This window comes from Sphingomonas sp. DC5200-1 (assembly GCF_049897245.1).
Taxonomy (GTDB): domain Bacteria; phylum Pseudomonadota; class Alphaproteobacteria; order Sphingomonadales; family Sphingomonadaceae; genus Sphingomonas; species Sphingomonas aquatilis.
The window spans coordinates 57,672-166,650 of sequence record NZ_JAFCVW010000005.1 but is presented as its reverse complement, the minus strand read 5'-3'; the positions used below and the strand labels follow the sequence as shown (position 1 = coordinate 166,650).

The following is a 108,979-nucleotide window of genomic DNA, read 5'->3' as shown; positions in this document are numbered from 1 at the left end:
GCCGTGGGCAGGTCGTAGGGCTTGGTCCCTTTGATGACGTGGACGCGCAGCGTCGTGAACTTCTCGATCTGCGCGGCCCATTGCGGCGCGAGGTGCGGCTGCACGACTACCGCCGCCGGCATAGGTGCGCCCATGGCGAACACCGCCGCCGCCGAGATCGTCTTGCCGAGGCCGACGTCATCGCCCAGCAGCAGGCTTCGCTGCGTCAACGCGATTTGGGCCGCCTGCGTCTGGTATAGGTAGGGCGCTAGGCCATCGCGGAAGCCGCGCACCTCGCCCGGCGTCCACGTCGGCATTAGGATGCGGTCGCGTTCCGCCAGACGGTCCGCCTTGCGCTCCACCCCCTCCGCCAACGCGGCAGCGGCATCATGGGCCAGTGGATAGCGCTGCATGAACCAGTGCAGGTCGGCGCGCACGTCGTCGGTGTCGCTGAGGTGCAGCTCGGTCGCCGCCGCCGACACGCGCGGGAAGAACCGCTTGAACGCAATCGCCACGTGCGGCTCGAGATCGGTGACGATCCAGCGCCCGCGGCCGTCAACGTCATGGCGCAGCTGGCCATAGGTTTTCACAGCGATGCCCTCCCCAGGGATACGTAGAAGACCGGCTTTCCGCCGATCGATGGCGGCAGGCCCATGGCCGTGCCGGTGATGAGGACGAGAGCCGAGATCCCGTCATGCGCGGCGTAGCGCTCCAGCTGCCGGTAAATCGCCCGCTTGGCGTATCGCACCTTCGCCTCGATCCCGATCGTCCCGACCATGAAGTCGATGCGGTCGGCGGCGCTCAACCGCACCTCACGCTCGTGGTCGATGCCGGCGGCGGTCAGCGCCTCGCCGATCGACAGCTGGAGCGCCGCCTCGGTGCCCAGCCGCATCCGCGTCCGGCGCAACAGCGCAACCAGCTCGGCGGCGTCGGGCATCATGCGGCACCGTAGAGTTCGAGGTGCTGGTCGTAGGCCTGGCGCAGCATGTCAGCGTCGTATTCCTGCTCCTGCGCCAAGATCGCCGCGGCCTTGGCGGCCTCGACATCGGGGTCGATGCGGAACAGGCGTTCGTAATCGCCCTTGTTCGGGATGCGCAGCTGATGCGGCTCCAGTCCGCCCGGTGCGTCCATAGCGACCGGCTCTGCTCGGCGACCGATCGACGCGCGCGCCGCGGCCTCTGCGCGCTCTCGCACCTGCTTGAGGTCGTCGGGCGACGCGGTAACGGCGTCAGCGGCATCCTCCCGTGCGCGGCGCCCGCTGCGCAGGATCGCCCGCGCCCTGGCGATTGCTGCCTGCTCCGGACTCACCCAATCGCGGATGCGCTCCACGATCTGATGCACCGTCGGAAACCAATCCAGCTCGGCGAGGCATCGACGGCACGCATAGGCGATCGCGCGCTCGTCGCGGCCGACCAGCATGGTCTGGTATGTCTTCAGCTTGAGCTTGCCGGCATCGGTGTTGGTTGCCTGGGCCGGCATTGCGGCTGACAGCGAGGCAACGGACTTTCGGACGTAATCGTCGTCAGCCGGACGCGGCGCCACAGTCCCCAGCGCCACCTGTTCAGCCAGCGCGATATCCGCTGCCGTAAACGTCGCGGTGCAGTCGAACGCCCGATCAAGTACGGCCTGCGTATTCGGGTTCGAGACAAGCATCGAGAAGGCCGTTGCCGGATGGGCGGTCGTTGTGATTTCGTTTCCCACTGCGAAGCACTCCCTCGATGTAGCTGATGGGCTCGATGGCCCCTTCCCTCTGCGCCTTTCCCAGCGCGACGATCACCGCCTCCGGCCCGTGGCCGCCTTTCCACTTGCCGAGCAGCTTGCCCGCCTTCGGATCGACGATGCCGTGGGTGGCCAGGAACGCCTTGCCCTGGTCCCACATGACCTTTTCGGGATCGATCGGCGGCGCCGCGGCGCCCGATCCGATAGGATCGGAATTAGAATCTCTCTGTCCCTGTCCCTCTCCCTGTCTCTTGGAGGCTTCGTCCCCGAGGACGCGGGCCGCTGTCCCTAGGGACAGGTGCGGGACAGAGGCGGGAAAATGCTGGGACAGGAAGGTGACGAAGTCCGGCGCGGCCACGTCTGTCTCGTGCCGCTGATTATGCTTCTTCACCCGCGCGCATTCGGCGCGGTGACGCTGTTCGACCTTGCTGCGCCAGGCGGCCAGCACCTGCTCGGCGACCACTGGATGGTAGAGCCGGCCGTCCGCAGCCTCGACCCACCCGCGCAGCGCATCGGCGCGATGCTTGCGGAACGTCTTCAGGTCGCGCCCCAGCCCGCATAGGCGCGCCAGCACGGCGTCCGCCGCCGGCAAAGACCCGGCTGGCAGCTGATGCCACGCCGCTGACCAGAGCAGCACGGCGTACCAGCACGCCTCCGGGTGGCTCTCCGCGGCGAGGTCGCTGTCGCGCAGCCGTGCAACATGCAGCGGCATGAACGGGAAGTCCTGCAGGTCCGCATCGGCGGGTGTCAGCGGCGCGGTCATGCGCGATCCTTTGCGGGGGGTGAGATGCGGACGATCACGGCGCCGCCGATGACGGGCGCGCCGCGCGACATGCTGAGTTCGAACAGGCTGTCATCGATGCCGATCGCGGCGCTGACGGCGTCCAGGCCGGCTTTGATCGCGGCGAGCATGTTGTCGATGTCGCGGCGCTGCGCGTCAGGCGGATGGAACACGACCATGACCGCCGCCGCCGTGTAGCCCACCGGTCGAAGCCCGGCCGCCTTGCACGCCCACCCGCAGTCGGTCTTATAGCGCTTGGCCGCCTTGGCGCGCTTGCTCCAATGGAGCCGGCGCGCCTGGTTCGGGTTCAGCGATGGCGCTGGCCAAGGGAGCGTGACCTCGATCACGCGAGCCCGCTGTCCATGTCGTCGGTCGGCTGGCGCGGGTCGACGGCCAACGCTACCGCGAGCGGCTTGGTCCAAATCTCCCGGCTCGAGAGCACGAACGTTTCACCCATGCTCGCCAGCAGCAGCGTCTCCCCGATCGTCTCCGCCATACCCCGCGCCGCCGCGCTGGGGACGGCATTGCCGATCCATTCGCGCTTCAGCTGATCGGAGCCGCCCTCCAGGTCGAACACCTCGCCGGGGTCGAACAGCGATTGCAGGGCTGCCAGCTCCAGCGTCGTGAACGGGCGGTGCCACGTCCCATCTAGCGCGACGATGCGCGCAACGAGCCGGTCGGCTGGGGCTGGGAGAGCGACGAGCGGTTCGGCCGCGACCGAACGCGGGTCAGCGATCGACCAGTTGCCGCGGTCGTACTTCGCATATCCTGGCACGGCGTTGCTGCTTTCGTCCCAGCCGATCACGCCGTAATGACCTTGCGTCGCATAGCCTGAGCGGCCCTCGGCGTTGAGGCCGACGGGGCGTGGGTCCGCTACAGAGAGCGCGCCGGACCCGACGCGATCAGATCCTGTAACGGTCGGCGCCGCCGCCGAGGCGTCCACCACGCGCATCTTGTTGTGATGGGCGCCGGAACCATGGGTTGGACGCGGGTCGGCGACAGCGAATGCGCCATCCCCAGTCGTACTCGCGCCGATCACGGTGCGGCTCGTGCCATCATACGGCGTCACCTGATACTTGGTGACCGCATAGTCCTTTTCGGGTGGCCTAGGATCGGCAACCGACAATCCGCCCGCCGGGCCCCCAGGCCCCGCCACGGCGGGCGAGGTCCCATCGAAAGGCACGATGCGGAAAATGTTGTTGAAGGCGGGCTTGCCGGTCAGGCGCGGGTCGGCAACGGAGTTGGGACCGCCGCCCGGCGCGGCCTGCCCGGTCACGGTGCCGGCCGGCTCTGCCCAATCACGCACGCCATATTGGGCGAACGTCTGGTTTGCCTGCTGCGGGCGAGGATCAGCAACGCTGTGCGCGCCGTTCGACGGCCGCGTGGCGCCGGCGACGACGCCTGCGGGCGCTTCCCAGCGGCGAACGCCGAGGGAGCCATGATGTCGCCCGCTCTCGCGTGGATCAGCAACGCTATAGGCGCCGTTGGTGCAGCCGCTACGGCCGGGCACGGTCCCCACCGGGCGATCCCAGGCGCGAACCCCCAGCACGTCGGACTGCCAGTCCGCATCGGCGGGTCGCGGGTCGGCCACGGAAAACCGACCTTGCGCGGGCGACCGCTGACCAGTCAACGTCGGTGCCGTCGCTGCCCAGCCGAGCACGCCAAGCTGGTTATCCCTCATTCCACGATCTGGCACGATACCGAATTCGGCAAGGACACCATCCTCGACCCGCAGCCTGTTCAGCGATCGCCAATCCTGCCCCGCCTCGACGAATGCGAGCCGCACCCACGTCTTCCATTGAAGCATCGGCACGCGGTGCATGGGCCCCGCCGCCTCGGCGCCGGGCAGCGGCAGCTGACCGATGACCTCGCCGACGCCGCGGAGGCGCGACTTGCGGGGCTGATACAGGAACGGCGGCACCTTCTCGGCGTGGCGCGCGACCAGGAGGAAGCGCTTACGGCTCTGCGCCAGTCCCCCGATTTCGCCACAGTCGTGCGTCGTCTCAGCGAACACGTAACCGAACGAGCGCAGGATGCTCTTGATCTGATCGAGCAGCGCCCGGCCGCGCGTCGCGATGCGGGGTACGTTCTCGAATAGGATGATCGGGATCGGAGCATCCTTGTACGCCTCGAGCGCCAGCCACACGCCGCGCAACGTCAGGCGGTTGAGCGCCTGATACTTGTCGGTGCCGCTCGCCGCCGCCGACAGCAGGCCGGAGAAGCCCTTGCACGGGGCCGACAGAAACATGACGTCGAGGTGCGGCCCGAATGCGGCCAGGATATCGGCCGGCATGGCGGGCTGCCACCCGGGCGGCGGCGGCCCACCATGGAAGGCGGCGTACTGCTCGGCGTCGAACAGGTCCATCACGGTGCCGCGCGAACGCGTGATGCGCTCAAAATTGCGGATCGCGCCCGCATCGACGTCGATACCGCCCGCGCATTCGAACCGCGCCGAGACGTGGCCAATGCGCGGGTTGGCGTCATTGAAGCCCTTCGCGCCCGCGCCGACGCCGCAAAACATGTGCGCGACGCGGAAGGTGCGCTGGGTGGTGGTTCGCTGAAGCATCAGGCGGCCTTCACCCGGTCGCGACGGAAGAACGTCGGATCCGACGGGCGCACCCGCTCGCGCAGATCGTCACCCAACACCGCGCCAGGCTGCGCGCCGTCGATCGGCAAAGCGAAGGGCGGCCGGGGCGGAAGCGGCGCCGGCGGGTTCACCGCGGTGCGCGCCCGGTAGATCGACGCCGCCCACTCCGGCTTCGTGTGCTTCAGCATCTCGAGTTCGGCGGCGGCGGCGTCGAAGTCGCGGGCCAGGATCGCGCGCGCGAGACGTTCGCGCCAATCAAGTGCAGTTCCCATCAATTACCTCCTCTTCGTGGTGGTTGGTGGCCGCGTCAGACGCGGAGCGGCATGAGCACGAGGCTGGCGGCCTTCGCCTTCGGGCTGGTGATCAGCGCGGGCGCCGCCGCATCACCCAGCGAGAACTCGACATGGTCGACGTCGAGGGCGCCGAGGGCATCGCGCAGGTATTTGCTGTTGAAGCCGATGGTCAGCGGTTCGCCCTCGTATTCGCAGGGCACCTCGTCGACCGCCTCGCCGTGTTCAGGCGAGGTTACGGACACGCGAAGCATGTCGCGCTTAAGGTCGAAGCGGACCGAGCGGACCTTGTCGGGCGAAACCATGGCGAGCCGCGCGACTGCTTCGACTAGGGCGTCGCGGTCGATGGTCAGCAAGGACTTGTGGGTCGTGGGGATCGTGCGAGCGTAGTCCGGGTATTGGCCGGCGACGACCTTCGCGACGATCACGAAATCGCCAGCCGACATCATCACCTTGCCGTCGCCGACCGCGACGTCGATCGACGTGTCGCGCGCTTCCGCCGCCGCGCGCGCCAGATCGATGCAGCGGGTGCGCAGGATCGTATCGGGCATGCCCTGGGCGCCAGCTGGCAGCTCGTCGACATAGCGGGCGAGCCGATGGCCATCGCACGATGCGAACCGGAGCGAGCCGTCGAATGCGTGCAGGAAGACGCCGTTCAGGTAATAGCGGACCTCTTCGGTCGACACCGCATGGCGCACCACGGCCAGCGCGACCACCAACGCCTTGCTTTCCAGTGTGAAGCGCGCCTGCACGACCTCCTGCTTGAGGATCGGGAATTGGTCCTTCGGCAGCGTCGCGAAGCGGAACCGCGCCCGGCCGTTCGACACTGTCGCCGCCGACCCATCGAACTTGATCGCCGTCTGGCTGCCGCCGCCGAACGACCCGACCACGTCCGCGAGGCGGTGCGCGTCGAGCGTGAAGCTGATGGGCCGCTCGACGACGGCGGGTACGGTCAGCGTGACCATCACGTCCAAGTCGGAAGCGGTCAGGCGGACGATCCCGGCTTCCGCCTCGACCAGCACGTTCGCGAGGATTGGTATGGTGTTGCGGCGCTGCACGGTGGCGCGCACCTCGCGCAGCGCGCGGTTGAGCTTGTCGGTTTCGAAGGCGATGGTCGTCATGCGATGGCTCCGATGGACGGGGCGGCGGGCTCGACGGGCCCCTCGCCAATTTCGCGGAAGAGGTTTGCGGACACGCGGGCGCAGCGGTCGGCGACCTTGGCCAGCTCGCGAGCGAGCAGGCGGACCTCGAAGTCGGTGATGGTCGTGTTGCTGTGGCGCTTGTCGTAGAGCGCGCGCTCGCTGCATCCGATCAGCGCCGCGACGTTCTTGAAGCCGCCGCGATCGCACAGGACCTCGCAGGCTGTTTCGAGGCCCGCCATGCGCGGCACCGACAAGCGACGCGCGACCGCTTCCGAATGTTCGGAAGTCGCGTTAGCGCCCCCAATGTGTTCACCGCAGCTCATGCGGCGGCGCCCTGGCGGGCAGGCAGCCCGATCACCGAGTGCCAGCCCATGACGCAGCCGTTCACGGCATACAGGCGCGTTGCGAGAGCGCTGGCCGCAGGACGCAGAGGTTCGTCCGCCGTCTCCGCCTTCTGGCCATCGTGAAGCGGACGTGCAAAAAGTCCGGTCACCGCACCCTCAGATGCGGCAACCGGCAGGTTGGTCAGCGGCGTGGGACCAAAGCTAAGACACTCTGTATTACGCCGCTGACACACTCCGTTTACACCTGTAGGCACGGGTGTAAAGGCCGAATCTGTCAGACATGAAAGGGCGTCCGCCGTCCCGCCCTTCGACGGGATCGACGCTGTTCGCATCGTCATCGTTGCTACTCCTGCCGGTCGCGCCGGCGTTGAGGTCCTATCCGACGGCACGCGGACGCGTCGGCGCCCGCAAGCTGTTGATCCGTTCGATCCAGTCCCCCGTCAGCGCATGGACGGCACGGATATGCTCCTCCATGTCGAACAGCTCCTGGTGGGTTTTCGCGACGCCGCCGGGGCTGTCAGGGCTTTCCGCCTCGGCAACCTTGGCGAGCAGCGACGCGATCGGCAGCGTTCCGAGATCCGCCGCCGCTGCATCGGCCTTGCTGACGATCGCGCAGCCGTAGAGGTCGGCGATGTCGTCGAGCGCCGTCGGGCACGCGGCGCGCGCGTCCCACAGGCGCTTCGGGTCGGTGCTCTTGGCGGTCCCGCCGAAGATGTTGCCCAGCGCCTTGGTCGACAGGTCCATGACATAGGCCAGCGCCTTGGGACCGACGCGCTTCTGCGCCCGCGCCAGGCCAGCGATCATCGCATTACGGAAGCACTCTTCCGAGACACCAGTCGTTTCGGGAACGACACTACCGGGCTGCACAAGCATTCTCCTCGGCATGAACAGGGAAACGCTCCACTTCGCCCCCAAGGCCGTCCGCCTCGCGGTTGCCCGCGCGCTGGTCGACAAAGGTGCCGGTGACGCAGGTACGCGCGTCACCGGCGAGGGGGCGGCCGCCCGTCATGGTTTCAGCGGCCGCGGGGAGAGGTTGGGCGCGACGGATCGCGCAATCGGTGTGGGTGCAGGCGAAGGCCTCCGGATGCCAGGGGCCGATGCCGCAGCGATCGCAGGTGCTCATGCGGGCACCGCGCTTCCGGGGCCGCGCCTTGACAGCGCGACCCCTTCCGCCATCGTCGGGTTGCTCCACACCGACGAAAGGAAAACCGAGTGCCGCACCGCGCTCTCACGCAGACGGAAATGGCCGCTGCTCAGAAGCTTTTCGACCACATCATGGCGGCCGAATACGGCGGCGCGCCGGACGATGGTGAGAGCATGGCGGACTACACACTGCGCATTTGGGATCGATGCGCAAGCTCCGTCATCGAGCCGCCGCCGCGAGAAGGATAAGTGGCGGTTCATGCGGCTACCTCGACGGCTTCGCTGGACAGGTGCCCGGTCATGAAATCCCGAACGCGCTGCTCCGTTTCGGGCCAAACGCGACGGCCGCGCCGCAACTGCCGGACGAAATGCCGGTCGCCGAGCGCGTCGTCGCCGAAGCGTGTCGCTGACACCTGCGGGTTCTGCTCGAGGAAAGCCTCGACGTCTGCGAGAAGCTGAGCCATGGCCACAGCAAGTACGTGTGCAATATCACACCGTCAAGGTGTGAAACGTCTCACCTTTCGCCGTTCGTCGCATTCGTGTGAAAAAGCACACATGGCCGAACCCTATGAAGTTGCCCGCGTGAAGGCCGAGCTCCGTCGCCTGATGGACCTGAAGGGCATCAAAGCGAAACCGTTGGCCAAAAAGGCCGGCCTTGGCGAAACTGCGGTCAGGGATATTTTCGAGCGCGAGGGATCTGACATGAAGGTCGGCACCCTCCATAAGCTGGCGGTCGCTCTAGACAGCACGATCGACGACATCGTCGGAGCTACCGGCGTCTCGATCGTGGGTAGGGTGGGCGCAGGCGGCAACGTTATCTACGCTGAGGACCACGCGGGGACTGCGCCCCGCCCACCCGGCTTAGCGATCCCGGTCGAGGCGCTCGAGGTCGACGGATCATCCATGCTGCCGCGCTACTCATCGGGCGACGTCGTCTACATTGCACGCGAACATGACGGTGTGGTCGATGAGGACATTGGTGAGTTCTGCGCCGTCCGGCTTGTGACTGGCGAAACCTATATCAAGCAGCTTGCGTATGGCTCGCGCCCTGGTTTCTTCACTCTGCGCTCGCTCAATGCTGAGGATATCGTCGACGTCGAGCTGGAATGGGCTACACCGATCGTCTTCGTTCTTCCACGAGCCGCGCGGCGGCGGCTGGGGTTTTAACCCAGTAGCGGAAGCCCCCGCGGGGCGGGACTGGGGCCGCCCTATCGGGAAAATAGGACGCCACCTGCGGATCATCGTCGCAAACGACGGCGCTTATGGTGGCGCCCAGCACACAAGCGCGACTGTATCCAATGCTGGCGAAGACGCCAGAAATGCCGCGCCCTTGTTGGTGGACCACATGATGGACCCAACCTCCGCGCGGAACATATCCTACCGTTTCGCCCCGCGCCGAAACAATGCGAATCGCTTGCTGATCGTGGGGATTATCCGGCTCGTGGACAAACGATACGGCTTCGCCGGCAGAGCAGCGCTCGAGGGCCTCTTGATAGAAGGAGACGCCCGCCACGCGAAAATGCCCCAGATCGTCATCCATCGCGACTCGCTCCCTTCCTGCCCCAAACTCCCCAATGACTTGGAACATTGCAAGAACGATGTGACGTTGCACATTTCCGCATTGACAAAGTGTGATTTTGCACACTATCTGACCCCAAGCCGCACGACGCGGCATGGAGGTTTCACCCGTGGCCACCGCCCTACGCACCGATTGGCCGAGCGACGAACGCGATCCCCGCGTTGACGCCGCCGTCGAGGATTTTCGCGCCGCCGTCATTGACCTGCGCCGGCTGAGCGCCAAGCTGTTCGAGCTGCCCGCTGGTAGCGCGCATCGCCCGCCGCTGAAGGAGCAGATCGACGATCTGGTCGGCGGCATGCAGGCGCGCTGCGACATGCTGGGGATCGACCTCGACCGGCTGTTCCAACTCATAAACGTCGACCTCGCCGCCCGGCGTGGCGGCGGCAACGATCACCGCCCCCATGGCGATCACCTCCGCGCGCTCGTCGATGAGGTGAACGGAGCCTACGCCGACGAGGCGACCATCCACCGCAACATCACCCGCCTTCAGGATCTGCTGCCTGGCGCCGCCGCGCGCCGCATCGCCGCCGATCGCGCGTGCGCAGGTTACGTCGCCGGCTGGCCGGAGCGCGCGCGATGATCGCCGCGGCACCCGCCCCGCGGTCGGAAAAGCAGGAGCAGTTCCTCATCTACCTCCGCCGCATCGGACCAGAGGGGTGGGACAGGTCCCGCAACGACAGCGTCCTCTGCGCGCTCGAGCGCGACGGTCTGGCCGAATATCGCGGCACCCGCGCCCGTCCCCGCGTCGAGGCGTGGCACGCCACCCCAGCCGGCGCGAAGTGGGTCGAGGATGCCCGCGCCGCCGCCCTTGCACAGGAGGTCTGACATGACCCGCGACACCTTCCTTCACATCGTCGGCTGGCTGTGCCTGATCGCGATCGCAGAGGTCGCCGTCTTCACGATGATTGAGACGGTCGCGCCGCAGTGGCGCCGGATCTGGCGTCTCGCCACCGGCCACGTTGACCCGGTGCCCGCACCCCTCCCCCCTGCCGCCTCAGACGCGCTTGTGTCGTCGGCACTCCCCCAGCGCCGCGGTGACGAGGCCGCCGCCGCGCCAGCCCTTCAGGTGCGGGCATGATCCGCCGCGACCCGGTCCGCCAATGGGTTGTGGCTGGCGGGGAGGTCATATCCCGCACCGACGGACAGCGCCATTACGTCACCGCTGACCAGGTAGCGCGTTTGCACCGCCTTCGCGATGACGAATGGCGCCGGTGGGACGGTAACGAGACGGCCCACCTGTGGCCGCGGCGCGACGGCGACTATCGTAATCTGCGTGATCAGGTGCCGGCGACGCCGCTACCCACTGTGATCGTCGCTGGCCTAGGCCGCTGTGGCACGTCGATGGTCATGCAGATGCTGGCGACTGGCGGCATCGCCACCGTCGGCACGTTCCCCGATTTCGAGGACATGGACACCGATCGTCAGCGCAGCCTCAACACGGCCGCGTGGCTGGCGAGGTGCGAAGGCCGCGCCGTGAAGGTGCTCGACCCGCAGCGCGTCCCGCCGCCGGCCGGGCAATCCTATCGCACGATTTGGCTGACCCGCGATCCGGAGCAGCAGGGCCGCAGCCAGATCAAGCTGATCGACGCCCACCCCAGCCGCGCGATGCGCAAGGCGATGGCGCAGTCGATCCGACGGGATGAGCCGCGCGCGCGACGCGCCCTTGCTGTCGCCGATCTGTCGGGGCGGGCGATGCTGCAGCTGACGTTCGAAGGTATCCTCGGCAGCCCGTTCGCCGCGGCGAAAGCTATCGTTGAGCACATCGGCCCTGAGCAGTTCGAAGATGGGGCGGCGTGGCGCATGGCCACGGCCGTGATGCCACGCGGCCCGCATTGCCTGCCCTTCATGCTCGAAACCCACCTGCTTCAGGGAGCCGCCGCGTGACCGATATCCTACTCGATAGCACGAACGCGCCGCCGCCAGGCGCGATCACCTATGCAACCCCCGACCAGCTGGTCGCCTGGGCCGCGGCGCAGATGCAGCGCGCGCCCGACTTCGTCATCGGCGAGGCGACAGCGCCATATCTGCGCCGCTGGTGGCAGGTGCCGCGCAACGAGCGGTGCAACGTCTACCTGCACGAGATCCTGCGCAGCGACGACGATCGCGCGCTACATGACCACCCATGGCCGAACACCTCGTTTGTGATTGCCGGCCGGTACGTCGAGCACACGCCCGATGGGTCGTTCCTGCGCGAAGCGGGCTGGTCGGGCAGCCGGCTGGCTGAAGCGGCGCACCGGCTCGAGATCCTGCCGGGCGAGCGCGCGGTCACGCTGTTCATGACGGGGCCGAAGCTGCGCGAGTGGGGCTTTCACTGCCCGAAGGGCTGGGTGCATTGGCGCGACTTCACCGGCGGCGCGAACGGCGAGCTGGTCGGCCGCGGGTGCGGGGAGGCGTAAAGCGATGAGCGCGATGGGAAAGATTGAAGCCGCCGACCGCCTGCTCTGTCTCGACGAGGTGAAGGCAATCGCCGGCCTCGGAAAATCAATGATCTACCGCAAAATGCGCGCTGGAACTTTCCCGAAGGCCTGCAAAGCTGGCGGAACATCATCCCGATGGAGCGAGCGCGAGGTGCAGACCTGGGTCACTGACCAACTTCAGAGCAGAGCGGCCGTCTGATGGGGCATAGCAGCGAAGCCAAATCTTCTGCCGGTCTGATCGTTTGGACGATCCACCGTCATCCATCCGACTTTCCAGATAAATACGTTGCCCGTGCGTACGTCGTCAGCGCAGGCAAGGTTCAACCGTCCGCAACCTATAACGTTCGCGACACTCACGAGGCTGCGCGCGCCTCATTGCCGCAGGGCCTTATCAACCTAGGTCGTATGCCAGAGGATACATCAACTATCGTGGAGACTTGGGCTTGAATGGATCATCGACGGGAAAAGGCCTGAACCCGCCCGTGCTTGCCGAGGGTGTCACAATAACAGACGCCGGTGAGGATTTGAGCCAGTCGATCGTGGTATGGCTGACCGTTTCTGACGTTTTTGAAGTGATCCGCACGAGCGCGATCTCCAAAGCCTCAGCATCGAATGTACGGCCGAGGTCAATTATCGCCTGCTTTTCCTGCTCTCCGTCGGGATCGAGCAAGTCTGCCACCGCTTGCCCAGCACGATTTAATGGCGCGAAATCACGGAGCACTCGCCCCTCCGTGGATCGCCATATAAGAATACCGTAGTATTGGCCAAAGGTATGCGCTCTGAAACGTTGACCGTCAGGCAAAAACTCAAAAATACGGCTAAGCCCCGAGGCTGCATCGGCCACAAGTCCTGCATCAGCGAGTCGCAGCAGCCTGGTGATGCGAGGAGCTTCGCCAGTATTGAGATGAAACACAGCGTTTCCCACGCGAAAAGGCATTGAGTCCCGCATGGCTTCAATGTCCGACTTCTCAAGTTCGGCTATTTGGCGAAGTACGCTCCGGGGATAAGCACCGGGTGAACGGATTTCTCCGGCTAAGACCCGTGATAGGCGATCGCGCAGCTCGTCAGAGGTTGCGCCTTCCGCCTCGCGAGTGAAAGCTGCCGCCCAATCTGCGTCGAGAGGAACATCATCATTGCTTTCGATATCATCCGAGGTCTGAGTGCCCGTCGCAGCATCATCGGCCTTTGGCTCTGAGGTTGATGATGGGCTATCATGCAAATGACCCGCAGCACCAATTAGGACCGCCTCGAGATTATCCTGCTTGCCGAAAAATTCGCTCAGGAAGCGAGCCCTGGCTCGCTCCATCATCACCGGATTTTCAACCGCCTCGCGAGCCACGGCCTCCGCGAGCGCTTTACTGACGATTGACTTACCCTCAGAGGTATCTTGCTGATCTCGGCCGGCGGCATAGAGCCTTGCACCCGCCCGAGTTCCGATACCTAATTGTAGAGCGACCCTCTTCAGCGTCCCTTTCCAACCCTCCGGCGCCACCGCGTCAATGATCGCAACAGGACTTAGCTGATATTCGTCTTTCTGCTCGTCTGACATAGATCGCTCGTTCGATTGCTTCGCAGAAGAGAATGGTCGTCCACTCGAACCGAGTCTACTGGCCTTTTTTAGTCTTTTGGAGAGACCAAGCCTTTACCACGAATCGGCCGGCCCAGCTGGGCTTCAGGCGGACTCAATCCAATTATGATTAGATCGGCATAGTCCTGCGCGATCTCGCGCCGTCGCGGCATATATCCGGCGCGGTTGTAGGCCCCCTCAACGCGGTCCTTCGGGACGTGGGCCAGCATGAGGTCGATGATCGCGCGATCTGGTGAGGCGCCTTTGTGGCCACTGTCTCGCCAGGCGCGATCAAACACCTCGTTCATGATCGTCGAGAATGCAGCCCGAAAACCGTGCGGCACATGGCGGTTACCGTACCCTGCCCGCTTCAGCAGCGCATTGAGCGTGTTCTCCGACATCGACCGGTGAGAGAATCGCTCGCTCGGGAATAGCAGAGCGTAGCGGCCGGTGAGTGGCTCGAGGGCGCGCAACACCTCGACCGCCTGGCTCGACAGCGGAACCAGGTGGTCGCCGCCGGCCTCGCGCTTCCGATCATCGTCGCCCTTCATCCGCGCCGCCGGGATACGCCACAGCGGCGCGGCCCCATCGAGGTCCTCGAACTCCTCCCACGCCGCGCCAGCGATCTCCCCAGGACGCGCAGCCGTCAGAGCAAGCAGACGCATCGCGAATTTCGTCGTCGCGCGCGTCGGCAGGTTCTCGACCGACGCGAGAAGCTGGCGCACCAGCTTGATACGAACCTCATTGTCTTGCGTCGCGTCGACCACCGATGGCTGCTTGCGGGCGCGCGGGCGCGCGGGCAGCAACTTGAGCAGGGACACGGGTGCTGGATCCGCGCGACACAGGCCGGCGGGGATCGCACTGCCGAAAATGTCGGAGAGGCGCTGACGCAGGCGCTGCGCGCTCTCGATCGAGCCACGGGCGACGATAGCGTTCAGCAGGTCGAGCACCATGGCGGTGTCGATATCGGCGATCGGAACATCACCGAAGGCCGGGAAAGCGTCGCGCTCAAGCGACTTCCACACGTCGTCTGAGTGGACGGCCGACCAGCCGCGGACCTTCGGGTCGGACCAATTCGCGGCATCGCGGACGCGCGCGGCGCCGTACTGCTCGCGCCAGGCCTTACGCTTGGCGATCGACCAGCCGCTCTTGAGCTCGAACCACCGCTCGGCAACGACGCGGAAGGTATTCACCGCCGCCGCCGACCGATCCCGGCGGGTGAGCTGCTTCACGACGGCTGGATCGCGACCCTCAAGCAGCTGGCGCTTCGCCGCATCGCGCGCCTCCCGGGCCTCGCTCAGAGAGACGACTGGATAGGGGCCAATCGTCAGCGTCTTCTGCGCAGGCTTGCCGGCGGCGTTGGTCCCGAAGGTGTAGTTCATCCGCCAGTGCTTGCCGCCGGCGGGAGAGACGTGGAGGAACAGCTGCCCGCCGTCGGTGAGCTTGTAGGCAGTCTCGCGGGGCTTAGCCGCTTTCACCTTCGCATCGTTCAGCGCCATGGTTCGAGGCTCCATACCATGGCCGAAGGCGCCGATACCATGGGCCATGCCATGGCATGGGGTGGACGCGAGTGGACGACTATGGACATCACGACCCTGGTTAGAGGGTCAAAAACCGCAGTTTTCAAGGGGGTGTGGACGGCTATGGACGTCCATGGAAGGGAGATTGGCGGAGAGGGAGGGATTCGAACCCTCGGTGCCCGTAAAGGCACGCCGCATTTCGAGTGCGGTACAATCGACCACTCTGCCACCTCTCCGCAGAAGACGTCCTTGGCAGGTCGGTGAGACCCGCAATCCGTCGGTCGAGGGCGGGCCTTTAGCGGCTCGGTTTTCCGGTGGCAAGCGCCGTTGTGCTTGTGCAGCGCGGAAAGACGATTAAATTATGGGCATGCCCCGTCATGACCCTATCGGCACCCTGCCAGCGCAGGGGCGCCCCAATGTCGTCGAGATCGATGCGCCCGCGATCGCGCATGCGCGCTTCTCGATCGGCGATGTCGTGCGGCACCGCCTGTTCGATTTCCGCGGCGTGATCTTCGACGTCGATCCGGTCTTCGCCAACACCGAAGAATGGTATGAGGCGATTCCCGAGGCGGTGCGCCCGCGCAAGGACCAGCCCTTCTACCACTTGCTCGCCGAGAATGTGGATGCGAGCTACGTCGCCTATGTCAGCCAGCAGAATCTGGTCGTCGACGACAGCGACGAGCCGGTCGATCATCCCGCGATTGCCGGCCTGTTCGATGATTTTACCGACGGCCGCTACGCGCTGCGCCGCGAACACCGCCACTGATCGGTCAGCGGGAGGGACGCCGTAGCGCCCCTCCCCGTCCCCTTAGAAGTTGATCGCCGCGCGCGCGTACAGGAAGCGCCCGTTGAAGCCGAACGGCGAGAAGTTGCTGTACGGCAGGAACTGATAGGTCGTCGGATAGCTGCCGCCGACGCTCGCCGGGCGCAGGCCGAACGGCCGGCGGTCGGGATAGACGTCGAAGGCATTGTCCACGCCCAACGTCAGCTGCACGCCCTGATATTCGTAGCTCAGCGAGAAATCGGTGATCCACTTCGGGCGCAGTACCTGATCGTCCGGGCCGAGCAGCGTCAGGCTGGTCGCATCGCTGATCGGCGCGGTCGTTTCGGGCGAGATGACCGAACCATAGCGCGTCGTCCGCGCCGACACGCCGATACCGGCGATCTTGCCGTCGGTCGCCAGCACCACCTTCGTACGCGGCTGGCCCCGTTCGAACCGGAAGCCCTCGACGCGTCCGAACAGCACGAGGCCGGGGATCTGCGCCAGCGACCCCAGCGTGTTCAGCCGCTTGTCGATCTGGTTCTTGGTGTAGTTGTACGCCGCCGAGAAATTCCAGGCGCCCAGGCCGCCCAGATTGGCGCGATAGGTCGCGACCGCATCGACGCCCTGCGTGGTCGTATCCAGGCCGTTGATGAAGAAGCGCGCCGCGCCGACGGTGTTGAAGCCGTTCGCCACCAGCACCTGCTGCACCGCGGCATTCTGCGCCGCCGTGCCGACGCCCGCCGCACCCAGATTTTCCGACAGCACGATGCGGTCGCGAATCTTGATGTGGAAATAATCGACCGTCAGGTTGAAGCCGCGGAACGGATTGAGCGTCGCACCGCCCGACAGGTTGACCGACTTTTCAGGCTTGAGCGGCTGCGAGCCGAGCGCGCGCGCCACCGGGCTGTTCACCGCGACGGTCGACACGTCCACGGGCACGCCCGACAGGAAGTTGGTCGAGGTGGTGGTGAAATATTGCTGGTGCAGCGACGGCGCACGGAAGCCGTTCGACACCGAACCGCGCAGCGCGAACCCGTCGGTCAGTTCGTAGCGCAGCGCGAGCTTACCGTTCACCGTATCGCCGAAGTCGCTGTAATGTTCGTAACGGCCCGCCGCGGTGGCGGTGAAGCCGGTGAACAGGTCGGCGTCGAACTCCAGATAGCCGGCATAGCTGTTGCGGTTGACGTTGGTCCGGGCCGAGGCCGGCAGGCCGCCGAAGCCCTGCGCGCCCGCCGCCGCGGTACGGCCGGGGAAGGAGCAGCTGCCGGTCGCCGCGGCGCCCCCGCCATACACGCCGCCCAGCGTGGTGCAATTGTCCCGCGTGGTCGTTCGCGTCGCCTGGAAGAACGGGCCGGTCTGGTACGACTGCGGATCGCCGGGGCGGATCTGGAAGATTTCGTGGCGATATTCGCCGCCGAACGCGAAGGTCAGCGGCCCGGCCAGGCCGACATCGAACTGCCGCGACAGATCGGCGTTCGCCAGGATCTGCGAGAAGGCGAGGCCGCCGGCATCGAATGAACGCTGGCTCTGCGGACCGAAGGAGACGTTGACGCTATTTTCGGTCCGGTAGCTCAACTCGTTGCGGCCGAAGCCGAGCGAAAAATCGCCCTTGAAACCCGCGACGTCGGCCCGGATGCCGCTGGTCGCCGACAGATCGTCGATGCTCGATTGGATCTTGGGCAAATAGCCGTCCGGCGTCAGACCGACGAAATTGGCGTTGGTCGGCGTCGTGCCGGGCGCGATCGCCGAGAAGTCGCGATTGGTCGCCGCCGACTGCTGGCGGAAATTCGCCGCCGACAGCCCGTCGCGATGGCCATAGGTGAAGAAGGCGTAGAAGTCGGCCGAACCCAGCGGCTGGCCCATATTGATGAGGAAGTTGAAGTCCTGCGTCTTCGCATCGCCGTAGCGGAAATCGAGGCGGTTGAAGCTCGCTTCGCGCGAGTCGAAGGTGGTCGACGACGGACGGATGTAATTGGGCCGCAGGTCGTAGCCCTGGCGGTTGGTGAAGTCGCGGTCGCGATATTCGCCGGTGAAGTTGAAGAAGCCGCCGTTGCCGAGCGGCAGGCCGACGTTGACGCCATAGGTCAGCATCGCACCGTCGCGCGCCTTGCGCTCACCGTTGCTGTTCGCTTGCAGGTAGCGCGAGTCGGTCGGGTCGAGCGACGGGGAATTGCCGAGCAGGCCGTTGAAATTGGCCACCCCGTCCAGCGTCGTCACATATTTGCCGTAGCTTACCTGCGCGCGGCCGCCTTCGCTCGCGGTCTTGAGCTGGACGTTGATCACGCCCGCGATCGCATCCGAGCCATATTGCGAGGAGGCGCCGTCGCGCAGCACCTCGACCCGCTGGATCGCGAGTGCGGGGATCATGTTCATGTCGACTGCCGCCGAACCACGCCCGACGGTGCCGTTGATGTTGAGCAACGCCGACACGTGGCGGCGCTTGCCGTTGAGCAGCACCAGCGTCTGGTCGGGATTCAGGCCGCGCAGCGTCGCGGGCCGCGTCACGTCCGAGCCGTCGGCGATCGAAGGCTGCGGGAAGTTGAACGAGGGGACCAGCTGGTTCAGCGTCTTGTTCAGCTCGCCGGTGCCCGACGCCTGCAGCGCGCTGCCCGAAATGACGTCGATCGGCACGGGGCTGTCGATCGCGGTCCGGTTGGCGACGCGGCTGCCGATGACGACGATCTGGTTGGCCGCTTCGTCGCTTTGCGCCGACGTATCGGCCGTCGCTTCCTGGCTGGGCGCCGACTGCACCGCCTGCGACCAGGCGGGTGCGGCGAAGACCGCCAGGGATGCCGGCACGGCGACGCCGGCAAGCAAGATTGCGCGCTTCATGATATTCCCCTGTTTCGCGCGGCTTAGTTACCGTCACGATCGACGACACTTTATGTCGCGCTGAGGGCCGGGCAAGTCATCGTCACAGACCTTTCATACGTTTGTCATACCGCTGTTGCTGCGCCGCCACATGATGAATGTCGGCGCGCCCCGCTTCAAAGGTTGACAGAAGCCTGCACATTCCTTAGCTGCCGCCGCTCATCCCGCCGGGTCTCCCTGTGCGGGCACATGTTTTTTGGGAAGTGACTAGAGCCATGTTCGCAGTCGTGCGCACGGGCGGCAAGCAGTATCGCGTCGCCGCCGGAGACAAGATCGTCGTCGAGAAGCTGGACGGCGAAGCCGGCGCATCGATCACGCTGGGTGATGTCCTGCTCGCGGGCGAAGGCTCGGAGCTGAAGAGCGTCGAGGGTCTGACCGTCGCCGCCGAGATCGTCGCACAGGCGAAGGGCGAGAAGGTCATCGTCTTCAAGAAGCGCCGCCGTCACAATTATCGCCGCAAGAACGGCCATCGCCAGAACCACACGATCCTCAAGATCGTTTCGGTCGGCTGAGCCCAGCGCGAACAGGAGTAGAGCAGCATGGCACATAAGAAAGCAGGCGGTTCGTCGCGCAACGGTCGTGATTCGGCCGGCCGTCGTCTTGGCGTGAAGAAGTTCGGCGGTCAGGAAGCGATCGCGGGCAACATCCTCGTGCGTCAGCGCGGCACCAAGTTCTATCCGGGCGCCAACGTGGGCATGGGCAAGGACCATACCCTGTTCGCGCTCGTCGATGGCCGCGTGGCGTTCCACGAAGGCAAGCTCGGCCGTAAATTCTGCTCGGTGCAGATTATGGCGGAAGCCGCAGAATAACGGGCAACCAGCCGGGTTGCCCACCAGGGTGACCCGGTCGCATCTTTCACAAGATGCCAACCAAACAAGGGAGACGGGTCACCCCGGCTCCCTTTTTTCTTGCTCCCCGACCCCGACTGTCCCTGCCGCGTCACAGGCGCGTGGCAGCGGCGTGGCCAAGGAGAGAGCAGGAATGTTCGCGAGAACCAACAGATTGACGCTCCGGCCGGCGTGGCCGGAAGATGCGGCCGAGCTGGCCGCGGCGATCGATCACGAAGAGGTCACCCGGATGCTGAGCCGGGTCCCCTACCCCTACACACTGTCCGATGCAGAGGCGTTTTGCGCCCGTCCGCATGCGCCCGATGATGCGCGGATGCTGATCGTCAGCCATGATCTTGCATGGCCCGATGGCGCCCCGGCCATCGTTGGCGGCATTGGCATTTCGGAAATGGATGGCGAGCCCAACCTTGGCTACTGGCTCACCCCTGCCGCCTGGGGCCGCGGCTATGCGACCGAGGCAGGCCATGCCGTCATCGCGATGGCGCGGCACGCGCTGGGGCTGCGGCGCATCGCCGGCTGGCACTTCGCCGACAATCCGGCGTCGGGCGCCGTCCTGCGCAAGCTCGGCTTCCGGCCGACCGGGCAGACGGCCGTCAAGCCTTCGCTGGGCCGGACCGAACCGGCCCCGTCGATCGCCTATTCGCTCGATTTGGACGCCGCAGAGGAGGATCACCCGGCACTGCGTATCGCGGCGTGAGGGGGACGTGCGGTGACTCGCCGACCCGCTGCTTCGTCACGCCGATGGGCTGCCGTCTGGCCCCACCTCCACCGTCACCCCGGACTTGATCCGGGGTCCCGCTAAATGCGGACGGCCCCGAAGAAGCGGGACCCCGGATCAAGTCCGGGGTGACAGAATGTTCGTGGTGCCCGGTGCGAAACAACCGACGGCGCAAGGCGCCCCCCCCGCCCCTCAATGCTTCTCCGCGACCCGCGTCAGTTTGCGGATGAAGCCGATCAGCCCGGTCTGGCGCGAGCGCTTCAGGCGTTCGGCCGCCAGGATCGTCTTCACGCCGCGGAAGCATTCCTCGACATCGTCGTTGACCAGGACATAGTCATAGCCGTCCCAGTGGCTCACCTCATTGGCGGCGCGCGCCATGCGGGCGTCGATCACCTCGGCCGAATCGGTGTTCCGATTCGTCAGCCGCGCGCGCAATTCCTCCATCGAGGGTGGGAAGATGAACACGCGCACCACGTCGCCGCCGGCGATCTGGAACAGCTGTTGTGCGCCCTGCCAGTCGATGTCGAACAGCACGTCCTTGCCCGCGGCCAGCATCGCCTCGACCTGCGCCCGCGGCGTACCGTAGCGGTGACCGAAGACGTGGGCCCATTCCAGGAACTCGTCGTCCGCCACCATGCGGCGAAATTCCTCAAGCCCGACAAAGTGATAGTCCTTGCCGTCGGTCTCACCCGGACGAATCCCGCGCGTCGTTGCCGACACCGACATTTCGAGGCCGGGCTCATCCGCCAGCAATTTGCGCGCGATGGTGGACTTGCCGGCGCCCGAAGGCGAGGACAGAACGAACAACATGCCGCGGCGGCGGAAGTTGTGCGGATCATTGGGGGAGGAGGACGGCATGCGCGCTACTGGCGTAGCCGCGGGCCGGGCGTCAAGCGTGGGCGCATGGTTGGCGGCGAAAAGTGGCTGGCTGATCGCCGCCGTGCTGGTGCTGACTGCGACGACATTGTTCGTCATGGGCCGCTCGCCGATCTGCCCCTGCGGCCGAATCGCGCTGTGGCATGGGGCGGTACGATCCGACCAGAACAGCCAGCAGATCGCCGATTGGTACACCCTCAGCCATATCGTCCACGGCCTGCTCTTCTACGCGGCGGGCTGGTTGGCGCTGCGCCGCTGGCCATGGGCCGCCCGGCTCGTGCTGGCCGTGGCGATCGAGTCGGCTTGGGAAATCCTCGAAAACTCGCCGCTCATCATCGATCGCTATCGCAGCGTGACGATGGCCTGGGGCTATAGCGGCGACAGCATCCTCAATTCGCTCAGCGACATTGGCTGCATGATGCTGGGGTTCGCCATCGCAGGGCGTCTGCCCTGGTGGGCGAGCGCGGTGCTGGTCGTGCTGCTGGAACTGGTGGCGCTGGTCGCGATCCGCGACAATCTCACGCTCAACCTCATCATGCTGATCGCGCCGGTCGAGGCGATCCGGCATTGGCAGATGGGTTAGCGGCAGCCCGTATGAAGCGCGACCCCGGCGATATCGCCGGGGCCACACCGACCCTCGATCAGATCTGGCCGCGCGCCGCCTTGCGACGATCATAGGCCTTCTTGGCGACATAGCCGCCGCCCAGGATCATGCCGAGCGGACCCATGCGCCGCATCGCGCCCATTGTCAGCGCGCCGATCGCCGCGCCCTTCAGGCCGCTGTCGCCATTGCGGCGCTCGACTTCGCGACCCACCAATGCACCGATAATCTTGCCGATCATGCTTCCACCTTTCCGAAAATCTGATCCTTCAGCTGCTCGGCGCCACGCAGCACCGCCCAGCCGACCGCGTAGGTCACCGCCAGCGGGAGCACGACCTTCAGCACGTTCGCGGTGACGGCGCCGATGATCGCGCCATCCGCGACGCTGTCGTCGTCGCCCGAGATCGAATCGATTGCCGCGCCGATCAGCGCGCCCGTGGTCGTCGTACTCACGCCATGCCCCTCGTGGTTGTTACGCCCCCAGCAAGCGCGCGAACCACGGGGAAGTTCCGCGGCGGACCCGTCCGGGCGATCAGCGACCGATCATCGTCTCCGGGCGCACCAGCCGATCGAACGTCTCGGCATCGACCAGCCCCAGTTCCAGCCCTGCCTCCTTCAGCGTCTGTCCGTGCTGATGGGCGTGCTTGGCGATCTTGGCGGCATTGTCGTACCCGATTTCGGGCGCCAGCGCCGTCACCAGCATTAACGACCGGTCGAGCAGTTCGGCGATGCGCGCGCGATTGGCGGTCATCCCCTCCACCGTCCGTTCGGCGAAGCTGGTCATGCCGACGCTGAGCAACGCGATCGAGCGCAGCACATTGGCGCCGATCAGCGGCTTGAAGACATTGAGCTCCATATGGCCCTGCAGGCCGCCGACGGTGACGGCGACATTGTTGCCCATCACCTGCGCCGCGACCATCGTCAGCATCTCGGCCTGGGTCGGATTGACCTTGCCCGGCATGATCGAGCTGCCCGGTTCGTTGGCGGGCAGTTCCAGCTCGCCCAGGCCCGATCGCGGGCCGGAGCCGAGCAGCCGGATATCGTTGGCGATCTTGGTCAGCGCCACGGCAAGCACGTTGAGCGCGCCGTGCAGGTCGACGAGGCCGTCGTTGCTGGCCAGCGCCTCGAACTTGTTCGGCGCGGTGACGAACGGCAGGCCGGTGAGGCCGGCGATCTCCGCCGCCACCTCTTCCGCGAATCCGGCGGGCGCGTTCAGGCCGGTGCCGACCGCCGTGCCGCCCTGCGCCAGCGGCATGATGTTGCGTTCCAATGTGCCGGCGATCCGATCGCGCGCATTGGCGATCTGCTGCGCATAGCCGGAAAACTCCTGCCCCAGCGTCAGCGGCGTCGCGTCTTGCAAATGCGTGCGGCCGATTTTCACCAGGTCGCGCCATTCGACCGCCTTGGCGTCGAGCGCCGCATGCAGCCGGTCGAGCGCCGGGTATAGCTGCTGCGTCACCGCCAGTGCGGCGGCGACATGCAGCGCGGTGGGGAAGCTGTCGTTCGAGGATTGGCCGCGGTTGACGTCGTCATTGGGGTGGACGGGTGTCTTGCCACCGCGCGTGCCCGCCAGCGCCTCGTTGGCGTGGCCGGCGATCACCTCGTTGACGTTCATGTTCGATTGCGTGCCGCTGCCCGTCTGCCAGATGACGAGCGGGAACTGGTCGTCGAGATCGCCCGCGACGATCGCCGCCGCCGCCGCCTCGATCGCGTCGGCCTTGTGCGCGTCCAGCCCGTGGCGCCGATTCACCCGCGCCGCCGCCTGCTTCACGATGGCGAGCGCATGGGCGATCTCCACCGGCATCCGCTCGCGCGGGCCGAAGGGGAAATTCTCCAGGCTGCGTTCGGTCTGGGCGCCCCAATAGGCGTCGGCGGGAACCTCGATCGGTCCGATCGAATCGGTTTCGGTGCGCGTGGTCATGCTGCTCCAATTCGTCAGACAAGCGCTTGTTGCAAGACAGGGGCTGTGCCAATTTTGCGACATGCTGTTCCTTGCCCTAATCGCGCAGGCCGCAATCGCTGCCGGCCCCTGCCATTACGACCGCGCCGCGATGCTGGCGCTCGATCAGGCGGCGTTCGATCAGGACATGACCGGGGGCTGGCGCAAGCTGGAAGAGGACGGTTGCGAGGCAGAGGCCGCCGACCTGATCCGTGACTGGCGGATCGCGCACAAGGCGCAGGATACCATCCTGTTCTGGCACGAGGGGCAGCTGCGCGCCGACATCGGCCAGATCGCGCAGGCGATCGCGCTCTTCCGACAGTCGTACAAGCCGGCGGCGAAGGACCGCATCGGCTGGAACCATTATGTCGACGGTACGATCGCCTTTCTCGATCGCGACCGCGCCGCCTTCGATGCCGCCCGGGCGCGGCTCGCGGCCTTGCCGCAGCCCGCCGGGTTCACGTTCAACGGCCCGGACGGCAAGCCTCTGCCGATCCGCTGGCCGCTCAATATGAACGTGTTCGAAGGCTTCGACCGCTGCTGGGGCCAGCCCTATAAGGCGGCCTATGCCTGCGCGACGCCGATGCGGGTCGTCCACGTCCCCGACCGCAAATAGCATTCGGTCTAGCGGCCGGAGCCGCTCCGGCGATAAATCAGGCCCGAAGCGTCAGGCCCGCAGCGTCATGTGCGGGGCGACCTCCGCCAGCAGCTGCGCGACCGTTTCAATGTCGTCGCGCGCCGCGATAGCGATCGTCGATCCGTCGCTGCCGTCTTCCAGCGAGATGATGGCATAGCCGGCCTCGGCCAGGCTGGTGGGATCGATCGTGTCCACCGATCGCACCCGAGCTGCCGCGAGCCGCTGCCGGGCGATCTCCTGCACGAGTTCGTCGACCGTCTCTTCCTTCCAGTCGACCAGCGCGACCCACCCCTCTTCGCTGAGCAGTTCGAGGAAGGAATCGATTCGCATCGACTCCGACGTATCCTCCTGATCGACGAAAAAGCCCTCGCGCAACCGCCGCCGCGCGCTGGCGAGCGACCGGCCGGACAGTCGATGGTACAGCTCGGCGAACTGCCGTTGCCACAGCGGGGTCCGTGGACCCGGCTCCGTCGGGGTGACATCGGGCAGGACCTGCTCGGCCCAGGTCATCAGCGCGGACAGGAATTTTTCCTGCCGGACGGTCAGCTCGTCGGTCTCGCGTCGCCCTTCGAGATGGTGCAGCACGACGACGGGCTCGCGGCCAAACGGGAAGCCGATCCGGAACCGGGCATGCAGCAACGCCCGACCCGTCACGTCGGATCGCAGCCCCACCTTCAGGCGCAGCTCTGCTTTGCCCCGCTTGCGCGAACAGTCGGCGAAACGCCCCGTGTCCTGCGCCTTCAGCGACTTCCCCACCGGACAATGGCCGATCAGGGCGAGCACCCGACGCGCATAGCGATCGGCGAGGTCGGACGGAGCGTCGGTCATTGCGGCGGGACGACCGCGCCGACATCGTCGGCGACGGCGCGGCTCGCATCCGCCGCCATGCCCGACGCCCGACGCGCGACCGCCAGGAATTCCGCTTCCGACACGGGGGCATAGTTGCAGCCGACGAACAGGCTGTCGGCCGGCGGCGGCGGCGGTGCCTTTGCCCCGAACGCCTTGGCCAGCAGCGCGGCGGTGGCATTGCCGGTCGGCGCGAACGCCCCTAGCATCGGGCCGCTCTTGGGATCGACGAAGCGATAATATTGCTCCGTGATCGCGATCGGCGCGCGCTTCAGCCCGTGCGCCGCGATAAACGCCTCGGCGACCTTGCGCGGCCACAGCGTCACGATCCAGTTGTTGAGGAAGTAGACTCGGTCGACGCGCTGCCCCATCAGCGACGCGGGCGTCGTCAGCGTATAGCCTTCGATGCCCAGCATGCCCTCGGTCGCCGTGTCGGGGGCGCCCTCCTTCATCCAGGCAGGGATTTTCGGGTCGAGGAACAGCCCGTTGGCAAAGGCCTCCAACGCGTCGCGCGACCGGCAGGACAGCGCATCGCTCAAAAGCTCCGGCGTCAGCGCGGCCGGTGCGTCGGCCGGCACGGGCTCGGCCTGCGCTTCGGCATTAGGCGGCAGGGACAGCGTCAGCACGAGCGGCAGAACGAAGGACATGCGGCGGATCATGACGCAAGTCTGCCAGCGCAGGCCAACGGGATCAATGGTCAGAATCGGACAGGCTTGACCCGCACCCCGCGCGCCGTCACCTGTCGGGGGCATGAGAGTGATCCTGTCCCTGACGCTGGCCTTCGTCCTCGCCCTGGCGGGGACCGGCGTCGCGAGGGCGATCGACCCCGGCGTGTTTGGCTCCTGCTTCGAAGGGGCGTGCGGCTATGCGGCGATGCTCGTCGCGCTGCTCGGCACGCTGCTCCTTGCGCCGGTCGTGTGGATCGGGCTGGGCTGCGCAGGGCCGCTCAGCCGGCTGTTGCTCGGCGCGATCCTATTCGCGCTGATTGGTTGGTTTCTTCTGACGCCGCTGCTCTGGATCGCCGGCCTCGCCGCCTTCGCTTATGCCATCGTCCGGTCGATCCGCCGAGCCCGTGCGGAGGGACGCGCCACCCGCGATCTGTTCATCCGACCCCGGACGTAGACCCAACACCGCTCAGATGGCGGTCGCCCGCTCTACGCGCAGCCCCATCGTGCCGGCCAGCGCCAGCAGCCGGTCCGTATCCGATCGGCGGACGATGACGACGTGCAGATTGTCGTCGAGACCGTTGTGCCACGACACCACTTCCCATGCGGTCGGCCGCGCGAGCAATTGCGCGTCGAGCCACGCGAAATAGTCCTTCGAGCGCACCTTTTCCTGATCCTCGCGATAGGGAAACGGCGGCAGCGGCTCGGCGAACTCGTCGCTGATCAGCTCGTGCAGCTCATCGATCTTGTCGCCGATCAGGAAGAACTCGCCCAGCGTCATCTCGACCACCAGCTGCCGGATCTCCTCGGGATCGTAATCGCGCAGCCAGTCTTCGGGGTCGGTCACCGCCGCGTCCACTTCCGCCGCTTTCTCGCGCACGGCATCGTCGTCCAGCGCCCCGGCGCTGAGCAGCCTGACGATCTCGGTGTACATTGCGCCTGCTCCTGCCGTCGAACCGCAGGCAGGCATAAAAGCGTCCGTTCCGGATGGAAAGCGGCTATCGCAACACGGGACGTCCGCGACCGGCAGCGATGGTGACCCCGGCGCGATTCGAACGCGCGACCTACAGATTAGGAATCTGGCGCTCTATCCTGCTGAGCTACGGGGCCACTACCTCGCCTGATACCGGTGCGCGGGCGCAGGGTCCAGCCCGTCAGTTCGCCTCTTCGGGCGGCCGCACGGGCAGCGGCAACGGCGCGATCGGCACGCCCTCCTCCACCAGTGCCTTGGCTTCGGCGAGGCTCGCCTGGCCATGGATCGCGCTCACCGTCTCCTCGCCGTCGTGCATCGCCCGCGCACGCGTCGCAAAGTCGCGCCCGACCCATTGCGATCCCTCCAGCGCCTTGGCCTGCAACCACGCCAGCTCGCGCAGCGCCGCCTTCACGACATCGGGCGACGGCGCCGCCTCGCGCGTGTTGCCCTTGGCCGGAATGCCCGGCGCCATCACCGCCTTGCTCACCCCGGTCGTGCCGCACATCGGGCAGACGACATGGCCCGCGGATCGCTGCGTTTCATAGGCCGCGCTCGACTGGAACCACGCCTCGAACACATGGCCGCCGTCGCAGCGCAGGTCGAAGACGATCACGCGCGCACCACCGGTGGGATGGGCCGATGATGCTGCAGCACCGGCATGCGCGCCCGCACATCCGCGACGCGCGCCGGATCGACCTCGGCAAAGCCCAGCCCGCGCGCCTCGCCCATGTCGAGCAGCACGTCGCCCCAGGGATCGACGACCAGCGAATGGCCATAGGTCGCGCGGCCGTCCGCATGCGCCCCCGCCTGCGCGGCAGCGACGACGAAACACCCCGTTTCGATCGCGCGGGCGCGCAGCAGCGCGTGCCAGTGCGCCGCGCCGGTCGGACGCGTGAACGCCGCCGGGATCGACAGCACCGTCGCGCCCGCCTGCGCCAGCGTGGCATACAGGCCCGCAAACCGCAGATCGTAACAGATCGACAGCCCCATGCCGCCCAGCGGCGTATTCACCACTATCGCGGTGTCGCCCGGCGCATAGCTCGCCGATTCGCGCCAGCTCTCGCCCGTCGGCAAATCCGCGTCGAACAGGTGAAGCTTGTCGTAGCGCGCACGGATCGCGCCCGTATCGTCGATCACGAAGCTGCGATTGGCGAGCCGCCCATCGTCACGCCGGATCGCCAGCGACCCCAGCTGCACCCACAGTCCCGCCTTCGCCGCCGCCTCGCGCACCGTCGCCAGCACGGGGTCGTCGCCCTCGGCATGGATCGACGCGGCCGCCCGCGCGCGATCGCGATCCAGCAGCCCCGCCATCTCGGGCGCGAAGACCATGCCCGCGCCGTTCGCCTTGGCCGCGGCGATGCCGTGGCGCAGGTCCGCGGCGTTGACGGCGGGGTCGATCCCGCTCGTCATCTGCAACAGCGCGATCAGCACGGGGGTGACGTCAGCCGGCGAGCAGCGGATCGAGCCCGCCGCGCGCGTCGAGCGCCGCCAGATCGTCCGACCCGCCGATATGCGCGCCGTCGATGAACACCTGCGGCACGGTGGTGCGGCCGTTGGCGCGCTGGATCATCTCCTGCCGCTGCGGGCCACCCATCGTGATGTCATATTCCACCGGCTCGACGCCCTTGTCGGCCAGCAGCCGCATCGCGCGCGAGCAATAGGGGCAGAATGCCTTGGTGTAGATTTCGACCTTTGCCATGCTTGTGGAGGTGTGATGCGACGGCGGTCTTGTCAATCGTCGCTCTCCGCGATCACCCGCGCCCAGCACAGGATCGTCACCGATGCCGCCCCCGCACGCAGCAGCACCGCGGTGCAGGCGTCCGTCGTCGCGCCGCTGGTGTAGACGTCGTCGACCAGCCCGATATGCAGCCCGCGCACCCGCGCCGGGTCGGGCACCGCAAAGGCCCCCTTCACCGCCCGCGCCCGCGCCTTGCGCCCCATGCCGCGCAACGCCGCGGTCCGCCGCCGCCGGGTCAGCGCGAAGGGATCGTGCCGCAGCCCCGTTTCGCGCGCCAGCGCCGCCGCGATCAGCCCAGCCTGGTTGTAGCCGCGCGACCACAGCCGCCAGCGATGCAGGGGCACCGGCACCAGCAGGTCGACGTCCGCGGGCACCAGCGGCGTGATCCGCTGCGCCATCGTCGTCGCGATCCCCATCCGCCCGCCATATTTCAACCGCAGCGCCAGCTGCCGCGCGATCGGGCCATAAGCGACCGCCGCTCGCACCCCGCGGTGGCGCGGCGGATCGGCAAGGCAGGCCGCGCATTGTGCGCCTTCCCCCATCGCATGCGTGAAGGGCAGGTTGCAGGTCGCGCACCACGGCGGTCCGATCAGGTGCAGGCTGCTCCAGCAGGCGGCGCAGAAGCGATGGTCCGCCGCCACCGGCTCGCCGCACCCCGGGCAGCGCGGCGGCAGCGCCTGCGCGACCAGAACCCCGACGCCGCCCGCCAGCCCCTTCCAGGCGGACGCGGCGATGCGTGGCGCAAATCGGCTCATGCCCGCTTGTCGCCCGGCCATCCGAAAGGCACAAGCCGGCGCGTGACCAGTCCCGCCCCCAATGCCATTTTCGACGCCGCGGCCCGCCGCCGCCGCCGCGACCGCGCCGCCGCGGGCGACTATGCCGCCCACGCCTTCCTGCGCGAGACGATGGTCGACGGGCTGCTCGAACGCCTCGCCGCGGTGAAGCGCGATTTCGCCGACGTGCTCGATGTCGGCGCCAGCGATACCGCGCTCATGGTGCCCGGCGCGCGGGTGGCGCGGATGGACCCCGGCTTCGCCTTCGCGCGCGCCAGCGGCGGGGTGCAGGCGGACGAGGATCGCCTGCCCTTCGCCGATGCCAGTTTCGACGCGGTGCTCAGCGCCGGCGTGCTCGATCAGGTCAACGATTTGCCCGGCGCTTTGTCGCTCATCCGCCGCACGTTGCGGCCCGATGGCGTGTTCCTCGGCGCGTTCCTCGGTGCCGGCAGCCTGCCCGCGCTCCGCGCCGCGTTCCGCGCGGCGGAGGGCGACCGGCCCGCCCCCCGCCTGCACCCGCAGATCGACGTCCGTTCGGCGGGCGACCTGCTCGTCCGCGCCGGCCTGACCCTCCCGGTCGCCGACGTCGAAACGCTCGACGTGCGCTATGCCAGCTTCGGCCGATTGCTCGACGATCTGCGCGGCAGTGCGCTGGGCAACATCCTGACCGCGCGCACCGGCATGACGCGCGGCACGCTCGCCCGCGCCGCCGCCGCCTTCGCCGAAGCGGCGGGGCCGGACGGCCGCACGACGGAGCGTTTCTCGATCGTCTTCCTCACCGGCTGGGCGCCCGACGCCTCGCAGCCCCAACCCGCCCGCCGCGGCAGCGCCACCGCCAGCCTCGCAGCGGCGTTGAAGACGCCCTGATCCTCCAACGCTCCGTCACCCCGGACTTGATCCGGGGTGACGGGGGGAGACCGCCCTTACCGCCCCCGCTCGATCTCGCAGCCCACCGCCGCGTCGGGGTACACATCCAGCTTCATCGAGCGCACGCGCACCTGGCGCACGCGCGGATCGGCAAGGCACAGCGCCGCCACCGCCTCGACCAGCGTCTCCTGCAACGCAAAGCCCGGCCCATCGGCCAGCCGGCGGATACCATCACGCACGAAGTCGTAATCGAGCACCTCCTCGATCCGGTCGGCGCTGGGCGGCGTGGCATAATCCACCGTCATCCGCACCGACAGGCGCACGCGCTGCGGCTCGGCTTCGTGCGGGTGGATGCCGAGGCGCATCGCCACCTCCAGCCCATCCAGGATCGTGGTGTAGACGCTCATGCCGCATCCCCGAACATAACGTCGCGCGCGCTGGGCACGAACCGCTGGCCAGCGTCAACGTACAGCGTCTGGCCGGTGACGCTGCGCGCGCCGAGCAGGTACACGACCGCCGCCGCGACATTGTCCGCCCCCACCGGATGGCGTAGCAGATTGTCGGATGCGACCGCGGCGAATTCCGCCTCGCTTTGCCCGCCGCTCGGCAGCGTGATTCCCGGTGCCACCGCATTCACCCGCACGCGGGGGCTCAGCGCCTGCGCCAGCATCGTCGTCGCCCCGGCGAGCGCATATTTGCTCAGGCTGTAGCTGAAGAAATCAGGGTTCGGATTGGCGAGCTTCTGGTCGAGCAGATTGACCACCGCCCCCTCCGCGACATCATCCTGCGCCGCGAGCGCGCTCGCCAGCATCGCCGGCGTCACCGCATTGATCGCATGCAGCCGGGCCGCGAGGTCTGCATCGATCGCCTCGGGCCGGTCGAACTCGAACGCCGACGCACTGTTCACCAGCGCCGCGATCGGCCCGCCCGCCGCCGCACGGGCGCGTGCGAACAGCGCCGCCGCCTGCGACGGGTCGGACAGGTCGCCCTGCACCACTGCACCGCCGATCTCACCCGCAAGCGCCTGCGCGTCATCGGCGGACCGGCCGTAATGGATCACCACGCGCCACCCGGCGGCGGCACAGGCGCGGGCGATGCACGCGCCCAGCCGCTTGCCGCCGCCCGTGACCAGCACATGCCCCAGCGCCGGGCTGGCCATCAGCTCCGCAGGCCCATCAGCGACAGCACCTCCTTGCGGCTGCGCTCGTCGTCGCGGAACACGCCCATCATCCGGCTCGTCACCATCGACACGCCGGGCGTGCGCACGCCACGCGCGGTCATGCAGGCGTGGCTCGCCTCGATCACCACCGCGACACCCTGCGGGCGCAGATTCTGCCAGATGCAATCGGCGACCTCCGCGGTCAGCCGCTCCTGCACCTGCAACCGCCGGGCAAAGCCGTGCAGCACGCGCGCCAGCTTGCTGATCCCGACGACATGGTCCTTCGGCAGATAGGCGATATGCGCCTTGCCGATGATCGGCGCCATGTGATGCTCGCAATGCGACTGGAAGGGGATGTCCTTCAGCAGCACGATCTCGTCATAGCCGCCCACCTCTTCGAAGACGCGCGACAGGTGATGCGCGGGATCGTCGCCATAGCCGGCGCAATATTCGCGCCATGCCTTGGCGACGCGGCGCGGCGTGTCGACCAGCCCTTCGCGCGTGGGATCGTCGCCCGCCCAGCGGATCAGCGTGCGGATCGCCTCCGCCACATCCTGGGGGATCGCAGCCTCGGCCGCGGAGCCGACCAGATCCCCGTCGCCCGGTGCCGCGTGATCGTGTGACATTCCATACCCTTTCAGCCAACAGGCTCATCGCTGCGGTGCAGCAAACCTTACGTTCAATTTCGCAACTTATCGTGGTGATCGCCGCGGCCCCGCATACGGCGTTTTCCCGCTGTACAAAACGTTTGACGACGACAAAATTCCGACGCTAACTCCACCATACCGAAGACTGGAAACCGCTCTACCGGCGCAAGACCGGATGGCGACAGGGAGACGAGGCCATCATGAAGAAATTCGAACTGCTTGCCGCATCCGCCCTCGCCATGACGGCCGCCATGCCCGCCGCCGCACAGACGGGCGCTACCACGTCCGCGCAGAATACGGCACCCACCAACGGGCCCGGACAGGAAGCGACCTCGGCGCAGAGCATCGATCCCAATGCCGCGTCCGCCGATACGGGCATCCAGGACATCGTCGTCACCGCGCAGCGTCAATCGCAGCGGTTGCAGGACGTGCCGATCGCAGTCAGCGCCTTCTCCGCCGACAACATCGAAAAACAGCAGATCGTCAACCCGATCGCGCTGCAACAGTCGCTGCCCAGCATCACCTTCACGAAAACGGGCTATACGACCTCCAGCTTCACGATCCGCGGCATCGGCGACCTGTGCGTCGGCGTAACGTGCGATCAGGCGACGGCGATCCACGTCAACGACATGCCGCTCGCGACGACGCGCCTCTTCGAAAGCGAATTCTTCGACCTCGAACGCGTCGAAGTGCTGCGCGGGCCGCAGGGCACGCTGTTCGGCCGCAACGCGACGTCGGGCGTCGTCAACTTCATCACCGCCAAGCCCGATCTCAGCGGCGTCCATGCCGCGGGCGAATTCGAATATGGCAATTACGATTCGAAGCGCGCGAAGGCGATGTTCAATCTGCCGATCACCGATACGCTCGGCATCCGCGTCGCCGGCACATACCTGAAGCGCGACGGCTATACCTTCAACACGTACGACAACAGCCGCATCGACGATCGCGATCTATATGCGGTGCGCGGCACGCTGTCGTGGGAGCCGTCGTCCGACACGCGCATCGACCTGATGGGCTATTATTTCCGTGAAAAGGACAATCGCAGCCGCATCCAGAAGCAGCTGTGCCATCGCGATCCCACCGGCGTGCTCGGCTGTCTGCCCGATACCAAGAGCTATGAGACGACCAACGGCCTGTCGACGCTCGCCGCGGTGCTGACCTCGACCGAATTCTTCAACGTCAACAACCCCGCACTCGGCCGCTTCGCGCTGCAAAGCCTGTACGGCGCCGACCCCTATGCCGGTGTCGTCAATCCCGCCGACGTGCGCACCGTGCGGCTCGATTATCGTCCGACCTATTTCGCGGACGAAGAGCAGTATATGGTCAAGATCTTCCACGATTTTGGCCCGGTGAACCTCAACATCACCGGCGGCTATACGCGCAATTCGGTCGACAGCACGGTCGACTATAACCTCGCGGTCGAGGCGCCGCTGGCGAACAACGCCGGCCTCGCCAACCTCAACGCGCTAGGCCGCGCCGGATCGCCCTTCGCTTTCCTGAACGGCGTCCGCCAGACGCTGATCCCGAATGGCCCGGCCGGCGGCGTCTGCCAGTCGGCGGCGGATCCGAACAATGTCGGCGTGTATGGCGGCAATGCGATCGGCTGCTTCCCGCAGAGCCTCGATTTCGACCGCTCGCGCATCCAGAACCGCCAATTCTCCGCCGAAGCGCACATCGACAGCAAGTTCGACGGCATGTTCAACTTCCTGCTGGGCGGCATTTATCTCGACAGCCTCAGCAAGAATAACGACTATTTCGTCAACGCCTTCGGCCTCGATTATGCGTCGGGCATCCTCGGCGCGGCCTCGTCGGCGGCGATCCCGGGCGTCGGCGGCAACGCCTTCCTGTCGACGCCCTTCTACCGCAACGATTCGCCGCGCTTCCGCCTGAAGTCTTATGGCATCTTCGGCGAGACCTATTTCGAATTCAGCAAGCGCGCCAAGCTGACGCTGGGTCTGCGCTACAACCATGACGACAAGTTCGTGCAGGCACGCAACCTGACGCTGAACGTCCTGACGCCGTACGGCGCCCAAGGCATTCAGAACGGCTTCAACTATGCGCAGGTCGATTTCGACCCGACGACGCCCGGCATCCAGGATTATGCGCGCCGCAACGTGTCGTTCGGCCGCCTGACCGGCCGCGCCGTCTTCGATTACAAGATCGACGACAACAAGCTGCTCTACGCCTCCTATTCGCGCGGCTATAAGTCGGGCGGCATCAACCCGCCGGTCGCCGCCACCTTCTCGGTGCCCACCACCTTCACGCCCGAACAGGTCGATGCGTTCGAAATCGGGTCGAAGAACACCTTCCTGAACGGGGCGCTGCGCCTCAACGTCACCGGCTTCTATTATAAGTACAAGGGGCTGCAGCTCAGCCGCATCGTCGCGCGCACCGCGGTGAACGACAATGTCGATGCCAATATCTATGGCCTGGAGGCGGAAGCGATCGTCGCGCCGATCCCGCGCTTCGTCGTCAACATGAACGCCAGCTACCTGCACACCGAAATCACCGGCAACAAGGCGCTGATCAACCCGCGCCTGCCCTCGGGCGGCCGCACCGACACCGTCATCATCAAGGATATCACCAACGCGTCCAACTGCGTCGTCATCCCCAATGCGGGCGGCGCGGCGGTGGCGAATGGCTTCGTCACCGCGGTGAATCGCGCAGTGGGCCTGCAGGGACCGACGGCAATCTCCGGCACCGGCACGACCGGCGCCTTCGGCATCTGCTCGGTGCTCCAGGCGCAGGCCGCCGCGACGCAGACGCCGGTGACGGTCACCGATGGCGTGCCCGTCGGGCTGAACGGCAACAAGTTGCCGCAGGCGCCGATGTACAAATGGTCGGTGGGCGCCCAATATACGATGGACTTCGGCAGCGGCTGGAGCCTCGTGCCGCGTGCCGACCTCAACTACACCGGCAATTTCTCGGCGAGCGTGTTCAACATGAACGTCGATCGCGTACCGGGCTATGAAGTCGTCAACGCGCAGGTGCAGCTCAACGCGCCGGACGACCGCTTCTATCTCCGCGCCTTCGTCCAGAACCTGACCAACAACAATGCGATCACCGGCCAGGCGGTCGCGGACCAGTCGTCGGGCCTGTACACCAACATCTTCACCATCGAACCGCGCCGCTACGGCGCGGCGGTCGGCTTCAAGTTCTGATCGGCCGGCGGGGCGAAAGCGCAACCCTTCGCCCCGCCGAGCGCTTGATCGCCCACCACGCAATGGAGGCGATCATGGCAGACCTGAAGAAGGGCGACGAAGTGACCTGGAAGAGCCACGGCGGCACCGCCCATGGCACGGTCGAGAAGAAGCAGACGAGCGACACGACGATCAAGGGGCACACCGTCCGCGCGTCGAAGGACGACCCGCAGTTCATTGTAAAGAGTGACAACGGCGGAAAGGCAGCGCACAAGGCGGACGCGCTCAAAAAGGCGTAACGTTTCAACGCCCCGGGCTGGACCGGGCGCAAACAGGAAGGAATGCGATGGCTACTGCACCCAAGACCGGCGGCATCCACGCCCCCGTGCAGCCGTCTCCCGAGCTGGGAGCGGTCGTCGGCAACGAGAAGCTGCCGCGCAGCCAGGTGATCAGCAAGGTGTGGGAATATATCAAGTCCAACAACCTGCAGAACCCCGAGAACAAGCGCGAGATCGTCGCCGACGAGAAGCTGAAGAAGGTCTTCGGCAAGGACAAGGTGACGATGTTCGAGATGAACAAGTACATCTCGCAGCACGTCAAGGCGTAACCCCGCCTTCCCCGAATCGGGAACATCGCGCCCTCATGCGGCCGGCGATGTTCCCGATCGGTTTGAATGCCGTGCTCGGCACCGCACATGGTCGCCAAAATCGACCAATCCATCCCGACATCGGGCACGATCACAACCTGGCCCAAATCGCCCCGTCATCCCGGACTGGTTCCGGGGTCCACCGGGCCGCAGATACGGTGCCTGCGAGAGGTACGCCCACTTGGCCGACTCGCTACTCCCCTAAACCACCCCCGCGCGGAGACGTGGACCCCGGAACAGGTCCGGGGTGACGAGATGGGTTTGAAAGGCTTCCGAACAAAACGAAAAGACGGGCTGGAAAAGGTCTGCCTCATCCGCACAAACAAACCGTCATCCCAGCGAAGGCTGGGATCTCCCGGTAAAAGCGCGCGTCGATAGCCGCGTAAGACCCCAGCCTGCGCCGGGGTTACGCTTCTAGCGCATGTCTATCGCAGCAAAACCAGACACCAGCCGCCGGCCAGCATCACCGCCGACGCCCGCCACCGCCCAAACGAGGAGCCGCCCCGTCAGCCCCTCAGCGCGACCGCGCCGGAACGAACGGCAGGGCGATCACCGATGCGATGATCATCAACGCGCCGGCCAGCACGTACAAATAGAAGCTCAACGGACGCATGGCTTACTGCTCCGCTGCGCCGATGGCGCGCGTCGTCGTCAGGATTGCCGAAACTGCACACGTCATGTCGATCTCCCGCCCCCGGAATACCGCCCATTAGCCATCAAATGTGGCCATAATTTTGCAGACGGGCACATGGGGACGGCCGGCGACGCGCGCAACCCTGCCCGCTCCGCCCGCATTCGCACCCGACTAGCGGGCGAAGCGCGTTACTTCTTGCGCTTGAAATCCACGCTGACGACGTTCGACCCGTCTTCGGCCGGCGTGACGGTGGGGCCGTCGTTCTCCGCCTCGTCATGCGGCTCGGGGCCATCGTCGGGCCCCTCGGTCGCCTGGAAGCGCAACTCGAAATTCACCGCCGGATCGTGGAAACCGGTGATCGCCGAATACGGGATGACCAGCTTCGACGGGACCTGGTTGAACGACAGGCCGACCGAGAATTTGCGGTCATCGACCAGCAGATCCCAATAGCGGTTCTGCAGGACGATCGTCATTTCGTCCGGAAAGCGTTCGATCAGCCGCTGCGGGATGTCGACGCCCGGCGCCTGCGTCTTGAACGTGATGTAGAAATGATGCTCGCCCGGCAGTCCGCCCGAATCGGCGACGGAGCCGAGCACGCGTCCGACGACGGCACGCAGCGCCTCCTGAACGATTTCGTCATAGGGGATCAGGCTATCGGGCAGGCCGTCGGTCATGGCCCCTTGGGTAGCGCGATCGGCGGCGGGGTCAAGCCGCCACGATGGCCCATAAAATTTGTGTGTGACGACGTGTACTCAACCGTCCTATGGGGCACGGCCATGCGCACCGCCACGATCAACCGCTCCACCGCCGAGACGCGGATCGACGTCACCGTCAACCTCGACGGCACCGGCGTCTACAGCATCAAGACCGGCATCGGCTTCCTCGATCACATGGTCGAACAGCTCTCGCGCCACGGCCTGATCGACATCGACCTGAAGGTGGAGGGCGACCTGCACATCGACGGCCACCACACCGTCGAGGATTCAGCGCTGGCGCTGGGCCAGGCGATCGCCAAGGCGCTGGGCGACAAGCGCGGTATCCGCCGCTACGGCGACGCATTGAGCCCGATGGACGAGACGCTGACCCGCGTCGCGCTCGACATCTCCGGGCGGCCATGGCTGGTGTGGAAGTCGGGTTTCACGATGCAGCGGCTGGGCGAGCTCGACACCGAGCTGATCGAACACTGGTTCCACAGCTTCGCGCAGACGGCCGGGCTGACGCTCCACGTCGAGACGCTGTACGGCAGCAACAACCACCATATCGTCGAGAGCGCGTTCAAGGGCCTGGCGCGCGCGCTGCGCACCGCGGTCGAGATCGATCCACGCAAGAGCGACGCGATCCCCTCCACCAAGGGCGTGTTGTGAGCGAACCCTTCGCCCGCCCCGGCACGACGCTCTGCATCGTGTCGCTGACCTATGGCGCAGACCTCGACGCGATCGACGCCGCGATGAGCGACCATGTCGACTGGCTGCGCGCTTGCTATGTCGAAGGGCGGCTGATCGCCTCGGGCCGCAAGCAGCCGCGCACCGGCGGCATCGTCATCGCGATCGGCACGCGCGCGGAAGTGGAGGCGATGGTGTCGCTCGACCCGTTCGTCGCGCGCGGCCTCGCCACGGCCGAGATCACGCCCTTTACCGCCAGCATGGCCGCACTGCCGCTCGAGGATATGCTGGCGTCATGAGCATCGCGCTGATCGATTACGGCGCGGGCAACCTCCATTCGGTCGAGAACGCCCTGCGCGCGGCGGGCGCTACCGACCTCGCCGTCACCGCCGATGCCGATGTGGTGGCGAAGGCGGACCGCATCGTCCTGCCCGGCGTCGGCGCGTTCGGCGCCTGTGCCAGCGCGTTGCGCGCCGTGCCCGGCATGGTCGAGGCGCTCGATCGCCGCGTGCGGCACGAAGGCGCGCCCTTCCTCGGCGTCTGCGTCGGCATGCAACTAATGGCGGACGTCGGCGAGGAAATGGGCGAACACCGCGGCCTCGGCTGGATGCGCGGCCGCGTGCGGCGGCTCGAGCCGGGTACGATGGACGCCAAGGTCCCGCACATGGGCTGGAACGACGTGGTGCCGACCGGGGACCACCCGCTCGTCCCCGCCGGCGAGGCCTACTTCCTGCACAGCTACGCCTATGAGGGCGAGGACGTGATCGCCACGAGCGACCACGCCGGCCCGATCACCGCCGCCATCGCCCGCGACACGATGCTGGGGCTGCAATTCCACCCGGAAAAGAGCCAGCGCTACGGGCTGGCGATGCTGGAGAGGTTTCTCGCATGGCGGCCGTGATGCCTCCCCTCCCTGGAAGGGAGGGGCCGGGGGTGAATATAGTCCGGGCCATACGGTCCATCCGACCCCTGCGGCATCCGTACCGCCAGGCCCCCACCCACCCCCAACCCCTCCCTGTCAGGGAGGGGAGCAAGAGCGCCGCATGACCCTCATCGTCTTCCCCGCCATCGACCTCAAAGGCGGCCAGGTCGTCCGCCTCGCCGAGGGCGATATGGACCGTGCCACCGTCTATGGCGACGATCCCGCCGCACAGGCGATGCTGTTCGCCGATGCGGGCGCGCAGCACCTGCACGTCGTCGACCTCGACGGCGCCTTCGCCGGCGAATCGGTGAATGGCGAGGCGGTGCGCAGCATCGTCTCCGCCTTCCCGGGCCACGTCCAGCTAGGCGGCGGCATCCGCAACCGCGCCAGCGTCGAACGCTGGTTCGATCTCGGCGTCTCCCGCGTCGTCATCGGCACCGCCGCGCTCGAGGATCCCGATTTCGTCCGCGGCGCCGCCCGCGACTTCCCCGGCGGCATTGTCGTCGCGGTCGACGCCAAGGACGGCATGGTCGCGACCAAGGGCTGGGCAGACGTCTCGACGACGAGCGTCGTCGATCTCGCCCGCCGGTTCGAGGATGCGGGCGTCGCCGCGCTCCTGTTCACCGACGTCGGCCGCGACGGCCTGCTCAAGGGCTGCAACGTCGATGCGACCGTCGATCTTGCCCGCGCCGTCTCGATCCCCGTCATCGCCAGCGGCGGCGTGAAGGGCATCGATGACATCCACATTCTCGCGGTCCACGCGAAGGACGGCATCGAAGGCGTCATCACCGGCCGCGCGCTCTACGACGGCCGCCTGGACCTTTCCGCGGCGCTGGCGGTCGCACAGGCGGCGTGATGGTGTTCACGCGAAGACGCGAAGACGCTAAGATGCCGCGCGCGTGGCCGCGTCTTTCCACCGCCGCAGGCGGCCAGCCGTCTCCCGATCGCGATTGCAGAGCGAATCGTGGTCAAGCGACCGGACCTCTTCGCGTCTTCGCGTCTTCGCGCGAACCCATTCCTGACTTCGGGACAAACCGATGACCGTCCGCGCCCGCGTGATCCCCTGCCTCGACGTAGCCGACGGCCGCGTCGTGAAGGGCGTGAACTTCGTCGAATTGCGCGACGCCGGCGATCCGGTCGAGCAGGCGCGCGCCTATGACGCCGCCGGTGCCGACGAGCTCTGCTTCCTCGACATCACCGCATCCCATGAAAACCGCGGCACGATCCTCGATGTCGTGCGCCGTACTGCCGCGGTGTGCTTCATGCCGCTGACCGTCGGCGGCGGCGTGCGCACCGCCGACGACGCCCGCGCGCTGCTGCTGGCGGGCGCGGACAAGGTCGCGGTCAATTCCGCCGCGGTCGCGCGTCCCGAAGTCGTCGCCGACATCGCCGAGCGCTTCGGCAGCCAATGCTGCGTCGCCTCGGTCGACGCGCGCCGCGTCGGGGACCGCTGGGAGGTGTTCACCCACGGCGGCCGCCGCCCGACCGGTATCGACGCGATCGAGCACGCGCTGCGACTCGCCGATCTCGGCGCCGGCGAACTGCTCGTCACCTCGATGGACAAGGACGGCACCCGCTCGGGCTACGACCTCGATCTCGTCCGCGCCATCGCCGATCGGGTCAGCGTGCCCGTCGTCGCCTCGGGCGGCGTTGGCGGCCTCGACGACCTCGTCGCCGGCATCCGCGACGGCCATGCCAGCGCCGTGCTCGCCGCCTCGATCTTCCATTTCGGCGAGGCGAGCATCGCCGATGCGCATAACGCCCTGGCACAGGCGGGAATTCCGGTCCGCCGGCCAATCCTCGCTTAGCGTTTCCGCAAGGCTTGACCGCTATACAGGTCAGCCATGTACACCATTTCCTTTCGGCATGAGTACAACCTGCTGGATATCCAGTGGCATAGACTATTCGATCTGGCCGGCGTCGAACGCTATGCTGCGGAACTGGTGGACCGGTTCCGCAAGGAAGGCTTCACGAACGGCTATCGCCTGCGGATCGACATGGGCGCGTGCAGCGTCCAGCCCGTGCAGGCCGCCGCGGCGATCCATGAGCGACTGGCCGGCTTCCCGCGCGCCAGCCGCATCGCCATCGTCACCGCCAGCGCGATCACCCGCCTGCAAGTGCAGCGGCTGATGACCCAACCCTATCTGCGCATCTTCGACACTGCCGAGGCGTCATGGGACTGGCTGACCGCGCCGGACGCGGTCGCCGCGGCATGACGTCGCTCGCGCTGCTGTCGGTCGCCGGCGGCCATTCCGGCACCGTCCACCGCCGCACCGGCCCCGAATGGTCTGACATCGCGCTGTTCGTCGTCGCGGCGCTCGGCCTGTGGCTCGTCCGGCGGGCGCTGCGCCGCCGCTTTGCGCACCGCAACGCCGACAAGGATTGACCCCGCCCCCTCCCCCGCGCCAAGCGGGGCCTATGGACCCGCTCGACCGCCTGGACGCCACGATCCGCAGCCGCCGCGATGCCGATGCCGGCACGTCATACGTCGCCAGCCTGTTCGCCAAGGGCCGGCCAAAGATCGCGCAAAAGGTCGGCGAAGAGGCCACCGAAACCGTCATCGCCGCCTTGGCGGAGCCGGACAAACTGGCGTCCGAGGCGGCGGACCTCGTCTTCCACCTGCTCGTCCTGCTCGCCGACGCCGGCCTGTCGCTGGACGACGTCCGCGCCGAACTGGCGCGCCGCGAAGGCGTGTCGGGCCACGTCGAAAAGGCCAGCCGGTAACGCGGCCGAAACGCAGCTCACGGTCCCTTCCCCTCGTCACCCCGGACTTGATCCGGGGTCCCGCTTCTTCTTGCCGTCGCAGGCAGCGGGACCCCGGATCAAGTCCGGGGTGACGGATGAGGGCAGTACCATCACAAAAACCTGAGGCTCGATCGCCCTCCACAACCTGGCTACACAGGCCCGCAGGAGGACCCGTATGCCGATCGACGCCACCCTGCCCTATGACGACCAGAACGTCTTCGCGAAGATCCTGCGCGACGAAATCCCGTCGAAGCGTGTGTACGAGGACGATTACGCCGTCGCCTTCCACGACATCGCGCCCGTCGCGCCGGTCCATATACTGGTGATCCCGCGCGGCCCCTACGTCTCGTGGGACGATTTCAGCGCCCGCGCGTCCGACGCGGAGATCGCCGGCTTCGTCCGCGCGGTGGGGCATGTCGCGCGCGACCACGGCCTCGTCGCCCCCGGTTATCGTCTGCTCGCCAACATCGGCGGCCATGCCGGGCAGGAGGTGCCGCACCTCCACGTCCACCTGTTCGGCGGCGCGCCGCTGGGCCCGATGCTCGCGCGGTAACGCCATCCACCTGCATTAAGGGGATTGCCTCCGTTTCATTTGAGACTAGCATCCCCCGCTTCACCAATGCGGCGGCGCGTTCATGACCGTTACGCACCTGGGGGGATACGCTACATGATATTCGGGCGCGTCAAACCACTCGACGCCATTCTCGCCACGGCCGAAAAGAAGGGCCTGCATCGCTCGCTCGGGGCCTTCCAGCTCACCATGCTCGGCATCGGTGCCGTCATCGGCACCGGCATTTTCGTGCTGACGTCCGAAGCCGCGCAAAAGGCGGGGCCGGGCATGCTGCTCAGCTTTCTCGTCGCCGGCTTCATCTGCGCGGTCGCCGCGCTCTGCTATTCCGAACTCGCCTCGATGGTGCCGGTGTCGGGCTCGGCCTACACCTACACCTATGCGGTGACGGGTGAGATCCTCGCCTGGATGGTCGGCTGGGCGCTGATCCTCGAATATGCGGTCGGCGCCAGCGCCGTCGCGGTCGGCTGGTCGAACCACGCGGTCGGCCTGCTCAACGGCATCGGCTTCCATGTGCCCGCCGCGATCAGCAACGCCGACGCGCTGATGGCGCACATGTATCTCGCCTTCGGCGCCGCCCCCAGCCCTGATCTGACGCAGGCGATGGCGGTGGGCGGCTGGGTCAACGTGCCCGCGATCATCGTCGTGTCGTTCGTCACCTGGCTGCTGATCATCGGCACCACCGAAAGCGCGCGCGTCAACGCCGTGCTGGTCGCGATCAAGATCACCGCGCTCACCGCCTTCGTCGCGCTGACGATTCCGGTGATGAAGGCGGACAATTTCAATCCGTTCCTGCCGACCGGCATCGGCAATCCGTTCAGTTCGTCGGGCCTCGGCGTGCTGGGTGCCGCCGCCTCGATCTTCTTCGCCTATGTCGGCTTCGACGCCGTCTCGACCGCCGCGGAAGAAACGAAGAACCCGCAGCGCAACGTGCCGATCGGCCTAATCGGCAGCCTCGCGATCTGCACCATCTTCTACATCCTGGTCGCCTCGGGCGCGATCGGGGCGATCGGCGCGCAGCCGGTCACCTCGCTCGCCGGCAAGGTGCTCTCGCCGGGTACGCCGGAAATCGCCGGCCGCTGCGCCGCGATCGTCGCCAGCGGCGCGCTCGAACCGCTCGTCTGCTCGAAGGAAGCGCTGGTCCACGTCCTCGACGTGATCAACTGGCCGATGATCGGCCGCCTCGTCGGCCTCGCCGCGGTGCTGGCGCTGCCGTCGGTCGTGCTGATGATGATGTTCGGCCAGACGCGCATCTTCTTCACCATGGCGCGCGACGGCCTGCTGCCGAACAAGCTCGCCTCGGTCCACCCGCGCTATCGCACGCCGCACGTCGTCACGCTGATGACCGGCGTCGCGGCGGCGGTGGCGGCGGCGATCCTGCCGGTCGGCAAGCTCGCCGATTACTCCAACGCCGGCACGCTGTTCGCCTTCTTCATGGTGGCGATCTCGGTGATGGTGCTGCGCCGTACCGATCCCAGCCGTCATCGGCCGTTCCGCACGCCGGCGGTCTATGTCGTCGCGCCGCTCGCAATCATCGGCTGCGTCGTGCTGTACCTGTCGCTGCCGCTGACGGCGAAGCTGGTGCTGCCGATCTGGGGCCTCATCGGCCTCGTCATCTACTTCGGCTACAGCCGCAGCCGCTCCTACGTCGGTCGCGGCATCATCGACGTCGTCGACGATGCGTCGATGCAGCCCGAAACGGCGCGCAAGCTCGACTGATCGGTTCGCCGGTCACGCAAAAAAGGCCGGGGGAGCGATCCCCCGGCCTTTTTGTTTGTGGGTGGCATATGCCCGCCCCTGGGCCGCGCCCTCGCCCCGGCGCGGCTTACGCCGCCAGCCGCGTCATCCAGCCCTCGGCATGCGCGAAGGCGGGCGCGTCATCGACGTCCAGCCAGTCGAGGTCGCTGCAATCCACCACCTGCGCCCGGTCCTGCGCGGCGAGGATCCGCACGCCCTCGGTCAGCGACGGGCTGTCGAGGCCGGCGAGCGCATCGAAGAACGCCTGCCCCACCGCGAACACGCCGGTGTCGTAGCAGTCGTGCGGCTCCAGCTCCTTGCCGATCGCGACGATCCGGTCGCCGCGCGTCGCGACGCAGGTGACGTCGAGCGGATCGACCCAGGGATGCCCCAGCCGCCGATCGATGCCGAGCCGCAGCCCCTCCCCCGCACCCGCACGGGCGAGGCGCCGATAATGGTGCGGCAGCACCAGATGGTCGCACATCGCCATCACCGCGCCCTCCGGCCCCACCAGCGCCCGCGCGGCAAGCGCGCTGACGCCGTTGGGCTGGTGGAAATCGGTCATCACCGTCAGCACCTCGACCAGCCAGTCGCGGCCGGCGAGATGGGCGGCGATCGCATCGGCGCCATAGCCCAGCGTGACGATCACGCGCGTGAGGCCCGCCGCCGCCATGCTGTCCAGCGCATGGTCGATCAGCGCCCGGCCCGCGACCGGGCACAGCGGCTTGTACGGCGTGACCGAGCGCAGGCGGGTGCCCTGACCGGCGGCGAGCAGCAGGCCCGTCGTGATCATCAGGCGGCCTTGATAAAGTCCTCGACCGCGATCTGCGCGAGATCGTCGGTCATCTGGTGGCGCGGGTGCTTGCAGAAATAGGCGCTGGCGGGATCGATCACGCCGGCGATGCCGCGGTCCTTGGCGATCGCGGCGCAACGGATCATGTCGATCGCGACGCCCGCCGAATTGGGCGAATCCTCGACCGACAGGCGCAGTTCCAGGTTCATCGGCACGCCGCCGAACAGCTGGCCTTCCATGCGCAGGAAGCAGACCTTGTTGTCGTTCTGCCAGGGCACATAGTCCGACGGGCCGATGTGGACGTTCTCGTCCTCCAGCCGCTCGGCCGCGACCGACTGCACCGCTTCGGTCTTTGACACCTTCTTGCTGGCGAGGCGGCGGTGGTTCGACATGTTGAGGAAGTCGGTGTTGCCGCCGGTATTCAGCTGATAGGTGCGATCCAGCTTCACGCCGCGCTTGGCGAACAGGTCGGTCAGCACGCGGTGGACGATCGTCGCGCCGAGCTGCGCCTTGATGTCGTCGCCGATGATCGCGACGCCGGCATCCTCGAACTTCTTCGCCCATTCGGGGTTGGACGCGATGAAGACCGGGATGTTGTTGACGAAGGCGACGCCGGCTTCCAGCGCGCATTCGGCGTAGAATTCGGTCGCTTCCTGGCTGCCGACGGGCAGGTAGTTCATCAGCACGTCGGTGCCGCTCGCCTTCAGGTCGGCGACGACCTGCTCCTTGGTCGGCTGCGTGTCGTTGGCGACCACGAACGTGCGATCGTCCTTGTAGTCGCTCATGTGATCGGCGACGCCGTCGAGCACCGCGCCCATCTTCACGACGGTGCCGGTCGCCGGGATATTGGCGGCGAAGACCGCGGTGCAATTGGGCTTGGCGAAGATCGCCTCGGCGACGTCCTTCCCCACCTTACGCGCATCGACGTCCCAGGCGGCGACGACCTTGATGTCGGAGGGCTTATAGCCGCCGACTTCCCAGTGCATCAGGCCGACCGTGTCGTTCGTGCCTTCGCGGTAATATTCGAGTCCCTGGACCAATGAGCTCGCGCAATTGCCGATGCCGACGATGGCGATGTTGATGCTCTTCATGAATGACCCTGTTCGCTGGATAGAAGGATGGAATGCGGCGCTTGGCCGTGGACGAAGCGGCGCTCGACGCGCCGGTGACGGATGAGGCCGATCAGACAGATGGCCGACAGCGGGCCGATCTCGACCCACCAGAAAATACGCGGATTGCCGATCAGGCAGGCGAGGCAGATCGTCCAGACGCGGACGTTCGCAGTGAGCAGCGATTGGAGGCGCATCACCGGCACCGCGGCGGCGGCATAGGCCGCGCCGAAGGCGGCGCGATCCTCGGCCACACCGAAGCGGCGTTCGAACGGCATCGAGATGCGATCGACGCTGCCCGCGACGCTGTCATAGACGCGCACCAGCCACGGACCGGTCGGCACCGGCACGCTCGACAGCGCCTCCCCGCGCGCCCGGCGGTGGAAGCGGGCGCGCTCGCCCTCGTACAGGCTCGATTGCACCGCGTGGCAGGCACCCGCGGCAATCGCCAGCGCCCAGCCCCCGGCCGTGCCGACGGTATAGGCGAGCGAGAGATAGATCAGCGCGAAGGCGCCGTGATCGCACAGCCCGTCCAGCGTCCGCCCGAGCGCGCTCGCGGTCCGTGTCGCCCGCGCGATCATCCCGTCGAGCCCGTCGGCGACCAGCCAGGCGACCGAGAAGGCGAGACCGACCAGCGCCATCAGCGGATCATGCCATTGCGCATAGGCGAAGGCGGCGACCGTCCCGCAGGCAAGGCCCGCGAGCGACACCGCATTGGCCGACACGCCGCGCCGCAAGGCAAGGGGGAGCAAGGCGTGCGACGCGGGGTGGATCAGATAGAGGTTGGATGGGTCCTCGATCCGGCGATCGCGTGAGCCATCCCGGGGAGGCGGTGTCATCAGGGCTTCATATTGCGCCCGTATGCTACCGAAGGCAATATTCTACGGAACGTTTCGGCGCAGTTCGTTCAGCCATACTGACGCAGTGCCATCCGACGGTGCCCGCCAATCACCCCGCGGGCTAAGTGCCCCACCCGCCGACACTTTCGGCCCGTTGGGGATCGCCGACCGTTTGAACTGGCTGGTCTGGAAGAAGCGAACCAGAAAACGCTCCAGCCAATATTTGATCGTCGGCAGGTCGTAGGCGACGCGCGCATCGGCCGGAACATCCTCTGGCCACCCGCCCTGCGCCGCATCGCGCCACGCATGCCAGGCGAGGAAGGCGATCTTCGATGGCGCCAGCCCGTGGCGGATCACGTAATGCGCGAAGAAGTCGTTGAGCGCATAGGGCCCGATCATCGATTCCGTTGATTGCATCGCGCCCGTATCGGCATCGGCGGGCACCAGCTCGGGCGAAATCTCCTGCGCCAGGATCGTCGCGAGGACGGCGTTGGTCCCCGCGTCATATTGGTCCGTCCGGATGCACCAGCGGATCAGGAACTGGATCAGCGTCTTCGGCACCCCGGCGTTGATCGCATAATGGCTCATCTGATCGCCGACGCCATAGGTACACCAGCCGAGCGCCAGCTCGCTAAGGTCGCCGGTGCCCAGAACGATGCCGCGGCGCTGGTTGGCGAGGCGGAAAAGGTAATCGGTTCTGAGGCCTGCCTGCACATTCTCGAACGTGACATCATACACCGCCTCGCCGCTGGCGAAGGGGTGGCCCATGTCGGCGAGCATCTGGCGCGCGGCGGGGCGGATATCGATCTCGTCGGCGGTACAGCCCAGCGCGCGCATCAGCGCCCAGGCGTTGCCCTTCGTCGCCTCGCCGGTGGCGAAGCCCGGCATGGTGAAGCCGAGGATGTCGCTGCGCGGCCGCCCCATCCGGTCCATCGCCTTCGCCGCGACGATCAGCGCATGCGTCGAATCGAGCCCGCCCGACACGCCGATGACGAGCGTCTTGGAACCGGTGGCCGACAGGCGCTTCACCAGCGCCTCGACCTGGATGTTGAAGGCCTCGTAGCAATCCTCGTCCCGACGCGCGGGATCGTCGGGCACGAAGGGGAAGCGGCGGATGCGGCGGTCGAGGCCGGTATCGCCGTCGCGCGCGCCATGCGTAAAGCCGATTCGACGGACGTCGCGCTCGGGGTGCCCCGCCGCGACCGCGCTGTCGTTGAACGTGCCGTTGCGCAACCGCTCCTGCACCAGCCGCTCGCAATCGACGTCGGCGACGACAAGCTCGGCCGCGTTCGAGAAGCGGCTCGATTCGGTCAGCAATTCGCCCAGTTCGTAGATCAGCCCCTGCCCGTCCCAGGCGAGATCGGTCGTGCTCTCCCCCGGCCCTGCGGCGGAATAGACATAGGCGCAGGCGGCGCGCGCGGATTGCGCGGCGGCCAGCAGCATGCGTTCGCGCGCCTTGCCGATGACGATGTTGGAGGCGCTGAGGTTGCAGCAGATCGTCGCCCCCGCAAGCGCGCCCACCGTCGACGGCGGCGTCGGCGCCCAATAATCCTCGCAAATCTCGGCATGTACGACGAAGCCCGGCAGATCCTCCGCCGCGAACAGCAGATCGGTGCCGAACGGCACATCGGCATCGCCCAGCCGGATCGTCAGGCCGGTCAGGCCCAGCCCCGGCGCGAACCAGCGCTTTTCGTAATATTCGCGGTAATTGGGCAGGAAACTCTTCGGCACCACGCCGAGGATGCGCCCACGATGCACCGCCACCGCGCAATTGTAGAGCCGCCCGTTGCGGACCAGTGCCGCGCCGACCAGCAGCAGCGGCGCCCATCCCGCGGTCCGTTCGGCGAACGCCACCACTGCCGCGTCGCTGGCCCGCTGCTGCGCCGATTGCAGGTGCAGGTCGTCGAGCGCGTAGGACGTCAGGTTGAGCTCCGGAAAGACGACGCAATCCACGCCGCGCGCATCCGCCTCCCGCGCCATCGCGACCGCTGCATCGAGGTTCGCGTCGATATCGCCGACGCTCGCGCGCGGCGTCACGGCCGCAACGCGGACCATCTGGTGGGCGTGGATCGAATGGAAACGCTGGGTCATAGTGGCAAGGCTAGCCGCTGCGAGGAAGGGGGGCTAGCGGCAACGGTTCGTGGGCGGGGGCGATCCGGCCATATTAAGGCGTTTCCCGCCACGTCGCACCCCCCTCCCCCGTCACCCCGGGCTTGACCCGGGGTCCCGCTTCTTCTTGCGGTGGGTTGTAAAGAAGCGGGACCCCAGCTCGCCGGCCGGGGTGACGCAGGAAAACCTACTTCCCCCCCTCGCGCCGCGTCAGCGCCGCCACGCAGCTCGCCCGGTCGATCGTGCTGCCATCGGGCTCGCGCGCGTCGAGATAGGTGACGCGCGGCCCCTCATTCTCCTTCGGGTACAGATAAGCGTCGAGCACGCAGATCGGCCCGGCGAACTGCAGCTTGCGCGCCGCGCCCTCGCGAATGTCCGCGTCGGGCTGGCCGAACAGGCGGACGAGGCCCGCGGCATCTTGCCCGATCACCCGCTCCAACCCGGCGCTGGTATAGGGCACGACCGGCCGGCTGACCGTCGGACCGACCGCACCCGGTGCGGCGCACGCGCCCAGCCCTGCCGCGAGCGCGAGGCTCAAGATCGTGCGCGTCGTCATGCGTGTCCCCCTCGCCCCCCGTGGAACAGGTGCGTCGCCATTGCCGCGCCCAGGATCGGCGCGAACAGATTGGCGAGCGGAACCACGAACAGTCCTGCGACGGCAAGGCCCAGCACGAACCGCTGGCCGCGGGTCGCCTTGCGCCAGCCCCGCATCGTCGCATCGTCGATGTGCCGGCTCGCCACCATGTCGCCCAGGTCACGCCCCAGCAGCCAGCCATTGACCAGGAAAAACGCGATCGCCGGCCCGATCGCGGTGAACAGCAAGGCGAGATAGACGGGCGTCATCACCAGATTGATGCCCAGCGCCCGCACCGCCGACGCGAGCGCCATCCGCCCGGACCGCACGAACCCGACGTCGCGGGCCACGGCATGCGCGGCGGGATAGTGGCGCGCCTCGACCGCGGCGACGATCGCGTCGCCGAACAGCCCGATCACCGCGATCGCGACCACGCGGAACAGCAGCCAGGCGGCAACGACGAACACGACCACCGTCAGCGCCCCCGCCAGCCCGTCGCCCAGCGCCGCGCCCAGATCGGCGAAGGCCGCGTGCAGTCCACCGAACAACGCCAGCCCGAGCAGGACGAAGATCGCCACCGTCAGCGCCAGCGACTTCGCCAGCACCCGCAGGATCGCGGCATCGCCAAGCTGGCCGAGCGAGAGGGTGAAGGCGCGGAGCATAGAACGTGGGGTGGCGCGTGCGATCGGGGGCGTCAACGGCTGGCACGTCACGGGCCGCCACATTCTCTCCGTCACCCCGGACTTGTTCCGGGGTCCACTCTGCGGCGAGGGGGACGGTCAGAGCCTCCAGCCACCCCCCCGCGGCCCGGTGTTCAACCCTCTTCGTCACCCCGGACTTGGTCCGGGGTCCACTCCGCGGCGAGGGGGACGGCCAGAGCCTCCAGCCACTCCCCCGCGGCCCGGTGGACCCCGGAACAAGTCCGGGGTGACGGCGGGGGCACCCCACCCCGCGTTGCACGAAACCGCGCCGCCCCCTAGGGAGCGACATCTGACTTTACCGGAGCTTCCCTTGTCCCACCCCACCTATGACGTCGTCGCGATCGGCAATGCGATCGTCGACATCCTCGCGCAGGCCGACGATGCGTTCATCGAGTCGATCGGCGTCGCCAAGGGCTCGATGCAGCTGATGTTTTCGCCCGAGGATGCCGACGCGCTCTACGATCGCATGGGTCCGGGGCGTGAAGTGTCGGGCGGATCGGCGGCGAACACCGTCGCCGGCATCGCGGCGCTCGGCGGCCGCACAGGCTTCATCGGTCAGGTCGCCGGCGATCAGCTCGGCGAAGTGTTCGCGCACGACATCCGCGCGGCGGGCGTCGCCTTCACCACCGACGTGCGTCCCGGCCAGCCGACCACGGCGCGCTGCCTGATCTTCGTGACGCCGGACGGCCAGCGCACGATGAACACCTATCTCGGTGCCTCGCAGTTCCTGCCCGCCGCCGCGCTCGATCTCGGCATGATCGAAGATGCCGCAATCCTGTATCTCGAAGGCTATCTGTGGGACCCGGAAGAGCCGCGCGCCGCGATGCGCGTCGCGATCGAGGCCGCGCGCAAGGCGGGCCGCAAGGTCGCCTTCACGCTGTCCGACGTGTTCTGCATCGGCCGTCACGGCGGCGACTTCCGCCAGCTCATCGCGGATGGCCTGATCGACATCCTGTTCGCCAATGAAGGCGAACTGGCCGCGCTCGCCGAAACCGAGGATTTCGAGGCCGCGGTCGCCAAGATCGCAGCCCAGGTGCCGACGCTGGTCGTGACGCGCGGTGCGCACGGCGCCTGCGCGCTGCAGAACGGCACGCGTGCCGAAGTCGCGGCGGAGCCGATCGAGCGTGTCGTCGACACGACCGGCGCGGGCGATCTGTTCGCCGCCGGCTTCCTGCACGGTCAGGCGCAGGGCAAGGGCCTGGAAGAGTCGCTGAAGCTCGGCGCGATCTGCGCCGCCGAGATCATCAGCCACTTCGGCGCGCGTCCGAACGTCGACATGAAGGCGCTGATGGCCGCCAAGCTCGGCTGATCGCGTCCCCTGGATGACGAACGGGGAGGTGCCGGCCGGCGCCTCCCTTTTCGTATGCGCGAGGGACCACCGGGCGGGCGGATCGCCATGGCCGGCATCGCCGCACGCCGTTACAGCGGACGTTCCCTCCTGCACGAGCCGACATGAGCCGCCTGATCCTCTTCAACAAACCTTATGACGTGCTCAGCCAGTTCACCGATCGCGGCACGCCGGCGGAGCGCGTCACGCTGTCGCGCTTCATCGACGTACCCGGCGTCTATCCCGCCGGCCGGCTCGACCGCGACAGCGAAGGGCTCTTGCTGCTGACCGACGACGGCCGGCTCCAGGCGCGCATCGCCGATCCGAAATTCAAGCTGCCCAAGACCTATCTCGTGCAGGTGGAAGGCGTGCCGGACGCCGCCGCCCTCGCCGCGCTTCGCACCGGCGTCGTGCTGAAGGACGGCCCCACCCGCCCCGCCGAGGTCGAGGCGATCGAACCGCCGGACCTGTGGCCCCGCACGCCCCCCATCCGCGTGCGCCAGGCGATCCCCGACCGCTGGCTGCGCCTCACCATCCGCGAAGGCCGCAACCGCCAGGTCCGCCGCATGACCGCCGCCGTCGGCCACCCGACGCTGCGCCTGGTGCGCTGGCGGATCGGCGACTGGACGCTGGACAACCTCGCGCCGGGGGCATGGCGCGACGCCTGACGTCCCGACAGATTGATCTTGCGTGGGGTAATAAATCCTCCCCCGCCAGGGGGAGGTGGCGCCGCCGAAAGGCGGTGACGGAGGGGGAGGATAGGAACGCCCCCCATAACGCAGCGCAACCCTGACCGCCCCCTCCGTCATGCCTGCGGCATGCCACCGCATCGGGTCGATCATGCCCCGGCATGATCTTGAACGGCCAGGGGCCGTTCATCCTGATGCGCCCTGGCGGGGGAGGAATGAGCGTACCGCCACATTGGCCGCCCCCCACTAACCGCGCAACATCGCCAACTGCCCCCGGACCACGTCGAGGTTATGCTGGGCGAGGTGACTGCCCCGCCCCGCGACGCTGCCCTCCAGATCGGGCCGCTCGCCGATCGCAATCGCCCGCTCCCACGCCCCGCTCGCCAGCGGCAGCCACTGGTCGACCGCCCGCGCCGGATCGGCAATGGCGTGATGCAGCAGCAGATCGCCGAGCACGAAGAAGAAATCCGGCGACTCCGCCCAGCGCGGCATTTCCGCCTCCGCCAACGCCATCGCATCGCCCAGCCGCCCAGCCTTCGCCAGCGCGGCGATCGCGCCCGTCACCAGCTCGTGCCGCCAGCCCGCGTCCGGCGGCGTCGCCGCCACTGCCTGCGCATAGCCTTCCGCCGACGCCGCGCCGTCGCCGCGCATGTCGGCATCCTTGGCGATCTGGTACAGCAGGTACGCATCGCCCGGCCGCTCGGCGAGCTCCGCCAGCAACAGCCGATGGTTGCGATCGCGCTTGCGGGCAATCTGCGCCGCCCGATAGCCGTCATGCCCGATATGCAGCCCGGTCCGCACCCGCGGCAAAGCGGAGGCAACCTGCTCATGCACCCGCCCCTCGAACCGCACGCCGCGCGGCAGCACCCGCGTGATCCAGCTCCGCGTCGTCGTCGCGCCCGCGCCATCGTCGCTCAGCAGGCACGCCCGCCCCAGCCGCTCGCCCCCCGCGCACCAGTCGCGCAAGGCCTCGCCGCCAGACACGATCCATTCGTCCGCATCGATCACCAGATGCCAGTCCGCATCGGCCAGCCCCAGCGCATGGTTACGCGCCGCCGCGAAATCGTCTGGCCAGTCGAGCCGATGCACCTCCGCCCCGCAACCCTCTGCAATCGCAACGGTATCGTCCACCGACCCGGTATCCACCACCACCATCCGGTCGACGAACGGCGCCACGCTCTCCAGGCACCGCGCAATACACCGCGCCTCGTCCCGCACGATCAGCGTCGCGGCAATGATGGGGGCAGAGGGCATGAAAGTCTTTCACTGTCGGAATAGGCAGGCAGTTGCACGGGATGTTTAATGAACCATTCGCTCCTGCCGAAGCACCCGTTCAGGCCGCCGCGAATACCCGTCATCTTCCTGGACCATCGATCGACGGTATCCTCCAATGCGCTTTGGCGAGAGCCACCGCCGATACAATGGGAAACCCCGTCTTTACGATGACTTGTCCCGTCGTCAGAACCTTGAACACGATAACGACCGGAGCCGTAAACCCAAACAGGAAGAGCAGGTCGTTAGGGTGAGTCCAGTCAATTCCGAGACCGACGAATCCGATCAGGCATCCGGCCACCCACAACGGCTTCCAGCGGAAATCGGGCGAGCGTACGACGGCAATGATAGACCAGACGCTGACCGCGATCACGATCAGCGCAAAGACGACGACCGTTATCTGAAACCCGTTCATACCCAGCCCCTCTGCGTCGACCAGCCGACCTTATAAGCATCGCTGTATCAAGCCACCCCTGTCCTACGCGCCGCCGATCCGCTATGATCCCGCCATGCTCCGCGCCCTCCGCTCGCCCGCCCATCCCACGGCGGCCCGGCGCAGGGGGCGTTTCCGAGCAATACGTATCGTCCACTTCGTCCACTTCCGCAGCCCCCGACCCGAACGCCGACTCGGGCGCCGGACCCGCTTGACCCGCTCGCCCCGATCCCGGACAGCGACGCCGTGACGCACCTGCCCCCACCCCCCGCCGACCTGTTGCGCGACGCCGCGCTGTTCCTCGATTTCGACGGCACGCTCGTCGAATTGCAGGAGCGGCCCGACGCCGTCCGCGTCGACGCGCGCCTCGCCATGCTGATCGAGCGGCTGTCGCACGCGCTCGACGGCCGCGTCGCGATCATTTCCGGCCGGCCGGTCGATGGCATCCGCGCGCTATTCGGCGCCCCCGCCTTCGCCATCTCCGGAAGCCACGGGCTGGAAGTCGCCTGGCCCGACGGCCGCGTCCACCAGGCGGAACGACCCGCCGCGCTCGACCGTATTGTCGCCGACATGCACGACTTCGCAACTGCAACACGGGGCGTCCTGGTCGAGGAAAAGCCCCTCGGCGCCGCGCTCCATTACCGTGCCGTTCCCACGGCCGAAGCCGCCGCGACGCAGCTCGCCACCCGCCTCGCCGCCGATGCCGGCCTTCACCTGCAGACCGGCAAGATGATGGTCGAGGTGCGCGTCGCCGGTGCCGACAAGGGCAGCGCGCTGCGTCAGATGATGCAGGCCCCTGCGCTTGCCGGCCACACACCCGTCTTCCTCGGCGACGACGATACCGACGAACCCGCCATGGCCGCCGCCGCGACGCTCGGCGGCGCCGGCATCCTGATCGGCGCCCCCCGCGCCACCGCCGCGGCGTGGCGCCTCGACAGCGTCGCCGACACCCTCTCCTGGCTCGAAGCCGCAACCGAAAGCCTCAACGCATGACCAGCGTAGACCTCTGGCCGATCGGCAATTGTCAGGTCAGCGCGCTGATCGATCGCGCCGGCCGCTACGTCTGGGCGTGCGTGCCGCGCGTCGATGGCGACCCGCTCTTCTCCGCCCTCGTCGGCGGCGCCGAACCGGACAGCGGCTATTGGAGCATCGAGATCGCCGATTCGGTGTCGGTCGAGCAGCAGTACATCCGCAACACCCCGATCCTGGTCAGCACGCATACCGACAGCGCCGGCAACGTGCTGGAGGTGATCGATTTCTGCCCGCGCTTCGATCGCCTCGGCCGTACCTACCGCCCCGTCGCCTTCGCGCGCATCGTCCGGCCTGTGTCGGGCAGCCCCCGCATGACGATGCGGCTGCGCACCACCTGCGGCTGGGGCGGTGCGTGCCGCGAACAGATCGGCGGGTCGAACCATCTGCGCATCAACCTCGATACGATGCAGATGCGCCTCACCACCACCGCGCCGATCGGCATGATCCAGGAAGAGCGCATCTTCCGCCTCGAACGCCCGCTGCATTTCTTCCTCGGCCCTGATGAAAGCTTCAGCGGCGATCTGGCGGAATCGATGGAGGCGATGCTTACGCAGACGATCGCCGAATGGCAGGAATGGACGCGCGGCCTCGCCATCCCGTTGGAATGGCAGGATGTCGTCATCCGCTCGGCGATCACCCTCAAATTGTGCCAGCATGAGGAAACCGGCGCGATCGTCGCCGCGCTCACCACCTCGATCCCCGAACATGCGGGGTCGGAGCGGAACTGGGACTATCGCTACTGCTGGATTCGCGATGCGTACTACACCGTCCAGGCGCTGAACCGCCTCGGCGCGCTCGACGTGCTCGAGGGCTATCTCGGCTATCTGCGCAACATCGTCGACGATGCACGCGGCGGCCATATCCAGCCTTTGTACGGCGTCCTCGGCGAAGCGACGCTGACCGAACGCTTCGCACCCGATCTGGCCGGCTATCGCGGCATGGGCCCGGTGCGCGTCGGCAACGCTGCCTACGAACAGCATCAATATGACGCCTACGGCCAGATCGTGCTGTGCAGCGTCCACGCCTTCTTCGACCAGCGCCTGCTCCGCCTCAATACGGTCGAGGATTTCCACCGCCTCGAACAGGTCGGCGAGCGTGCCTGGACGCATTACGACAAGCCCGACGCCGGCCTGTGGGAGCTGCGCACCCGACAGAGCGTCCACACCTATTCGGTCGCGATGTGCTGGGCGGCGTGTGACCGGCTCGCCAATGCCGCCCATGCGCTGGGCATGGAGGATCGCTGCACCTTCTGGCAGGATCGCGCCGACCACATCCGCGGCGTGATCGAGGACAAGGCGTGGCGGCCCGACACCAATCGCATGTCGGCAACCTTCTCGGGCGACGACCTCGACGCCAGCCTCATCCAGCTGCTCGACCTGCGCTTCTTCGAACCCACCGACCCGCGCTTCCTCGGCACGCTGGAGGCGGTCGAGCAAGGCCTGCGCCGCGGCAGCTTCATGCTGCGCTACGATACGGAGGATGATTTCGGCCTGCCCGAAACCGCCTTCAACGTCTGCACTTTCTGGCTGATCGAGGCGCTGCACGCCACCGGTCGCCACGACGATGCGCGGGCTCTCTTCGAAGAGATGCTGGCACGGCGTACCGCGTCAGGGTTGCTGTCCGAAGATATCGACCCTACGTCTCTGGAGCTGTGGGGCAACTACCCGCAGACCTATTCGCTGGTCGGCATGATCAATTGTGCCGTCCTGCTGTCGAAACCATGGAGTTCGATCCGCTGAGCCGCCTGATCATCATTTCCAATCGTGTGTCCGCCCCCACGGGGTCCAAATCCGGGGGCGCACAGGGCGGCCTCGCCGTCGCCCTCGCCTCTGCCCTACGCGAATATAAGGGCATGTGGTTCGGCTGGTCGGGCGAGCGCACCGACGAATATACCGGCCAGATCACCTTCCAGCGCAACGAAGGCGTCACCACCGCGACCGTCGACCTCGAAGAGCAGGATATCGAGGAATATTACAACGGCTACGCGAACCGCACCCTGTGGCCGCTCTTTCACTATCGCGTCGATCTGGCGGAATATGAACGCGAATTTGCCGGCGGCTACCAGCGGGTCAACGAACGCTTCGCCGACACCGTCCAGCCGCTGATCGAGGAAGACGACGCGGTCTGGATTCAGGATTATCACCTGTTCCCGTTGGGCCAAGAGCTGCGCAAGCGCGGTGCGAAGAACCGCCTCGGCTTCTTCCTCCACATCCCTTGGCCGCCGCGCCGCCTGCTCGCCATCCTGCCCGAAGCGCAAGCGCTGGTACGTAGCCTGTTCGCCTATGACGTCATCGGCTTCCACACCGACGAATGGCTGTCGTCGTTCCGCGACTATTGCACCGCCGAACTGGGCGCGACCGTCGAGGGCGACGAGCTGGTGCTGGACGATCGCCGCGTGCGCGTCATGGCCTGCCCGATCGGCATCGATGCCAAGGAATTTGCCGGCCTCGCCGTCAGCACGCGGGGTCGCCTGTCCTATCGTCAGATGCGTGACGCCGCGGTGGGGCGCGACATGATCGTCGGCGTCGACCGGCTCGATTATTCGAAGGGGCTGGAAGAACGCTTCCTCGGCTACGAACGCTTCCTCGTCGAGCATCCCGAGGAGCGCAAGGAAGTCACCTTGCTCCAGATCGCGCCGCCCAGCCGCGCGACGGTGGGCAGCTATCAGAAGATTCGCAGCAATCTCGAAGGGTTGGCGGGCCGGATCAACGGCGCGTACGCCGATATCGACTGGGTGCCGATCCGCTACGTCAACCAGGGCTATCCCCGCGACGTGCTCGCCGGCATCTATCGCGCCGCCAAGATCGGGCTCGTGACACCGCTGCGCGACGGCATGAACCTCGTCGCCAAGGAATATGTCGCGGCGCAGAATCCGGAGGACCCCGGCGTCCTCATCCTCTCACGCTTCGCCGGTGCCGCCTGCCAGCTGACCGACGCCGTTCTCATCAATCCCTATTCGGCCGAGGAAATGTCCGACGCGATCATGCTCGCGCTCCGCATGCCGCGCGAAGAACGCATCGAACGCTGGCAGCGGATGATGGACGTCATCATGCGCGAAGATATCGGCTGGTGGCGCAAGACCTTCACCGAGGCGCTGATGGAAGCCCCGTTGGAGATGGAGACGGAAGCGGAGCCGGCATGATCCGCGTCCGCGGCAGGGCTTCCGGCATCTCATCGCGGATGAACGCATAGATCGCCTCGCGCACCTCGCACCGCAGATCGAACGCGGTGGAGGCATCCTTGGCGGTCATCAGCCCGCGCACCTCCATCAGGCCATCCTGTTTCGAATCAGTAACTTGGCAGTTGAAGAACCGCTGGTCCCAGCGAGGGCTGGCCCGGACGACCTCCTCCAGCTTCGCCCTGATCCGCGCCACATCGGCAGCGGGATCGAGATACCAGAACACCGACCCCAGCAGCGCACTCGTTTCCCGGGTCCAGTTCTGGAAGCTGTTCTCGAGGAACTTCGACACCGGCACCACCAGCCGCCGGTCGTCCCAGATCCGGACCACGACATAGGTCAGCCGGATATCCTCGATCCGCCCCCATTCGTTGTCGATGATGACGACGTCGTCGATCCGGATCGGCTCGGTAAAGGCCATCTGGATGCCGGCGATCAGGTTCTTCAGCGCGGGCTGCGCCGCGGCACCGATGGCAAGACCGGCGACACCGGCAGAGGCGGCCAGCGTCACCCCGATCGTCCGCACCGACGGAATGCTCATCAGCATCATCATCGCCGTGATCAGGATCAGCACGAACACGCCGATCCGGTGCAAGATGCCGATCCGCGTCCGCCGCCGCCGGGCCCTCAGATTGTCGGCGGCGGTGATGTCGAACCGCACCTCGCTGATGTCCCGATAGGCGGTCAGCCCGGCAAGCAGCATCCAGCCGAAGATGCCTGGCGTCAGCAGTCCCAGCACCCGCTGCCAGATCGTCTCCCAGTACCGCGGCAGGTCCAGCCCCGGCCCCGACGCGGCGAGGGCGATGACGATCACCAGCCAGAAACTCGGCCGATCCAGCCGGGCGATCAGGATATCGTCGGTCTTGGTCGCGGTGCGTCCCGCCAGCCGGCGCAGCGCCGCAAACAGGATGCGATGGACCAGCGACAGCAGCAGGACGAACGCCAGCACGCCGCCAAGCTTCCCCGCCCAGTCCGGCAGGTCGATATCGAGATAGGGGATATGCATCGCCGCTAACACGCACCACGCCGGCAAAGGCTCCCCGCCCCCCTGCCCGCCCCCTGCTCCGCCGCCCCGAACACAACGGTCGATCGGTGCGTTGTCGGCACGGTTCGAATCAGCTGTTGTCACGAACTCGTCACATACAGGGTCCACCGCGGACATATGGCTACGACGCTCACCGCCGCTTCCCCCCAAACGGCTGCACGCGGCCCGCGGCTCGACGGGCATCTGCACCCCGCCGGCCGCTGGATCTTCCTGGCCGTCCTGATCGGCGCGCTGGGCTATGCCGGCGCCAGCATTCTGACGGACACGGCAGAGGTCGGCGAAACGCTGGCGACGGGCGTCTTCCTGTTCCTCGGCCTCGCGCTGCTGATCGCGCTCGGCTTCGAATTCGTGAACGGCTTCCACGACACCGCCAACGCCGTCGCCACCGTGATCTACACCCACGCCATGCCCGCGCCGCTGGCCGTCGTCTGGTCGGGCGTGTTCAATTTCCTCGGCGTGCTCGCCTCGTCGGGCGCGGTCGCCTATTCGATCATCACGTTGCTGCCCGTGGATCTGGTGATCAACACCGGCTCGGCGGGCGGGTTCGCGATGATCTTCGCGCTGCTGCTCGCAGCAGTGCTGTGGAACCTCGCGACCTGGTATGTCGGCCTGCCCAATTCGTCGAGCCACGCGCTGATCGGCTCGATCCTCGGCGTCGGCCTCGCCAATCAGCTGCTCGCCCGGGGCTTGAACGGCACATCGGGTGTCGACTGGCATCAGGCGGAGAAGGTCTTTTCCGCGCTGTTCTTCAGCCCGCTGATCGGCTTCACCGCCGCCCTCGTGCTTTTGCTGGTGATGAAGCGCTTCCTTCGCGATCCCAAGCTCTATCGCGAACCCGACACGCAGGCACCGCCGCCCAGGGGCATTCGGGCGACGCTGATCGCCACCTGCACCGCGGTCAGCTTCGCGCACGGCAGCAATGATGGGCAGAAGGGCATGGGCCTGATCATGCTGATCCTGATCGGCTGCGCGCCCACCGCTTATGCGCTGAACCGCACCGTCCCCGAAAGCGCGACGCCCGCCTTCGTCGCACAGGCGCGCTCCGCCGCGGAAATCTATGCGCGCCAGCCGGGGCCGGAACCGACGGTGGACATCGCCCGCGCCACCGTGACGCGCGGGCTCGCCGAACGCCGGGTCGATACGCCCGCCATGTACGGCGCGCTCGCCTCGCTGTCGCGCGATGTCGGCGACAAGCTCGAAAGCTACGGATCGCTCGGCAAGGTGCCCGCCGCTGCCACACCCAATTTGCGTGGTGACATGTACCTCGTCCTCGATGCCGGCAAGCTCATCGTTGCCGACGAGGGCGCCCGCACCCACTTCACCGCCGCCGAGATCGACGGGATCAAGGCCTATGGCAGCCGGTTGGAACAGGGCACGCGCTACATCCCGCTCTGGGTGAAGATCACCGTCGCGATCGCGCTGGGCCTCGGCACGATGGTCGGCTGGCGGCGGATCGTCGTCACCGTCGGCGAACGGATCGGCAAGACCCACCTCACCTATGGCATGGGCATGTCGGCCGAGCTGGTGACCGCGGCGACGATCCTGCTCGCGGATCACTTCGCCAGGCCCGTGTCGACGACGCACATCCTGTCGTCGGGCGTCGCCGGCGCGTCGGTCGCGAACGGCGCGGGCCTGCAATGGCGCACCGTGCGCAACATGGCGCTCGCCTGGTTCATGACGTTGCCCGCCGCTATGCTGTTGTCGGGCATGCTCTACTGGATCCTGCTCACCGTGCTGCGCACGACGATGGCCGCGTAAGCGCAACACTTCCGTAACCTCGCCGTGACCGCGGCGTCACATCGGCAGGCTATGCATCGCCCATGAGGGAACAGCGGGTTCCCGAGGGGGCCACGCATGACCACCGACACGACCACCGCCGATATCCTCGCCTTCGTGCCGCAGCGGCCGACCGTGCCGGAGGCTGCAGGCGTCACGCGCCGCCGCTACCGCACGATCTGGATTTCGGACGTCCATCTCGGCACCCGCGGCTGCAATGCCGACATGCTGATCGACTTCCTCGACCATGTCGACAGCGACCAGCTCTATCTCGTCGGCGACATCATCGACGGCTGGCGCCTCAAGAAGCGCTTCTACTGGCCGGCGAGCCACAATGACGTCGTCTGGCGCCTGATGAAGCGCGCCAAGCGCGGCACCCGCGTCACCTACATCCCCGGCAACCACGACGAGGTGTTCCGCCAGTTCGCCGGCATGGACTTCGGCGGCGTCAAGATCCGCCGCAAGGCGATCCACACCACCGCCGACGGCCGCCGCCTGCTGGTGCTGCACGGCGACGAATTCGACGCGATCACGCTCGCGCACCGCTGGGTCGCGTTCATCGGCGACAGCGCCTACACCGCGCTGATGGTGGTGAACCAGTGGCTCAACGTCGCGCGCCGCCGCCTTGGCATGCCCTATTGGTCGCTGTCGAAGCATGCCAAGGCGAAGGTGAAGAACGCCGTCGCCTTCATCTCGCACTTCGAAGAGGTCGTCGCCCATGCCGCCGGATCGCGCGGCGTCGATGGCGTCGTATGCGGGCACATCCACACCGCCGAAATCCGCGATATCCAGGGCGTCGCTTATTATAACGACGGCGATTGGGTGGAGGGCTGCACCGCCTTGGTCGAACATTTCGACGGCCGGATGGAGCTGCTCCATTGGGCGGATGAAATTGCGGCACGCAATGCCCCGGCCAGCACCGATAGCGTGATCCGCGCCGCCTGATGCGCATCGCCCTCGTCACCGACGCCTGGGCGCCCCAGGTCAACGGCGTGGTCCGCACGCTCACCGCCGTCCGCGACGAATTGGAGGCGCAGGGCCATCGGTTGCTGGTGATCTCGCCCGATCGCTTCGCCAGCCTGCCCTGCCCCAGCTACCCCGAAATCCGGCTGGCGCTGGCGCGCAGTGGTACGATCGGGCGGCTGATCCGCGACTTCGACGCGGATGCCGTGCATATCGCCACCGAAGGTCCGTTGGGCCTTGCCGCGCGGCGCTGGTGCGTCGGCGAAGGCGTGCGCTTCACCACCGCCTATCACACGCAGTTCCCCGATTATGTCGCGGCACGCACCGGCGTGAATGCCGAATGGATCTGGCGCTACATCCGCTGGTTTCACGCGCCCGCCGACGCCATCCTCACCTCGACCCCATCGGTCGATGCCGTGCTGCGCGCGCATGGCCTGCCGCATTTGCGCCGTTGGGGCCGCGGCGTCGACCTCGCGACCTTTACCGCCGATGGGCCGCGCGATCCCGTCATCACGGCACTGCCAGGCCCGATCCAGCTCTACGTCGGCCGCGTGGCGGTCGAAAAGAATATCGAAGGGTTCCTCCAGTCGACGACGCCCGGCAGCAAGGTGGTCGTGGGCGATGGCCCGGCGCTGGCTATGCTGGCCGCACGCTACCCGCAGGCGCATTTTCTGGGACCGCGCTTCGGCGCGGACCTCGCCGCGGCCTATCGCAGCGCCGACGTGCTGGTCTTCCCCAGCCGCACCGATACGTTCGGATTGGTGATGATCGAGGCGCTCGCCTGCGGCACCCCCGTCGCGGCACTCCCCGCGCCGGGGCCGGTCGACGTGCTGGACGACAGCGTCGGTGCGATCGACGCCGACCTCGACGTCGCCATCCCCCGCGCACTGACCCGCGACCGGGCGACCTGCACGGCCTATGCCGCCCGCTTCACCTGGGCGAGCAGCGCGGCCCAGTTCCTCGACAGCCTCGCGCCCCTGCGCGCGCCGGAAAGCCGCGCGGCCTAGCCGTCCACCAGCGCGAACCACAGGCGCGCTATCCCCGCCTGGCGGGGTTCACCGTGCCGCGCCTTCGATTGCTGTCCGCTCTTGCGGCACGGTGAACGGGTTAAATGGTTTACTCGAGTCCACCACCCAGCGAGCGGTATAGTTCGACAAGGTTGCTGATGCGTGTCAGTCGGGTCGTGACCAACTGCTGTTGTGCCGCATAAGCGGACCGCTGCGAATCCAGCGTGTTGAGGAACGATTCCACCCCAGCCCGATAACGCGCGTCGGAAATGCGCAGCGCCACGTTCGCCGCCCCGACACGGGCGGTCTGCGCCGCAATCTGTTCGTCGATCGTGCCGCGCTGTGCCAGCGCGTCGGCGACCTCGCGGAATGCGGTCTGCACCGTCTTCTCATAGGTCGACACCGCCGCCTGCTGCGACGCCCGCGCATAATCGACATTGCCCCGCAGCCGTCCGCCATCGAACAGCGGCAGCGATACCGACGGAGCGCCGGTATAGGTGAAGCTGCCCCCGGCGAAGAGCCCGCTCAGCGCGGTGCTGATCGTCCCCAGCGTCGCGGTCAGCGAGATGCGCGGAAACAAGGCCGCCCGTGCCGCGCCGATGTTGGCATTCTGCGCGATCAGCTGATGCTCGGCCTGCAACACGTCGGGCCGACGCAGCAGAACCTCGGACGACAGGCCCGCGGGCAGCACCTGCAACGCGGCATCGCCGTTGCCCAGCCCTTGCGGCAGCAGGTCCGCCGTCACCGGCGCACCGACCAGCAGGTCGAGCGCATTCTTGTCCTGCGCCACCCGCGTCTTCAGGACGGCGATATCGTTGCGCGCGCTCTGATAGCTGGTTTCCGCCTGCCGCGCTTCCAGTTCGGATGCGACACCGATGCGGAACTGCGCCCGCGTCAGCTCCAGCGATTGCTCGAACGCCTTCAGCGTCTCCTGCGAGATGCGCAGCTGATCCTGATCCGACCCCAGGGTCGCCCAGGCCGTCGCGATCTCGGCGATCAGGCTGATCCGCGCGGCGCGCTGCGCTTCCTCGGTCGCGAAATACTGTTCCAGCGCGGCGCGGTTGAGGTTGCGGACGCGGCCGAACAGGTCGAGCTCGAAGGCGGAGAAGCCAGCATTGACCGAATAGAATTCGAGGTTCGACGAATTGGACCCGACCGCCGCGCCACCTGCCCCGGCACCCACGCCGCCACCGGTTCCCGCGCCCGCTCCGGCACCCGCGCCGCTACCCGCGCCAGCCCCCGCCCCGGCGGAGGCGCCGCCGAAGATGTTGTTGGTGTAGGTCCCCGACCCCGACACCGTCGTCGACGGCACCAGATCGGCCCGCTGGATGCGATATTGCGCCCGTGCTTGCAGCACGTTGGCTGCGGCGACCCGCAGGTCGCGATTGTTCTCCAGCCCCAGCGCGATCGTCTTGCGCAGGCGGTCGTCGGTGAAGAACGTCTGCCAGCCGATCTTGCTGACGTCGGGCGCATCGGTCGCGGCGGCAGGATACACGCCGCCCTGCGGCAGGGCCGCGGGCACCGCGCCTTCGGGCCGGACGTATTTCGGTGCGAGATTGCACCCCGCGAGCGCGCTGGCGCCCAGCAGCGCGAGGACGATTTTGCGTGTCATCACCACTCAGGCTCCCTGCGGACGTGGCGCATCGCCCTCGTCGTCCGCGTCATTGCTGTCATGCGGCCTGTCCTCGACGGGCCGCTTGCCGTCATGGCCGTGCCCGAACAGGCGCAGCACCACGACGAAGAACATCGGCACGAAGAAGATCGCGAGCAGCGTCGCCGACAGCATGCCGCCGACCACCGCACGACCGATCGCATTCTGCCCGCCCGCACCTGCGCCGGTCGAGATCGCCAGCGGCAACACGCCGAAGATGAAGGCGAGGCTGGTCATCAGGATCGGGCGCAGACGCAGCTTGGCTGCCTCCACCGCCGCGTCGAATGGCCGCATGCCTTCGTTGATCCGCTCTTCGGCAAATTCGACGATCAGGATCGCATTCTTCGCCGAGACGCCGATCGTCGTGATCAGACCGACTTGCAGGTAGATGTCGTTGTTGAGGCCCGTCAGCCACGCCGCCAACACTGCACCCAGCACGCCGAGCGGCACCACCAGCATCACCGAAATCGGCACCGACCAGCTTTCGTACAGCGCAGCGAGGCACAGGAACACGATCAGCAGCGACAGGCCATACAGCGCCGGCGCCTGACCGCCGGACAGCCGTTCTTCGAACGACAGGCCCGTCCATTCGAGCGCAGTGCCCGGTGGCAGCTTGGCGTGGATTTCCTCCATCGCCTGCATCGCCGCACCCGTGCTGAGGCCTGCGCCCGGCGAACCCTGCAACTGCATGGCGGGCTGGCCATTGTAGCGGGTCAGCTGCACCGGCGCATTTGCCCATTCCAGCGTCGCAAAGGCGGTGAATGGCACCATCTGCCCCGTGCCGTTCCGCACGTACAGATCGCCGACATCCTCCGGGCTGAGGCGATAGGGCGCATCGGCCTGGACGTAGACGCGCTTCACGCGACCACGATCGATGAAGTCGTTGATATAGCCCCCGCCCCACGCCGTCGCGATCGTCGAATTGACGTCAGCAAGGTCGAGGCCCAGCGCGCGCGCCTTGTCCTCGTCGATCTTCACCTTCAGCTGCGGCGCGTCATCCAGGCTCAGCGGGCGGACCTGCGCCAAGCGCTTGTCCTGCATCGCCATGCCCAGCATCATGTTGCGGGCCTGCACCAGCTTTTCGTGACCGATGCCGCCGGTGTCGACCAGCTGCGCATCGAAGCCGGTCGCGTTACCCAGTTCCTGCACGGCCGGCGGCACCAGCGCGAAGATCAGCCCGTCCTTATACTGGCTGAACGCGCCCATCGCCCGTCCGACGATCGCCTGTGCCTTATTATCGGCCCCGCTACGCTCGTCCCACGGCTTCAGATTCACGAAGACCAGACCGGCATTCTGCCCCTGACCCGCGAAGCTGAACCCGTTGATCGTGAACACGCCAGCGACATTGGCACCTTCGGCTTTCATAAAGTGATCGCGGACGAGGGTCAGCCCCTTGTCGGTGCGCGCGCTCGTCGCGCCGGCCGGGCCCTGGACCAGCGCCAGCACCGTGCCCTGATCCTCGTCGGGCAGGAAGCCCGAGGGCAGGCGCGTGAACACCAGCACCATGCCGCCGACGATCAGCGCATAGACCAACAGCGATCGCTTCCAGCTCCGCGCGGTGCGCTTCACGCCGCCTTCGTACTTCTGCTGGCCGCGTTCGAACCGATCGTTGAACCAGCGGAAAAAGCGCGCAAACGGCCCGTTGCCCTCCGCCTTGTTCGGGTCGTGCGGCTTCAGAATCGTCGCGCACAGTGCCGGCGTCAGGATCAGCGCGACCATGACCGACAGCACCATCGCCGACACGATCGTGATCGAGAATTGGCGATAGATCACGCCGGTCGATCCGCCGAAGAACGCCATCGGCAGGAACACTGCCGACAGGACGAGGCCGATGCCGATCAGCGCGCCGCTGATCTCGTCCATCGACTTGCGCGCTGCATCCTTGGGGCTGAGATGTTCGGTGACGATCAAACGCTCGACGTTCTCGACCACGACGATCGCGTCGTCGACCAGCAGGCCGATGGCGAGCACCATGCCGAACAAGGTCAGCGTGTTGATCGTGAAGCCCGCCACCGCCATCACCGCGAAAGTGCCAAGCAGCACCACCGGCACCGCGATCGTCGGGATCAGCGTCGCCCGCCAGTTCTGGAGGAACAGGAACATCACCAGGAAGACGAGGACGACCGCCTCGATCAGCGTGTGGATCACCTGCTCGACCGACAGCCGCACGAACGGCGTGGTGTCATAGGGGTAGATGACCTTGACGTCGGCGGGCAGCGTCTTGCCGATCTCCTGCGCGCGCGCCTTGACCAGCTCCACCGTGTCGAGCGCATTGGCACCGGCAGCAAGGCGCACGCCGAAACCGGACGCGGGCTTGCCATTATACTGGACGTCGAAGCCGTAATTCTCCGCGCCCAGCTCGACCCGCGCCACGTCGCGCAGCCGTACGACGGCGCCCGCGGTGGTGGTCTTCAGCCGGATCGCACCGAACTGTTCGGGCGTCTGAAGACGCGACTGCACGCTGACGGTAGCGTTCAGCATCTGCGACTTGGGAGCAGGCTGCGCGCCGATCTGACCGGCGGACACCTGTGCGTTCTGCGCCTGGACCGCGGACGTCACGTCGGCGACGGTTAGCGCATAGCTGTTGAGCTTGATCGGATCGAGCCAGATGCGCATCGCATATTGCGCACCGAACACCTGCAACTCGCCGACGCCGGACACGCGGCTGATCGGATCCTGGAACTTCGACACGACCATGTCGGACAGGTCGGTGTTGCTATGCGACCCATCGGTGGAGACGAGACCGACCACCAGCAGGAAGCTGGCGGAGGACTTCGTGACCTGAATGCCCTGGCGCTGCACCTCCTGCGGCAACAGCGGCGTCGCCGCCTGCAGCTTGTTCTGCACCTGCACCTGCGCGATGTCGGGGTTGGTGCCCTGTTCGAAGGTCAGCGTGATCGTCACCGTCCCCGCCGAGGAGGACGAGGACGAGAAATAGCGCAGGTTGTCGATGCCCTTCAGCTGCTGCTCGATGATCTGCGTCGTCGTGCGTTCCAGCGTCTCGGCATCGGCGCCCGGATAGCTCGCGGTGATCGCGACCGCGGGCGGCGCGATTTCCGGAAACTGCGCCACGGGCAGGCTGCGGATCGCGATCGCGCCCGCCAGCATCATGACGATGGCGATGACCCATGCGAAAATGGGTCGATCGATGAAATAGCGTGCCATGGTTCGTTACTTCGCCTGGCCCTGCGCCTGTGGCTGCCCTTGCGGACCGCCGGCAGGCTTGGCGTTCGGATTCCACGGCTCGCCCTTCACCGGCATGCCCGGCCGCAGCATCATGCCGCCTTCGACGATCACCTTGTCGCCGGGCTTCAGCCCGCCGGTGACGAGCCAGTTGTCGCCGATCGTCCGCGTCGTCTGCAAGCTGCGCGGCTGCACCTTGCCATCAGCGCCGATCACCATCGCCGTCGCCTGACCCTTTTCGTCGCGCGTCACCGCGCGCTGCGGCACCAGCATGCCATTCTGCTTGATGCCCTGGACCAGCGACGCGCGCACGAACATGCCCGGCAGCAGCAACCCGTTGGGATTGGGGAAGAGTGCGCGGATCACCTGCGATCCGGTCGTCGGATCGACCGTGACGTCGGCAAAGCGCAACGTCCCCTGCGGGCCATAGGCCGTGCCGTCCTCCAGCGTCAGCTTCACGGGCGCATTGCCGTCGCGCAGCAGCTGACCGTCCATGATCTGCTGGCGCAGCTTCAGCAGGTCGGCACTCGACTGCTGGATATCGACGTAAACGGGATCGAGCCGCTGGATCGTCGCCAGCGCCTCGGTCTGCGACGCGGAGACGAGCGCGCCGGTGGTGAACACCGACCGGCCGATCCGGCCGCTGATCGGCGCGCGAATCGTGGTACGCGCCAGATCGATCTGCGCCGTACGCAGCGCCGCCTGCTGCGCCGCAACGTCGGCGCGCGCCTGCTGCGCGCTCGTCTGGGCGTTTTCATATTCCTGGCGGGCGATGGCATTGATCTTGACCAATTCGCCATAGCGACGCGCCAGCGCCTCGCTCGACGCGATCGCAGCACGCGCGCGAGCCAGCGCCGCACGGGCACTGGCGACCTGCGCCTGATAGGGCGCGGAATCAATGCGATACAGCGGCTGGCCTGCGCGGACCATGTCGCCTTCGGTGAACAGGCGCGCGCGGATCAGCCCGTTGACCTGCGGCCGCACCTCGGAGGTTTCGAAGGCGGTGGTGCGCCCCGGCAATTCGGTGGTCAGCGTCACCGGCTGTTCGCGCACGACGACATAGCCGACCGTGGGCGGCCCCTGCGGCGCCTGCTGCTGCTGTTGCCCCTTGCCGCCGCAGGCCGTGAGCGTTCCGCCCAGAACCAGTGCCAACGCTAGCGTCGCCGCGCCGTGTCGCTTATCCGCCATGCCGAAATGTCCGATTTTGATTTTTTGTGAGTGATCGATCACTCACGCTCTGGTACAACCGGATTCGAACGGGCGTCAACCCGTGCCGGGACGAGGATGGAATGAACGACGCGAATTTTTGTTGCACCGCACCCAAGAAGAAAGCGGACGCGCGTCGTGAACGTGTGATTGAGGCTGCTCGCAAGCTCTTCATCGACAAGGGTTTTCACAGCACCGGCATCGCGCAAATTGCGAAAGAATCGGGCATCGCGGTCGGCCAGTTGTATCGCGACTTTTCTGCGAAAGAGGACATCGTTGCCGCGATCGTCGACGCCGATTGCTGCGCGTTCATGGCAGGCGACTCGCTGCGCGCCGCCATTGAAAACAATGACGCGGCCTTGGTGCGCGACTGGTTGCACCAGTTTATCACCGCCGAGGACGCCGAGGAGGACGTCGAAAATTCGCGCCTGTTCGCGGAAATCGTCGCGGAGGCGGGACGCAATGAACGGATTGCGGCGATCTTTCGCAGCATCAACGACGACGTCCGCGGCCTGATGCTCAACGCGTTGGAAATGCTCGCCCCCTCGCCGCGGATGGCGGAACGGCGTGCGGTCTTGTCGGACATGATTTCAACGATGGCGCTCGGCATGCTGCATCAGGAGCTGATTCGCCGCGATTTCGACCGCGGTCCGCTTGCACGGGCGTTCATCGTCACGGTCGACCGGGAGATCGACGCAATGCGCGCCGAGGGGACACCAGATCAGACCCCTTGAGCTGACGCTCTCCTAGCGGCTCGGCCACATCGCCAGGCTGGTGTCGACCATCCGCTCGAGCTCGTCGCGCCTGGCGCCCGATCCCGCCTGCACCGCCATCCCCTGCAACAGCGCGTAGAGATAGCTGGTAAGACCGCCGATATCGACCGCCACGGGCAGATCTCCATCCGCCTTCGCCCGCTCGAACCGTTCGACCAGCGCCGCTTGGGATGAAGCGCGGCGCGCGATCATCTCGCCCCGAACCGAATCGGCTTCCGATCCGCAGGGCATGGTGGCGATCACGCCCAGGCACCCTTTCGGCTCACCGGGGCTCGTCTGCATCGCCAAGGCGCCGCGCAGGATCGTCTCGGCGACGCCACGCGCGGTCGGCTGCTCCAGCGCCGCGCGCATATATTCCAGCTTTTCCTGCTCGTAGAGGTCGAGCGCCTTGTGAAACAGCGCCTCTTTGTTGCCGAAGGCCGCGTACAGGCTGGGGCGCGTGATCCCCATCGCCTCCGTCAAATCGGCTAGCGACGTGCCTTCATATCCCTTGCTCCAGAAGACGCGCAGCGCCGCGGCGAGGGCCGTATCCGTGCAGAATTCCCGCGGACGCCCCTTTGCACACGGGCCGGGTGTCGCGGTAAGAACGCTTTCCATATCGCTCAGTATAGAAAGTCTGGCGCGCCGAACAACACCGTATCGGCACTACCGCTTACGCGGCACGCTTTCCGGGCTGGCGTTGCCGCGGAGCCGCGCCCTTCGTTCCCATGATCTGCCGCGCGACCGCCTCTGCGATCTTGATACCATCCACCGCGGCCGACAGGATGCCGCCGGCATAGCCCGCCCCCTCGCCCGCCGGAAACAGACCGATCGTATTGAGGCTCTGCAAATCCTCGCCCCGCGTGATGCGGATTGGCGATGAGGTGCGCGTTTCCACCCCCGTCATCACCACGTCGGGGTGATCGTAGCCCGCAATCTGCCGCCCGAAGACCGGCAACGCCTCGCGCATCGCCGCGATCACGAAATCGGGCAGGCAGGTCGCAAGGTCGGTCGGCGTCACGCCCGGCCGATATGACGGCGCGATCGATCCCAGCGCGGTCGATGGCCGCCCCGCCAGGAAATCCCCCACCCGCTGCGCCGGCGCCTTGTAGCTCGATCCGCCCGCAACGAACGCCAGTTTCTCGATCTGGCGCTGCAGCGCGATGCCGGCGAGCGGATCGCCCGGATAGTCGCGCGCCGGATCGATCGCGACGACGAAACCCGAATTGGCGTTGCGCTCGTTGCGCGAATATTGGCTCATGCCGTTGGTGGCGACCTGCCCTTCCTCGGACGTCGCCGCCACCACCGTGCCGCCCGGGCACATGCAGAAGCTGTAGACCGTTCGCCCATTCGAACAGTGATGCGAGATATGATATTCGGCCGCGCCCAGAATGGGATGGCCGGCATTGGGGCCAAAGCGCGCCTGATCGATCCAGGATTGCGGGTGCTCGATCCGCACGCCGATCGAAAAGGGCTTGGCCTCGATATAGACGCCCGCCTCGTGCAGCATCGCGAACGTGTCGCGCGCGCTGTGCCCGACGGCGAGCACCACCTGCTCCGCCTCCAGATAGTCGCCGTTGTGCAGGTGCAGCCCCCGCATCCGCCGCGTGCCATCCGCGTCGACCGCGACGTCGATGCCGTCGACGCGGCGTTCGAAGCGATATTCGCCGCCCAAGGCCTCGATCGACGCACGCATGCTCTCGACCATCGTGACCAGCCGGAACGTGCCGATATGCGGGTGCGCTTCGGTCAGGATTTCCTCGGGTGCGCCCGCTTTCACGAACTCGGTCAGTACCTTGCGGTCGAGATGCCGCGGATCCTTGATCCGGCTGTAGAGCTTGCCGTCCGAAAACGTGCCCGCCCCGCCCTCACCGAACTGGACGTTCGATTCGGGGTTAAGCTCGCTACGCCGCCACAAGCCCCACGTATCCTTGGTCCGCTCGCGCACCACCTTGCCGCGATCGACGATGATCGGGCGGAATCCCATCTGGGCGAGGATCAGGCCCGCGAACAGGCCACACGGCCCCGTCCCGATCACCACCGGCCGTGGCCCGGCGTAATCCGCCGGCGCCTTGCCAACGAAGCGGTAGCCGGTGTCCGGCGTCGGCCCGACGTTGCGGTCGCGGCGGCAGCGGGCCAGCACCGTGCCCTCGTTCTTCACCGTCACGTCGACGGAATAGACGAGCTGGATGTCCATCTTGTCGCGCGCGTCATTGGCCCGTCGCGCGACCGTATAGCGCACCAGATCGCGCGGCCCGATCCGCAGCCGATCCCGGATCGCCGCTGCCAACGCCTCCTCGGGATGATTGAGGGGGAGTTTCAGCTCGTTGATGCGCAGCATGCCGCCCGGATAGCCGATGCGATGGGCGCTCGCCAGTCCGTGCCGGGATCGCCTAGCCGATGCGCGCCGCCTGCCCCGCCACGACGGCCCAGCCGACGCCGGTATTTCGCCAGAGGCGGGTGTAGGCATAAAGCCCGTCGATCACGGCATCTGCGAACCGACCGACAAGCGTCGCCTTCGTCGTCACGAGCACCATGTCGCCGATGACGGTATAGCGGGTGTCGGACAGGTCGAGGCGGCTCAGGTTCAGCAGGCCCTCGGCATGCGCAGCCAGATCCTGCTCCCGGGTCAGAACACTGCCGTCCGGCCCAGTGAAGACCAGCCCCGGATCGATCAGCATCGACAGGGTTTCTACGTCCCCCGCCACCATCGCCGATCGCAACCGTGCCTCGCAGCGTTCGACCTCTGCTACGCGATCCATGCCACCCTCCTGCGCAACGGCGGCAGCATCGCTACCACCGTCCATCGGATACTCTGCGGCCCAGCAGCTCGTCCACCCGCCGCCGCGTCGCGGGAGACGCCGCCGCGGGCAAGGCATCGGGTGGGAAGAAGCTCGCCTCGGCGAGTTCGACGCCATCGATCTGTGGCGTGTCGGTGGTCGTGCCACGGACGAGCCATACGGTATCGCGCCGTCCCTCGGCGCGCGCGTCCCATTGTCCGAGGATCGCCGCGGCATTCAGCCGGCACCCGGTTTCTTCCATCAGCTCTCGCAACGCCGCCGCAACCGGTGCCTCTCCGCGCGCGATGCCACCGCCCGGCAGCATCCACAGATCGGACCGGCCGTAGCGATGCCTCACCAGCAGCACGCGGCCCGACGCGTCGAACGCTATCACCTTCACGCCGCGCGTCCGCCACCCGACCAGCGCCAACGCGCGGCGACGCAGGCGATAGGCGAGATCGATCAGCGGACGCATCCCGCTTGTCCTATCGGTTCGCGCCGGCGTCCGAAAGCTTGCCCTTGCCCGCCGAACCGGCAATGACGCGCGGGTTCAAGGGGAGCCGTTCATGTCCATCCTGTCCGACCGCTGGATTCGCGAGGCCGCGCAGACGCAGGCGATGATCGAGCCCTTCGTCGAAAGCCAGCGCCGCGACGGCTGCATCAGCTATGGCCTGTCGTCCTACGGCTATGACGCGCGCGTGGCGGACGAATTCAAGATCTTCACCAACGTCGACAGCGCGGTCGTCGACCCCAAGGACTTCGCGTCGAACAGCTTCGTCGATCGCAAGACCGACGTCTGCATCATCCCGCCCAACAGCTTCGCGCTCGCCCGCACCGTCGAATATTTCCGCGTGCCGCGCGACGTGCTCGTCATCTGCCTCGGCAAATCGACCTACGCCCGGTGCGGGATCATCGTGAACGTCACGCCGCTGGAGCCGGGCTGGGAAGGCCATGTCACGCTGGAATTCTCCAACACGACCCCGCTGCCCGCCAAGATCTACGCCAATGAAGGCGCCTGCCAGTTCCTGTTCCTGAAGGGCAACGAGCCCTGCGAGACCAGCTACGCCGACCGGGCCGGCAAATATATGGGCCAGCGCGGGGTCACCCTGCCCCGCCTGTAATCCCCACGGTCGCGCCCCGAGCCGCCTAGCTGCGGGACTACCCCGCGGCTCAGCGCGTCGCGAGCGTCGTCGATGTCAGCCGTGACAAACCTCGCGTCGCCACGTCATGCGACGAGAGCACGGCGCCGTTCGGCATGTCCATCGCCACCGCCGGCCGCTCCAAGACGCCGCGATACAGCGCGCGGGCATCCGCCGTCCGCCCCGTGCGCAAATAGGCCGCCGCAAGGTTGAGCATCAGTTCGGGGCGATCCGGAAAAATCCGCCGCTCGGCCTCGATCTGCTTCGCGGCCGTCGCGAAATCGCCGGCTGCGATCGCCTGATAGCCGGTGCGGTCCGCCGCCAGAGCCGGCGTAGCCAGACATGCACCCGCGAGCATTGCCGCCACCATCACACGCATAGCACCATCTCCTTCCCTGCATGACGTGCAGGTTTCACTTTTATGACACTAACGTGTCACTTCGGAGACAGAGTCGCAAGCGATTTGATCAGCTGTCGGGCGCACCGCTGACGATGCGGTCCCCCAGGCCTGCGTAGAAGCCGGCAATATCGTGCAAATGCAGCGCGCTCGGGCGCAATCGCGCGCCGATCGCATAACGGCGCAGGTCCGGCGATCCGGCATCCCGCCACCCCGATGTCAGCCAACGGGCCTGCGGCACGTCCCCGCATCCTACCCGCCCCGCATCATGAAACAGGCACAGGCGCGACCGTTCGAGGGCGCGCAGTCGCCGCTGGGCCGGGCGGACGTCCCATCCATCCGTTTCGTAAACGGCGATGCGGGTTGCGGTATCGGGCTTCAACGTCAGCAGCCGCGGCCGTGGGGCGAGGCATGTGACGTCCAGCAACACCCCCAAAAACCTGTCGAGCTCTCGCAGACAATTGCCCACGTAGCGGGCGCGGACCACCGCTTGTGGCCCCTCCACCATGGGATCGGCCCAGGGCGCGAGACCCGCGATATGGCGCGCGCCCTGCCGCAGCGTCGCATGGGCAAGCGCGACCGACGTTTCCGGAACGGCCGGATGGCGGGGCGTTATGCGTGCGGCGACAGCCGACGCTCGGCCCGTCACGACAGGATGGTCGGGGGGATCGTTTCGCGTGCCAGACGGTCGGCACGCATGCGCTCGGTCCGCTCGGCGCGGCTGGCCATCGCATCCCAGCTTGCGGCGGCGCGCTCGGACTGGAGACGGACATTATCCAGCGTCGCTGCATCGGCGACACCACGCTGGATCATCGCCTGACGGCGGCAGAAGGCGGCATCGTTCGACATGGCTCAACCCCAGAAGAAACGAGAAGCCGACGCCGCCCCTATCGGACGGCGTCGGATCGATGTCAGGCGGCGAGAATCAGTCGACGCTGTGCAAATTGACCGCGGCCATCTTTCCGCGGCGATCCTCTTCCAGGTCATAGCCGACGCGCTGGTTCTGGGTCAGTGTGGCAAAGCCGGCGCGCTCGACCGCCGAGATGTGGACGAACGCATCCGTGCCGCCGCTCTCAGGCGCGATGAAGCCATACCCCTTGTCGGCGTTAAAGAATTTGACGGTGCCGATCGTGCTCATGGGAAATCCCTTCTTTCGTGACAGGCGGAACGCGTGTCGCTGCGCCTGATGCCGGGCTGCAGGGAAAGAGGGAGAAAGGGTCGCAGAGCGCCGATAAACCGTCGATATGCGACTATAGCGAAAGGGATATGGGTGCGGGGTGCCCATTCTACAAGGGGTGCCGGGTCGAGGGGCACGTTTGCCTCTCCATCGGGGACTGGCACTTAGGGCTTCGAGGGCTCTTGCGGCGTTCGGGGCGCCTGCTGGGTAGCGCACGCTCAATAAGGTGCTCTGGCCAAGGCCGGGGGATGTTCGGCAAGGCGACAGCTTCTCCGGGCCTGAGCCAAGCCGTCAGGATGGGCGTACGGACGCCCGTTGCTCGGCCTCAAGCCCGTTAGCTGTCTACGCTCATACGAAAGAGGCTCCTGACGATCTTCAAAAACCATTGCCGCAGCGCAGGTTGGGGTGTCGCGCGGCTGTCGCCTAGCGCTTGCCTGGAAATGCCAACCTCGGAGGAGACACCACAACAGCGGCTTCGCGCGGTCCTTCTTGCACCGTCACCCCAGACATATCCAAGCGTTCGCCGCGCCATGAGAGCAACAGTATCGGGACTGTGCGGGGCAGTGGATGCAGACCAAGTCCGGCATGACGGAGCGGCCCTTCGCACACGCGCCCACGAAGGCTGGAATAGTGCCCGGCCACGTGTGATCGGCCGACCACGCGTTCAGCAGATCCAGCCATCCGGCTCAGCGGCTCAGCGGCTCAGCGGCTCAGCGGCTCAGCGGCTCAGCGGCTCAGCGGCTCAGCGGCTCAGCGGCTCAGCGGCTCAGCGGCTCAGCGCTTCCAACAGACCAGACCAACGCAACCCCTACTGCCCTGACATAAAAAAAGGCGGCCCCGGATGGGACCGCCCTGTCATCGTACCAATCGGCGTCGATCAGAAATCGTTGCGATACTGTTCGTTGCCGATGAAGCCGAGCTTCGTGACCGCCGAGCGCTTGATCACCGCCAGCGTCTGGTCGACCTTGTCGTACTTCGCCTGCGGGTCCGGCTGGAAGTGCAGTTCCGGCTCCGGATTAATCGCCGCAGCGGTGTCCAGATACTGACGCAGCGTCACCTCGTCGACCGGCTGACCATTCCACGAGACCGTGCCGGCCGCGTCAATGATGATCTTGTTCTTCTGCGGATCGACCGGCGGCTTCTGGTTACGCGGATCGTTGACCGGAAGGTCGACCTTCACCGCGTGCGTCGGGATCGGAAGGGTAATGATGAACATGATGAGGAGCACGAGCATGACGTCGATCAACGGCGTCGTGTTCATGTCCATCATCGGCTCGCCGTCGTCCGAGCCACCACTCATTGCCATGTCAAATACTCCTGGGTCGGGCGGGGCAGATCAGCCACCCGCGGGTGGCGGCTGCGAGATGAAGCCGACCTTGGCGAAGCCTGCCTGCTGCATCGTGTAGATGGTGCCGCCGATGCACTTGTAGGGCGTGTTGACGTCGCCGCGGATATGGACTTCGGGCAGTTCGAGGTTCGGGTTGCCCGCGCCGCCCTGGCGTTCGATCTCCAGCTTCAGCTTGTCGACCGCGCGGGTCAGCAGGTCCTTGCTGGTGATCGGCGACGTGCCCCAATAGACGAGGCAGTTGCCGTCCGGGCCGCTCGTCACCGACAGCAGCACGTTTTCGGGCTTCGTCGTCGTCGGATCGAAACGGACCTTGGGCAGAACGATGCCCTTGACCGTCTGGATCGCCACCGGAACGGCGATCAGGAAGATGATGAGGAGCACCAGCATCACGTCCACGAGTGGCGTGGTGTTGATGTCCGACATCGGTTTCTCGGAGGAGCCTCCTCCTCCAGTGCTCATCGCCATGTGCGAGCTATCCTATCCATTCCTTATGGCCGGACGCCATCTGCCGCAGTGGACGAAGCCACGGGCACCGGCGCCGGCGGGTTGCGGAATGCGCCGATGCCGGCACATCCCGCAGCCTCGTCGCTTACGGGCGCGTCTGCACGCCACCGGCCTGGCCGGCGGTCGTGGTCGCGGCAACCGGCTTCACCGGCGCCTTCGAAGCGGCACCCGCGATCGTCGGCTTCACGGCGCCGTTCGAAGCGAGGAAGCCCAGCACGTCGTTCGAGAAGGCCGACAGGTCTTCCGCGATCGACTTGTTGCGGCGCTGCAGCCAGTTGTAGGCGAGCACGGCCGGAACCGCGACGACCAGGCCGAGCGCGGTCATGATGAGCGCCTCACCGACCGGACCTGCGACCTTGTCGATCGAGGGATCGCCCGACGCGCCGATCTTGATCAGCGCGCGGTAGATGCCGACCACGGTGCCGAACAGACCGATGAACGGTGCGGTCGCGCCGACGGTCGCGAGGAAGGCGAGACCGCCACCCAGCTTCGAGTTGATCGCCGCTTCCGAGCGGGCGAGCGAACCGTGCAGCCAGTCGTGCGCTTCGACCGGATCGGTCAGCTTGGCGTGCTGGTCCTGCGCCTGCAGGCCGTCGTCGACGAGCTGCTTGTAGGCCGAGTTCTTCTCGAGCTTGGCCGCGCCTTCACGCAGGTTGCTCGACTGCCAGAAGCCCTGACGGACGCGCTTCGCCTGGTTCATGATCTTCTGCTGCTCGAACAGCTTCGAGAACAGGATGTAGAAGGAGACGATCGACATCAGCACGAGGATCGTGAAGACCGACTGCGAGATGAGGCCGCCTTCCTTCAGAGCGGCCTGCAGGCCGAACTGGTTTTCGGCTGCCGCGGTGCCGCCGGCCGCGAGAATGGTGGTGAGCATTTGGGTTAAATCCTTGTCAAACGGTGTAGAAGTTCGGGGAGGATCCGCCCGTCGTCCGGCCTATTCCGGATAACGGGCGGGCCGCATCATTCCTTCGGGATCTTCCAGACCACGCGCCGGGTCTGCGTCGTGGCGATCGGGTTACCGCTGGCGTCCTGCGCCGGGGTATAGCGTCCCCGCCGCGTGATCGCCGCACAGGCTGCGCGATCGAGAGCCGACGAGCCGCTGGACGAGGTCGTCCGGCAATTCTCCACCCGGCCAGCGGTGCTGATCGTCCAGGCGATCACGCTGGTGCCCTCTTCGTTGTTGCGAAGCGAGCTGGGCGGATAGTCGTCGTTCGTGATCCACGCCGACGGGTCACCCTTCGCACCCGCAGCCTTGCTGACGACCGGCGGAGCCGGCGGCGCAGGGGGAGCAGGCGGGGCCGGCGGCGCTGCGATCGGCGTCAGATTGACGGCCGGCGGCGGCGTCGTGACCGTCTGGATCACCACGGGCGGCGGATTCGGATTCTGCACGATCGGCGGCGGCGACACCACGGGCGGCGGCGTCATCGGCGTATCGGGCGGAGGGGGCGGCGGTTCGTCCGGCGGCGGGGGCGGCGGCTCCTCGACGTCGAACGTATTAAGCTTTTCTTGGGCCTTCTTCACGTATTGGTACGCGAGCCCGGTGACGAAGGCATAGCCCAGCGCCGCATGGATGAGCACGACGATGAAAATCGCGACCATCTTGCCACCGGACATCTTCTGGTCAGCATAGGCCATTCAGCAACGACACTCCCTAATCTCGTGGTCCTCGCGGCGCCTGGGGGAAGGACACGCGTAGGCCACTGCCCCGGCTGCGCCGGATATGGCAGTGCCGTCAGTCCTATCGCCCCGTTCCCCGCCGCGCAAACGCTTTGTCGGACGCAACAAACGTACAATCGCTTCGCGACAGAATTATTTCTGTATCGTTCAGGCGCGCTGGGCTAGCGCTACCGCCATGATCAGCGCCTTTCACCGTCGGCCGGCCGCCTTGCTCGCCTGCCTCGCCTCGGCCGTATCCAGCCCCCTTATTGCCGCACAAATGCCGCAGAATTCCGCGGTTTCGGCCACAAGCGCCTCACCCGGCATCGGCGCGCAAGCCGCGCCGCCCTATGCCGACATCGCCGATCTGGTGATCGCGTCGCCGATCATCGCGGACGCCACGATCCGCTCCGCCCTGAAATTGAAAGGCGCCGATTCGGCCGGCGTCGCGCCGGGCATGACACGCTATTATGTCGAGGCCGATTTGGTCGCACTGGTGCGCGGCGCGGGCGGATTGCCACCGCGAATCGGCTATCTGCTTGATGTGGCGCCCGATTCGGCAGGCCGTCAGCCAAAGCTCAAGAAACTGCGCGTCCTGCTGTTCGGGCGGAGCGTGCCAGGCACGCCGAATCAGATCCAACTCGTCGCGCCCGATGCGCAGATTCCCTGGTCCCCGACCGAAGACCAGCGTGTTCGCGCGATCGCGCAGAGCCTCGTCGCCGCCGATGCGCCGCCCGTCGTCACGGGCATAGGTAATGCCTTCCACGTGCCCGGCGCGCTGCCCGGCGAAGGCGAGACGCAGGTGTTCCTGACCACCGCGAACGGTGCGCCCGTCTCGCTGACGGTGCTCCGCCGGCCCGGTGAGCAGCCGCGCTGGGCGGTCGCGCTGTCGGAGATCGTCGACGAGGCCGCGGCGCCGCCGGCGCGCGACACGTTGCTCTGGTATCGCCTCGCCTGCGCCCTGCCCGCCGCGCTACCCGATCGCAGCACCGCCTCGCTCGATCCCGCCAATGCCGAGCTCGCGCGACAGGACTATCGTTTCGTCTTGGAACAGCTCGGTCCCTGCGGTCGGACGCGCACGCTGCGCTGATCCGGCCCGCGCCGCCGTTTATCGACGGTGACGGACCAGCGTGACCCCGATCGATTCGCCCGCCTCGGCGATGGCGAGCTTCACGATCTTCACCTCGACGCGCAGCACGCGCTCGTCGGCGAGGAACAGCGTCTCGCAGATATGGTCCGCGACCGCCTCGATCAGCGTGAAGTGCAACCCCTCAGGCAGAGCGGTGGTCGCCGCATGTTTCAGATCGAGATAGTTTTTCGACGCCGACAGCGGCGTATCGGGCGCGAAATGATCCGGGCAGCGCAGGTCGACGGTCAGGTCGATGCGCAGCGGCTGCGGCAGGTGCGTTTCTTCCGAATAGATGCCGGTGAGCACCTGGACTTCGAGGTCGTGGACCTGCAGCTGAAGACGGTCTTGCATGGGCGGCGCCTCTAGCAAGCCTGCCTGCCGGACGCGAGTGGGGTGCGGCCTCTGCGCATTCCGCTTGCCATCCGCCCCCGCGCGCGTCATGCGCGCCGCCGCCCGCTGTCGGGCGTGAAGGACCCCTGCCCGTGATCGCTTTCGTGCCGCTGGCTGATATCGATGGCGCCGCCGTCGAGGCGCTGCTCGACCGTGCGTTCGGCACGGACCGTCACGGGCGTACCGCCTATAAGGTGCGGGGCGCCGCCGCGGCCGTGCCCGCGCTCAGCGTCGCTGCGGTGGAAGACGGCAAGCTGATCGGCTCGATCCAATGCTGGCCCGTCCTGCTGACCGGTGACAACGGCGTCGGTCACCGCCTAACCATGATCGGTCCGGTCGCGGTCGAGCCGGGGCGGCAGCGCGATGGCATTGGCCGCCGCCTCATGACGCAGGCGCTCGACGCGGCGGCAGAGCACGGCCTCGATCGCGCGCTGATGCTGATCGGCGACCCGGAATATTACGCGCGCTTCTTCGGCTTCGACGCATCGCGCACCGCCGGCTGGCGCCTGCCCGGCCCGGTCGAACGCCACCGCCTGCTCGCGCGCGGTGCCGATGTGCCTGCCATCAATGGTATGCTGGGACCGATCACCTCTCCAGCGGCGCACGCAAACGCCTGACCCGCTTTACGTCGCGCCTGCCAGCCCCTACCTCGCCCCCATGCCGATGGAGGAGCTTCCCGATCTCGCCGGTCTCAGCCTAGCCGAGATCGCCACCCTGGTCGAACAACGGCGCCTGCCGCCGGTCGAACAGTGGAACCCCGCGCATTGCGGCGACAGCGAGATGCGCATCGCGCGCGACGGCACCTGGTTCCATCAGGGGTCGCCGATCGGCCGCCAGACGATGGTGCGCCTCTTTTCCACCATCCTGCGCCGCGAAGAGAATGGCCGCTACGTGCTCGTCACGCCGGTCGAGAAGCTCGACATCGCGGTCGAGGACGCGCCCTTCGTCGCGGTCGAGATGAAGGCCGAGGGGAACGGCCCCGACAGTCGCCTCGCCTTCCGACTCAACACCGGCGATCTTGTGAAGGCCGGCCCGGACCATCCGCTGCGCTTCGCCACGAGCGAGGACGGCCCGCGCCCCTACCTCCACGTCCGCGGCGGGCTGGAGGCGCTCGTCGCGCGGCCGGTCTATTACGACCTCGCCGAACGCGCGCTCGCCGACCCGGAGCAGCCCGGCATCTGGAGCGACGGCGCCTTCTTCCCGCTGGACATGACCGCGTGAGCCTCGCCGCGCGGCTGGCTGCCGCTCTGGATACGGGACGGGCCGCGCAACCCGCACTGCTGGCAGGCGATCATCGCGATCTCGAAACGCGCAGCGACGCCGATCTGACGCCCGCCGCGGTCCTGATCGCGGTGACCGACCGCGCCCGCCCCGGCGTGATCCTTACCCAGCGCACCGACACGCTCCGCAATCACGCAGGCCAGGTCGCCTTTCCCGGCGGCCGCCTCGATCCGGGCGAAGACCCGGTGACCGCCGCGCTGCGCGAGGCGGAAGAGGAGGTCGCGCTGCCCCGCAGCCTCGTTCACGTCGTCGGCAGCATCGCCCCCTATCGCACCGTTACCGGCTTTGCCGTCACGCCGGTGCTCGGCGTCGTCCCCGCCGACATACCGCTGGTGCCGAGCGAGGCGGAGGTCGCCAGCGTCTTCGAAGTCCCGCTCGATCACCTGCTCGACCCAGCGCAGCAGGTGGAAGCGAGCGCCGAATGGCGCGGACAGACGCGGCATTTCTATGAAATCCGCTGGCAGGATCGCCGGATTTGGGGCGCGACCGCAGCGATGCTGGTCAATCTGTCACGGCAGCTCGTATGGGCGTGACCCTGAACCTGGACCGCCTGACCGCGCGCGAAGGCTTTGCGGCGCTGATCGAGGCGCTTGGCGGTCCGGATCAGACCCGGCTCGTCGGCGGCGTGGTGCGCGATACGTTGCTGGGGCTCGATCCCGCCGACGTCGACCTCGCGACGCGGCTGTTGCCCGACGATGTGCTCGCTCGCCTGAAGGCCGCCGGTATCCGCGCCGTCCCCACCGGCATCGCCCATGGCACCGTTACCGCCATTCTCCCGTCCGGCCCGATCGAGGTGACGACGCTGCGTCATGACGTCAGCACCGACGGGCGCCACGCGATCGTCGCGTTCACGGACGCGTGGGACGAAGATGCCGCGCGCCGCGACTTCACGATGAACGCACTCTACGCCGATCCCGTCACGGGTTCGGTGTTCGACTCGGTCGGCGGCCTCGCCGATTTGGAGGCTCGCGTCGTGCGCTTCATCGGCGATCCCTATCGCCGGATTGCGGAGGATCATCTGCGCATTCTGCGCTTCTTCCGCTTCCACGCCCGCTTCGGCGACACGATCGACGCGGAGGGCCTTGCGGCCTGCAGCGCCCGCGCCAACGACCTGATGGCGTTGTCGCGCGAACGGATCGCGTCCGAACTGCTCAAGCTGCTCGTCGCAGCGCAGGCGGTGCGCGTCGTCACGCTCATGATCGACCACGGCATCTTCCGCGCCGTCCTGCCCGAAATCGTCGATGCCGCGCCTTTTGCCGAACTGGCGGAACGCGAGGCGGCCGCCGGCATCGCCCCCGATGCGATCCGCCGACTGGCGACGCTGATCCCACCCGCCGCGGCGGAAAGCGTCGGCGCGCGCCTCAAGCTGTCGAACGCCGACCGCAAGCGCCTCTGCGCGGCGACCCAGGGTCCAGGCGACGAGGGACCTCGCGCGCTCGCCTATCGCGTCGGCATGGCGAGCGCGATCGACCGCCTGTTGCTCGCCGGCGCTGACATGTCGGCGTTGCACGAGTGGACGCCCCCCGCTTTACCGATCGGCGGTGGTGCGCTGGTGGCGCGGGGGCTATCGAAAGGGCCGCAGGTCGCCGCAGTCTTGCGCACCATCGAAACGCGCTGGATCGCCGAGGGCTTTCCCCCGGCGGATTGTGTCGATCAGATCGCCGATGCAGCGGTCGAGGACGCCCTCGCCGCCCGGATCGTCGACAGCGCATCGACGGCCTCGAGCGGGCGCGCGTAAAGATAGCCCTGCCCATAGGTGCAACCCAGCGCCGCGAGCGTCTGCGCCAGATCGTTGCTCTCGATGCCCTCCGCGGTCGTCCGCATGCCGAGCGCCTGCGCCAGGCTGAGCACCGCGCGAACGATCGCGATCTTGTCACGGTCGGTCAGCATGCCCGTCACGAAGCTGCGGTCGATCTTCAAAATGTCGATCGGCAGTTTCTGGAGGTAGGCGAGGTTTGAATAGCCGGTGCCGAAATCGTCCATCGCCAGCGTACACCCAAGCGATTTCAGCGCGTGCATGATCCCCGCAATACGATCGGGATCGCTGACGATCGCGCTCTCGGTCAGTTCCAGAACGAGGCGGTCGCCCGTCAGATCGTGGCGGATCAGCGCCGCCTCGACGACAGGCGCGATATCGTCGCGCTGCATCTGGATCGCCGAGAGGTTGACCGCGAGGCGCATGCCGCACGAGCCGCCGCATTCCTCGTCCCACCAGCGCAGCGTCCGCGCCGCTTCCTCGATCGCCCAGCGGCCCAGCGGCACGATCAGCCCCGATTCCTCGGCGACCGGGATGAAGGCCCCCGGATCATGCTCGACGCCGTGCGGGTCGCGCCAGCGCGCCAGCGCCTCGAACGAGACGATCGCACCGCTCGACAGGTCGCAGATCGGCTGGAAGGCGAGGCGCAGCTGGCGCTCCTCGATCGCGCGGCGCAGCGCGGTCTCCATCGCGAACTGCTCGCGTGCCTGCGTAAAGGCCTGGGTCTGATAGCTTTCGACCTGCAACCCCGACTTGGCGCGCTTGGCGGCGAATTGGGCGTTGCGGATCAGCTCCTCGGCATCCTCGACGCTCTCGTCGGCATGCGCGATCCCGACCGAACATTCGATGCCGATCTCGTAATCGCTCAGGCGGAACGGCGCCGTCAGCACGCGCTGGATGCGCTCGGCGAGCCAGGTCGCCTCCGCCTGATCGTCGTCGATCCCCATCAGGATCCCGAATTCGTCGCCCCCGATTCGCGCCAGCACATCGCGTGCGCGCAGCGCCCCTTTGATCCGGCGCGCGACGGTAATGAGCAGCTCATCACCGGCAAGGCCGCCAAGGCACGCATTCAGCCGCCCGAATCGGTCCAGGTCGATGACCAGCACCGCACACCGCCCCTGATCCTTCTGCGCCGTCTCGATCGCATCGCCGAACCCTTCGCGATTGGGCAGGCCGGTCAGGCTGTCCGTGGTCATCTCGCGGCGTAGCGAGCGTTCGGTGTGGACTTGCGCGGTCAGGTCTATGAAGGAAATCTGGCATCGATCGCGCAGCGCCGGCGTCGGCCGTGCGAAGGTCACGCGATAATAGCGCGAATCGATCACCTGCCCGATCGACCAATCGAAATCGGTGCGCATCTCGGTCGATCGAAGGAAGGCGTCGATCCGACTCGCCAGCAGCGCGAGCATCGGCGACCGATCCGCCACCACGCCCAGTCCCGCGAGTCGGTAGGCCCGATTCATCGAGAGGAAGCCAAAGGCATCGCCCTCGCGCGCCACCTGCACCGCGGGGATCGGAATCAGTTCGAGGTCCCGCTCGAGCATCTCCTGCGCGGCGGAAAACGGGGGCACCAGATCGGACGAGGCGGTAGCCATAGTCCCGTCCATAACCGGCGTTCGTTAAAGCGATCTGAAAGTTGGCCAGACGTTTACGCGGCCCCCGCCCGATCAGGCGAGGGCCGCGCAAGCCGTTTACAGGTGGATCGCCGCCCCGAACAGGAACGAGCGTCCTGCCAGCGCGTCATAATAGACGTTGGCCGCCGAAGACCCGCCCGTCGTTGCCGCCGCCGCATAGGGAATATTGCGGTCGGTGACGTTGTTGACGTTGATGCGGAAATCGAAGCGCGGCGTGGCGTGGATCACGACGCCCGTGTTCCACATCACATAGCTGCCCACCCCCATCACGTCGCGCGTCCCGGGCTGCTCGGTCGGATCGAACACGGCCGGTCCGGTGTACAGGATCTGGTTGAACCAGGACACGTTGCCGCTGTCGAGCGTCGCGTTCAGGTTGGCCCGGTCGACGAAATTGCCGAGGCCCAGCTGCCCGCGTTCGTTCTGGATGCCGCTGTCGGCGCTGATGACGGCATATTGCTTGATGACGTGCTGATAGCTCGCCTGCACCGTCAGCCGACCGATCGAACCCGGCAGCGTCATCGGATAGGCCAGGGTCGCCTCGATCGCCCGGAACACCAGCGCGCCCTGATTGACGTACGGCTCCTGCAGCGCCGTCACCTGCCCCAGATCATCCGGACCGGTGCCGCGGGTGATCAGCCCGCAGTAGAAGTTGTTCGGGTAGCTGGTCGAGTCGTAGCACCCCTTCAACACCGATGTCGCCGACGAGGCGGTGATGACGTTGCGCAGGTCGATGCTGATATAATCCGCCGACAGCGTCAGTCCGTGCAGGAAAGCGGGATCGAAGACGCCGCCGACGGTCCAAGACGACGACTTTTCGTTCTGCAGGTTGCGGTTGCCGATGATCGTGACCGGCACGGTCGCCGAATTGATCAGCGAGCTAAAGTTCGCCGGAACGCCCGCCGCCGCGCAATTCTTTGCCCGCACCGCCGGGTTGGGTCCGGCGCTCACGTTGCTCTGATCGCACGGATCGTAGCCGCCGTCATAGGCAGGCTGGTTCGCCGCGAACAGCTCGGTGATCGACGGCGCCCGGATCGCACGGGTGTAATTGCCGCGGATTGCGAAGCCCGCCACCGGCGCCCAGCGTCCGCCCGCCGTCCAGGTGAAGGCACCACCATTGGCCGAATTGTGGACGTAGCGGCCCGCCGCATTCACTTCCAACTCATGGACCAGCGGGATATGCTGGTTCGGCCCGATCAGCGGCGCGCGCATTTCCCCGAACACCTCGTTGGTGACGTAGCTGCCTTCGACACCCAGGATCGGGATCGAACGGCCCAGCGCCTGCGTGTAATAGGCATCGGGCGAGAAGCGCGAATATTCGCGCCGGTTTTCATAGCCTACCGACACCCCCAGATCGCCCCCGGGCAGCGTCGCCAGCGCCCCCGTCAGCGTCGCCAGGAAGTCGCGCTGGCTGGTGATTGATTGCGTCCGTGCCATGGTCGTCACGTAATCGCGGGCCGCCTGCGTCGGCGCTCCGTTACCGAACAGATTGAGCGGTGCGCAGGTCTGCGAAATCGTGCCGTTATATTGCGGCGTGTTGGGCGGTGCCGTGGGATCGTTGGGATCGGGATTGAACGCCGCGCAGACGATATTGCCATTGGCATCGGTGCCCACGTTCAGCGCGCGTCGCAGGTTCGGTTCGACCAGACTGGGGATCAGCGACGTGCCGCTCGTCCGCCCGTAATTGGCCGAGGCATCCCAGGTCCATTTGTGGCCCAGCGCCTGGAAGTCGCCAGTGAAGCCGCCGACGAAGCGGTACATGTCCTGCTCCAGCCGCGACACGCCGGTGACGAGGTCCGTATTCGCCCGGCCCAGATAGAAGACGTCGTTGTCGCTCGCCGGCAGGCCGTTCGCCAGCAGGTTCTGGACGATGATCGCCTTGGCCTGAGGGTTCAAGAAGGGGTTGCCCACCTTCATGATGTAGTTGCCGTTGATGTCGAACGCGCCCGGTGCCGCCTGGCGGAAGAAGGCGGTGTTATAGACCGGCTGGCCGGCGAGGTTGGTCGCGTTACTGCGCGAATACCAGGCCTCACCATAGGCCTTCACCGAGTCGGTCAGTTGGTAATTGAGCAGCGCCGTCGCGTTGAAGCGATTGTCGTTGACGCGCAGGTTGGTGATGTTCGCCATGTCGAGCGCATCGCCGCCGAGGAACGTCGTCGGATCGGTCGTCACCTGTCCCGTGTTGAACGGCACCAGCGTGCCGTCGGGCGCGAAGCGCAGCAGGTTGCCGTTGGCGTCTGTGATGCTGCGCGTCTTCCCCAGCGTACCGCGATCGAGGAAATAGGGATTGCCGCCCGGTTCGCCCAGGAAGGTGCGCAGGTTCTGCACCAGGATCTTCTGATAGGGCGCATTCGCCAGCGGCTGTGTCGGATTGCTCGGATCGAACGGCGTGATGAAGCCCGACTGCTGGGCGATCACGCTGCGCTGGCTGCCAAGCAGGCCGTCGTCGTGGTTATATTCCGCATCGACGGTGATGTTGCCGCGACCACCCGCGAAGTTCTTGCCGACCAGCGCACGGACGCGCTGGTTGCCGAGGTCACCGCGCTGGCTGATCCCCGCCTGCCCGTCGAGGTCGATGCCCTCGTAATCATGCTTCAGGATGATGTTGACCGTGCCGGCGATCGCGTCCGAGCCGTAGATGGGGGCGCCGCCGATCGACACGGTGTCGACGCGCTCGATCAGCTTGGTCGGGATCGTATTCAGGTCGACCTGCCCGCCGCCGCCCGCCGACGAAAAGACGGTCGAGGCATTGGCACCGACAAAGCGCCGGCCGTTGACCAGCGTCAGCGTGCGCTGCGAGCCCAGGCCGTACAGGTTGACGAAGCTCTGGCCGACGCCGAACCCGTTGCCTTGGTTGCCCAGCGACGAGCTGTCCGGCACCGCAAAGCCCGGCAGCTGGTTGATCGCATCGGCGACATTGGCATAGCCGCGATCGTCGAGCAGCTTCGAATCGATGACGTTGGTCGGCTGGGCATTGTCGATCGAGGGGCGCCGAATGCGCGATCCGGTGACGACGATGTCGTCGCTTTTCGCGCCGGAAGACGTCGGCGTCGGCGCCGCCTGCGCAGGCGTGGAGGCGGTGGCATCGGTGGTCTGGGCCAGGGCCGGCGTGGCAATCATCGCAGCGGAGATCAGGCACGCCGACAGGCTTGTGGTGGATAGCAGGGTTTTGGTGAACACGACAGGATCCCTTTTGTTTTCCTGACGCGAGCGCTGTCACAGCGCTGTAACATCACTCAAATTACAAATTTTTCACCAGATGACGAGCAGATTACGTCAGTGTTGCAGTCCATTATGGCGCCTGAAAAACCCACCGACTTTCAATGCCTTACCTTGTTCGAATGGAAGTGCCATTTTTAGCACAGTCCTTTTATTTGCCGGCAAGGACAGTAGCGCTTCCGCTGTTCATCGAGCATTCAGCGGGATGAGAGGGTTCGACCATCACCTCCGTCACTGCGGGCACGGCGAAGCCATCATAGCCGGACCGGGACGCCCAAGAGGGCGTCGCGCCGCTCGCAATGACGATACCGGGGAACGCCCCCTTCAGCTCCCGAAGCGATTGTCGCGGGGGAAGCCGGTCGGCGGTGTCCGCCCCGCGGCACCGCGCGCGGTGCGCCACAGTGACAGGTCGCTTTCCGTCCGGGTGCGTCCCGTGTCGCCGCCCATCGGCCAGCTCATGCCTTCGGCGAAGACGAAGGTCGTCGCGTCCGACAAACTGCCTTCGCGGAAACGCTGGATCTGCACCCCCTGCCCGCGGGTCATCACCGGCAGCTCGGCAATCGGGAACACCAGGAATTTGCGGTTGTCGCCGATCGCCGCAATGTAATCCGCGTTCGGCACCACAGGCCGCACGACGAGCAGTTTCTGCCCGACGCGCGGCGTCATCACCGTCTTGCCCTTGCGGGTCTCGGCGATGACGTCCGCCACCGGCACGCGGAAGCCGCGCCCATCAGTCGCCGCGATCAGCAATTGCTCCTGCGCGCGCGCATTGAGGAAGGCCGCGACGCCGACCGACCCGTCGAGGTCGATCATCGCGCGCACCGGCTCGCCGAAGCCGCGACCACCCGGCAATTTGTCGGCGGCGAGCGTGTAGAACCGCCCGTTCTCCGCCGCGAGCAGCAATTTGTCCGTCGTCTGCGCGTGGAAGGCGAAGGCCGGGCCGTCCCCTTCCTTGAACTTCAGCGTATCCGACGCGGCAAGGTCGACATGCCCCTTCATCGCGCGAATCCAGCCACGCTGCGACAGGATGACGGTGATCGGCTCGCGCTCGATCATCGCTTCCAGCGGGATATCGCGTGTCGGCGCCGCTTCCTCGATACTCGTCCGCCGCGCGCCCAGCGCCGTATCCGGGCCGTAGCGATCGCGGATCTTCTTCAGGTCGCGCTTCATCCGCCGCTTCTGCTTGGCGGGATCGGCAAGCAGCCCTTCCAGCTCGGCCCGCTCCTTGTCGAGCTTGTCGCGCTCGCCGCGAATCTCGAACTCTTCCAGCCGCCGCAGACTGCGCAGCCGCATGTTGAGGATCGCTTCGGCCTGCCGGTCGGTCAGGCTGAATTCCGCGATCATCACCTGCTTGGGCTCGTCCTCGGTGCGGATGATCTCGATCACCCGATCAAGGTTGAGATAGGCGATCAGATAGCCATCGAGCAGTTCGATCCGGTCGGCGATCTTGCCGAGGCGATGCCGCGTGCGCCGGTCGAGCACGACCAACTGATGCTCCACCCACGCCTTCAGCGCCCCGCCCAGCGACATGACGCGCGGCGTCCGCTCCTTGTCGAGCACGTTGAGGTTGAGGCTGATGCGCGTTTCGAGGTCCGAAAAGCGGAACAGGCCGTCCATCAGCACCTGCGGGTCGACGGTGCGGCTGCGCGGCTCGAGCACGACGCGGATCTCGGCATCCGATTCGTCGCGCACGTCGGCCAGGATGGGGAATTTCTTGTCGTTGATCAGGCCGGCGATCTGTTCGATCAGCTTGCCCTTCTGCACGCCATAAGGGATCTGGCTGACGACGATCTGCCAGCCGCCGCCCTTCTCGCGCTCGATGTCCCAGCGCGCACGGACACGGAAACTGCCGCGCCCGGTCGCATAGCTTTCCGCGATCACCGCCGCCGGATCGACGACGATGCCGCCGGTCGGAAAGTCCGGCCCCTTCACATAGTCAAGCACCGCGGCGTCGGGGCAATCGGGCTTGTCGACCAGCATCATCGCTGCGTCGAGCAATTCGGCGGCATTGTGCGGCGGGATGCTCGTCGCCATGCCGACCGCGATGCCGGCGGCGCCATTGGCCAGAAGGTTGGGGAACAGGCCCGGGAACAGCTCGGGCTCCTGCTCCTCGCCATTATAGGTCGGGCGATAGGCGACGGCGTCTTCGTCCAGCCCGTCCATCAGGTCGATCGCAACCTGCGTCAGCCGCGCCTCGGTGTAGCGATAGGCGGCGGCGTTATCGCCGTCGATATTGCCGAAATTGCCCTGCCCATCGACCAACGGATAGCGCAGCGCGAAATCCTGGGCGAGGCGGACCATCGCGTCATAGACCGACTGGTCGCCATGCGGGTGATACTTACCGATCACGTCACCGACGACGCGCGCGCATTTCTTATAGCCTTGCGCGGGATCGAGCTTCAGCAGCCGCATCGCCCACAGCAACCGTCGATGCACCGGCTTCAGGCCGTCGCGCACGTCGGGCAGCGAGCGCGCCGTGATCGTCGACAGCGCATAGACGAGGTAGCGGTCCGACAGCGCGGTGTCGAAGGGCGCGTCGAGCACGCCCACCGGAGGGTCCTGAAAATCGGTGGCCATATCGGGAACGATAGCAGGGGACGGCCCACGATCCAACCGGATCGGCAGGGCGGGTGGCGCAGAGGCAAGTGATGCGGTAGCGCCCGGTCGATGCCAGCTTCCCACGATGCCGCCCTCACCTGGCCCGACCTGACCAGCCGCCCGCGCCAGACGCCTGATGCGACAATCCCTTACGGCCCGGACTCGCTGCAGGTGATCGACCTGTGGCGCCCCGCCGGCGATGGTCCCCACCCGGTCGTGCTGATGGTCCATGGCGGCTGCTGGCAGACGGAGATCGCCGACCGCCGCCTGATGGACTGGGTCGCCGCCGACCTGCGCGAGGCGGGCGTCGCGGTGTGGAATATCGACTATCGCGGCGTCGACCGCGAGGGCGGCGGTTATCCCGGCACGTTCCGCGACGTCGCCGCCGCCGCCGACCGGCTGCGCGAGGAGGCGCGAGCCCATGCGCTCGACCTCACCCGCATGATCGCGGTCGGCCATTCGGCGGGCGGGCACCTCGCGCTCTGGCTCGCCGCGCGGCACCGCCTGCCCGCGGACAGCCCGCTCGCCACCGCCGATCCGCTGCCGATCCTACAGGTCATCAGCCTTGGCGGCCTGCCCGACCTCGCAGCCGTCGCCGCCAGCCCCGACAACGGCTGCGGCACGGACGTCATCGCGCAACTGGTCGGCGACCGCCCGCACCCGTTTGCCGATACGTCCATCCCCCCGCTGCTGCCGATCGGCGTGCGGCAGATCCTCGTCAATGGGCGTGAGGACGTGATCGTCCCCTATCGCCTCGCCACCGACTATGTCGCGCAGGCACAAGCCGCCGGCGACCCCGTCGACCTCCACACCATCCCCGACACCGGGCATGTCGCGCTCATCGCCCCCGGCACCGCGGCCTGGGCCGCCACCCGCGCGCTCATCCTCGCCGCCCTCGCAAAGGAACCCGCATGACCCGCGACCAGGCCCGCGCCCTCGACGCCGCCGATCCGCTCGCCCGCTACCGCGACGCCTTCGCGCTGCCGGAGGGCGTGATCTACCTCGATGGCAATTCGCTTGGGGTTCTGCCCCGCGCCGTCACCCCCGCGCTCGCCGACACGGTCCAGCGGCAATGGGGCGAACGGCTGATCCGCAGCTGGAACGAAGGCTGGATCGACGCGCCGCAGCGCCTCGGCGGTTTGATCGCCCCGCTGATCGGTGCGCACCCGCACGAGGTAATCGTCGGCGACACCACCTCGACCCACCTGTTCAAGGCGATCGTCGCCGCCCTGCGCCACGATCCCAAGCGCCGCACCGTGGTGAGCGAAGCCGGCAACTTCCCCACCGACCTGCATATCGCCGAAGGCGCGGTCGGCTGCATCCCCGGCGCGCAGCTAAAGGTGGTGGCACGCGACCAGCTTGCCGACGCGCTCGACGACGATACCGCGCTGCTCCTCCTCACCCACGTCCATTACAAGACCGCCGACCGCTTCGACCTCGCCGACTGGACCGCGCGCGCCCATGCCGCTGGCGCGCTCATGCTGTGGGACTTCAGCCACAGCGTCGGCGCTGTCCCGCTCGACGTCACCGCCGCGCATGTCGACCTCGCGGTCGGCTGCACCTACAAATATCTCAACGGCGGTCCGGGCGCCCCCGCCTTCCTCTACGTCGCCGAACGGCTGCAGGCCGCGCTTGCCAACCCGATCAGCGGCTGGATGGGCCATGCCGAGCCCTTCGCCTTCCAGGACGGCTACCGCCCCGCCGACGGCATGCGCCGCTGGCTGGTCGGCACGCCCTCGATCCTCGCCATGGCCAGCCTGGAGGCTGCGCTCAGCCTATGGGCGGACATCGACCAGCAGGCGGTCGCCGCGAAGAGCGCCGCGCTGTTCGACATCCTCCACGCCGCCGGCACCGCGGCAGGCCTGGAATGCGTCAGCCCCACCGACCCGGCAAAGCGCGGCAGTCACATCAGCTTCCGCGCGCCCCACGCCTATGAACTGACGCAGGCGCTGATCGCCCGCGGCGTCATCGGCGACTTCCGCGCGCCCGACGTCCTGCGCCTCGGCCTGACGCCGCTCTACCTCAGCCATGAGGACGTGTGGCAGGCGGGCGAGACGATCCGACAGGTCATCGCCGACGAAAGCTGGCGCGATCCCGCTTATGCCATCCGCAACGCGGTGACCTGAACCGCTCAGTCCTCGCCGAACAGCTCGCGTTGCGCCTTGTCGAGTTCCTCGGCGTAGCGGCGGCGCACATACGGTTCGGAGAGGATGCCGAGCACCCGCGCCTCCTCACCCACCACCGCCAGCTCGTCCGCACCTGCCGCGTCGAACGCCGCCATCACCGCCTTGATATCCGCGTCGGGCGGCAAGGCGAGGTCGCGATGGATCGCGAGACTCCCGACGGGCGCATCGACCACCGCCTCCTCGCCATAGGCGCGCGCGGTCTGCACGATGCCGGCGTAGCGATCCTCGGCATCGGCCAGTACGACGCGGCTGGTCGACCCGAGCGGAAACGCCCGCCGGAACTCGGCAACGCTGATATCCGCCGGCGTCGCCCGCTCGACGCGGCGCATCATTCGCCCCGCGGTCAGCGTCCGCATCCAGCCGACATCGCGCGCGCTCTTGATCGTCTCTCCACGCAAATGCAGTCGCCAGGTCGAGAAGGAATAGCCGAACGTCTCGCGCACGATCGTCGAGGCGACGAGCACCGCAGCCAGGCTCGCCGCGGCAAGCGGCACGTCATGCGTCGCCTCCAATACCAGCATCGCCATCGTCATCGGTCCGCCGACCACCGCCACCGCCAGCGCCGCCATGCCGACGAGCGCGGCATTCTGCGGATCGACCACCGCCTGCCCGGCCGCGAGCGCCAGCAGCCCGGCAAACAGATGCCCCAGCAGACTGCCGAGGAACAGCGAGGCGAAAAACAACCCGCCGCGAAAGCCGAAGCCCAGCGACACGATCGAGCCTGCGCATTTCATCACGAACACCGCCGCGATGAAGGTCAGCGGCAAACCATATTCCAGGTCGAGGTGCAGCGCGCCATGCCCCGCCGACAGCACCTGCGGCGTCAGCAGCGCGAGCGGGATCAGCAGCACGCCGCCCAGCACCGGCCGCCACGCCGCCGGCATCGGCAGCCGTCGGGTCAGCGCCTCCATCTCGGCGACGCTGCGCATCAGCGCGACGCCGACCAGCGCGGCGATCGCGCCCAGTCCGGCGTAGATCAGATAATGATGCGTCGCCACCGCCTCGCCCGCGCTGGCGCTGACCAGATAGGGTTGCGCGCCGAACGCCTGCGCCACGAGGACGCCCGACAGCGACGCCGCCGCGACCGGCGCGATGGCGGCGGGCGTATAGGCCCCGATCACGATCTCGAACGCGTAGAACGCGCCCGCCAGCGGCGCCCCGAACGCGCCGGCAATCGCGGCGCCCGTCCCCGCACCCACCAGCACGCGCAGGTCGCCGCGCCGCAACCGCAGCCGCATGCCCGCGATCGATGCCATCACCGCGCCCAGTTGCGCATAGGCCGCCTCGAGTCCCACCGAAGCACCGAAGCCGTTGGACAGGATCGTCTGCCCCGAGATGACGAGGCTATCGGTCAACGACATCCGCCCGCCGTGCAGCGCATTCGCCTCCACCGCGTCGATCATCCGCCGGGTGCGCGCCCGCGTCATCCAGGAAAAGCCGACGAGCGCCAGGCCGCCGAGCGGCAGCGCCAGCAGCGCGAGCGGCGCCAGATGCTCCGCCGCGCTCAGCCGCCCGCCGTTCGGCAGCGCAAACAGCCAATGCTGCAACGTCCGCGCGATCGCGCCCTGTGCGACGCTGAGCAGCCCGGCGACGCCGCCGACAACGACCGCCAGCCCGATCAGCACCGCCTCGCTCGCACGCGCCCGCCGCCGCACCCAGGACGACACGCTGCGCACCAGCGTCATCAGTCGTTGACGTTCGGAAAGGCGAAGCCGCGCAGATTGATCGTCAGCTGCATCGTCAGCGCATGGTCCATCTGCGCCCGCGCGTTGGTGCGTCCGGGGCGGAACTGGTTGAGATAGCCGACGTCCATACTCATCCGCTTGCCGATCGGCACCACGACGCCGGCGATATTGCGCATGCGTTCGTACCCGCTGCGCTGTCCCCAGCCGGTGGAATTGGGCAGGTAGAAGCTTTCGTGGCTGACGAACAGCGCCCAGCCCTTGGGGCGCAGCTTGTGATTGTAGCGCACCAGCGGCCGGATGCGGATGCCGACACCGGGGCCGCGCGGGTTGAAGCGTTCGTCGACCCGGAACCGCGTCACGATCGGTCCGAACGTGCCCACCACCTGCTGGCGGATGCGATCCTCATTCGCGCCGGTGTTGCCGTTATGCGCACCGACCTTGCGGTATCCGAAGCCGAGTTCGAGCTGTTTCGTCACCTTCAGCATCAGCAGCGCCCCGAATTCGGTCTGATACAGTCCATCCTGACGATCGCTGAACCGGGCGATCTGCTCCAGCGTCACGCGCAGATCGTCGGTCAGCGGCACGTTCGTGTTCACCTGCGTCCACAACTGCGCGTCCTGCTGCTGCGCCGCCGCGGGACTGGCCGCGGCCAGGCCCGCACAGGCCGTCACGGCACACAATGATCGGAAGCGGACGCGCTGCGGCAACATCGGCGGCGCTTAGGCGATGATGGGGCCGATGTCATGAGCATCTTGACGGCAAATCCTACCAGGCAGATGGTGTATCGCATCAGAGGGGGAGGATCGCCGCTATGCGCGCATCTGGTACAGCCGTGTGTATCGCCATCGCCATGCTCGCGGGGTGCAGCAAGGCCCCGGACAATACGGACGCTCCCGCCGCGTCCGACACCGCGGGTGCCCCCGGCATCGCCGTCACCGCAGCGCCGGGTGTCGCATTCAACTATCGGTACGGCTTCCGCCTACCGCCCCGCGCCATTGCCGTCGTGCAGGAAGCGCATGCCAGCACCTGCGAAAAGCTGGGGATCGCACGCTGCCGCATCACCGGCATGGACTATCGCGTCGTCGGCGAGAATGACATTCGCGGCAGCCTACACTTCAAACTCGACCCTGCGATCGCCCGTGCCTTCGGCAAACGTGGCATCGACATCGTACAGGACGCGAAGGGTACGCTCGTCAGCGCCGAGATTACCGGCACCGACGCCGCCGAAGCGATCGAACGCGCCGGCGGCACCCAGGCCGAAGCCGCCGCGGCGGTCGCCCGCGCCGACGCGGCACTGGCCCGCAGCGACGCCAGCGCGGAGGAACGCACCGAACTGCAACGCCAGCGCGCCGCCGCGGCGACCGCGGCGCGCGATGCCGCCGCGACCGCTGCGGACAATCGCGCCAGCCTCGCGCGCACGCCCATGACCTTCGACTATGAATCGGGTGATGCCGTCCGCGGATTCGACACCAGCGCGCCGCTTACCAGTGCCCTCGACACCATGGTCGCGTCGGGCCAGGTCACGCTCGCCGTACTGCTCGGGATCGTCGCGATCTTCGGCCCACCGGCGATCGTCTTCGTCATCGGCCTGCTGCTGTGGCGGCGGATGCGCAGGCCCGTCGCGCGCTGGCGGCGGCAGGCGGACGACTGAGGCGTCCCTTGCGCGATTGCACCTCCCGCCCCCTTCCCCTATAGGCCCGCCCATTCCGGCCCCGGCGCGCGGCTCACCCGCGCCGCCGGGGCTGCCTACTTTCAGGGGAAGTCGCGCATGGCTCGCCGCCGCCAGATCTACGAGGGCAAGGCCAAGATCCTGTACGAGGGCCCCGAGCCCGGCACGCTGATCCAGTATTTCAAGGACGATGCGACCGCGTTCAACGCCCAGAAGAAGGGCACGATCAGCGGCAAGGGCGTGCTCAACAATCGCATTTCCGAGCATGTCTTCACGCTGCTCGACGCGATCGGCGTGCCGACGCACTTCATCCGCCGCCTCAACATGCGCGAGCAGCTGATCCGTCAGGTCGAGATCGTCCCGATCGAGGTCGTCGTGCGCAACGTCGCGGCGGGCTCGCTGTCGAAGCGCCTCGGGATCGAAGAGGGCACTAAGCTGCCCCGCACGATCATCGAATATTATTACAAGGACGATGCGCTCGGCGATCCGATGATCTCCGACGAACATATCGCCGCGTTCGGCTGGGCCAGCCAGGACGAGATGCACGACATCGCCGATCTCGCGATCCGGGTGAACGACTTCCTCACCGGCCTGTTCGCCGGGATCGGCATCCGTCTGGTCGACTTCAAGCTCGAATTCGGCCGCATCTGGGACAATGACTACGGCCGCATCATCCTGGCGGACGAGATCAGCCCCGATGGCTGCCGCCTGTGGGACATGGAATCGAACGAAAAGCTCGACAAGGATCGCTTCCGCCGCGACCTGGGCGGCGAGGCAGAGGCCTATCAGGAGGTCGCGCGCCGTCTGGGCCTGATGCCCGAAGGCGAGGACAGCGCCGTGCTCGACCTCGATTCCCACCGCAAGCGCCGGGGCAAGTAACCGATGAAACTCCGCATTTTCGTGACCCTCAAGCCCGGCGTGCTCGACCCCCAAGGCCGCGCCATCCATCATGCCCTCGGGTCGCTCGGCTTCGCTGGCGTCGAGGACGTGCGCGCCGGCAAGATGTTCGAACTCGAAGTCGCCGATACGACGACCGACGAAGCGATCGACGGCATGTGCCGCCAGCTGCTCGCCAACACCGTGATCGAGAACTTCCGGGTGGAGCGCGTTTGAGATGAAGACCGCCGTCATCGTCTTTCCGGGATCGAACTGCGACCGCGACCTCGCCGTCGCGCTGGAGGCGGTGACCGGCACCAAGCCCGACATGGTCTGGCATGCGGACACCGCCCTGCCCGATGGCGTCGGCCTGGTCGCCGTGCCCGGTGGCTTCTCCTATGGCGATTACCTGCGCTCCGGCGCGATCGCGGCACGCTCGCCGATCATGCAGGCGGTGGTCGAAGAGGCAGGCAAGGGGCTGCCCGTGCTCGGCGTGTGCAACGGCTTTCAGGTGCTGACCGAAGCCGGGCTGCTGCCCGGCGCGCTGATGCGCAACGCCGGCCTCAACTTCGTCTGCCGCGATGTCGCATTGACCGTCGAGAATGCGCAATCCGCCTTCACCAGCCGTTATGACGCGGGCGAGACGATCCGCGTCCCCGTCGCGCACCACGATGGTAATTACTTCGCCGACGCCGACACGCTCGACCGCCTCGAGGGCGAAGGCCGCGTCGCCTTCCGCTATGGCGAGGCCGTCAACGGCTCGGCGCGCAACATCGCCGGCATCCTCAACGCCGCCGGTAACGTGCTCGGCATGATGCCCCACCCCGAACGCAAGATCGAATCGGCGCACGGCGGCACCGACGGCCGCCGCCTGTTCGAAGGCGTGCTGGAAACGATCGGCGCGTAATTACGGTACGCACTCACCACCGCCCAAATGCACACGAGCAGCGTCGTTGTGAGAGCGCGACGCTCGTCAGCCGTCCGGATTGCGGACTGTTTCCTTGAATGATCGAATTTTTGGGACTCTAACGCTGGTCCCAAGCCTGCGCTGATCACCGCAGGAAGAGAGTCAAGGGGGCGGCCACCCGCCCCCTCTCCCCAATCAGCCGTGGCAGGGGCAACCAGCATGGTCGCAGCCGGCCGACTGCGCGTGGTGGTTGGCGCAATTGTCGCTGCAATAGGCGCGGCCTTCGGCCTGCACGGCGCCCTCAGGGCTGACGATGCAAACGCAGTCCGTGCAGGCGCACTTCACCATGTCGACGTTGACGCTCATGATCCTATTCCTCGTGGATGTGGTCTTCGGGTTCCAATACGTGGTCCATCATGTTGGTGAGCATGGTGCGCACGTGGCAGTCGGGCAGATCGTAGAAGACGTTCCGCCCGCTACGCTCCTGCTTCAGCAAGCGCCCTGCGCGCAGCAGCCGAAGATGCTGCGACACCAGGCTCTGACTGATGCCGACCTCTGCCGTCAGATCGCCGACCGTACGCGGCCCGTCGAGGCATGCCGCGACCAGCCGCAGCCGGTTCGGTTCGCCCAACAGTCGGAACAATTCGGCTAACTGTGTGCTCTCGTCCGCTGTCATACATCCTTCAACACATGAACACATCCTAATATGTTCATGTGTTGATCTATGTCAAGCCCAAAGGCAGATACGCGTGGCTGCCCGCGGGGGGTTTCGCTGGGACAGCCGCAGATGAGGGCCGCATCGAGCGTCACGCTGGTTCGGCGCAACACGCAATCGGGCACAGACGGCGCAGCATCTGGAGGATCGTGTCGGTCGGCGGCGATGGACGCCATCGGCGGACGCCTGCCCGAATGCGCCGCGTTGATCAGGGATCGAGAGCGAACAGGGTCGGCGCCCGCCTCTATCAACTCCGCCGGTAACACTCCGCATCATCGCTCTTCACGCTGCTCGGCCGCAACCGCGCGGACGATGAAGTCAGGCACCAGCACGTTCTCGGTCTGCAACCGCGCATGTGACCCCTTGCTGAGCACGGCGTCCATATAGGCAATATGACGGCGATCGAGCTCCTGATTGGAGCTCTCGACCGGCTTGCCACCGGCCCCTTTTACCTCCAGCCAATACAGACGGCGCGGCTCGTCCGGCGCGACGAACATCGCCTCGAAATAGGTCCGCTCGCGCCCCAGCGTCGCCACCGCCTCGCGGTGATGACTGCGCAGATAGTCGATCCACTCGCGGAAGGTGGCTTCGCTTCCCCGCTTGCGGTCGAAACGGTGCAGCGTCACCTCAACCGGGCGCAACGGTTCCGGCGGCGACTGCGGCACTGTCGCGCCGAGGCAGAAGGTAACGCCGATGCCCGCGACCATGCCGAGCACAAAGGAGCGATAGCGTGTCGTCATGCCACGCACCTCAAAAATCGACAGCGAGGTAGGCGGTAGCCGCCCTCTGCGGGACATAGTCGAAGGTCGATGGGCCATAGTAATCCCACGCGTAGACGTTGAAGAGATTGCTGACCGACACCCGCAGCGTCGCGCGGTTCTTGCCGATCGCGAAGCGATAGCGGCTGCCCACGTCCACCAGCGTGCGCGCAGGGATGAACAGGTCGTTGTTCACCGTGGACGCGACACGTCCCTGATGCGTGACGGCACCATCAAGGGACAGCGCCTCGAAGCCAGGCAGGCGCCAGTCGAGATTGAGATCGACGGAGCGCAGCGGCACACCGACCGGGCGCTTGCCGGTCTGCCCCGATCGTCTCGCTTCGCCCGTCACCTGCGGATCGAGGAACACGCCGCCTAACGCCACGCTGAGCCCGTGAACGGGGGTGCCGGACAGCGACGCCTCGATCCCTCGATTGCGGATATCGCCGAGCCGCGTGAACAGCCCCGTCGGATCGAGACTGAGATAGGGTTTGCGCACGTCGAACACGCCGGCCACCAGCTTCACGTCGCCGGCGATGGTCCAGCGCACACCGGCATCGCGCTGGCTGGTCAGGATGGCGGGCAGAGGCTGGTTGCGATTGGTGGCGTTCTGTGGCGGCAGACCGGCCTCCTCCAGCCCCCTCGTATAGCCGGCGTAGAAAGCGACGCGCTCACCGGCGTAGATCGCGCCGGCCACGTTGAAGAGCCAGGGTCGGTCCCGAGTCTGGAGCGCGGGCTGGTTAGGGCGTTGAAAACGCTTGGCGTAATCCGTCCTCGACAGGCCGGCGCTCACCTCGCCGACGCCGCGCCACCGCCCGGTATAAGCGATGCCGCCGAACCACTGCCGCACCCGATCCCGGCTGTACGCGCCATAAGCGATCGATGGCTTGGCGAAGTCCAGCGGATCGCCGAGCCGCACGTCGCCGAAATCGAGGAAGGCGGAGCCACCAACGCGTTCGTCGCGAGCGCGACCGCGGGCCGACAGGCTGATGTTATGGACACGGGGGCCATCGGCGATCGTGCGCGTCACCCGCACTTCGCCCGACACCGAGACCCGGCGATAGGGCGGGTCCGAAAAGGCGATATAGCGGGCACGGCCGTCAGGCGTGATCTGGTCGAGAAAGGTGAAGATGTCCGCCCGGCTTGCGGACAACGCTCGAAATACGCCCGCCTCGATCTTCCACCCGCCCGCGAACGCTGCGCTGCCAGTGAGTCCCGCCGTCTCCGATGGGCCGGAATACACCGCCCAGGCAGGGCCGTAGAACACGCCACGCTGGATCGGTGGCGGCAGATAAGGGCCGGCCGTCGTCAGAAGCGGACCGATCTTGCTGTCGTCGATGTCGGACCGTCCCCAGAAGGGAAGCAGTTCGATACCCGGGCGCGGTCGCCACCGCAGGGTCAGGCCTTCGACATGCTGCCGGCTGGTCGCCCCGTTGTTGAAGACGTGGTCGTACAGGCCAAGCCCGGCACCGAGCGACAAGGCATCACCGGCAAGCGGCAGCTCTGCGTCGAACTCCAGGCTCTTGTCGCCCAGATTGTTGAGACCGACGGTAGTCGACAGCAGCGCCTCGTTGCCCGGGCGGCGCAAGGCGTAGTCCACGACGCCGGTCGGCGCGGGGAAAAGGTATCCCTGGGCAGACAATCCCACCTTGATGCTGGTGGATCGGCGGATGCGCTCGTTGGGCGCAGCGGTCGCATCGAAGTAGAGACCGTCGATCCGCGCATTGCCCGCGGCGATGGGCGAGAAGCCGCGCACGCTGCCGCTGTTGTAGATGCCGATCGTCTCGCGACCGATGGTGGTCCCAAACGCGTCCTGCGCCTGTCGCACGGCATTCTCTTCCGCGCGGCCTTGCGGCACCGCCGGGGCTGACGGCGTGACCTGGGCGGAGGGCTGCGGCGCCGTAGGCGGCGGGGCGGATACTTGCGGCGCCGTGGCCTGGACAAGCAACCACCAACCGACGGAAAGTGCGGTCATCCGATCAACTCGAACCGTCCGCGCTCGGGCGAAAAGCGCACGGCGTCCGTGTCGAACGCACGGCCGACATGGCCCGCGGCGATCAGATCGGCGGCCGGTCCGACGACCAATCCTCCCGTGCCGTCGAGCAGCCAAACAGCGTCGGCGAGCTGCAACGACAGGTCCAGATCGTGGCTGGAGAGCAACACGGTCGTGCCGGTGGCGCGCGCATGCGCGCGCAGCAGTGCCATCGCCTCGACACGTCCCGGCAAATCGAGAAAGGCGGTGATCTCATCGAGCACCATCAGCCGTGGCGCCTGCGCGATAGCGCGTGCGATCATGACCCGCTGCCGCTCGCCATCGGACAAGCCGTCGAACGGCCGGGCGGCGAAGGACGTTGCACCGGCTTGAGCAAGCGCCTCGACCACCCGCGCATCGTCCTCCGCCGATAGCCGCCCCTGCCAGCCGGTAAACGGCTGGCGTCCCATCGATACGACGTCGGCAACGGTCAGCCCCGGGCTCGACACGCGCTCGGTCAGGACCACCGCGATCGCCCGCGCGCGGGTTTGCGGCCGCATCGCAGCGATATCCTCGTCGCCCAGCAGCGCGCGACCGCCGCGCGCAGCCTGCAGGCCTGCGATCGTCCGCATCAGCGTCGACTTGCCGGCACCGTTGCGGCCGAGCACGCAGACGAAGCTGCCGGCCGGCGCCTCCAACGTCAGATCGGCAAGCACGGTGCCGCGCGGGCCGACGTAGCCGACGCTCAGCTTATTGAGGTACAGCATCAGTCGCTGCTCCGCATGGCCGGGGCGAATACGAGAAGCGCGATCACCACCGGCGCGCCCACCAGCGCCAGCACCGCATTGAGGTGCAGGAAATGCTGTTCCCACGGCAGATGCACGATGAAGTCGGCGCCGAGCGCCAGCAGCGCGCCGGCGAGTCCCGCCAGGGGGATCAGCGGCAGGATACGCGCGGTGCGCGCCAGCCGGCGGGCGAGGTGCGGGACGATGAGCCCCACGAAGGTGACCGGGCCGCACAGTGCTGTCACCGGCGCGGCGAGCAGGACCGTCGCGGCCAGGATCGATCGGCGCAGGCGCGGCACGTTGGTGCCGAGGCTCGCGGCATAGGTTTCGCCCAGCAGCAATGCCGTCAGTCCCTTCGCGTTCACGACCGCCAACGCCAGTCCGCACACGACCGGCAGCACCAGCCACGGCAGGTCGGCGGTGGTCGCCGCCGAGAAGGTGCCGTCATCCCAACCCGAGAACACGCGCCCCCCGACGCGGCTCGCGAAGTGCAGGATGACACTCACCAGTCCCTGTGCGGTAAAGCCCAGCATCAGACCGACGACGAGGAGCGTGATGTTGCCGACCCGGCGCGCCAGCGCGGCCATCGCGGCGGCGGTGGCCGCGACACCGATCACGGCGCCAAGCGTAAGGCTCAATCCGGCAAAGGACGTCAGGAAGAGGAGGACGGTCGGGCCGGCGAACGCCGCGCCTGCGACGGCAAGGCCAACGCCCAGCTGTCCGCCCGCGACAAGCCCCAGCGACCAGGCGTCCGCCATCGGATTGCGGAACAGCGCCTGCATCAACGTACCCGCGACCCCCAGCGCGCCGCCCGCGACGACCGCGGTGAGGACGCGGGGCAGGCGGATCGCCCAGACGATCTCGGACAGGGTGGGATCCCCGGATCCCGTCATCGCGCCAACGACGTCCAGCGGCGAAAGGATGACCTGGCCATAGCAGAGCGACGCGGCGGCAAGGACGAGGATCGCGACGAACAGCGCACCGGCGCCCGCCACGCTACGATCCATGACCGACCCCCGCGCTGCCCCCTGCCCGCTGATCCCGCCGCACCCACGTCGCGGGCCAACCGCGCAGTTCGGGGTGCAGCATCCGCGCGTAATCGCGGAGCAGCAGGTCAGGTCGAATCGCACCCCGCTCGAACAGGTCGAACGCATCCACCCCCGGCTTTTCCCCGCCATCCGCGGCGAACACGCATCCGTCACGCCAGGCACGCATATGCGCGAGGAACCGTTGGTCCCCGAACCGCTTCGAAATCGGATCGCGCCACAGCCAGCAGTCGGCCTTGCCACCGTCCGTCAGCACCGTTTCGGATGGCATCTGCATCGTATCGTCCAGGCGCGGGTCGTCGGGGCGGCGCATGACGTTGATGCCACCGGCATCTTCCAACAGGCGATTGGCTGCGCCGCGAACGGTCACCATCCATGTATCGGCGTTCATCCACCAGGCGGACAACACGCTGCGCCGGGGCAAGGCGGCGACGGCGCGCTTGACCTGATCGACACCACTCTCGACCATGGCGACGAACTGCTCGCCCTGCCGCTCCCGTCCGGTCAGCATCCCGAACAGTCGCGCATATTGCACGGGACCCAGATAGTCCGATTCGTTCGCCATGAAGACGGGCATGACCGGTATGCCCATCGCGATCGCGCGGCGCATGGCGTCCGCATGGGCCGGATCGCCGATCGTCATGAGGAAGACATCGGGCTTGGCCGCAAGCAGCACGTCGAGGTTGGGAGGCGAGTGCCACCCATAGCCGATCTGGCTGATCTCCCCCTTTTTCACCCGCTCGCGGATGGTATCGTCGTACGACTTCGTACCGCCCACCGCGACCAGTCGATCCGCCGCGCCGATCGCCGTCAGCAGCGCCTCGCTGCCCCCGTAATTGACGGCGATACGCTTCACCGGCGTGCGCACCATGACCACACCGGCAAGATCGCCGGTCAGCGCGGGCGCCTTAATGCTTCGCGGCACCAGCACGACACGCACCCGCTGCTCCGGGCCATTCGCGGCGCCGCCCCAGGTGACGATATTGGCGTGCAGATCGACGATCCGATACCCATCCCGCTCGACCACGCTGAACGTGCGGGTGTGGGGGATCGGGATCGGACGACCGACGGCGGGTGTCTCGGTCGCTTGCTTGCCGCACCCGGCAAGCAGAGCGATCAGCAACACAATCAGCCAACGCATCAGAAGCTCGCCCTTACGGTTGCCCGGACCTGCCGCGGGGTGGATGGGGTCGCGAAGGTCGGCTGCGTGTCCGTCCCGAAATAGGAGTCAATCTCGCGATCCAGGACGTTCGTCACCGCCAGGTCCAGTTCCAGCGGCAGCCGCGTCGGCAAGGCGATCGTCGCGCTGAGATTGAGCAGTGCGTAGCCGCCATTCGCGACGCGATTGTCCCCGGTGATCGGGTAATCGCCATAGACGTAAAGGTCGGCGCGACCGTTCAGCCACGACGCGAAGCGCCGCTGTGCGCTGACGTTGACGATATGGGTCGGAACGCCCGCCGGACGCTTCCCCGTCAGGTCGACCTCGCTGGTCGCACCGGGCACCCGATATTCCCGCCAGACCGCATCCACATACGAATAATTGGCGGAAATGCTGGTGCCGCGGTCCGGCCGCACGACGGCGGACAGCTCGATCCCCTGGCTACGATAGCGTTGCCCGGTCGTCAGGAGGGTCGATGGACCGTTTGCGTCGGGGTTCGTGGTTGTGACGAGCCGGTTGCGCTGGTCATAGCGGAACAGGGCCGCTTCCCACGCCAGGATGCCGGAGCCCGTCCTGCCCTTGTAACCGACCTCATAGCTGTCGATCGTCATCGGCTTGAGATCGAGCTGATATAACGCCGGATCGAAGTAGAAGAGCGGCCCGAAGTTGGAGTTGAAGCCCCGCCCATAGGAGGCATAGACCATGCCGCGTGTTCCGGCATCGCGCTCGCCCAGTCGATAGGCGACGCTCGCCTTGGGCGAAAAGGCGTTCTCTGACGCAGACAGCCGCCCTCCCGGATTGAAGGCTGCTTCGATGGGACGGAAGACCGCGCGCCGCCGGAAGTCGTCGTAGCGCAGGCCGAGGGTCACGGTCAGCCGGTCGGTCGCGGCCCATTCGTCCTGAAGATAGGCCCCCCAGAACCGGTTTCGCACCGTCCCGTCGGTAAGCAGGAAATGGCGCTGGAAACACGGTGCATCGGCGTTCAGCACGGCGCCGGTCGCGTAATTGATGTCGATCTGGAAGAAGCGGAACCCGCACTGCGGCGTGAAGCCATATTCGCCGGACCAGAAGTCGCGTTCGTTCATCCGGGCACGCTCGACATTGCCACCGGCCACGATCGTGTGGGCGCCCAGGCGCGCCGTCAGCTGCGCATCGCCGATCCAGACGCTGCTTTCATCCTGCCGCGCAAAGCCGTTGACCGCGTAGGTCTTGGCCTGCGGATCGACGCTGCCACTGAGGTAAAAATTGAAGCTGTTGGACCGGTCTAACCGACGATGCTGCCCGGTCAGCACCAGCTCGACATTGCTTCCGAAGCTATGCCTCAGCTTCAGAGCGCCGATCCCGCCCTTGGTATCCAGGTCGTTGGGCAGGTAACCGATGTAACCGCGACGACCGCCTGCAACGCTGGCACGGCTCCCGTCGCTCAGCAGGGGAATGTTGCTCGGCACCTCGACCTGTCGATCGAAATAATTGCCATAGGCGGTCAGCGTGGTGTCCGCGCCGATCGGCACGACGACCTTGCCGAACAGGTTCAGCACCTTGCGATGGGAGTGTGCCCGCCAGCCGCCGTCGTCCTCGTAGAAGCCGGAGAGGAGCGCCCCACCCCCATCGCCGAACATCCTCCGCTCGAGGGTCGCTTCGCCGCGAACATAGTCGTACGTGCCCGCCGTCAGCGACGCGGTCGTGCCGTCGAAACCCGGGCTGCGCGTGATGTAATTGACCGCGCCGGCGGTCGCCCCGCGCCCGTACAGCGCGGATACCGGTCCGCGTACGACCTCGGTACGGCTGATCGCCCCATAGGGCAGCTGGTCGAGCAGCACCTGCTCGTCGGGACCGACGAACGGTATGCCATCGATCAGCGCCAGGAAGGTATCCCCGCCGGCGCTGCCGGTCACCCCGCGGAACGAGAATTGCAACGTATCCTCGGCATCCCCGTCGGTCCGGCGAAAGAAGATGCCGGGAATGCCGCGAAACTCATCGCTGCCGATCGTCAGGCCGCGGCGGCGCAGGTCATCATTGTCGATCACGGTGATCGCCGCAGGCACGTCGAGAAGCGATTTTTCGGTCCGCGTCGCCGTCACGACGATGTCGTCCGCATTGGTCTTCTGATCGTCAGCCACCTGCGCCAGTGCGCTGCCCGGCAGCATCGACAGGGCAACACCAATCCCCATCGCAACAATTCGTCTCGTCAACGCGCCTTCCCCCCAGATCGAAACACGCTATGATGTGTGATATCATCGCGCAAGCATTTTGGGGTGGATTGGCCGACGCCACTGCGGGCGGAAAACCGGCCTTGCCGGTTCGCAGGTCTGTTCTGAAATGGCGCGCCCGGCAGGATTCGAACCTGCAACTCCAAGCTTAGAAGGCTCGTGCTCTATCCAGTTGAACTACGGGCGCGCAAGGCAGCCCCGGTAGCGCGTTGCGTGGGCCGGGAAAAGCCATAGAGTGCGTGTCCATGGATACGGGGCACGAACGGGCGGTCGATGCGAGCGCGCTGCCGGGGCAGGCGTTTCGCTATTATGATTTCGTGATGGCGGCGTTCGTCGCGATCCTATTGCTGTCGAACGTCATCGGCGCGGGCAAGGTCGCGCAGGTGACGCTGCCCGGCATCGGGTCATGGCCGTTCGGCGCCGGTATCCTGTTCTTTCCGGTCAGCTACGTGATCGGCGACGTGCTGACCGAGGTCTATGGCTATGCCCGCGCGCGCCGCGTGATCTGGGCGGGCACCGCGGCGGTCGTGTTCATGGCGTTCATGAGCTGGGTGGTCGTCGCCCTGCCCCCGGCGCCGTCCTGGGGCAATCAGGCGGCTTATGCCGTCATCTTCGGTCAGGTGCCGCGGATCGTGCTGGCGAGCGTTCTCGCCTTCTGGGCGGGCGAGTTCGTCAACAGCTATGTCATGGCGCGCATGAAGGTGTGGACTGGCGGCAAGCACCTGTGGACCCGCACGATCGCCTCGACCGTGTTGGGCGAAGGCGTGGACAGCCTGATCTTCTATCCCGTCGCCTTCTTGGGCGCGGAAGGCTTCACGCCCCAGCTGGTCGTCACCGTATTGTTCACGCAATGGGCGCTGAAGGTGGCGTGGGAGGTCGTGCTGACGCCGCTGACCTATGTCGTCGTTGGCGCGCTGAAGCGGGCCGAAGGCGTCGACGTATTCGACCGGGGTACGGACTTCACGCCGTTCCGCGCGCGGGTCTGATCGACCGCCGTACTCCGCAGGGATGATCGCTCATCCCCCTCGACGGGCAACGGTCGCCGCAGCCTCCTCTTCAACAAATAATGCCGCGCGCCCGCACACCGAAGGAAGGGATTCACTTTTAGCCGCTAATCAGTCGGTTATGGCTACAATCGCGCCCCTGCCCTCACCCCCCGCATCGCCCGTGACGCGGGCCGTGCGGGGGCGGTTGTCGCGAGTCGTGGCGACTCTCACGCGCTTCCGACAGAGCGGCACCAGGCAGACATCGCCGCACACGCCTGGTCCCGCCGATAGCGAACTGGACGAGATGCTTGCCGCGGCGCAGTTCCGGGCGCTGCGTCATCAGGTGCCGAGCCTGCACCTGATCCTGCTGATCAACGTCACCTTCCTGACGTTCATCACCTCGTCCGCGCGCGCCGCGCCCGTCACCTATCTGCCCTCATGCGTCCTCGCATGCTCCAGCGTGTTCCGCATCCTGAAATGGCGGCGCGTCCATTATGCCGGTGCGGCGGCGGCACGGCGGATGTTCGCCTCGACCGTCCGCACCTCTTTGCTGTTCGGCCTGAGCCTGTCCGCGTGGAGCGCCTGGGTGCTCTATGCCCGCAGCGCGGACGTCGCCGCCTTCATCCCGTTCTTTGCGGCGCTGTCGACGATCGCCTGCGCGGTCTGCATGGTCTCGCTGCCCCGCGCCGCTTATGCCGTGATCTGGTCGGGAACGGTCCCGATGGTCGTCGCGATGATCGCGACAGGCAATCCGGCGCTGATGGCGGCGGCGGCGAACCTGTCGGTCATCGCCGTGCTGCTGTTCGCCTGGATGCAGCGCCAGCACCAGCAATTCCACGACATCGTGCAGGCGCATGCGACGACGATCGAGCGCGAACGCGAGGTCGCCCACCTCGCCTTCAACGATCAGCTGACCGGCCTCGCCAACCGCCGCGCCTTCCTCGCCCGGCTGGACGAAGCACAGCGGCCGGCCGGCGAACGGCTGGACACCACCGTCGTGCTGATGGACCTCGACGGGTTCAAGGCGGTCAACGACCGACTGGGCCATGGCGTCGGCGACGTCCTGCTGCGCCGCGTGTCGGATCGACTGGCGCAGCATGTGCCGCCCCAGGCGCTGTGCGCGCGGCTGGGCGGTGACGAGTTCGCCGTGCTGCTGCCCACCGCCGACGCGGCCGAGGTCGCAGAGGCCGCGCAGCGGATCGCGGCGATATTCGACCAGCCGATCACGATCGGCGACGACGTGATCCAGCCGCGCGGATCGATCGGCCTGTCGACGGGCGATGTCTGGCCCGGCGATCCGATCGACCTGATGCATCGCGCCGATCTCGCGCTCTACGAGAGCAAGGCGCTCAAGCAGGCGCAGCCCTATGCCTTCCACGTCGGTTTGCAGCAGCAAAGCGATCGGCGCCGCATCATCGAAACCGCCTATCAGGATCCGGCCGCGCTCGCGCAGCTCGACGTGCATTTCCAGCCCATCGTCCGCACCGGCAGCGGCGAGGTCGTCGCATTCGAGGCGCTGATGCGCTGGCAACACCCGCACCTGGGCAACGTGCCGCCGGACGAGCTGTTCGCAGTCGCGGACCGGGCACGCGTCGCGACGCATTTCACCGACCATCTC

Annotated in this window: 122 protein-coding genes and 3 tRNA genes (2 of these 125 only partly in view); 52 read left to right on the top strand and 73 right to left on the bottom strand. The window is 67.0% G+C overall.

The window, feature by feature from the left end; genetic code table 11:
• From ACP7A3_RS12480 to ACP7A3_RS12425, 12 genes are all read right to left on the bottom strand, one after another.
• Positions 1-569 carry the beginning of an SNF2-related protein gene (locus tag ACP7A3_RS12480; RefSeq protein WP_426255787.1) on the bottom strand. The gene continues 1,105 nt to the left of window position 1, outside the view, so only the first 569 of its 1,674 coding nucleotides appear in the window; the start codon lies at positions 567-569; its stop codon lies off the left edge, out of view.
• Positions 566-919 carry a hypothetical protein gene (locus ACP7A3_RS12475; RefSeq protein ID WP_426255786.1) on the bottom strand — a complete coding sequence of 118 codons (354 nt, stop codon included), beginning with the start codon at positions 917-919 and terminating at the stop codon, positions 566-568. The genes ACP7A3_RS12480 and ACP7A3_RS12475 overlap by 4 nt, the downstream gene beginning before the upstream one ends.
• Positions 916-1,632, bottom strand: coding sequence for a hypothetical protein (locus ACP7A3_RS12470; RefSeq protein WP_426255785.1), 717 nt, complete (start codon positions 1,630-1,632; stop codon positions 916-918). Before ACP7A3_RS12470 ends, ACP7A3_RS12475 begins: the two co-directional genes overlap by 4 nt.
• A complete protein-coding gene (locus ACP7A3_RS12465; RefSeq protein WP_426255784.1) occupies positions 1,595-2,461 on the bottom strand; it encodes a DUF1376 domain-containing protein in 867 nt (288 codons plus the stop codon). Before ACP7A3_RS12465 ends, ACP7A3_RS12470 begins: the two co-directional genes overlap by 38 nt.
• The gene (locus tag ACP7A3_RS12460) at positions 2,458-2,826 is read right to left on the bottom strand and encodes a RusA family crossover junction endodeoxyribonuclease (protein WP_426255783.1); all 369 of its coding nucleotides are present in this window, start codon (positions 2,824-2,826) and stop codon (positions 2,458-2,460) included. Before ACP7A3_RS12460 ends, ACP7A3_RS12465 begins: the two co-directional genes overlap by 4 nt.
• Positions 2,823-5,045: a DNA cytosine methyltransferase gene (locus ACP7A3_RS12455; RefSeq protein WP_426255782.1), complete on the bottom strand. Its 2,223-nt coding sequence runs from the start codon at positions 5,043-5,045 to the stop codon at positions 2,823-2,825. The genes ACP7A3_RS12460 and ACP7A3_RS12455 overlap by 4 nt, the downstream gene beginning before the upstream one ends.
• Positions 5,045-5,338, bottom strand: a complete 294-nt coding sequence (locus tag ACP7A3_RS12450; RefSeq protein ID WP_426255781.1) for a hypothetical protein — start codon at positions 5,336-5,338, stop codon at positions 5,045-5,047. The genes ACP7A3_RS12455 and ACP7A3_RS12450 overlap by 1 nt, the downstream gene beginning before the upstream one ends.
• 35 nt (positions 5,339-5,373) lie before the next feature.
• Positions 5,374-6,477 carry a DNA polymerase III subunit beta gene (gene dnaN, locus ACP7A3_RS12445; protein ID WP_426255780.1) on the bottom strand — a complete coding sequence of 368 codons (1,104 nt, stop codon included), beginning with the start codon at positions 6,475-6,477 and terminating at the stop codon, positions 5,374-5,376.
• Positions 6,474-6,737 (bottom strand): hypothetical protein, encoded by a 264-nt coding sequence (locus tag ACP7A3_RS12440; RefSeq protein ID WP_426255779.1) that lies wholly within the window; start codon positions 6,735-6,737, stop codon positions 6,474-6,476. The genes dnaN and ACP7A3_RS12440 overlap by 4 nt, the downstream gene beginning before the upstream one ends.
• A gap of 80 nt (positions 6,738-6,817) precedes the next feature.
• Entirely contained in the window at positions 6,818-6,991 is a 174-nt protein-coding gene (locus ACP7A3_RS12435) for a hypothetical protein (protein WP_426255778.1), read from the bottom strand.
• A gap of 226 nt (positions 6,992-7,217) precedes the next feature.
• Positions 7,218-7,709 carry a hypothetical protein gene (locus ACP7A3_RS12430; protein WP_426255777.1) on the bottom strand — a complete coding sequence of 164 codons (492 nt, stop codon included), beginning with the start codon at positions 7,707-7,709 and terminating at the stop codon, positions 7,218-7,220.
• The gene (locus ACP7A3_RS12425) at positions 7,696-7,965 is read right to left on the bottom strand and encodes a hypothetical protein (RefSeq protein WP_426255776.1); all 270 of its coding nucleotides are present in this window, start codon (positions 7,963-7,965) and stop codon (positions 7,696-7,698) included. The genes ACP7A3_RS12430 and ACP7A3_RS12425 overlap by 14 nt, the downstream gene beginning before the upstream one ends.
• Before the next feature lie 89 nt (positions 7,966-8,054).
• Here ACP7A3_RS12425 and ACP7A3_RS12420 point away from each other — a divergent pair, with 89 nt between their 5' ends.
• Complete coding sequence (locus tag ACP7A3_RS12420) at positions 8,055-8,234, top strand: hypothetical protein (RefSeq protein WP_315471979.1); 180 nt, start codon at positions 8,055-8,057, stop codon at positions 8,232-8,234.
• A gap of 8 nt (positions 8,235-8,242) precedes the next feature.
• Here ACP7A3_RS12420 and ACP7A3_RS12415 read toward each other — a convergent pair whose 3' ends face one another.
• Positions 8,243-8,449 (bottom strand): hypothetical protein, encoded by a 207-nt coding sequence (locus ACP7A3_RS12415; RefSeq protein ID WP_426255775.1) that lies wholly within the window; start codon positions 8,447-8,449, stop codon positions 8,243-8,245.
• 91 nt (positions 8,450-8,540) lie between these two features.
• On the opposite strand from ACP7A3_RS12415, the gene ACP7A3_RS12410 reads away from it, so the two are divergent.
• On the top strand, positions 8,541-9,152 hold the full coding sequence (locus ACP7A3_RS12410; RefSeq protein ID WP_426255774.1) for a helix-turn-helix domain-containing protein: 612 nt from the start codon (positions 8,541-8,543) through the stop codon (positions 9,150-9,152).
• On the opposite strand, the gene ACP7A3_RS12405 is transcribed toward ACP7A3_RS12410, so the two are convergent.
• Entirely contained in the window at positions 9,097-9,525 is a 429-nt protein-coding gene (locus ACP7A3_RS12405) for an HIRAN domain-containing protein (protein WP_426255773.1), read from the bottom strand. The two genes, ACP7A3_RS12410 and ACP7A3_RS12405, sit on opposite strands and share 56 nt — an antisense overlap.
• A gap of 148 nt (positions 9,526-9,673) precedes the next feature.
• On the opposite strand from ACP7A3_RS12405, the gene ACP7A3_RS12400 reads away from it, so the two are divergent.
• From ACP7A3_RS12400 to ACP7A3_RS12375, 6 genes are read left to right on the top strand one after another with little or no spacing between them, the layout of a single operon-like run.
• The gene (locus ACP7A3_RS12400) at positions 9,674-10,144 is read left to right on the top strand and encodes a hypothetical protein (protein ID WP_426255772.1); all 471 of its coding nucleotides are present in this window, start codon (positions 9,674-9,676) and stop codon (positions 10,142-10,144) included.
• Positions 10,141-10,389: a hypothetical protein gene (locus ACP7A3_RS12395; RefSeq protein WP_426255771.1), complete on the top strand. Its 249-nt coding sequence runs from the start codon at positions 10,141-10,143 to the stop codon at positions 10,387-10,389. Before ACP7A3_RS12400 ends, ACP7A3_RS12395 begins: the two co-directional genes overlap by 4 nt.
• Position 10,390: 1 nt before the next feature.
• A complete protein-coding gene (locus ACP7A3_RS12390) occupies positions 10,391-10,642 on the top strand; it encodes a hypothetical protein (protein WP_426255770.1) in 252 nt (83 codons plus the stop codon).
• Entirely contained in the window at positions 10,639-11,448 is an 810-nt protein-coding gene (locus ACP7A3_RS12385) for a hypothetical protein (RefSeq protein WP_426255769.1), read from the top strand. Before ACP7A3_RS12390 ends, ACP7A3_RS12385 begins: the two co-directional genes overlap by 4 nt.
• A complete protein-coding gene (locus tag ACP7A3_RS12380; protein ID WP_426255768.1) occupies positions 11,445-11,960 on the top strand; it encodes a hypothetical protein in 516 nt (171 codons plus the stop codon). The genes ACP7A3_RS12385 and ACP7A3_RS12380 overlap by 4 nt, the downstream gene beginning before the upstream one ends.
• 4 nt (positions 11,961-11,964) lie before the next feature.
• Positions 11,965-12,180 (top strand): helix-turn-helix transcriptional regulator, encoded by a 216-nt coding sequence (locus ACP7A3_RS12375; protein ID WP_426255767.1) that lies wholly within the window; start codon positions 11,965-11,967, stop codon positions 12,178-12,180.
• 225 nt (positions 12,181-12,405) lie between these two features.
• Here ACP7A3_RS12375 and ACP7A3_RS12370 read toward each other — a convergent pair whose 3' ends face one another.
• From ACP7A3_RS12370 to ACP7A3_RS12360, 3 genes are all read right to left on the bottom strand, one after another.
• Positions 12,406-13,530 carry a DUF2806 domain-containing protein gene (locus ACP7A3_RS12370; protein WP_426255766.1) on the bottom strand — a complete coding sequence of 375 codons (1,125 nt, stop codon included), beginning with the start codon at positions 13,528-13,530 and terminating at the stop codon, positions 12,406-12,408.
• A gap of 68 nt (positions 13,531-13,598) precedes the next feature.
• The gene (locus tag ACP7A3_RS12365; RefSeq protein WP_426255765.1) at positions 13,599-15,047 is read right to left on the bottom strand and encodes a tyrosine-type recombinase/integrase; all 1,449 of its coding nucleotides are present in this window, start codon (positions 15,045-15,047) and stop codon (positions 13,599-13,601) included.
• A gap of 167 nt (positions 15,048-15,214) precedes the next feature.
• Positions 15,215-15,304 (bottom strand) — tRNA-Ser (locus ACP7A3_RS12360).
• A gap of 131 nt (positions 15,305-15,435) precedes the next feature.
• On the opposite strand from ACP7A3_RS12360, the gene hspQ reads away from it, so the two are divergent.
• Entirely contained in the window at positions 15,436-15,834 is a 399-nt protein-coding gene (gene hspQ, locus ACP7A3_RS12355) for a heat shock protein HspQ (protein ID WP_426255764.1), read from the top strand.
• Between the two features lie 42 nt (positions 15,835-15,876).
• Here hspQ and ACP7A3_RS12350 read toward each other — a convergent pair whose 3' ends face one another.
• A complete protein-coding gene (locus tag ACP7A3_RS12350) occupies positions 15,877-18,663 on the bottom strand; it encodes a TonB-dependent receptor plug domain-containing protein (RefSeq protein WP_426255763.1) in 2,787 nt (928 codons plus the stop codon).
• A 254-nt stretch (positions 18,664-18,917) separates the two neighbouring features.
• Between ACP7A3_RS12350 and rplU the strand changes: the two genes are divergently transcribed.
• The 3 genes from rplU (at position 18,918) to ACP7A3_RS12335 (ending at position 20,247) form a co-directional block, all read left to right on the top strand.
• A complete protein-coding gene (gene rplU, locus ACP7A3_RS12345) occupies positions 18,918-19,214 on the top strand; it encodes a 50S ribosomal protein L21 (RefSeq protein WP_017979337.1) in 297 nt (98 codons plus the stop codon).
• A gap of 27 nt (positions 19,215-19,241) precedes the next feature.
• Complete coding sequence (gene rpmA / locus ACP7A3_RS12340) at positions 19,242-19,511, top strand: 50S ribosomal protein L27 (RefSeq protein ID WP_018250697.1); 270 nt, start codon at positions 19,242-19,244, stop codon at positions 19,509-19,511.
• 172 nt (positions 19,512-19,683) lie between these two features.
• Positions 19,684-20,247, top strand: a complete 564-nt coding sequence (locus tag ACP7A3_RS12335; RefSeq protein WP_426255762.1) for a GNAT family N-acetyltransferase — start codon at positions 19,684-19,686, stop codon at positions 20,245-20,247.
• 213 nt (positions 20,248-20,460) lie between these two features.
• Here ACP7A3_RS12335 and gmk read toward each other — a convergent pair whose 3' ends face one another.
• Positions 20,461-21,126, bottom strand: a complete 666-nt coding sequence (gene gmk, locus ACP7A3_RS12330) for a guanylate kinase (RefSeq protein ID WP_024310297.1) — start codon at positions 21,124-21,126, stop codon at positions 20,461-20,463.
• 37 nt (positions 21,127-21,163) lie between these two features.
• Here gmk and ACP7A3_RS12325 point away from each other — a divergent pair, with 37 nt between their 5' ends.
• Entirely contained in the window at positions 21,164-21,727 is a 564-nt protein-coding gene (locus ACP7A3_RS12325; protein ID WP_426255761.1) for a DUF2585 family protein, read from the top strand.
• 58 nt (positions 21,728-21,785) lie between these two features.
• On the opposite strand, the gene ACP7A3_RS12320 is transcribed toward ACP7A3_RS12325, so the two are convergent.
• From ACP7A3_RS12320 to fumC, 3 genes are all read right to left on the bottom strand, one after another.
• Entirely contained in the window at positions 21,786-21,986 is a 201-nt protein-coding gene (locus ACP7A3_RS12320) for a hypothetical protein (RefSeq protein ID WP_147034880.1), read from the bottom strand.
• Complete coding sequence (locus ACP7A3_RS12315; protein ID WP_017979343.1) at positions 21,983-22,198, bottom strand: hypothetical protein; 216 nt, start codon at positions 22,196-22,198, stop codon at positions 21,983-21,985. The genes ACP7A3_RS12320 and ACP7A3_RS12315 overlap by 4 nt, the downstream gene beginning before the upstream one ends.
• Positions 22,199-22,277: 79 nt before the next feature.
• Positions 22,278-23,666 carry a class II fumarate hydratase gene (gene fumC / locus ACP7A3_RS12310; RefSeq protein ID WP_426255760.1) on the bottom strand — a complete coding sequence of 463 codons (1,389 nt, stop codon included), beginning with the start codon at positions 23,664-23,666 and terminating at the stop codon, positions 22,278-22,280.
• A gap of 61 nt (positions 23,667-23,727) precedes the next feature.
• On the opposite strand from fumC, the gene ACP7A3_RS12305 reads away from it, so the two are divergent.
• On the top strand, positions 23,728-24,300 hold the full coding sequence (locus ACP7A3_RS12305) for a hypothetical protein (RefSeq protein WP_147034878.1): 573 nt from the start codon (positions 23,728-23,730) through the stop codon (positions 24,298-24,300).
• Between the two features lie 51 nt (positions 24,301-24,351).
• Here ACP7A3_RS12305 and ACP7A3_RS12300 read toward each other — a convergent pair whose 3' ends face one another.
• Both ACP7A3_RS12300 and ACP7A3_RS12295 read right to left on the bottom strand, forming a co-directional pair.
• Positions 24,352-25,149, bottom strand: coding sequence for a DUF6630 family protein (locus tag ACP7A3_RS12300; RefSeq protein WP_426255759.1), 798 nt, complete (start codon positions 25,147-25,149; stop codon positions 24,352-24,354).
• A complete protein-coding gene (locus tag ACP7A3_RS12295; protein ID WP_426255758.1) occupies positions 25,146-25,814 on the bottom strand; it encodes a hypothetical protein in 669 nt (222 codons plus the stop codon). Before ACP7A3_RS12295 ends, ACP7A3_RS12300 begins: the two co-directional genes overlap by 4 nt.
• A gap of 109 nt (positions 25,815-25,923) precedes the next feature.
• On the opposite strand from ACP7A3_RS12295, the gene ACP7A3_RS12290 reads away from it, so the two are divergent.
• Positions 25,924-26,289 (top strand): hypothetical protein, encoded by a 366-nt coding sequence (locus ACP7A3_RS12290; protein ID WP_426255757.1) that lies wholly within the window; start codon positions 25,924-25,926, stop codon positions 26,287-26,289.
• A 12-nt stretch (positions 26,290-26,301) separates the two neighbouring features.
• On the opposite strand, the gene ACP7A3_RS12285 is transcribed toward ACP7A3_RS12290, so the two are convergent.
• The 6 genes from ACP7A3_RS12285 to ACP7A3_RS12260 form a co-directional block, all read right to left on the bottom strand.
• Entirely contained in the window at positions 26,302-26,766 is a 465-nt protein-coding gene (locus ACP7A3_RS12285) for a hypothetical protein (protein WP_017979349.1), read from the bottom strand.
• A 99-nt stretch (positions 26,767-26,865) separates the two neighbouring features.
• Positions 26,866-26,942 (bottom strand) — tRNA-Arg (locus tag ACP7A3_RS12280).
• A 44-nt stretch (positions 26,943-26,986) separates the two neighbouring features.
• Positions 26,987-27,418 carry a DUF1178 family protein gene (locus ACP7A3_RS12275; protein ID WP_426255756.1) on the bottom strand — a complete coding sequence of 144 codons (432 nt, stop codon included), beginning with the start codon at positions 27,416-27,418 and terminating at the stop codon, positions 26,987-26,989.
• On the bottom strand, positions 27,415-28,236 hold the full coding sequence (locus ACP7A3_RS12270; RefSeq protein WP_426255755.1) for a carbon-nitrogen hydrolase family protein: 822 nt from the start codon (positions 28,234-28,236) through the stop codon (positions 27,415-27,417). The genes ACP7A3_RS12275 and ACP7A3_RS12270 overlap by 4 nt, the downstream gene beginning before the upstream one ends.
• 10 nt (positions 28,237-28,246) lie before the next feature.
• A complete protein-coding gene (gene grxC / locus ACP7A3_RS12265; protein ID WP_017979352.1) occupies positions 28,247-28,504 on the bottom strand; it encodes a glutaredoxin 3 in 258 nt (85 codons plus the stop codon).
• Between the two features lie 32 nt (positions 28,505-28,536).
• A complete protein-coding gene (locus tag ACP7A3_RS12260; RefSeq protein ID WP_426255754.1) occupies positions 28,537-29,298 on the bottom strand; it encodes a double zinc ribbon domain-containing protein in 762 nt (253 codons plus the stop codon).
• Between the two features lie 42 nt (positions 29,299-29,340).
• On the opposite strand from ACP7A3_RS12260, the gene ACP7A3_RS12255 reads away from it, so the two are divergent.
• Positions 29,341-30,183 carry a methyltransferase domain-containing protein gene (locus ACP7A3_RS12255; protein WP_063685570.1) on the top strand — a complete coding sequence of 281 codons (843 nt, stop codon included), beginning with the start codon at positions 29,341-29,343 and terminating at the stop codon, positions 30,181-30,183.
• Positions 30,184-30,239: 56 nt separating this feature from the next.
• Here the strand turns inward: ACP7A3_RS12255 and ACP7A3_RS12250 are convergent, their stop codons facing one another.
• From ACP7A3_RS12250 to folE, 3 genes are read right to left on the bottom strand one after another with little or no spacing between them, the layout of a single operon-like run.
• Positions 30,240-30,590: a dihydroneopterin aldolase gene (locus tag ACP7A3_RS12250; protein WP_426255753.1), complete on the bottom strand. Its 351-nt coding sequence runs from the start codon at positions 30,588-30,590 to the stop codon at positions 30,240-30,242.
• Positions 30,587-31,342 (bottom strand): SDR family oxidoreductase, encoded by a 756-nt coding sequence (locus ACP7A3_RS12245; RefSeq protein ID WP_426255752.1) that lies wholly within the window; start codon positions 31,340-31,342, stop codon positions 30,587-30,589. The genes ACP7A3_RS12250 and ACP7A3_RS12245 overlap by 4 nt, the downstream gene beginning before the upstream one ends.
• Positions 31,342-31,968, bottom strand: coding sequence for a GTP cyclohydrolase I FolE (gene folE / locus ACP7A3_RS12240; protein ID WP_426255751.1), 627 nt, complete (start codon positions 31,966-31,968; stop codon positions 31,342-31,344). Before folE ends, ACP7A3_RS12245 begins: the two co-directional genes overlap by 1 nt.
• Positions 31,969-32,189: 221 nt before the next feature.
• Between folE and ACP7A3_RS12235 the strand changes: the two genes are divergently transcribed.
• The 3 genes from ACP7A3_RS12235 to ACP7A3_RS12225 all read left to right on the top strand — a co-directional run bounded on the left by ACP7A3_RS12235 (position 32,190) and on the right by ACP7A3_RS12225 (position 35,736).
• Complete coding sequence (locus ACP7A3_RS12235) at positions 32,190-35,150, top strand: TonB-dependent receptor (protein ID WP_426255750.1); 2,961 nt, start codon at positions 32,190-32,192, stop codon at positions 35,148-35,150.
• 74 nt (positions 35,151-35,224) lie between these two features.
• On the top strand, positions 35,225-35,428 hold the full coding sequence (locus tag ACP7A3_RS12230) for a DUF2945 domain-containing protein (RefSeq protein ID WP_024310300.1): 204 nt from the start codon (positions 35,225-35,227) through the stop codon (positions 35,426-35,428).
• A 47-nt stretch (positions 35,429-35,475) separates the two neighbouring features.
• Complete coding sequence (locus tag ACP7A3_RS12225; protein WP_043060084.1) at positions 35,476-35,736, top strand: SWIB/MDM2 domain-containing protein; 261 nt, start codon at positions 35,476-35,478, stop codon at positions 35,734-35,736.
• Between the two features lie 861 nt (positions 35,737-36,597).
• Here ACP7A3_RS12225 and ACP7A3_RS12220 read toward each other — a convergent pair.
• Positions 36,598-37,083: an SspB family protein gene (locus ACP7A3_RS12220; RefSeq protein ID WP_017979362.1), complete on the bottom strand. Its 486-nt coding sequence runs from the start codon at positions 37,081-37,083 to the stop codon at positions 36,598-36,600.
• Between the two features lie 102 nt (positions 37,084-37,185).
• Between ACP7A3_RS12220 and hisB the strand changes: the two genes are divergently transcribed.
• The 10 genes from hisB to ACP7A3_RS12170 all read left to right on the top strand — a co-directional run bounded on the left by hisB (position 37,186) and on the right by ACP7A3_RS12170 (position 43,745).
• Positions 37,186-37,773: an imidazoleglycerol-phosphate dehydratase HisB gene (hisB, locus tag ACP7A3_RS12215; RefSeq protein ID WP_043060085.1), complete on the top strand. Its 588-nt coding sequence runs from the start codon at positions 37,186-37,188 to the stop codon at positions 37,771-37,773.
• Positions 37,770-38,090: a YciI family protein gene (locus ACP7A3_RS12210; protein WP_147034866.1), complete on the top strand. Its 321-nt coding sequence runs from the start codon at positions 37,770-37,772 to the stop codon at positions 38,088-38,090. Before hisB ends, ACP7A3_RS12210 begins: the two co-directional genes overlap by 4 nt.
• Positions 38,087-38,692 (top strand): imidazole glycerol phosphate synthase subunit HisH, encoded by a 606-nt coding sequence (gene hisH / locus ACP7A3_RS12205; RefSeq protein ID WP_426255749.1) that lies wholly within the window; start codon positions 38,087-38,089, stop codon positions 38,690-38,692. The genes ACP7A3_RS12210 and hisH overlap by 4 nt, the downstream gene beginning before the upstream one ends.
• A gap of 142 nt (positions 38,693-38,834) precedes the next feature.
• Positions 38,835-39,569 (top strand): 1-(5-phosphoribosyl)-5-[(5-phosphoribosylamino)methylideneamino]imidazole-4-carboxamide isomerase, encoded by a 735-nt coding sequence (gene hisA / locus ACP7A3_RS12200; protein WP_426255748.1) that lies wholly within the window; start codon positions 38,835-38,837, stop codon positions 39,567-39,569.
• A gap of 181 nt (positions 39,570-39,750) precedes the next feature.
• Complete coding sequence (gene hisF, locus ACP7A3_RS12195) at positions 39,751-40,521, top strand: imidazole glycerol phosphate synthase subunit HisF (RefSeq protein WP_147034863.1); 771 nt, start codon at positions 39,751-39,753, stop codon at positions 40,519-40,521.
• A gap of 36 nt (positions 40,522-40,557) precedes the next feature.
• Positions 40,558-40,929 (top strand): hypothetical protein, encoded by a 372-nt coding sequence (locus tag ACP7A3_RS12190; protein ID WP_043060089.1) that lies wholly within the window; start codon positions 40,558-40,560, stop codon positions 40,927-40,929.
• Positions 40,926-41,099 carry a hypothetical protein gene (locus tag ACP7A3_RS12185; protein ID WP_165800932.1) on the top strand — a complete coding sequence of 58 codons (174 nt, stop codon included), beginning with the start codon at positions 40,926-40,928 and terminating at the stop codon, positions 41,097-41,099. The genes ACP7A3_RS12190 and ACP7A3_RS12185 overlap by 4 nt, the downstream gene beginning before the upstream one ends.
• Positions 41,100-41,131: 32 nt before the next feature.
• Positions 41,132-41,437, top strand: coding sequence for a phosphoribosyl-ATP diphosphatase (locus ACP7A3_RS12180; protein WP_017979372.1), 306 nt, complete (start codon positions 41,132-41,134; stop codon positions 41,435-41,437).
• A 196-nt stretch (positions 41,438-41,633) separates the two neighbouring features.
• Complete coding sequence (locus ACP7A3_RS12175) at positions 41,634-42,011, top strand: histidine triad nucleotide-binding protein (protein WP_043060092.1); 378 nt, start codon at positions 41,634-41,636, stop codon at positions 42,009-42,011.
• Between the two features lie 114 nt (positions 42,012-42,125).
• Entirely contained in the window at positions 42,126-43,745 is a 1,620-nt protein-coding gene (locus tag ACP7A3_RS12170) for an amino acid permease (protein WP_017979374.1), read from the top strand.
• Positions 43,746-43,851: 106 nt separating this feature from the next.
• Here the strand turns inward: ACP7A3_RS12170 and ACP7A3_RS12165 are convergent, their stop codons facing one another.
• The 6 genes from ACP7A3_RS12165 to ACP7A3_RS12140 form a co-directional block, all read right to left on the bottom strand.
• Positions 43,852-44,556: an NTP transferase domain-containing protein gene (locus ACP7A3_RS12165; RefSeq protein ID WP_426255747.1), complete on the bottom strand. Its 705-nt coding sequence runs from the start codon at positions 44,554-44,556 to the stop codon at positions 43,852-43,854.
• Positions 44,556-45,647, bottom strand: a complete 1,092-nt coding sequence (locus ACP7A3_RS12160; protein ID WP_017979376.1) for an inositol-3-phosphate synthase — start codon at positions 45,645-45,647, stop codon at positions 44,556-44,558. The genes ACP7A3_RS12165 and ACP7A3_RS12160 overlap by 1 nt, the downstream gene beginning before the upstream one ends.
• Positions 45,644-46,504, bottom strand: a complete 861-nt coding sequence (locus tag ACP7A3_RS12155; RefSeq protein WP_426255746.1) for a CDP-alcohol phosphatidyltransferase family protein — start codon at positions 46,502-46,504, stop codon at positions 45,644-45,646. The genes ACP7A3_RS12160 and ACP7A3_RS12155 overlap by 4 nt, the downstream gene beginning before the upstream one ends.
• Positions 46,505-46,546: 42 nt before the next feature.
• Positions 46,547-48,595, bottom strand: a complete 2,049-nt coding sequence (locus ACP7A3_RS12150) for an NAD(+) synthase (protein ID WP_426255745.1) — start codon at positions 48,593-48,595, stop codon at positions 46,547-46,549.
• Positions 48,596-48,800: 205 nt separating this feature from the next.
• A complete protein-coding gene (locus ACP7A3_RS12145) occupies positions 48,801-49,169 on the bottom strand; it encodes a hypothetical protein (protein ID WP_017979379.1) in 369 nt (122 codons plus the stop codon).
• The gene (locus ACP7A3_RS12140) at positions 49,166-49,849 is read right to left on the bottom strand and encodes an EI24 domain-containing protein (RefSeq protein ID WP_426255744.1); all 684 of its coding nucleotides are present in this window, start codon (positions 49,847-49,849) and stop codon (positions 49,166-49,168) included. The genes ACP7A3_RS12145 and ACP7A3_RS12140 overlap by 4 nt, the downstream gene beginning before the upstream one ends.
• Positions 49,850-50,198: 349 nt before the next feature.
• Between ACP7A3_RS12140 and ACP7A3_RS12135 the strand changes: the two genes are divergently transcribed.
• Both ACP7A3_RS12135 and ACP7A3_RS12130 read left to right on the top strand, forming a co-directional pair.
• Complete coding sequence (locus ACP7A3_RS12135; protein WP_426255743.1) at positions 50,199-51,197, top strand: adenosine kinase; 999 nt, start codon at positions 50,199-50,201, stop codon at positions 51,195-51,197.
• 143 nt (positions 51,198-51,340) lie between these two features.
• The gene (locus ACP7A3_RS12130; protein WP_063689642.1) at positions 51,341-51,883 is read left to right on the top strand and encodes a pseudouridine synthase; all 543 of its coding nucleotides are present in this window, start codon (positions 51,341-51,343) and stop codon (positions 51,881-51,883) included.
• 267 nt (positions 51,884-52,150) lie between these two features.
• On the opposite strand, the gene ACP7A3_RS12125 is transcribed toward ACP7A3_RS12130, so the two are convergent.
• Complete coding sequence (locus tag ACP7A3_RS12125; protein ID WP_426255742.1) at positions 52,151-53,158, bottom strand: glycosyltransferase; 1,008 nt, start codon at positions 53,156-53,158, stop codon at positions 52,151-52,153.
• A gap of 100 nt (positions 53,159-53,258) precedes the next feature.
• The gene (locus ACP7A3_RS12120; RefSeq protein ID WP_017979384.1) at positions 53,259-53,591 is read right to left on the bottom strand and encodes a hypothetical protein; all 333 of its coding nucleotides are present in this window, start codon (positions 53,589-53,591) and stop codon (positions 53,259-53,261) included.
• Between the two features lie 264 nt (positions 53,592-53,855).
• On the opposite strand from ACP7A3_RS12120, the gene otsB reads away from it, so the two are divergent.
• The 3 genes from otsB to ACP7A3_RS12105 are packed head-to-tail and all read left to right on the top strand — an operon-like array spanning position 53,856 to position 57,783.
• Positions 53,856-54,602, top strand: a complete 747-nt coding sequence (gene otsB, locus ACP7A3_RS12115) for a trehalose-phosphatase (protein ID WP_426255741.1) — start codon at positions 53,856-53,858, stop codon at positions 54,600-54,602.
• A complete protein-coding gene (locus ACP7A3_RS12110) occupies positions 54,599-56,380 on the top strand; it encodes a glycoside hydrolase family 15 protein (protein WP_426255740.1) in 1,782 nt (593 codons plus the stop codon). The genes otsB and ACP7A3_RS12110 overlap by 4 nt, the downstream gene beginning before the upstream one ends.
• Positions 56,362-57,783: an alpha,alpha-trehalose-phosphate synthase (UDP-forming) gene (locus ACP7A3_RS12105; protein WP_426255739.1), complete on the top strand. Its 1,422-nt coding sequence runs from the start codon at positions 56,362-56,364 to the stop codon at positions 57,781-57,783. Before ACP7A3_RS12110 ends, ACP7A3_RS12105 begins: the two co-directional genes overlap by 19 nt.
• Here ACP7A3_RS12105 and ACP7A3_RS12100 read toward each other — a convergent pair.
• Positions 57,725-58,825 carry a mechanosensitive ion channel family protein gene (locus ACP7A3_RS12100; RefSeq protein ID WP_426256042.1) on the bottom strand — a complete coding sequence of 367 codons (1,101 nt, stop codon included), beginning with the start codon at positions 58,823-58,825 and terminating at the stop codon, positions 57,725-57,727. The genes ACP7A3_RS12105 and ACP7A3_RS12100 overlap by 59 nt on opposite strands.
• A 156-nt stretch (positions 58,826-58,981) precedes the next feature.
• Here ACP7A3_RS12100 and ACP7A3_RS12095 point away from each other — a divergent pair, with 156 nt between their 5' ends.
• The 3 genes from ACP7A3_RS12095 (at position 58,982) to ACP7A3_RS12085 (ending at position 62,610) form a co-directional block, all read left to right on the top strand.
• On the top strand, positions 58,982-60,622 hold the full coding sequence (locus tag ACP7A3_RS12095; protein ID WP_426255738.1) for an inorganic phosphate transporter: 1,641 nt from the start codon (positions 58,982-58,984) through the stop codon (positions 60,620-60,622).
• Positions 60,623-60,718: 96 nt separating this feature from the next.
• Positions 60,719-61,585, top strand: coding sequence for a UDP-2,3-diacylglucosamine diphosphatase (locus ACP7A3_RS12090; RefSeq protein WP_017979390.1), 867 nt, complete (start codon positions 60,719-60,721; stop codon positions 61,583-61,585).
• On the top strand, positions 61,585-62,610 hold the full coding sequence (locus ACP7A3_RS12085; protein WP_426255737.1) for a glycosyltransferase family 4 protein: 1,026 nt from the start codon (positions 61,585-61,587) through the stop codon (positions 62,608-62,610). Before ACP7A3_RS12090 ends, ACP7A3_RS12085 begins: the two co-directional genes overlap by 1 nt.
• A 109-nt stretch (positions 62,611-62,719) precedes the next feature.
• On the opposite strand, the gene ACP7A3_RS12080 is transcribed toward ACP7A3_RS12085, so the two are convergent.
• Genes ACP7A3_RS12080 through ACP7A3_RS12070 form a run of 3 tightly spaced genes read right to left on the bottom strand, consistent with a single transcriptional unit; the run spans position 62,720 to position 68,632 of the window.
• Positions 62,720-64,222 carry an efflux transporter outer membrane subunit gene (locus ACP7A3_RS12080; RefSeq protein WP_426256041.1) on the bottom strand — a complete coding sequence of 501 codons (1,503 nt, stop codon included), beginning with the start codon at positions 64,220-64,222 and terminating at the stop codon, positions 62,720-62,722.
• 6 nt (positions 64,223-64,228) lie between these two features.
• A complete protein-coding gene (locus ACP7A3_RS12075) occupies positions 64,229-67,426 on the bottom strand; it encodes an efflux RND transporter permease subunit (protein WP_426255736.1) in 3,198 nt (1,065 codons plus the stop codon).
• A 6-nt stretch (positions 67,427-67,432) separates the two neighbouring features.
• The gene (locus ACP7A3_RS12070; RefSeq protein WP_192930005.1) at positions 67,433-68,632 is read right to left on the bottom strand and encodes an efflux RND transporter periplasmic adaptor subunit; all 1,200 of its coding nucleotides are present in this window, start codon (positions 68,630-68,632) and stop codon (positions 67,433-67,435) included.
• 101 nt (positions 68,633-68,733) lie between these two features.
• Between ACP7A3_RS12070 and ACP7A3_RS12065 the strand changes: the two genes are divergently transcribed.
• Positions 68,734-69,384, top strand: coding sequence for a TetR/AcrR family transcriptional regulator (locus tag ACP7A3_RS12065; protein WP_426255735.1), 651 nt, complete (start codon positions 68,734-68,736; stop codon positions 69,382-69,384).
• Positions 69,385-69,396: 12 nt separating this feature from the next.
• Here ACP7A3_RS12065 and ACP7A3_RS12060 read toward each other — a convergent pair whose 3' ends face one another.
• From ACP7A3_RS12060 to ACP7A3_RS12045, 4 genes are read right to left on the bottom strand one after another with little or no spacing between them, the layout of a single operon-like run.
• Positions 69,397-70,020, bottom strand: a complete 624-nt coding sequence (locus ACP7A3_RS12060; RefSeq protein WP_426255734.1) for a TetR/AcrR family transcriptional regulator — start codon at positions 70,018-70,020, stop codon at positions 69,397-69,399.
• 55 nt (positions 70,021-70,075) lie between these two features.
• Positions 70,076-71,743 carry an NAD(P)/FAD-dependent oxidoreductase gene (locus ACP7A3_RS12055; protein WP_426255733.1) on the bottom strand — a complete coding sequence of 556 codons (1,668 nt, stop codon included), beginning with the start codon at positions 71,741-71,743 and terminating at the stop codon, positions 70,076-70,078.
• Positions 71,744-71,795: 52 nt separating this feature from the next.
• Entirely contained in the window at positions 71,796-72,164 is a 369-nt protein-coding gene (locus ACP7A3_RS12050) for a nuclear transport factor 2 family protein (RefSeq protein ID WP_426255732.1), read from the bottom strand.
• 31 nt (positions 72,165-72,195) lie between these two features.
• Positions 72,196-72,657, bottom strand: a complete 462-nt coding sequence (locus ACP7A3_RS12045; RefSeq protein ID WP_426255731.1) for an NUDIX domain-containing protein — start codon at positions 72,655-72,657, stop codon at positions 72,196-72,198.
• A 91-nt stretch (positions 72,658-72,748) separates the two neighbouring features.
• Between ACP7A3_RS12045 and dcd the strand changes: the two genes are divergently transcribed.
• Positions 72,749-73,303, top strand: a complete 555-nt coding sequence (dcd, locus tag ACP7A3_RS12040) for a dCTP deaminase (RefSeq protein ID WP_017979400.1) — start codon at positions 72,749-72,751, stop codon at positions 73,301-73,303.
• A gap of 49 nt (positions 73,304-73,352) precedes the next feature.
• Here the strand turns inward: dcd and ACP7A3_RS12035 are convergent, their stop codons facing one another.
• From ACP7A3_RS12035 to ACP7A3_RS12000, 8 genes are all read right to left on the bottom strand, one after another.
• Positions 73,353-73,700, bottom strand: coding sequence for a tetratricopeptide repeat protein (locus tag ACP7A3_RS12035; protein ID WP_020486549.1), 348 nt, complete (start codon positions 73,698-73,700; stop codon positions 73,353-73,355).
• Between the two features lie 88 nt (positions 73,701-73,788).
• The gene (locus tag ACP7A3_RS12030) at positions 73,789-74,367 is read right to left on the bottom strand and encodes a hypothetical protein (RefSeq protein ID WP_426255730.1); all 579 of its coding nucleotides are present in this window, start codon (positions 74,365-74,367) and stop codon (positions 73,789-73,791) included.
• A complete protein-coding gene (locus ACP7A3_RS12025) occupies positions 74,364-74,567 on the bottom strand; it encodes a hypothetical protein (protein WP_426255729.1) in 204 nt (67 codons plus the stop codon). Before ACP7A3_RS12025 ends, ACP7A3_RS12030 begins: the two co-directional genes overlap by 4 nt.
• A gap of 76 nt (positions 74,568-74,643) precedes the next feature.
• Positions 74,644-74,856, bottom strand: coding sequence for a cold-shock protein (locus tag ACP7A3_RS12020; RefSeq protein ID WP_017979404.1), 213 nt, complete (start codon positions 74,854-74,856; stop codon positions 74,644-74,646).
• A 916-nt stretch (positions 74,857-75,772) separates the two neighbouring features.
• Complete coding sequence (locus ACP7A3_RS12015) at positions 75,773-76,201, bottom strand: ExbD/TolR family protein (protein ID WP_024310303.1); 429 nt, start codon at positions 76,199-76,201, stop codon at positions 75,773-75,775.
• A 30-nt stretch (positions 76,202-76,231) separates the two neighbouring features.
• Positions 76,232-76,708 carry an ExbD/TolR family protein gene (locus tag ACP7A3_RS12010; protein WP_024310304.1) on the bottom strand — a complete coding sequence of 159 codons (477 nt, stop codon included), beginning with the start codon at positions 76,706-76,708 and terminating at the stop codon, positions 76,232-76,234.
• A gap of 124 nt (positions 76,709-76,832) precedes the next feature.
• A complete protein-coding gene (locus ACP7A3_RS12005) occupies positions 76,833-77,624 on the bottom strand; it encodes a MotA/TolQ/ExbB proton channel family protein (protein WP_017979407.1) in 792 nt (263 codons plus the stop codon).
• 86 nt (positions 77,625-77,710) lie between these two features.
• Complete coding sequence (locus ACP7A3_RS12000; RefSeq protein WP_017979408.1) at positions 77,711-78,385, bottom strand: energy transducer TonB; 675 nt, start codon at positions 78,383-78,385, stop codon at positions 77,711-77,713.
• Positions 78,386-78,686: 301 nt separating this feature from the next.
• On the opposite strand from ACP7A3_RS12000, the gene ACP7A3_RS11995 reads away from it, so the two are divergent.
• Entirely contained in the window at positions 78,687-79,496 is an 810-nt protein-coding gene (locus ACP7A3_RS11995) for a hypothetical protein (RefSeq protein WP_147036371.1), read from the top strand.
• An 18-nt stretch (positions 79,497-79,514) separates the two neighbouring features.
• Here ACP7A3_RS11995 and ACP7A3_RS11990 read toward each other — a convergent pair whose 3' ends face one another.
• Entirely contained in the window at positions 79,515-79,886 is a 372-nt protein-coding gene (locus ACP7A3_RS11990; RefSeq protein ID WP_017979410.1) for a dihydroneopterin aldolase, read from the bottom strand.
• A gap of 131 nt (positions 79,887-80,017) precedes the next feature.
• Here ACP7A3_RS11990 and ACP7A3_RS11985 point away from each other — a divergent pair, with 131 nt between their 5' ends.
• Genes ACP7A3_RS11985 through ACP7A3_RS11970 form a run of 4 tightly spaced genes read left to right on the top strand, consistent with a single transcriptional unit; the run spans position 80,018 to position 82,944 of the window.
• Positions 80,018-80,542 carry a GNAT family N-acetyltransferase gene (locus ACP7A3_RS11985; RefSeq protein ID WP_426255728.1) on the top strand — a complete coding sequence of 175 codons (525 nt, stop codon included), beginning with the start codon at positions 80,018-80,020 and terminating at the stop codon, positions 80,540-80,542.
• A gap of 40 nt (positions 80,543-80,582) precedes the next feature.
• Positions 80,583-81,146, top strand: coding sequence for a DUF1285 domain-containing protein (locus ACP7A3_RS11980; RefSeq protein ID WP_426255727.1), 564 nt, complete (start codon positions 80,583-80,585; stop codon positions 81,144-81,146).
• A complete protein-coding gene (locus tag ACP7A3_RS11975; protein ID WP_426255726.1) occupies positions 81,143-81,739 on the top strand; it encodes a CoA pyrophosphatase in 597 nt (198 codons plus the stop codon). Before ACP7A3_RS11980 ends, ACP7A3_RS11975 begins: the two co-directional genes overlap by 4 nt.
• On the top strand, positions 81,730-82,944 hold the full coding sequence (locus ACP7A3_RS11970; RefSeq protein ID WP_426255725.1) for a CCA tRNA nucleotidyltransferase: 1,215 nt from the start codon (positions 81,730-81,732) through the stop codon (positions 82,942-82,944). Before ACP7A3_RS11975 ends, ACP7A3_RS11970 begins: the two co-directional genes overlap by 10 nt.
• Here ACP7A3_RS11970 and ACP7A3_RS11965 read toward each other — a convergent pair.
• From ACP7A3_RS11965 to parC, 3 genes are all read right to left on the bottom strand, one after another.
• Positions 82,860-84,554, bottom strand: a complete 1,695-nt coding sequence (locus tag ACP7A3_RS11965; protein WP_147036364.1) for a putative bifunctional diguanylate cyclase/phosphodiesterase — start codon at positions 84,552-84,554, stop codon at positions 82,860-82,862. The genes ACP7A3_RS11970 and ACP7A3_RS11965 overlap by 85 nt on opposite strands.
• Positions 84,555-84,650: 96 nt before the next feature.
• Positions 84,651-87,770 carry a TonB-dependent receptor domain-containing protein gene (locus tag ACP7A3_RS11960; RefSeq protein WP_426255724.1) on the bottom strand — a complete coding sequence of 1,040 codons (3,120 nt, stop codon included), beginning with the start codon at positions 87,768-87,770 and terminating at the stop codon, positions 84,651-84,653.
• A 363-nt stretch (positions 87,771-88,133) separates the two neighbouring features.
• Complete coding sequence (gene parC / locus ACP7A3_RS11955; RefSeq protein WP_426255723.1) at positions 88,134-90,386, bottom strand: DNA topoisomerase IV subunit A; 2,253 nt, start codon at positions 90,384-90,386, stop codon at positions 88,134-88,136.
• Positions 90,387-90,476: 90 nt separating this feature from the next.
• Between parC and ACP7A3_RS11950 the strand changes: the two genes are divergently transcribed.
• Positions 90,477-91,322, top strand: a complete 846-nt coding sequence (locus ACP7A3_RS11950; RefSeq protein WP_426255722.1) for an alpha/beta hydrolase — start codon at positions 90,477-90,479, stop codon at positions 91,320-91,322.
• Positions 91,319-92,533, top strand: a complete 1,215-nt coding sequence (gene kynU / locus ACP7A3_RS11945) for a kynureninase (RefSeq protein WP_426255721.1) — start codon at positions 91,319-91,321, stop codon at positions 92,531-92,533. The genes ACP7A3_RS11950 and kynU overlap by 4 nt, the downstream gene beginning before the upstream one ends.
• 5 nt (positions 92,534-92,538) lie before the next feature.
• Here the strand turns inward: kynU and ACP7A3_RS11940 are convergent, their stop codons facing one another.
• Positions 92,539-94,278 (bottom strand): chloride channel protein, encoded by a 1,740-nt coding sequence (locus ACP7A3_RS11940; RefSeq protein ID WP_426255720.1) that lies wholly within the window; start codon positions 94,276-94,278, stop codon positions 92,539-92,541.
• On the bottom strand, positions 94,278-94,988 hold the full coding sequence (locus ACP7A3_RS11935) for a DUF2490 domain-containing protein (protein ID WP_426255719.1): 711 nt from the start codon (positions 94,986-94,988) through the stop codon (positions 94,278-94,280). The genes ACP7A3_RS11940 and ACP7A3_RS11935 overlap by 1 nt, the downstream gene beginning before the upstream one ends.
• 101 nt (positions 94,989-95,089) lie before the next feature.
• Between ACP7A3_RS11935 and ACP7A3_RS11930 the strand changes: the two genes are divergently transcribed.
• The 4 genes from ACP7A3_RS11930 to purQ all read left to right on the top strand — a co-directional run bounded on the left by ACP7A3_RS11930 (position 95,090) and on the right by purQ (position 97,730).
• Positions 95,090-95,929 carry a hypothetical protein gene (locus ACP7A3_RS11930; RefSeq protein ID WP_426255718.1) on the top strand — a complete coding sequence of 280 codons (840 nt, stop codon included), beginning with the start codon at positions 95,090-95,092 and terminating at the stop codon, positions 95,927-95,929.
• A gap of 117 nt (positions 95,930-96,046) precedes the next feature.
• Entirely contained in the window at positions 96,047-96,826 is a 780-nt protein-coding gene (gene purC, locus ACP7A3_RS11925; RefSeq protein ID WP_043060658.1) for a phosphoribosylaminoimidazolesuccinocarboxamide synthase, read from the top strand.
• A gap of 3 nt (positions 96,827-96,829) precedes the next feature.
• The gene (purS, locus tag ACP7A3_RS11920) at positions 96,830-97,060 is read left to right on the top strand and encodes a phosphoribosylformylglycinamidine synthase subunit PurS (RefSeq protein ID WP_017979423.1); all 231 of its coding nucleotides are present in this window, start codon (positions 96,830-96,832) and stop codon (positions 97,058-97,060) included.
• 1 nt (position 97,061) lies between these two features.
• Positions 97,062-97,730 (top strand): phosphoribosylformylglycinamidine synthase subunit PurQ, encoded by a 669-nt coding sequence (gene purQ, locus ACP7A3_RS11915; RefSeq protein WP_426255717.1) that lies wholly within the window; start codon positions 97,062-97,064, stop codon positions 97,728-97,730.
• Positions 97,731-97,925: 195 nt separating this feature from the next.
• Here the strand turns inward: purQ and ACP7A3_RS11910 are convergent, their stop codons facing one another.
• The 9 genes from ACP7A3_RS11910 to ACP7A3_RS11870 all read right to left on the bottom strand — a co-directional run bounded on the left by ACP7A3_RS11910 (position 97,926) and on the right by ACP7A3_RS11870 (position 106,562).
• Entirely contained in the window at positions 97,926-98,096 is a 171-nt protein-coding gene (locus ACP7A3_RS11910) for a metallothionein (RefSeq protein ID WP_017979425.1), read from the bottom strand.
• A 4-nt stretch (positions 98,097-98,100) separates the two neighbouring features.
• Positions 98,101-98,406: an ArsR/SmtB family transcription factor gene (locus tag ACP7A3_RS11905; RefSeq protein ID WP_017979426.1), complete on the bottom strand. Its 306-nt coding sequence runs from the start codon at positions 98,404-98,406 to the stop codon at positions 98,101-98,103.
• Positions 98,407-98,717: 311 nt separating this feature from the next.
• On the bottom strand, positions 98,718-99,185 hold the full coding sequence (locus tag ACP7A3_RS11900) for a DUF6176 family protein (RefSeq protein WP_426255716.1): 468 nt from the start codon (positions 99,183-99,185) through the stop codon (positions 98,718-98,720).
• A 10-nt stretch (positions 99,186-99,195) separates the two neighbouring features.
• Positions 99,196-101,178, bottom strand: a complete 1,983-nt coding sequence (locus ACP7A3_RS11895; protein ID WP_426255715.1) for a TonB-dependent receptor — start codon at positions 101,176-101,178, stop codon at positions 99,196-99,198.
• On the bottom strand, positions 101,175-101,942 hold the full coding sequence (locus ACP7A3_RS11890) for an ABC transporter ATP-binding protein (RefSeq protein WP_426255714.1): 768 nt from the start codon (positions 101,940-101,942) through the stop codon (positions 101,175-101,177). The genes ACP7A3_RS11895 and ACP7A3_RS11890 overlap by 4 nt, the downstream gene beginning before the upstream one ends.
• Positions 101,942-102,967, bottom strand: coding sequence for a FecCD family ABC transporter permease (locus tag ACP7A3_RS11885; protein WP_426255713.1), 1,026 nt, complete (start codon positions 102,965-102,967; stop codon positions 101,942-101,944). Before ACP7A3_RS11885 ends, ACP7A3_RS11890 begins: the two co-directional genes overlap by 1 nt.
• A complete protein-coding gene (locus ACP7A3_RS11880; protein ID WP_426255712.1) occupies positions 102,957-104,147 on the bottom strand; it encodes an ABC transporter substrate-binding protein in 1,191 nt (396 codons plus the stop codon). Before ACP7A3_RS11880 ends, ACP7A3_RS11885 begins: the two co-directional genes overlap by 11 nt.
• A complete protein-coding gene (locus tag ACP7A3_RS11875; protein ID WP_426255711.1) occupies positions 104,147-106,336 on the bottom strand; it encodes a TonB-dependent receptor in 2,190 nt (729 codons plus the stop codon). Before ACP7A3_RS11875 ends, ACP7A3_RS11880 begins: the two co-directional genes overlap by 1 nt.
• A 149-nt stretch (positions 106,337-106,485) precedes the next feature.
• Positions 106,486-106,562: transfer RNA gene (locus tag ACP7A3_RS11870), tRNA-Arg, on the bottom strand.
• A 58-nt stretch (positions 106,563-106,620) separates the two neighbouring features.
• On the opposite strand from ACP7A3_RS11870, the gene ACP7A3_RS11865 reads away from it, so the two are divergent.
• Positions 106,621-107,361, top strand: a complete 741-nt coding sequence (locus tag ACP7A3_RS11865) for a queuosine precursor transporter (protein ID WP_426255710.1) — start codon at positions 106,621-106,623, stop codon at positions 107,359-107,361.
• Between the two features lie 217 nt (positions 107,362-107,578).
• Positions 107,579-108,979: the 5' portion of a putative bifunctional diguanylate cyclase/phosphodiesterase gene (locus ACP7A3_RS11860; protein WP_426255709.1), read on the top strand. 549 nt of this gene lie beyond the right edge of the window; the window shows 1,401 of its 1,950 coding nt (coding positions 1-1,401); the start codon lies at positions 107,579-107,581; the stop codon falls past the right edge of the window.

Bases quoted from the DNA above. Each gene is read 5' to 3' on its own strand.
- ACP7A3_RS12130 (WP_063689642.1), top strand. From the start codon at position 51,341: ATGAGCCGCCTGATCCTCTTCAACAAACCTTATGACGTGCTCAGCCAG.
- ACP7A3_RS11970 (WP_426255725.1), top strand. From the start codon at position 81,730: ATGGGCGTGACCCTGAACCTGGACCGCCTGACCGCGCGCGAAGGCTTT.
- ACP7A3_RS12455 (WP_426255782.1), bottom strand. From the start codon at position 5,045: ATGCTTCAGCGAACCACCACCCAGCGCACCTTCCGCGTCGCGCACATG.
- hisA (WP_426255748.1), top strand. From the start codon at position 38,835: ATGACCCTCATCGTCTTCCCCGCCATCGACCTCAAAGGCGGCCAGGTC.
- purS (WP_017979423.1), top strand. From the start codon at position 96,830: ATGAAACTCCGCATTTTCGTGACCCTCAAGCCCGGCGTGCTCGACCCC.
- ACP7A3_RS11950 (WP_426255722.1), top strand. From the start codon at position 90,477: ATGCCAGCTTCCCACGATGCCGCCCTCACCTGGCCCGACCTGACCAGC.
- ACP7A3_RS12245 (WP_426255752.1), bottom strand. From the start codon at position 31,342: ATGGCCAGCCCGGCGCTGGGGCATGTGCTGGTCACGGGCGGCGGCAAG.
- ACP7A3_RS12225 (WP_043060084.1), top strand. From the start codon at position 35,476: ATGGCTACTGCACCCAAGACCGGCGGCATCCACGCCCCCGTGCAGCCG.
- ACP7A3_RS12100 (WP_426256042.1), bottom strand. From the start codon at position 58,825: ATGCATATCCCCTATCTCGATATCGACCTGCCGGACTGGGCGGGGAAG.
- ACP7A3_RS12165 (WP_426255747.1), bottom strand. From the start codon at position 44,556: ATGATCACGACGGGCCTGCTGCTCGCCGCCGGTCAGGGCACCCGCCTG.
- ACP7A3_RS11885 (WP_426255713.1), bottom strand. From the start codon at position 102,967: ATGGATCGTAGCGTGGCGGGCGCCGGTGCGCTGTTCGTCGCGATCCTC.
- ACP7A3_RS11910 (WP_017979425.1), bottom strand. From the start codon at position 98,096: ATGAGCGTCAACGTCGACATGGTGAAGTGCGCCTGCACGGACTGCGTT.
- ACP7A3_RS11965 (WP_147036364.1), bottom strand. From the start codon at position 84,554: ATGGCTACCGCCTCGTCCGATCTGGTGCCCCCGTTTTCCGCCGCGCAG.
- ACP7A3_RS12175 (WP_043060092.1), top strand. From the start codon at position 41,634: ATGCCGATCGACGCCACCCTGCCCTATGACGACCAGAACGTCTTCGCG.
- ACP7A3_RS12170 (WP_017979374.1), top strand. From the start codon at position 42,126: ATGATATTCGGGCGCGTCAAACCACTCGACGCCATTCTCGCCACGGCC.
- ACP7A3_RS12160 (WP_017979376.1), bottom strand. From the start codon at position 45,647: ATGAAGAGCATCAACATCGCCATCGTCGGCATCGGCAATTGCGCGAGC.
- ACP7A3_RS12035 (WP_020486549.1), bottom strand. From the start codon at position 73,700: ATGCGTGTGATGGTGGCGGCAATGCTCGCGGGTGCATGTCTGGCTACG.
- ACP7A3_RS12120 (WP_017979384.1), bottom strand. From the start codon at position 53,591: ATGAACGGGTTTCAGATAACGGTCGTCGTCTTTGCGCTGATCGTGATC.
- ACP7A3_RS12060 (WP_426255734.1), bottom strand. From the start codon at position 70,020: ATGGAAAGCGTTCTTACCGCGACACCCGGCCCGTGTGCAAAGGGGCGT.
- folE (WP_426255751.1), bottom strand. From the start codon at position 31,968: ATGTCACACGATCACGCGGCACCGGGCGACGGGGATCTGGTCGGCTCC.
- ACP7A3_RS12080 (WP_426256041.1), bottom strand. From the start codon at position 64,222: ATGACACGCAAAATCGTCCTCGCGCTGCTGGGCGCCAGCGCGCTCGCG.
- ACP7A3_RS12140 (WP_426255744.1), bottom strand. From the start codon at position 49,849: ATGCTCCGCGCCTTCACCCTCTCGCTCGGCCAGCTTGGCGATGCCGCG.
- ACP7A3_RS12050 (WP_426255732.1), bottom strand. From the start codon at position 72,164: ATGGATCGCGTAGCAGAGGTCGAACGCTGCGAGGCACGGTTGCGATCG.
- ACP7A3_RS12285 (WP_017979349.1), bottom strand. From the start codon at position 26,766: ATGTACACCGAGATCGTCAGGCTGCTCAGCGCCGGGGCGCTGGACGAC.
- fumC (WP_426255760.1), bottom strand. From the start codon at position 23,666: ATGACCACGCGCACCGAAACCGATTCGATCGGACCGATCGAGGTTCCC.
- ACP7A3_RS11880 (WP_426255712.1), bottom strand. From the start codon at position 104,147: ATGCGTTGGCTGATTGTGTTGCTGATCGCTCTGCTTGCCGGGTGCGGC.
- kynU (WP_426255721.1), top strand. From the start codon at position 91,319: ATGACCCGCGACCAGGCCCGCGCCCTCGACGCCGCCGATCCGCTCGCC.
- hspQ (WP_426255764.1), top strand. From the start codon at position 15,436: ATGCCCCGTCATGACCCTATCGGCACCCTGCCAGCGCAGGGGCGCCCC.
- ACP7A3_RS12010 (WP_024310304.1), bottom strand. From the start codon at position 76,708: ATGGCGATGAGCACTGGAGGAGGAGGCTCCTCCGAGAAACCGATGTCG.
- ACP7A3_RS11995 (WP_147036371.1), top strand. From the start codon at position 78,687: ATGCCGCAGAATTCCGCGGTTTCGGCCACAAGCGCCTCACCCGGCATC.
- ACP7A3_RS12110 (WP_426255740.1), top strand. From the start codon at position 54,599: ATGACCAGCGTAGACCTCTGGCCGATCGGCAATTGTCAGGTCAGCGCG.
- ACP7A3_RS12415 (WP_426255775.1), bottom strand. From the start codon at position 8,449: ATGGCTCAGCTTCTCGCAGACGTCGAGGCTTTCCTCGAGCAGAACCCG.
- ACP7A3_RS12440 (WP_426255779.1), bottom strand. From the start codon at position 6,737: ATGGCGGGCCTCGAAACAGCCTGCGAGGTCCTGTGCGATCGCGGCGGC.
- rpmA (WP_018250697.1), top strand. From the start codon at position 19,242: ATGGCACATAAGAAAGCAGGCGGTTCGTCGCGCAACGGTCGTGATTCG.
- ACP7A3_RS12395 (WP_426255771.1), top strand. From the start codon at position 10,141: ATGATCGCCGCGGCACCCGCCCCGCGGTCGGAAAAGCAGGAGCAGTTC.
- ACP7A3_RS11940 (WP_426255720.1), bottom strand. From the start codon at position 94,278: ATGACGCTGGTGCGCAGCGTGTCGTCCTGGGTGCGGCGGCGGGCGCGT.
- ACP7A3_RS12425 (WP_426255776.1), bottom strand. From the start codon at position 7,965: ATGAGCACCTGCGATCGCTGCGGCATCGGCCCCTGGCATCCGGAGGCC.
- ACP7A3_RS12230 (WP_024310300.1), top strand. From the start codon at position 35,225: ATGGCAGACCTGAAGAAGGGCGACGAAGTGACCTGGAAGAGCCACGGC.
- ACP7A3_RS12125 (WP_426255742.1), bottom strand. From the start codon at position 53,158: ATGCCCTCTGCCCCCATCATTGCCGCGACGCTGATCGTGCGGGACGAG.
- ACP7A3_RS12045 (WP_426255731.1), bottom strand. From the start codon at position 72,657: ATGCGTCCGCTGATCGATCTCGCCTATCGCCTGCGTCGCCGCGCGTTG.
- ACP7A3_RS12095 (WP_426255738.1), top strand. From the start codon at position 58,982: ATGGCTACGACGCTCACCGCCGCTTCCCCCCAAACGGCTGCACGCGGC.
- ACP7A3_RS12385 (WP_426255769.1), top strand. From the start codon at position 10,639: ATGATCCGCCGCGACCCGGTCCGCCAATGGGTTGTGGCTGGCGGGGAG.
- ACP7A3_RS12085 (WP_426255737.1), top strand. From the start codon at position 61,585: ATGCGCATCGCCCTCGTCACCGACGCCTGGGCGCCCCAGGTCAACGGC.
- ACP7A3_RS12190 (WP_043060089.1), top strand. From the start codon at position 40,558: ATGTACACCATTTCCTTTCGGCATGAGTACAACCTGCTGGATATCCAG.
- ACP7A3_RS12475 (WP_426255786.1), bottom strand. From the start codon at position 919: ATGATGCCCGACGCCGCCGAGCTGGTTGCGCTGTTGCGCCGGACGCGG.
- ACP7A3_RS12375 (WP_426255767.1), top strand. From the start codon at position 11,965: ATGAGCGCGATGGGAAAGATTGAAGCCGCCGACCGCCTGCTCTGTCTC.
- ACP7A3_RS11905 (WP_017979426.1), bottom strand. From the start codon at position 98,406: ATGACAGCGGACGAGAGCACACAGTTAGCCGAATTGTTCCGACTGTTG.
- ACP7A3_RS11875 (WP_426255711.1), bottom strand. From the start codon at position 106,336: ATGGGGATTGGTGTTGCCCTGTCGATGCTGCCGGGCAGCGCACTGGCG.
- ACP7A3_RS11935 (WP_426255719.1), bottom strand. From the start codon at position 94,988: ATGTTGCCGCAGCGCGTCCGCTTCCGATCATTGTGTGCCGTGACGGCC.
- ACP7A3_RS12015 (WP_024310303.1), bottom strand. From the start codon at position 76,201: ATGGCAATGAGTGGTGGCTCGGACGACGGCGAGCCGATGATGGACATG.
- ACP7A3_RS11930 (WP_426255718.1), top strand. From the start codon at position 95,090: ATGCGCGCATCTGGTACAGCCGTGTGTATCGCCATCGCCATGCTCGCG.
- ACP7A3_RS12370 (WP_426255766.1), bottom strand. From the start codon at position 13,530: ATGTCAGACGAGCAGAAAGACGAATATCAGCTAAGTCCTGTTGCGATC.
- rplU (WP_017979337.1), top strand. From the start codon at position 18,918: ATGTTCGCAGTCGTGCGCACGGGCGGCAAGCAGTATCGCGTCGCCGCC.
- ACP7A3_RS12410 (WP_426255774.1), top strand. From the start codon at position 8,541: ATGGCCGAACCCTATGAAGTTGCCCGCGTGAAGGCCGAGCTCCGTCGC.
- ACP7A3_RS12185 (WP_165800932.1), top strand. From the start codon at position 40,926: ATGACGTCGCTCGCGCTGCTGTCGGTCGCCGGCGGCCATTCCGGCACC.
- ACP7A3_RS12390 (WP_426255770.1), top strand. From the start codon at position 10,391: ATGACCCGCGACACCTTCCTTCACATCGTCGGCTGGCTGTGCCTGATC.
- ACP7A3_RS12070 (WP_192930005.1), bottom strand. From the start codon at position 68,632: ATGGCGGATAAGCGACACGGCGCGGCGACGCTAGCGTTGGCACTGGTT.
- ACP7A3_RS12025 (WP_426255729.1), bottom strand. From the start codon at position 74,567: ATGTCGAACGATGCCGCCTTCTGCCGCCGTCAGGCGATGATCCAGCGT.
- ACP7A3_RS12150 (WP_426255745.1), bottom strand. From the start codon at position 48,595: ATGACCCAGCGTTTCCATTCGATCCACGCCCACCAGATGGTCCGCGTT.
- ACP7A3_RS12075 (WP_426255736.1), bottom strand. From the start codon at position 67,426: ATGGCACGCTATTTCATCGATCGACCCATTTTCGCATGGGTCATCGCC.
- ACP7A3_RS12450 (WP_426255781.1), bottom strand. From the start codon at position 5,338: ATGGGAACTGCACTTGATTGGCGCGAACGTCTCGCGCGCGCGATCCTG.
- ACP7A3_RS12155 (WP_426255746.1), bottom strand. From the start codon at position 46,504: ATGACACCGCCTCCCCGGGATGGCTCACGCGATCGCCGGATCGAGGAC.
- ACP7A3_RS12300 (WP_426255759.1), bottom strand. From the start codon at position 25,149: ATGACCGACGCTCCGTCCGACCTCGCCGATCGCTATGCGCGTCGGGTG.
- ACP7A3_RS12065 (WP_426255735.1), top strand. From the start codon at position 68,734: ATGAACGACGCGAATTTTTGTTGCACCGCACCCAAGAAGAAAGCGGAC.
- ACP7A3_RS12055 (WP_426255733.1), bottom strand. From the start codon at position 71,743: ATGCTGCGCATCAACGAGCTGAAACTCCCCCTCAATCATCCCGAGGAG.
- purC (WP_043060658.1), top strand. From the start codon at position 96,047: ATGGCTCGCCGCCGCCAGATCTACGAGGGCAAGGCCAAGATCCTGTAC.
- ACP7A3_RS12220 (WP_017979362.1), bottom strand. From the start codon at position 37,083: ATGACCGACGGCCTGCCCGATAGCCTGATCCCCTATGACGAAATCGTT.
- ACP7A3_RS12180 (WP_017979372.1), top strand. From the start codon at position 41,132: ATGGACCCGCTCGACCGCCTGGACGCCACGATCCGCAGCCGCCGCGAT.
- ACP7A3_RS12005 (WP_017979407.1), bottom strand. From the start codon at position 77,624: ATGCTCACCACCATTCTCGCGGCCGGCGGCACCGCGGCAGCCGAAAAC.
- hisH (WP_426255749.1), top strand. From the start codon at position 38,087: ATGAGCATCGCGCTGATCGATTACGGCGCGGGCAACCTCCATTCGGTC.
- ACP7A3_RS12105 (WP_426255739.1), top strand. From the start codon at position 56,362: ATGGAGTTCGATCCGCTGAGCCGCCTGATCATCATTTCCAATCGTGTG.
- ACP7A3_RS12320 (WP_147034880.1), bottom strand. From the start codon at position 21,986: ATGATCGGCAAGATTATCGGTGCATTGGTGGGTCGCGAAGTCGAGCGC.
- ACP7A3_RS11895 (WP_426255715.1), bottom strand. From the start codon at position 101,178: ATGACCGCACTTTCCGTCGGTTGGTGGTTGCTTGTCCAGGCCACGGCG.
- dnaN (WP_426255780.1), bottom strand. From the start codon at position 6,477: ATGACGACCATCGCCTTCGAAACCGACAAGCTCAACCGCGCGCTGCGC.
- ACP7A3_RS12350 (WP_426255763.1), bottom strand. From the start codon at position 18,663: ATGAAGCGCGCAATCTTGCTTGCCGGCGTCGCCGTGCCGGCATCCCTG.
- hisF (WP_147034863.1), top strand. From the start codon at position 39,751: ATGACCGTCCGCGCCCGCGTGATCCCCTGCCTCGACGTAGCCGACGGC.
- dcd (WP_017979400.1), top strand. From the start codon at position 72,749: ATGTCCATCCTGTCCGACCGCTGGATTCGCGAGGCCGCGCAGACGCAG.
- ACP7A3_RS12235 (WP_426255750.1), top strand. From the start codon at position 32,190: ATGAAGAAATTCGAACTGCTTGCCGCATCCGCCCTCGCCATGACGGCC.
- ACP7A3_RS12335 (WP_426255762.1), top strand. From the start codon at position 19,684: ATGTTCGCGAGAACCAACAGATTGACGCTCCGGCCGGCGTGGCCGGAA.
- gmk (WP_024310297.1), bottom strand. From the start codon at position 21,126: ATGCCGTCCTCCTCCCCCAATGATCCGCACAACTTCCGCCGCCGCGGC.
- ACP7A3_RS12305 (WP_147034878.1), top strand. From the start codon at position 23,728: ATGCTGTTCCTTGCCCTAATCGCGCAGGCCGCAATCGCTGCCGGCCCC.
- ACP7A3_RS12020 (WP_017979404.1), bottom strand. From the start codon at position 74,856: ATGAGCACGATCGGCACCGTCAAATTCTTTAACGCCGACAAGGGGTAT.
- hisB (WP_043060085.1), top strand. From the start codon at position 37,186: ATGCGCACCGCCACGATCAACCGCTCCACCGCCGAGACGCGGATCGAC.
- ACP7A3_RS12260 (WP_426255754.1), bottom strand. From the start codon at position 29,298: ATGAGCCGATTTGCGCCACGCATCGCCGCGTCCGCCTGGAAGGGGCTG.
- ACP7A3_RS11980 (WP_426255727.1), top strand. From the start codon at position 80,583: ATGCCGATGGAGGAGCTTCCCGATCTCGCCGGTCTCAGCCTAGCCGAG.
- parC (WP_426255723.1), bottom strand. From the start codon at position 90,386: ATGGCCACCGATTTTCAGGACCCTCCGGTGGGCGTGCTCGACGCGCCC.
- ACP7A3_RS12405 (WP_426255773.1), bottom strand. From the start codon at position 9,525: ATGGATGACGATCTGGGGCATTTTCGCGTGGCGGGCGTCTCCTTCTAT.
- ACP7A3_RS12365 (WP_426255765.1), bottom strand. From the start codon at position 15,047: ATGGCGCTGAACGATGCGAAGGTGAAAGCGGCTAAGCCCCGCGAGACT.
- grxC (WP_017979352.1), bottom strand. From the start codon at position 28,504: ATGGCAAAGGTCGAAATCTACACCAAGGCATTCTGCCCCTATTGCTCG.
- ACP7A3_RS12145 (WP_017979379.1), bottom strand. From the start codon at position 49,169: ATGACGACGCGCACGATCTTGAGCCTCGCGCTCGCGGCAGGGCTGGGC.
- ACP7A3_RS12000 (WP_017979408.1), bottom strand. From the start codon at position 78,385: ATGGCCTATGCTGACCAGAAGATGTCCGGTGGCAAGATGGTCGCGATT.
- ACP7A3_RS12465 (WP_426255784.1), bottom strand. From the start codon at position 2,461: ATGACCGCGCCGCTGACACCCGCCGATGCGGACCTGCAGGACTTCCCG.
- ACP7A3_RS12090 (WP_017979390.1), top strand. From the start codon at position 60,719: ATGACCACCGACACGACCACCGCCGATATCCTCGCCTTCGTGCCGCAG.
- ACP7A3_RS12470 (WP_426255785.1), bottom strand. From the start codon at position 1,632: ATGCTTGTCTCGAACCCGAATACGCAGGCCGTACTTGATCGGGCGTTC.
- ACP7A3_RS11865 (WP_426255710.1), top strand. From the start codon at position 106,621: ATGGATACGGGGCACGAACGGGCGGTCGATGCGAGCGCGCTGCCGGGG.
- ACP7A3_RS11890 (WP_426255714.1), bottom strand. From the start codon at position 101,942: ATGCTGTACCTCAATAAGCTGAGCGTCGGCTACGTCGGCCCGCGCGGC.
- ACP7A3_RS11900 (WP_426255716.1), bottom strand. From the start codon at position 99,185: ATGACGACACGCTATCGCTCCTTTGTGCTCGGCATGGTCGCGGGCATC.
- ACP7A3_RS11990 (WP_017979410.1), bottom strand. From the start codon at position 79,886: ATGCAAGACCGTCTTCAGCTGCAGGTCCACGACCTCGAAGTCCAGGTG.
- ACP7A3_RS12250 (WP_426255753.1), bottom strand. From the start codon at position 30,590: ATGAGCGTCTACACCACGATCCTGGATGGGCTGGAGGTGGCGATGCGC.
- ACP7A3_RS12295 (WP_426255758.1), bottom strand. From the start codon at position 25,814: ATGTCCTTCGTTCTGCCGCTCGTGCTGACGCTGTCCCTGCCGCCTAAT.
- purQ (WP_426255717.1), top strand. From the start codon at position 97,062: ATGAAGACCGCCGTCATCGTCTTTCCGGGATCGAACTGCGACCGCGAC.